At 59.5% G+C, this 113780-nt stretch carries 106 protein-coding genes, 1 tRNA gene and 7 pseudogenes (1 of these 114 only partly in view); 54 read left to right on the top strand and 60 right to left on the bottom strand.

The genetic code is table 11. The features are described from left to right. Window positions 1-123 precede the first annotated feature (123 nt). Window positions 124-561: a universal stress protein gene (locus tag PSH80_RS18510; protein ID WP_057438517.1), complete on the bottom strand. Its 438-nt coding sequence runs from the start codon at window positions 559-561 to the stop codon at window positions 124-126. A 95-nt stretch (window positions 562-656) separates the two neighbouring features. Here PSH80_RS18510 and PSH80_RS18505 point away from each other — a divergent pair, with 95 nt between their 5' ends. Next, complete coding sequence (locus PSH80_RS18505; protein ID WP_057438518.1) at window positions 657-1094, top strand: hypothetical protein; 438 nt, start codon at window positions 657-659, stop codon at window positions 1092-1094. A 105-nt stretch (window positions 1095-1199) separates the two neighbouring features. On the opposite strand, the gene PSH80_RS18500 is transcribed toward PSH80_RS18505, so the two are convergent. Next, on the bottom strand, window positions 1200-1541 hold the full coding sequence (locus PSH80_RS18500; protein ID WP_157717225.1) for a hypothetical protein: 342 nt from the start codon (window positions 1539-1541) through the stop codon (window positions 1200-1202). Between the two features lie 17 nt (window positions 1542-1558). On the opposite strand from PSH80_RS18500, the gene fadB reads away from it, so the two are divergent. The 6 genes from fadB to PSH80_RS18470 all read left to right on the top strand — a co-directional run bounded on the left by fadB (window position 1559) and on the right by PSH80_RS18470 (window position 8986). Continuing rightward, window positions 1559-3706 carry a fatty acid oxidation complex subunit alpha FadB gene (fadB, locus tag PSH80_RS18495; protein WP_057438519.1) on the top strand — a complete coding sequence of 716 codons (2148 nt, stop codon included), beginning with the start codon at window positions 1559-1561 and terminating at the stop codon, window positions 3704-3706. Between the two features lie 29 nt (window positions 3707-3735). Further along, window positions 3736-4911, top strand: a complete 1176-nt coding sequence (gene fadA / locus PSH80_RS18490; RefSeq protein ID WP_005786153.1) for an acetyl-CoA C-acyltransferase FadA — start codon at window positions 3736-3738, stop codon at window positions 4909-4911. A 95-nt stretch (window positions 4912-5006) separates the two neighbouring features. Continuing rightward, window positions 5007-5243 (top strand): DUF1653 domain-containing protein, encoded by a 237-nt coding sequence (locus PSH80_RS18485; RefSeq protein WP_029300088.1) that lies wholly within the window; start codon window positions 5007-5009, stop codon window positions 5241-5243. Between the two features lie 114 nt (window positions 5244-5357). Further along, the gene (gene topA / locus PSH80_RS18480) at window positions 5358-7979 is read left to right on the top strand and encodes a type I DNA topoisomerase (protein ID WP_057438521.1); all 2622 of its coding nucleotides are present in this window, start codon (window positions 5358-5360) and stop codon (window positions 7977-7979) included. A 129-nt stretch (window positions 7980-8108) separates the two neighbouring features. Beyond that, the gene (locus PSH80_RS18475; protein WP_057438522.1) at window positions 8109-8630 is read left to right on the top strand and encodes a DUF6586 family protein; all 522 of its coding nucleotides are present in this window, start codon (window positions 8109-8111) and stop codon (window positions 8628-8630) included. Between the two features lie 122 nt (window positions 8631-8752). Continuing rightward, window positions 8753-8986: a hypothetical protein gene (locus PSH80_RS18470; RefSeq protein ID WP_026136850.1), complete on the top strand. Its 234-nt coding sequence runs from the start codon at window positions 8753-8755 to the stop codon at window positions 8984-8986. Between the two features lie 150 nt (window positions 8987-9136). Here PSH80_RS18470 and sulA read toward each other — a convergent pair whose 3' ends face one another. Together sulA and lexA are read right to left on the bottom strand one after the other, a co-directional pair. Further along, entirely contained in the window at window positions 9137-9616 is a 480-nt protein-coding gene (gene sulA / locus PSH80_RS18465; RefSeq protein WP_057438523.1) for an SOS-induced cell division inhibitor SulA, read from the bottom strand. Window positions 9617-9626: 10 nt separating this feature from the next. Then, window positions 9627-10235, bottom strand: coding sequence for a transcriptional repressor LexA (lexA, locus tag PSH80_RS18460; RefSeq protein ID WP_029300096.1), 609 nt, complete (start codon window positions 10233-10235; stop codon window positions 9627-9629). A 263-nt stretch (window positions 10236-10498) separates the two neighbouring features. On the opposite strand from lexA, the gene PSH80_RS18455 reads away from it, so the two are divergent. Both PSH80_RS18455 and nagZ read left to right on the top strand, forming a co-directional pair. Further along, window positions 10499-11206, top strand: a complete 708-nt coding sequence (locus PSH80_RS18455) for a TetR/AcrR family transcriptional regulator (RefSeq protein WP_057438524.1) — start codon at window positions 10499-10501, stop codon at window positions 11204-11206. Between the two features lie 140 nt (window positions 11207-11346). Then, window positions 11347-12357 carry a beta-N-acetylhexosaminidase gene (gene nagZ, locus PSH80_RS18450; RefSeq protein WP_057438525.1) on the top strand — a complete coding sequence of 337 codons (1011 nt, stop codon included), beginning with the start codon at window positions 11347-11349 and terminating at the stop codon, window positions 12355-12357. A gap of 664 nt (window positions 12358-13021) precedes the next feature. On the opposite strand, the gene PSH80_RS18445 is transcribed toward nagZ, so the two are convergent. Genes PSH80_RS18445 through mfd form a run of 3 tightly spaced genes read right to left on the bottom strand, consistent with a single transcriptional unit; the run spans window position 13022 to window position 19754 of the window. After that, entirely contained in the window at window positions 13022-15715 is a 2694-nt protein-coding gene (locus PSH80_RS18445) for a DEAD/DEAH box helicase (RefSeq protein WP_198799598.1), read from the bottom strand. 9 nt (window positions 15716-15724) lie between these two features. Beyond that, entirely contained in the window at window positions 15725-16294 is a 570-nt protein-coding gene (locus tag PSH80_RS18440; RefSeq protein WP_057438527.1) for a CsiV family protein, read from the bottom strand. 10 nt (window positions 16295-16304) lie between these two features. After that, window positions 16305-19754, bottom strand: coding sequence for a transcription-repair coupling factor (mfd, locus tag PSH80_RS18435; RefSeq protein WP_057960297.1), 3450 nt, complete (start codon window positions 19752-19754; stop codon window positions 16305-16307). A 338-nt stretch (window positions 19755-20092) separates the two neighbouring features. Here mfd and PSH80_RS18430 point away from each other — a divergent pair, with 338 nt between their 5' ends. Beyond that, on the top strand, window positions 20093-21556 hold the full coding sequence (locus PSH80_RS18430; protein WP_057960296.1) for a glyceraldehyde-3-phosphate dehydrogenase: 1464 nt from the start codon (window positions 20093-20095) through the stop codon (window positions 21554-21556). Between the two features lie 115 nt (window positions 21557-21671). Here the strand turns inward: PSH80_RS18430 and PSH80_RS18425 are convergent. Then, window positions 21672-22971: pseudogene (locus PSH80_RS18425) on the bottom strand (MFS transporter). Between the two features lie 263 nt (window positions 22972-23234). On the opposite strand from PSH80_RS18425, the gene PSH80_RS18420 reads away from it, so the two are divergent. Together PSH80_RS18420 and sthA are read left to right on the top strand one after the other, a co-directional pair. Continuing rightward, complete coding sequence (locus tag PSH80_RS18420) at window positions 23235-24248, top strand: FAD:protein FMN transferase (RefSeq protein ID WP_186625594.1); 1014 nt, start codon at window positions 23235-23237, stop codon at window positions 24246-24248. A 190-nt stretch (window positions 24249-24438) separates the two neighbouring features. Then, entirely contained in the window at window positions 24439-25833 is a 1395-nt protein-coding gene (gene sthA / locus PSH80_RS18415) for a Si-specific NAD(P)(+) transhydrogenase (RefSeq protein WP_057438530.1), read from the top strand. A 42-nt stretch (window positions 25834-25875) separates the two neighbouring features. Here the strand turns inward: sthA and PSH80_RS18410 are convergent, their stop codons facing one another. Beyond that, window positions 25876-26598 carry a glycerophosphodiester phosphodiesterase gene (locus PSH80_RS18410; protein WP_057438531.1) on the bottom strand — a complete coding sequence of 241 codons (723 nt, stop codon included), beginning with the start codon at window positions 26596-26598 and terminating at the stop codon, window positions 25876-25878. A gap of 43 nt (window positions 26599-26641) precedes the next feature. Next, complete coding sequence (locus PSH80_RS18405) at window positions 26642-27226, bottom strand: PilZ domain-containing protein (RefSeq protein WP_120733795.1); 585 nt, start codon at window positions 27224-27226, stop codon at window positions 26642-26644. A 94-nt stretch (window positions 27227-27320) separates the two neighbouring features. Between PSH80_RS18405 and PSH80_RS18400 the strand changes: the two genes are divergently transcribed. The 3 genes from PSH80_RS18400 to PSH80_RS18390 are packed head-to-tail and all read left to right on the top strand — an operon-like array spanning window position 27321 to window position 30565. Continuing rightward, window positions 27321-28571, top strand: a complete 1251-nt coding sequence (locus PSH80_RS18400; RefSeq protein ID WP_057438533.1) for a lipoprotein-releasing ABC transporter permease subunit — start codon at window positions 27321-27323, stop codon at window positions 28569-28571. Window positions 28572-28578: 7 nt separating this feature from the next. After that, the gene (gene lolD, locus PSH80_RS18395) at window positions 28579-29262 is read left to right on the top strand and encodes a lipoprotein-releasing ABC transporter ATP-binding protein LolD (protein WP_019818240.1); all 684 of its coding nucleotides are present in this window, start codon (window positions 28579-28581) and stop codon (window positions 29260-29262) included. Window positions 29263-29320: 58 nt separating this feature from the next. Further along, window positions 29321-30565 carry a lipoprotein-releasing ABC transporter permease subunit gene (locus PSH80_RS18390; protein ID WP_057438534.1) on the top strand — a complete coding sequence of 415 codons (1245 nt, stop codon included), beginning with the start codon at window positions 29321-29323 and terminating at the stop codon, window positions 30563-30565. A gap of 105 nt (window positions 30566-30670) precedes the next feature. Here PSH80_RS18390 and PSH80_RS18385 read toward each other — a convergent pair whose 3' ends face one another. Continuing rightward, on the bottom strand, window positions 30671-32035 hold the full coding sequence (locus PSH80_RS18385; protein WP_198817785.1) for a heavy metal sensor histidine kinase: 1365 nt from the start codon (window positions 32033-32035) through the stop codon (window positions 30671-30673). Beyond that, complete coding sequence (locus PSH80_RS18380; RefSeq protein ID WP_057438535.1) at window positions 32032-32712, bottom strand: heavy metal response regulator transcription factor; 681 nt, start codon at window positions 32710-32712, stop codon at window positions 32032-32034. Before PSH80_RS18380 ends, PSH80_RS18385 begins: the two co-directional genes overlap by 4 nt. 156 nt (window positions 32713-32868) lie before the next feature. Between PSH80_RS18380 and PSH80_RS18375 the strand changes: the two are divergent. After that, a pseudogene (locus tag PSH80_RS18375) lies at window positions 32869-33395 on the top strand (plastocyanin/azurin family copper-binding protein). Window positions 33396-33462: 67 nt separating this feature from the next. Then, entirely contained in the window at window positions 33463-34293 is an 831-nt protein-coding gene (gene queF, locus PSH80_RS18370) for an NADPH-dependent 7-cyano-7-deazaguanine reductase QueF (protein ID WP_057438537.1), read from the top strand. 136 nt (window positions 34294-34429) lie between these two features. On the opposite strand, the gene PSH80_RS18365 is transcribed toward queF, so the two are convergent. Both PSH80_RS18365 and PSH80_RS18360 read right to left on the bottom strand, forming a co-directional pair. Continuing rightward, window positions 34430-34696, bottom strand: a complete 267-nt coding sequence (locus tag PSH80_RS18365; RefSeq protein ID WP_057438538.1) for a DUF4404 family protein — start codon at window positions 34694-34696, stop codon at window positions 34430-34432. Between the two features lie 110 nt (window positions 34697-34806). Further along, window positions 34807-35418: a hypothetical protein gene (locus PSH80_RS18360; RefSeq protein ID WP_057960289.1), complete on the bottom strand. Its 612-nt coding sequence runs from the start codon at window positions 35416-35418 to the stop codon at window positions 34807-34809. A gap of 196 nt (window positions 35419-35614) precedes the next feature. On the opposite strand from PSH80_RS18360, the gene PSH80_RS18355 reads away from it, so the two are divergent. Then, window positions 35615-36301: a VacJ family lipoprotein gene (locus PSH80_RS18355; protein ID WP_057438540.1), complete on the top strand. Its 687-nt coding sequence runs from the start codon at window positions 35615-35617 to the stop codon at window positions 36299-36301. Between the two features lie 59 nt (window positions 36302-36360). Here the strand turns inward: PSH80_RS18355 and PSH80_RS18350 are convergent, their stop codons facing one another. Next, a complete protein-coding gene (locus PSH80_RS18350; protein ID WP_032863288.1) occupies window positions 36361-36657 on the bottom strand; it encodes a PilZ domain-containing protein in 297 nt (98 codons plus the stop codon). Between the two features lie 277 nt (window positions 36658-36934). Here PSH80_RS18350 and rssB point away from each other — a divergent pair, with 277 nt between their 5' ends. Together rssB and rssC are read left to right on the top strand one after the other, a co-directional pair. Then, window positions 36935-38116, top strand: a complete 1182-nt coding sequence (rssB, locus tag PSH80_RS18345) for a two-component system response regulator RssB (RefSeq protein ID WP_032863287.1) — start codon at window positions 36935-36937, stop codon at window positions 38114-38116. Then, window positions 38116-38598: an anti-sigma factor antagonist RssC gene (gene rssC, locus PSH80_RS18340; protein ID WP_029293846.1), complete on the top strand. Its 483-nt coding sequence runs from the start codon at window positions 38116-38118 to the stop codon at window positions 38596-38598. Before rssB ends, rssC begins: the two co-directional genes overlap by 1 nt. Before the next feature lie 130 nt (window positions 38599-38728). On the opposite strand, the gene tal is transcribed toward rssC, so the two are convergent. The 3 genes from tal to PSH80_RS18325 all read right to left on the bottom strand — a co-directional run bounded on the left by tal (window position 38729) and on the right by PSH80_RS18325 (window position 41744). After that, complete coding sequence (tal, locus tag PSH80_RS18335) at window positions 38729-39655, bottom strand: transaldolase (protein ID WP_057438541.1); 927 nt, start codon at window positions 39653-39655, stop codon at window positions 38729-38731. Between the two features lie 230 nt (window positions 39656-39885). Then, entirely contained in the window at window positions 39886-40881 is a 996-nt protein-coding gene (gene dusA / locus PSH80_RS18330; protein WP_057960288.1) for a tRNA dihydrouridine(20/20a) synthase DusA, read from the bottom strand. A gap of 131 nt (window positions 40882-41012) precedes the next feature. Continuing rightward, complete coding sequence (locus PSH80_RS18325; RefSeq protein ID WP_057960287.1) at window positions 41013-41744, bottom strand: hypothetical protein; 732 nt, start codon at window positions 41742-41744, stop codon at window positions 41013-41015. A 375-nt stretch (window positions 41745-42119) separates the two neighbouring features. Here PSH80_RS18325 and PSH80_RS18320 point away from each other — a divergent pair, with 375 nt between their 5' ends. The 7 genes and pseudogenes from PSH80_RS18320 to PSH80_RS27430 all read left to right on the top strand — a co-directional run. After that, window positions 42120-42821: a transcriptional regulator gene (locus PSH80_RS18320; protein ID WP_057960365.1), complete on the top strand. Its 702-nt coding sequence runs from the start codon at window positions 42120-42122 to the stop codon at window positions 42819-42821. A 5-nt stretch (window positions 42822-42826) separates the two neighbouring features. Next, entirely contained in the window at window positions 42827-43612 is a 786-nt protein-coding gene (locus tag PSH80_RS18315; RefSeq protein WP_057960286.1) for a PhzF family phenazine biosynthesis protein, read from the top strand. A 533-nt stretch (window positions 43613-44145) separates the two neighbouring features. Continuing rightward, window positions 44146-44343, top strand: a pseudogene (locus PSH80_RS18310) (DsbA family protein); the annotation flags it as partial. A 93-nt stretch (window positions 44344-44436) separates the two neighbouring features. Next, window positions 44437-45162: an IclR family transcriptional regulator gene (locus tag PSH80_RS18305; protein WP_057438547.1), complete on the top strand. Its 726-nt coding sequence runs from the start codon at window positions 44437-44439 to the stop codon at window positions 45160-45162. A gap of 20 nt (window positions 45163-45182) precedes the next feature. Then, complete coding sequence (gene hutG, locus PSH80_RS18300; protein WP_128592902.1) at window positions 45183-46121, top strand: formimidoylglutamase; 939 nt, start codon at window positions 45183-45185, stop codon at window positions 46119-46121. Window positions 46122-46179: 58 nt separating this feature from the next. Further along, window positions 46180-47388, top strand: a complete 1209-nt coding sequence (gltS, locus tag PSH80_RS18295; protein WP_057960284.1) for a sodium/glutamate symporter — start codon at window positions 46180-46182, stop codon at window positions 47386-47388. A gap of 59 nt (window positions 47389-47447) precedes the next feature. After that, a pseudogene (locus PSH80_RS27430) lies at window positions 47448-47659 on the top strand (hypothetical protein); the annotation flags it as partial. A gap of 229 nt (window positions 47660-47888) precedes the next feature. On the opposite strand, the gene PSH80_RS18290 reads toward PSH80_RS27430, so the two are convergent. Beyond that, entirely contained in the window at window positions 47889-48437 is a 549-nt protein-coding gene (locus PSH80_RS18290; protein WP_057960283.1) for a cytochrome b, read from the bottom strand. A 506-nt stretch (window positions 48438-48943) separates the two neighbouring features. Between PSH80_RS18290 and mqo the strand changes: the two genes are divergently transcribed. Next, the gene (gene mqo / locus PSH80_RS18285; RefSeq protein ID WP_057960282.1) at window positions 48944-50590 is read left to right on the top strand and encodes a malate dehydrogenase (quinone); all 1647 of its coding nucleotides are present in this window, start codon (window positions 48944-48946) and stop codon (window positions 50588-50590) included. 99 nt (window positions 50591-50689) lie between these two features. Here mqo and PSH80_RS18280 read toward each other — a convergent pair whose 3' ends face one another. Then, the gene (locus PSH80_RS18280; RefSeq protein ID WP_057960281.1) at window positions 50690-51547 is read right to left on the bottom strand and encodes a LysR family transcriptional regulator; all 858 of its coding nucleotides are present in this window, start codon (window positions 51545-51547) and stop codon (window positions 50690-50692) included. Window positions 51548-51669: 122 nt separating this feature from the next. Between PSH80_RS18280 and PSH80_RS18275 the strand changes: the two genes are divergently transcribed. The 3 genes from PSH80_RS18275 to PSH80_RS18265 are packed head-to-tail and all read left to right on the top strand — an operon-like array spanning window position 51670 to window position 54577. Further along, the gene (locus PSH80_RS18275; RefSeq protein WP_057960280.1) at window positions 51670-52665 is read left to right on the top strand and encodes a hypothetical protein; all 996 of its coding nucleotides are present in this window, start codon (window positions 51670-51672) and stop codon (window positions 52663-52665) included. A gap of 12 nt (window positions 52666-52677) precedes the next feature. Beyond that, entirely contained in the window at window positions 52678-53667 is a 990-nt protein-coding gene (locus PSH80_RS18270; RefSeq protein ID WP_120733675.1) for a 2OG-Fe(II) oxygenase family protein, read from the top strand. After that, window positions 53657-54577, top strand: coding sequence for a DMT family transporter (locus PSH80_RS18265; protein ID WP_057960364.1), 921 nt, complete (start codon window positions 53657-53659; stop codon window positions 54575-54577). Before PSH80_RS18270 ends, PSH80_RS18265 begins: the two co-directional genes overlap by 11 nt. 32 nt (window positions 54578-54609) lie before the next feature. Here PSH80_RS18265 and PSH80_RS18260 read toward each other — a convergent pair whose 3' ends face one another. From PSH80_RS18260 to ppnN, 4 genes are all read right to left on the bottom strand, one after another. Further along, complete coding sequence (locus PSH80_RS18260; RefSeq protein WP_057960278.1) at window positions 54610-54984, bottom strand: hypothetical protein; 375 nt, start codon at window positions 54982-54984, stop codon at window positions 54610-54612. Window positions 54985-55055: 71 nt separating this feature from the next. Then, window positions 55056-55451 (bottom strand): PIN domain-containing protein, encoded by a 396-nt coding sequence (locus PSH80_RS18255; protein ID WP_057960277.1) that lies wholly within the window; start codon window positions 55449-55451, stop codon window positions 55056-55058. Further along, on the bottom strand, window positions 55448-55705 hold the full coding sequence (locus PSH80_RS18250; RefSeq protein WP_128592932.1) for an AbrB/MazE/SpoVT family DNA-binding domain-containing protein: 258 nt from the start codon (window positions 55703-55705) through the stop codon (window positions 55448-55450). Before PSH80_RS18250 ends, PSH80_RS18255 begins: the two co-directional genes overlap by 4 nt. Window positions 55706-55881: 176 nt before the next feature. Continuing rightward, window positions 55882-57255 (bottom strand): nucleotide 5'-monophosphate nucleosidase PpnN, encoded by a 1374-nt coding sequence (ppnN, locus tag PSH80_RS18245; protein ID WP_305417827.1) that lies wholly within the window; start codon window positions 57253-57255, stop codon window positions 55882-55884. A gap of 328 nt (window positions 57256-57583) precedes the next feature. Between ppnN and fabV the strand changes: the two genes are divergently transcribed. Further along, window positions 57584-58777 (top strand): enoyl-ACP reductase FabV, encoded by a 1194-nt coding sequence (fabV, locus tag PSH80_RS18240; protein ID WP_029293964.1) that lies wholly within the window; start codon window positions 57584-57586, stop codon window positions 58775-58777. Window positions 58778-58963: 186 nt separating this feature from the next. After that, the gene (locus tag PSH80_RS18235; RefSeq protein ID WP_169960247.1) at window positions 58964-59587 is read left to right on the top strand and encodes an HAD family phosphatase; all 624 of its coding nucleotides are present in this window, start codon (window positions 58964-58966) and stop codon (window positions 59585-59587) included. Here the strand turns inward: PSH80_RS18235 and PSH80_RS18230 are convergent. Then, entirely contained in the window at window positions 59584-60489 is a 906-nt protein-coding gene (locus tag PSH80_RS18230) for a LysR family transcriptional regulator (protein WP_186626192.1), read from the bottom strand. The two genes, PSH80_RS18235 and PSH80_RS18230, sit on opposite strands and share 4 nt — an antisense overlap. A 98-nt stretch (window positions 60490-60587) precedes the next feature. On the opposite strand from PSH80_RS18230, the gene PSH80_RS18225 reads away from it, so the two are divergent. Further along, window positions 60588-61754: an aspartate aminotransferase family protein gene (locus PSH80_RS18225; RefSeq protein ID WP_305420621.1), complete on the top strand. Its 1167-nt coding sequence runs from the start codon at window positions 60588-60590 to the stop codon at window positions 61752-61754. Here the strand turns inward: PSH80_RS18225 and punR are convergent. Further along, window positions 61746-62663, bottom strand: coding sequence for a DNA-binding transcriptional activator PunR (gene punR / locus PSH80_RS18220; protein ID WP_057438557.1), 918 nt, complete (start codon window positions 62661-62663; stop codon window positions 61746-61748). The genes PSH80_RS18225 and punR overlap by 9 nt on opposite strands. A 122-nt stretch (window positions 62664-62785) precedes the next feature. Between punR and punC the strand changes: the two genes are divergently transcribed. Further along, entirely contained in the window at window positions 62786-63970 is a 1185-nt protein-coding gene (punC, locus tag PSH80_RS18215; RefSeq protein ID WP_305417822.1) for a purine nucleoside transporter PunC, read from the top strand. 1 nt (window position 63971) lies between these two features. On the opposite strand, the gene PSH80_RS18210 is transcribed toward punC, so the two are convergent. Both PSH80_RS18210 and PSH80_RS18205 read right to left on the bottom strand, forming a co-directional pair. Continuing rightward, window positions 63972-64805, bottom strand: coding sequence for a hypothetical protein (locus PSH80_RS18210; protein ID WP_057960271.1), 834 nt, complete (start codon window positions 64803-64805; stop codon window positions 63972-63974). A gap of 143 nt (window positions 64806-64948) precedes the next feature. Beyond that, the gene (locus PSH80_RS18205) at window positions 64949-65899 is read right to left on the bottom strand and encodes a LysR family transcriptional regulator (RefSeq protein ID WP_057960270.1); all 951 of its coding nucleotides are present in this window, start codon (window positions 65897-65899) and stop codon (window positions 64949-64951) included. Between the two features lie 172 nt (window positions 65900-66071). Here PSH80_RS18205 and PSH80_RS18200 point away from each other — a divergent pair, with 172 nt between their 5' ends. After that, entirely contained in the window at window positions 66072-67583 is a 1512-nt protein-coding gene (locus tag PSH80_RS18200; protein WP_057960269.1) for a nucleobase:cation symporter-2 family protein, read from the top strand. Window positions 67584-67717: 134 nt separating this feature from the next. On the opposite strand, the gene PSH80_RS18195 is transcribed toward PSH80_RS18200, so the two are convergent. The 7 genes and pseudogenes from PSH80_RS18195 to PSH80_RS18165 all read right to left on the bottom strand — a co-directional run. After that, window positions 67718-68470, bottom strand: coding sequence for an alpha/beta fold hydrolase (locus PSH80_RS18195; RefSeq protein ID WP_186626188.1), 753 nt, complete (start codon window positions 68468-68470; stop codon window positions 67718-67720). A gap of 141 nt (window positions 68471-68611) precedes the next feature. Further along, window positions 68612-69235, bottom strand: coding sequence for a hypothetical protein (locus PSH80_RS18190; RefSeq protein WP_128592905.1), 624 nt, complete (start codon window positions 69233-69235; stop codon window positions 68612-68614). Window positions 69236-69444: 209 nt separating this feature from the next. Next, window positions 69445-69729, bottom strand: coding sequence for a TonB-dependent receptor (locus PSH80_RS18185; protein ID WP_305417818.1), 285 nt, complete (start codon window positions 69727-69729; stop codon window positions 69445-69447). Further along, a complete protein-coding gene (locus PSH80_RS18180; protein ID WP_305417817.1) occupies window positions 69698-71782 on the bottom strand; it encodes a TonB-dependent receptor in 2085 nt (694 codons plus the stop codon). Before PSH80_RS18180 ends, PSH80_RS18185 begins: the two co-directional genes overlap by 32 nt. 99 nt (window positions 71783-71881) lie before the next feature. After that, window positions 71882-72862, bottom strand: a complete 981-nt coding sequence (locus PSH80_RS18175) for a FecR family protein (protein WP_305417815.1) — start codon at window positions 72860-72862, stop codon at window positions 71882-71884. A 5-nt stretch (window positions 72863-72867) separates the two neighbouring features. Continuing rightward, window positions 72868-73365, bottom strand: a complete 498-nt coding sequence (locus PSH80_RS18170; RefSeq protein WP_225923810.1) for an RNA polymerase sigma factor — start codon at window positions 73363-73365, stop codon at window positions 72868-72870. Between the two features lie 826 nt (window positions 73366-74191). Then, a pseudogene (locus tag PSH80_RS18165) lies at window positions 74192-74603 on the bottom strand (IS5/IS1182 family transposase); the annotation flags it as partial. Between the two features lie 280 nt (window positions 74604-74883). On the opposite strand from PSH80_RS18165, the gene fimA reads away from it, so the two are divergent. The 7 genes from fimA to PSH80_RS18130 all read left to right on the top strand — a co-directional run bounded on the left by fimA (window position 74884) and on the right by PSH80_RS18130 (window position 82811). Beyond that, window positions 74884-75444: a type 1 fimbrial major subunit FimA gene (gene fimA, locus PSH80_RS18160; protein ID WP_057960263.1), complete on the top strand. Its 561-nt coding sequence runs from the start codon at window positions 74884-74886 to the stop codon at window positions 75442-75444. A 489-nt stretch (window positions 75445-75933) separates the two neighbouring features. Further along, a complete protein-coding gene (locus tag PSH80_RS18155) occupies window positions 75934-76644 on the top strand; it encodes a fimbria/pilus periplasmic chaperone (RefSeq protein WP_305417811.1) in 711 nt (236 codons plus the stop codon). A 123-nt stretch (window positions 76645-76767) separates the two neighbouring features. Further along, complete coding sequence (locus tag PSH80_RS18150; protein WP_305417809.1) at window positions 76768-79398, top strand: fimbrial biogenesis usher protein; 2631 nt, start codon at window positions 76768-76770, stop codon at window positions 79396-79398. 110 nt (window positions 79399-79508) lie between these two features. Beyond that, window positions 79509-80399 carry a fimbrial protein gene (locus tag PSH80_RS18145; RefSeq protein ID WP_164844808.1) on the top strand — a complete coding sequence of 297 codons (891 nt, stop codon included), beginning with the start codon at window positions 79509-79511 and terminating at the stop codon, window positions 80397-80399. Window positions 80400-80411: 12 nt separating this feature from the next. Continuing rightward, window positions 80412-80945, top strand: coding sequence for a fimbrial protein (locus PSH80_RS18140; protein ID WP_305417806.1), 534 nt, complete (start codon window positions 80412-80414; stop codon window positions 80943-80945). A gap of 879 nt (window positions 80946-81824) precedes the next feature. After that, the gene (locus PSH80_RS18135) at window positions 81825-81983 is read left to right on the top strand and encodes a hypothetical protein (RefSeq protein ID WP_162947751.1); all 159 of its coding nucleotides are present in this window, start codon (window positions 81825-81827) and stop codon (window positions 81981-81983) included. A 201-nt stretch (window positions 81984-82184) separates the two neighbouring features. Continuing rightward, complete coding sequence (locus PSH80_RS18130) at window positions 82185-82811, top strand: response regulator transcription factor (RefSeq protein WP_057960259.1); 627 nt, start codon at window positions 82185-82187, stop codon at window positions 82809-82811. 212 nt (window positions 82812-83023) lie between these two features. Here PSH80_RS18130 and PSH80_RS18125 read toward each other — a convergent pair whose 3' ends face one another. Continuing rightward, complete coding sequence (locus tag PSH80_RS18125) at window positions 83024-83578, bottom strand: ParA family protein (protein ID WP_081044290.1); 555 nt, start codon at window positions 83576-83578, stop codon at window positions 83024-83026. Between the two features lie 87 nt (window positions 83579-83665). Further along, a tRNA-Asn gene (locus tag PSH80_RS18120) sits at window positions 83666-83741 on the bottom strand. Between the two features lie 134 nt (window positions 83742-83875). Here PSH80_RS18120 and PSH80_RS18115 point away from each other — a divergent pair. Next, on the top strand, window positions 83876-84370 hold the full coding sequence (locus PSH80_RS18115; RefSeq protein ID WP_162947750.1) for a hypothetical protein: 495 nt from the start codon (window positions 83876-83878) through the stop codon (window positions 84368-84370). Here the strand turns inward: PSH80_RS18115 and mug are convergent. Both mug and PSH80_RS18105 read right to left on the bottom strand, forming a co-directional pair. After that, the gene (gene mug, locus PSH80_RS18110) at window positions 84286-84858 is read right to left on the bottom strand and encodes a G/U mismatch-specific DNA glycosylase (protein WP_305417803.1); all 573 of its coding nucleotides are present in this window, start codon (window positions 84856-84858) and stop codon (window positions 84286-84288) included. The genes PSH80_RS18115 and mug overlap by 85 nt on opposite strands. After that, complete coding sequence (locus PSH80_RS18105; RefSeq protein ID WP_057438570.1) at window positions 84851-85723, bottom strand: LysR substrate-binding domain-containing protein; 873 nt, start codon at window positions 85721-85723, stop codon at window positions 84851-84853. Before PSH80_RS18105 ends, mug begins: the two co-directional genes overlap by 8 nt. Before the next feature lie 135 nt (window positions 85724-85858). On the opposite strand from PSH80_RS18105, the gene PSH80_RS18100 reads away from it, so the two are divergent. The 4 genes from PSH80_RS18100 to PSH80_RS18085 are packed head-to-tail and all read left to right on the top strand — an operon-like array spanning window position 85859 to window position 90038. Further along, complete coding sequence (locus PSH80_RS18100) at window positions 85859-86911, top strand: agmatine/peptidylarginine deiminase (protein WP_057960257.1); 1053 nt, start codon at window positions 85859-85861, stop codon at window positions 86909-86911. A 4-nt stretch (window positions 86912-86915) separates the two neighbouring features. Next, window positions 86916-87824: an N-carbamoylputrescine amidase gene (gene aguB / locus PSH80_RS18095; protein WP_057960256.1), complete on the top strand. Its 909-nt coding sequence runs from the start codon at window positions 86916-86918 to the stop codon at window positions 87822-87824. Between the two features lies 1 nt (window position 87825). After that, complete coding sequence (locus PSH80_RS18090; protein ID WP_057960255.1) at window positions 87826-88911, top strand: extracellular solute-binding protein; 1086 nt, start codon at window positions 87826-87828, stop codon at window positions 88909-88911. Window positions 88912-88931: 20 nt separating this feature from the next. Further along, window positions 88932-90038: an agmatine/peptidylarginine deiminase gene (locus tag PSH80_RS18085; RefSeq protein WP_057438574.1), complete on the top strand. Its 1107-nt coding sequence runs from the start codon at window positions 88932-88934 to the stop codon at window positions 90036-90038. 9 nt (window positions 90039-90047) lie between these two features. Here PSH80_RS18085 and PSH80_RS18080 read toward each other — a convergent pair. From PSH80_RS18080 to PSH80_RS18060, 5 genes and pseudogenes are all read right to left on the bottom strand, one after another. After that, window positions 90048-91905 (bottom strand): annotated as a pseudogene (locus tag PSH80_RS18080) (DUF3857 domain-containing transglutaminase family protein). Between the two features lie 112 nt (window positions 91906-92017). Then, entirely contained in the window at window positions 92018-92911 is an 894-nt protein-coding gene (locus PSH80_RS18075; RefSeq protein WP_057960253.1) for a bestrophin family protein, read from the bottom strand. A 74-nt stretch (window positions 92912-92985) separates the two neighbouring features. Beyond that, complete coding sequence (locus PSH80_RS18070) at window positions 92986-94284, bottom strand: MFS transporter (RefSeq protein WP_057438575.1); 1299 nt, start codon at window positions 94282-94284, stop codon at window positions 92986-92988. 1115 nt (window positions 94285-95399) lie between these two features. Further along, window positions 95400-95894 carry a redox-sensitive transcriptional activator SoxR gene (soxR, locus tag PSH80_RS18065; RefSeq protein WP_120733650.1) on the bottom strand — a complete coding sequence of 165 codons (495 nt, stop codon included), beginning with the start codon at window positions 95892-95894 and terminating at the stop codon, window positions 95400-95402. 16 nt (window positions 95895-95910) lie between these two features. Further along, window positions 95911-96153 (bottom strand): hypothetical protein, encoded by a 243-nt coding sequence (locus PSH80_RS18060; protein ID WP_186626299.1) that lies wholly within the window; start codon window positions 96151-96153, stop codon window positions 95911-95913. Between PSH80_RS18060 and PSH80_RS18055 the strand changes: the two genes are divergently transcribed. Together PSH80_RS18055 and PSH80_RS18050 are read left to right on the top strand one after the other, a co-directional pair. After that, entirely contained in the window at window positions 96145-96855 is a 711-nt protein-coding gene (locus PSH80_RS18055; RefSeq protein ID WP_128592911.1) for a tRNA (adenine(22)-N(1))-methyltransferase TrmK, read from the top strand. The two genes, PSH80_RS18060 and PSH80_RS18055, sit on opposite strands and share 9 nt — an antisense overlap. Window positions 96856-96912: 57 nt before the next feature. Then, window positions 96913-97212, top strand: coding sequence for a DUF3144 domain-containing protein (locus PSH80_RS18050; protein WP_057438578.1), 300 nt, complete (start codon window positions 96913-96915; stop codon window positions 97210-97212). Window positions 97213-97258: 46 nt separating this feature from the next. Here PSH80_RS18050 and PSH80_RS18045 read toward each other — a convergent pair whose 3' ends face one another. From PSH80_RS18045 to PSH80_RS17995, 11 genes and pseudogenes are all read right to left on the bottom strand, one after another. After that, window positions 97259-97879: a LysE family translocator gene (locus tag PSH80_RS18045; protein WP_305417795.1), complete on the bottom strand. Its 621-nt coding sequence runs from the start codon at window positions 97877-97879 to the stop codon at window positions 97259-97261. A gap of 37 nt (window positions 97880-97916) precedes the next feature. Then, a pseudogene (locus tag PSH80_RS18040) lies at window positions 97917-98449 on the bottom strand (AAA family ATPase). 65 nt (window positions 98450-98514) lie between these two features. After that, window positions 98515-99141 carry a glutathione S-transferase family protein gene (locus tag PSH80_RS18035; protein ID WP_057438581.1) on the bottom strand — a complete coding sequence of 209 codons (627 nt, stop codon included), beginning with the start codon at window positions 99139-99141 and terminating at the stop codon, window positions 98515-98517. A gap of 68 nt (window positions 99142-99209) precedes the next feature. Beyond that, complete coding sequence (locus PSH80_RS18030) at window positions 99210-99377, bottom strand: DUF2986 domain-containing protein (protein ID WP_081044286.1); 168 nt, start codon at window positions 99375-99377, stop codon at window positions 99210-99212. Between the two features lie 92 nt (window positions 99378-99469). After that, entirely contained in the window at window positions 99470-100837 is a 1368-nt protein-coding gene (locus PSH80_RS18025; RefSeq protein WP_057438582.1) for an ATP-binding protein, read from the bottom strand. Beyond that, on the bottom strand, window positions 100834-101496 hold the full coding sequence (locus PSH80_RS18020; protein WP_057438583.1) for a response regulator: 663 nt from the start codon (window positions 101494-101496) through the stop codon (window positions 100834-100836). The genes PSH80_RS18025 and PSH80_RS18020 overlap by 4 nt, the downstream gene beginning before the upstream one ends. 11 nt (window positions 101497-101507) lie before the next feature. Continuing rightward, the gene (locus PSH80_RS18015) at window positions 101508-102152 is read right to left on the bottom strand and encodes a tetratricopeptide repeat protein (RefSeq protein WP_057438584.1); all 645 of its coding nucleotides are present in this window, start codon (window positions 102150-102152) and stop codon (window positions 101508-101510) included. Continuing rightward, window positions 102149-102958, bottom strand: a complete 810-nt coding sequence (locus tag PSH80_RS18010) for an SDR family oxidoreductase (RefSeq protein WP_115128648.1) — start codon at window positions 102956-102958, stop codon at window positions 102149-102151. Before PSH80_RS18010 ends, PSH80_RS18015 begins: the two co-directional genes overlap by 4 nt. Further along, the gene (locus tag PSH80_RS18005) at window positions 102945-103619 is read right to left on the bottom strand and encodes a TenA family transcriptional regulator (RefSeq protein WP_057438586.1); all 675 of its coding nucleotides are present in this window, start codon (window positions 103617-103619) and stop codon (window positions 102945-102947) included. Before PSH80_RS18005 ends, PSH80_RS18010 begins: the two co-directional genes overlap by 14 nt. Then, window positions 103616-105097 (bottom strand): AMP-binding protein, encoded by a 1482-nt coding sequence (locus PSH80_RS18000; RefSeq protein WP_305417787.1) that lies wholly within the window; start codon window positions 105095-105097, stop codon window positions 103616-103618. Before PSH80_RS18000 ends, PSH80_RS18005 begins: the two co-directional genes overlap by 4 nt. Then, window positions 105087-105764, bottom strand: coding sequence for a thermostable hemolysin (locus tag PSH80_RS17995; protein WP_252117050.1), 678 nt, complete (start codon window positions 105762-105764; stop codon window positions 105087-105089). Before PSH80_RS17995 ends, PSH80_RS18000 begins: the two co-directional genes overlap by 11 nt. A gap of 200 nt (window positions 105765-105964) precedes the next feature. Between PSH80_RS17995 and PSH80_RS17990 the strand changes: the two genes are divergently transcribed. Beyond that, on the top strand, window positions 105965-106510 hold the full coding sequence (locus PSH80_RS17990; RefSeq protein WP_057960193.1) for a cytochrome b: 546 nt from the start codon (window positions 105965-105967) through the stop codon (window positions 106508-106510). Between the two features lie 245 nt (window positions 106511-106755). After that, window positions 106756-106989: a hypothetical protein gene (locus tag PSH80_RS17985; RefSeq protein WP_057438590.1), complete on the top strand. Its 234-nt coding sequence runs from the start codon at window positions 106756-106758 to the stop codon at window positions 106987-106989. 46 nt (window positions 106990-107035) lie between these two features. Here PSH80_RS17985 and chrA read toward each other — a convergent pair whose 3' ends face one another. Beyond that, complete coding sequence (gene chrA / locus PSH80_RS17980; RefSeq protein ID WP_120733631.1) at window positions 107036-108244, bottom strand: chromate efflux transporter; 1209 nt, start codon at window positions 108242-108244, stop codon at window positions 107036-107038. 196 nt (window positions 108245-108440) lie between these two features. Between chrA and PSH80_RS17975 the strand changes: the two genes are divergently transcribed. After that, window positions 108441-108881, top strand: coding sequence for a TspO/MBR family protein (locus tag PSH80_RS17975; protein WP_057438591.1), 441 nt, complete (start codon window positions 108441-108443; stop codon window positions 108879-108881). Window positions 108882-108935: 54 nt separating this feature from the next. Here the strand turns inward: PSH80_RS17975 and PSH80_RS17970 are convergent, their stop codons facing one another. Both PSH80_RS17970 and PSH80_RS17965 read right to left on the bottom strand, forming a co-directional pair. After that, entirely contained in the window at window positions 108936-109814 is an 879-nt protein-coding gene (locus PSH80_RS17970) for a sensor domain-containing diguanylate cyclase (protein ID WP_057960191.1), read from the bottom strand. 82 nt (window positions 109815-109896) lie between these two features. Continuing rightward, window positions 109897-111288 (bottom strand): aldehyde dehydrogenase family protein, encoded by a 1392-nt coding sequence (locus tag PSH80_RS17965; protein ID WP_057960190.1) that lies wholly within the window; start codon window positions 111286-111288, stop codon window positions 109897-109899. Window positions 111289-111392: 104 nt separating this feature from the next. Here PSH80_RS17965 and PSH80_RS17960 point away from each other — a divergent pair, with 104 nt between their 5' ends. After that, window positions 111393-112259, top strand: a complete 867-nt coding sequence (locus PSH80_RS17960) for a LysR family transcriptional regulator (protein WP_305417779.1) — start codon at window positions 111393-111395, stop codon at window positions 112257-112259. A gap of 11 nt (window positions 112260-112270) precedes the next feature. Here the strand turns inward: PSH80_RS17960 and PSH80_RS17955 are convergent, their stop codons facing one another. Both PSH80_RS17955 and PSH80_RS17950 read right to left on the bottom strand, forming a co-directional pair. Further along, complete coding sequence (locus PSH80_RS17955) at window positions 112271-112480, bottom strand: hypothetical protein (protein WP_120733628.1); 210 nt, start codon at window positions 112478-112480, stop codon at window positions 112271-112273. A 260-nt stretch (window positions 112481-112740) separates the two neighbouring features. Beyond that, a protein-coding gene (locus tag PSH80_RS17950) for an amino acid aminotransferase (protein ID WP_120733627.1) crosses the window boundary here: on the bottom strand, window positions 112741-113780 show its 3' portion. 157 nt of this gene lie beyond the right edge of the window; the window shows 1040 of its 1197 coding nt (coding positions 158-1197); the start codon falls outside the window, past its right edge; its stop codon occupies window positions 112741-112743.

The following is a 113780-nucleotide window of genomic DNA, read 5'->3' as shown; positions in this document are numbered from 1 at the left end:
GAAATGCACTTCAACAGGTAGGAGCTGGCTTGCCGGCGATAGCGGTCTGCCAGCCACCCGATGTATCAGCTGACAGGCTGCTATCGCAGGTAAGCCAGCTCCTACATCTGATGTGCAGTGCTCTTACGAGCTTTTTACCAGCTTCACTGCCAGTACGTCGCACGGTGCGCCGTGCAATACGTCGTTGGCGGTCGAGCCCAGCAGCAACGCCAAGCCGTGGCGACCATGGCTGCCGACCACGATCAGGTCGCAGTTCTGTTCCTTGGCCAGATGATGGATTTCCTGGCGTGGCTGGCCGTAAGTCAGGTGGCTTTGGTCTTTTTTCAGTGCGGGATATTTGGCAATCAGTCGGTCCAGGCGCTCCTTGGCCTGGTCGAACTGCTGCTGTTGCAGTTGCGAAAGGTCCATCGGTACGTCGCCGCCAAAGGCCATGGCCATGGGTTCGACGATATGCACCAGCGACAGCTTCACGGTATCGCCGGCAATGGCCACGGCGCGCTTGATCACCGGATCGCACTCTTCGGTCAGATCCACGGCGACCAGAATATGTTGGTAAGTCATGAGGCGTTCCTCCAGGGGACTGCAATAAGTTCAGTATGGCTGCTTTCAAGCGGATGGGGTCAAATCCGCTCATCTAGAAATTCGGGAGTACACATATGACGGTCTGGATAGTGGTGTCAATCCTTCTAGTGGTCTTGAGCCCTCTGGCATGGCTGCGGCCCTCGCGCCACCAGAGCGGGCGCATGGCCCTGCGCATGGAGGCGCGACGCATCGGCCTGGCGATGCAACTGTCGCCCCAGGAATGGCCGCACTGGCTCAAGCAGGAGCCGCCCAGCCCCTGTGCGCAGTACTGTCGGCCACGGCGCGGCAGCAAACCCGCGCTGTGGGTTTACTGGCAGCAGGAGCCAGGTGTGTGGGTCAACCAATGGCAGGAAATCTGCGTGGACGAGAAGTTGTTGCCGCATTTTGCAACGCTGCCGGCCAATGTCTTCAAAGTGGAGGCGGACAAGCAGATGATCGCCCTGTACTGGGGCGAGAAGGGCGAGTCCAGTGACTTGCAGGCCATCAGTGCGTTACTCAAGGCCCTGGCCTGAGGCAATAAAAAGCCCGACATCATCATCGGGCTGGAGTTGGCCAGGCAGGCCGGTCATTCTGCGTTTCATCGCGCCGCGCATTCGCGCCGGCGTTCCCACATGCGGCTAGCCTAGCCGGATATCCGCCGCTGTACAGGCCTTTGCTGGCTCTTTTGGATTATTGATCAGGTGAATACCTGCGCATTGATTCGCCTTGGCGGTTATGAAATGACTGAAAAGTCGCGTTTTTACAGCGCTTTCGGGCGATTGACAATTGTCGGAATTTGGCTGAAGGTGGCGTACCCAAATCAAACGGGCGTATGAATTGAGTGTTTGTCTGTCAGGCATCTCATACATAATCCCGACTATCGCATTGGCGGGTGTGCCTGGCGCGTTGGCGTGAGCATTGACGAAATGATCAATGCCCGACCAGGGGCCAGCGTCCGATGTGTACTGTTCAGCTTCCATATCGTGGAGATCAGTTGATGATTTACGAAGGTAAAGCCATCACGGTTAAGGCTCTTGAAAGTGGCATCGTCGAATTGAAATTCGACCTCAAGGGTGAGTCCGTCAACAAGTTCAACCGTCTAACCCTGAACGAACTGCGTCAGGCCGTAGACACCATCAAGGCTGATGCATCGATCAAAGGTGTGATCGTCTCCAGCGGCAAGGACGTGTTTATCGTCGGCGCTGACATCACCGAATTCGTCGACAACTTCAAGCTGCCCGATGCCGAGCTTGTGGCTGGCAACCTCGAAGCCAACAAGATTTTCAGCGATTTCGAAGACCTCAACGTGCCGACCGTTGCCGCGATCAATGGCATCGCTCTGGGCGGCGGTCTGGAAATGTGCCTGGCTGCGGACTTCCGCGTCATGGCTTCCAGCGCGAAAATCGGCCTGCCGGAAGTCAAGCTGGGTATCTACCCGGGTTTCGGCGGTACCGTGCGCCTGCCGCGTATCATTGGTGCCGACAACGCCATCGAGTGGATCGCCGCCGGCAAGGAAAACCGTGCTGAAGACGCGCTGAAAGTCGGCGCCGTCGATGCTGTGGTTGCTCCGGAAAAACTCGCAGAAGCGGCACTGAACCTGATCAAGGGCGCCATCAGCGGCGAATTTGACTACAAGGCCAAGCGTCAGCCTAAGCTGGAAAAACTCAAGCTCAACGCCATCGAACAAATGATGTCGTTCGAAACCGCCAAGGGTTTCGTGGCCGGTCAAGCGGGCCCTAACTACCCGGCGCCGGTCGAAGCGATCAAGACCATCCAGAAAGCCGCGAACTTCGGTCGCGACAAGGCCCTGGAAATCGAAGCTGCCGGCTTCGTCAAGCTGGCCAAGACTTCTGCTGCGCAGAGCTTGATCGGCCTGTTCCTGAACGATCAGGAACTGAAGAAAAAAGCCAAGGCCTACGACGAAATCGCCAAAGACGTGAAACAGGCTGCCGTACTCGGCGCCGGGATCATGGGCGGTGGTATTGCCTATCAGTCGGCGTCCAAAGGCACGCCGATCCTGATGAAAGACATCAACGAGCACGGTATCGAGCAAGGCCTGGCGGAAGCTGCCAAGCTGCTGGTCGGCCGCGTTGATAAAGGTCGCATGACCGCTGCGAAAATGGCTGAAGTGCTTAACGGCATTCGTCCTACGCTGTCCTACGGTGATTTCGGCCACGTCGACCTGGTGGTCGAAGCGGTTGTCGAGAACCCGAAGGTCAAGCAGGCGGTACTGGCTGAAGTCGAAGCCCAGGTCAAAGAAGACACGATCCTGGCGTCCAACACCTCGACCATTTCCATCACCTTGCTGGCCAAGGCCCTCAAGCGTCCGGAAAACTTCGTCGGCATGCACTTCTTCAACCCGGTGCACATGATGCCGCTGGTAGAAGTGATCCGTGGCGAGAAGTCCAGCGAGCTGGCTGTTGCCACCACCGTTGCCTACGCCAAGAAAATGGGCAAGAACCCGATCGTGGTCAACGACTGCCCGGGCTTCTTGGTCAACCGCGTGCTGTTCCCGTACTTCGGCGGTTTCGCCAAGCTGGTCAGCGCTGGCGTGGACTTTGTGCGTATCGACAAGGTCATGGAAAAATTCGGCTGGCCCATGGGCCCGGCGTACCTGATGGACGTGGTCGGCATCGACACCGGCCACCACGGTCGCGACGTCATGGCTGAAGGCTTCCCGGACCGCATGAAGGACGACCGTCGTTCGGCTGTCGATGCACTCTACGAAGCCAAGCGCCTGGGCCAGAAGAATGGCAAGGGCTTCTACGCCTACGAGACCGACAAGAAGGGCAAGCAGAAGAAAGTTGCCGACCCATCGGTCCACGAAGTGCTGGCACCCATCGTCTACGAGCAGCGTGAGGTGTCTGACGAAGACATCATCAACTGGATGATGATCGCCCTGTGCCTGGAAACCGTACGTTGCCTGGAAGACGGCATCGTCGAAACCGCCGCCGAAGCCGATATGGGCCTGGTGTACGGTATTGGTTTCCCTCCATTCCGTGGCGGTGCGCTGCGTTACATCGACTCGATCGGTGTGGCCGAGTTCGTTGCCCTGGCTGATCAGTACGCTGATCTGGGCCCGCTGTACCACCCGACTGCGAAGCTGCGCGAGATGGCCAAGAATGGCCAGAGCTTCTTCGGTTAAGTGCCCAGACGACTAGAGCGAGAATATTTATGAGCTTGAATCCAAGAGACGTCGTGATTGTCGACTTCGGTCGTACTCCGATGGGCCGCTCCAAGGGCGGCATGCACCGCAACACCCGTGCCGAAGATATGTCGGCGCACCTGATCAGCAAGTTGCTGGAGCGTAACGTCAAGGTCGACCCGAACGAGGTCGAGGACGTGATCTGGGGCTGCGTCAACCAGACCCTGGAGCAGGGCTGGAACATCGCGCGCATGGCCTCCTTGATGACGCAGATCCCGCACACCGCGGCCGGCCAGACCGTCAGCCGCCTGTGTGGCTCGTCGATGAGCGCGCTGCACACGGCTGCCCAGGCGATCATGACCGGCAACGGTGATGTGTTCGTGGTCGGTGGCGTGGAGCACATGGGTCACGTCAGCATGATGCACGGTGTCGATCCTAACCCGCACATGTCGCTGTACGCGGCGAAAGCCTCGGGCATGATGGGCCTGACTGCGGAAATGCTCGGCAAGATGCATGGCATCACCCGTGAAGCCCAGGACGCCTTTGGCTTGCGCTCCCACCAGTTGGCCCACAAGGCGACTGTGGAAGGCAAGTTCAAGGATGAAATCATCCCGATGAACGGCTACGACGAGAACGGTTTCCTGAAACTGTTCGACTACGACGAAACCATTCGTCCGGACACCACCCTGGAAAGCCTGGCGGCCTTGAAGCCGGCGTTCAATCCAAAGGGCGGCACCGTGACAGCCGGTACGTCGTCGCAGATCACTGATGGTGCTTCGTGCATGATCGTGATGTCGGCCCAGCGTGCCCAGGACCTGGGGATCCAGCCTCTGGCGGTGATCCGTTCCATGGCCGTAGCAGGTGTGGACCCGGCGATCATGGGCTATGGTCCAGTACCGGCCACACAAAAAGCCTTGAAGCGCGCAGGTCTGAGTATCTCCGACATCGACTTCTTCGAGCTCAACGAAGCTTTCGCCGCACAGGCCCTGCCAGTGCTGAAAGATTTGAAAGTACTCGACAAGATGAACGAGAAGGTTAACCTGCACGGCGGTGCGATTGCCCTGGGCCACCCATTCGGTTGCTCCGGTGCACGTATCTCCGGCACCTTGCTTAACGTGATGAAGCAAAATGGCGGCAACCTGGGGGTTGCAACCATGTGCATTGGTCTCGGCCAAGGCATTTCCACCGTCTTCGAACGCGTCTAAGCGTTGGGTTGACGGAAGCCGGGGCCCAGTGCCCCGGTTTTTGTTTTTTGGAATTTTTAATTTTTTTTTAATAAATTTTGTAAGAGGGTCAGAGCATGAAAGTCGAACCAGGGCTCTACCAGCATTATAAAGGTCCCAAGTACCGCGTTTTTAATGTGGCACGGCACTCCGAGACCGAGGAAGAAGTGGTGTTCTACCAAGCACTGTATGGCGATTACGGCTTTTGGGTGCGTCCCTTGAGCATGTTCCTGGAGACCGTCGAGGTTGACGGCAAGCAGGTCCCGCGCTTTGCTTTGGTGCAGGTCGAACCCAGTCTTTTTTCAGGGCAATAACGGCGGGTTGCGCGCAATGCTGCGCTTGACCTCACTGTGTTGCCACTATATATAGCGTTGCCGCGTCAGGCGCCAACCGCCTTTCTCTTCTCGAATTCAGGAATTTTCCGATCCATGGGCAAATCGCTGGTCATTGTGGAATCCCCGGCTAAGGCCAAGACCATCAACAAGTACTTGGGTAACGAGTACGTGGTGAAGTCGAGTATCGGCCATATCCGAGACCTGCCCACCAGCGGTTCGGCTAGCGCCAGCAAGGAGCCTGCTGCCAAGCGCGGCAAGGCGGCTGCGGGCGAAGGTCCGGTGCTCTCGCCTAAAGAGAAGGCGCGCAAGCAGCTGGTCTCGCGCATGGGTGTGGACCCGGATCATGGCTGGAAGGCCAAGTACGAAATCCTTCCGGGCAAGGAAAAGGTGATCGAGGAGCTGCGCCGGCTCGCCAAGGATGCTGACACCATCTATCTCGCGACGGACTTGGACCGCGAAGGGGAAGCCATTGCCTGGCACCTGCGCGAAGCCATCGGTGGGGATGACAGCCGCTATAAACGCGTGGTGTTCAACGAAATTACCAAGAAGGCGATCCAGGAAGCCTTCTCCAAGCCGGGCGAGTTGGACATTGACCGCGTCAATGCCCAACAGGCGCGGCGCTTCCTCGACCGCGTCGTCGGCTACATGGTCTCGCCACTGCTGTGGGCGAAGATCGCCCGCGGCCTGTCCGCTGGCCGTGTGCAATCGGTAGCGGTCAAGCTGGTGGTGGAGCGTGAGCGCGAGATTCGTGCGTTCAACCCTGAAGAGTACTGGGAAGTCCACGCGGACCTCGGTACCGCCAAGGGCAATAACGTGCGCTTTGAAGTGGCCCGCGAGAAAGGCGAGGCCTTCAAGCCGCTCAACGAAGCCCAGGCCATGGCCGCGCTGGACAAGCTCAAGGCTTCCAGCTACAGCATCGTCAAGCGTGAAGACAAGCCCACCAGCAGCAAGCCGTCGGCGCCGTTCATCACCTCCACCCTGCAACAGGCCGCGAGCAACCGCCTGGGCTTTGGCGTGAAGAAGACGATGATGATGGCCCAGCGTCTGTACGAAGCGGGCTACATCACTTATATGCGTACTGACTCCACCAACCTGTCGGTGGACGCGGTGGCGATGGCGCGTACTTATATTGAAAGCGAGTTCGGCAAGAAGTACCTGCCGGAGAAGCCAAACGTCTACAGCAGCAAGGAAGGCGCACAAGAGGCTCACGAAGCGATTCGTCCGTCCGACGCCAATACCGAGCCAAGCAAGCTGACCGGCATGGAACGCGACGCTGAGCGCCTCTACGAGCTGATCTGGCGCCAGTTCCTGGCGTGCCAGATGCTGCCGGCGCAATACCTGTCCACCACCGTCACAGTGGGTGCCGGGGACTTCGAGCTGCGTGCCAAGGGCCGGATCCTCAAGTTCGACGGCTATACCCGCGTGATGCCGCAAATCGCCAAGCCGGGTGATGACGATGTGCTGCCAGACATGGCTCAGGGCGATGCGCTGAAGCTGATCAAACTCGATCCGAGCCAGCACTTCACCAAGCCACCACCCCGTTATTCGGAAGCCAGCCTGGTCAAGGAGATGGAAAAACGCGGTATCGGTCGTCCTTCGACCTATGCGGCGATCATTTCCACGATCCAGGACCGTGGCTACGTTGCCTTGCACAACCGTCGTTTCTATTCGGAAAAGATGGGCGATATCGTTACTGAGCGTCTGTCCGAGAGCTTCTCCAACCTGATGGACTACGGCTTTACTGCCGGTATGGAAGAGAATCTCGATGACGTGGCCCAGGGCGAGCGCGACTGGAAAAACGTACTCGACGAGTTCTACGGCGACTTCAAGAAAAAACTCGAAGTAGCCGAGAGCCCGGAAAACGGCATGCGTGCCAATCAGCCGGTGATGACGGATATTCCGTGCACCACTTGCGGTCGTCCAATGCAGATCCGTACCGCGTCGACCGGTGTGTTCCTGGGTTGCTCGGGCTACAGCCTGCCGCCCAAAGAGCGCTGCAAGGCCACCGTCAACCTGGTGCCAGGTGATGAAATCGCTGCCGATGACGAGGGTGAATCCGAGTCGCTGGTGCTGCGTGGCAAGCACCGTTGCCCGATCTGCAGCACGGCCATGGATGCCTACCTGCTGGACGAGAAGCACAAGCTGCACATCTGTGGTAACAACCCCGATTGCAACGGCTACGAGATCGAAGAAGGCACCTATCGCATCAAGGGCTATGAAGGCCCGAGCCTGGAATGCGACAAGTGCGGCAGCGAGATGCAGCTCAAGACCGGTCGTTTCGGCAAGTTCTTCGGTTGCACCAACCCGACCTGCAAGAACACCCGCAAACTGCTGAAAAGCGGTGATGCGGCGCCGCCGAAGATGGACCCGGTGAAGATGCCCGAGCTCAAGTGCGAGAAGGTCAACGACACCTATATCCTGCGTGACGGCGCTTCGGGCTTGTTCCTGGCCGCCAGCCAGTTCCCTAAAAATCGCGAAACCCGTGCGCCGCTGGTGCTGGAGATCGTGCCGCACAAGGATGAAATCGATCCGAAGTACCACTTCCTGTGCGAAGCGCCGAAGAAGGATCCCGACGGTCGCCCGGCCGTGATCCGCTACAGCCGCAAGACCAAGGAGCAGTACGTGCAGACCGAAGTGGACGGCAAGCCTACGGGCTGGAAAGCCTTCTACGACGGTGGCAAGTGGAAGGTCGAGGATAAGCGCCAGGGCGCTTGATCCAGCACCTGCGTTGAAGTAAAGGCCGCCTTCACAGGCGGCCTTTTGTTTTGCGCTTGCAGTGGACTTGTCTCATCCTTGACACTGTTCAGCCAGCATCACATCTATGTCGTTGTGGAGACTGCCGTCATGGCCAACGAACTCTATACCCGTACCAACCAGAAAATTTACTTCGCGGGTTTGTCCCTGGAAGCCCTTGGCCGCGCCGAGGAAGGAAAGGAGATGAACGCTATCGCGCTGGTCCAGGCGGGTCGAGAGTCGGCGTTGTTTCACCTGTACGGGGCCTTGCTGGGCCTGTGTCATGAAATTGCCGGCTTCTATCGTTTGCCCCAGGCGAATGCGCCACGGGCCGAGGATATCCTGACCCGTGAGGTGCAGGAGTCGCTGGCTATTCCTGAGTTGGCTGAATTGGTGGAAATGGCCCGCAGCCCAGACAGTTGGCTGGCACGCTTGTTGGCTGCGCATTCGGCGATGTTCCAGCCGCCGCGTGTGCCGCACAAGCCCAAGGGCGATGTGACCCAGCCGCTGATCGTTGCGGTCAGCCTGGAAGAAGAAGGGCCGGAGCCACTGAGCCGGGCCGAACTGGAGAGTTGGCGCCAGGAGCTGAAGAAGCTGGCGATCCGCTTTCGGGATGGATTGAACGAGTGCTGAGCCGGGTGTACTCGGCAGGCCTTTGACCATTCATCAAGCCGCACGGCAAGCTGCCTCAGATACCGAGCGATGCAGCCCTCATGCCTGATATAATGCCGGGCTATCCTGGAGAACAGATTTTTATGCCAACGTCCTTTCTGGAAATTGTTGAATTGCCCGACGGCCGAATTGAGCTGCGCAGGGCTGAGGACGAGGGTTCTCTGGTGACTTTGGATTTTTCCGAGGACGCCAAGGCGTTCCTGCAAGGCCAGCATGTGGAAGTGGCAAAAGCCATGTTGAGCGTGGGTGTGCAGATGGCGGGGCGCCTGGCTGAAGGCGAACCTGAAAAAGACGACGGTCCACGGGTTCTTCACTGAGTCCGTTTGGCGTTTTTTAAGATTCAAATGTTCAATCGGCTTCTCAATTCTGTAGAAGCCTTGCGTCCATCGCAGGCACTGACCTGACGTCAGGCTGCAATCGGACGACCTGTGCCACTCCCGAGAACGCGTTGCGCGCCAGTCTCGGGTTTATCCCAATCGAATATTCAAACTTTGTGCATCGCCTGTGCGCGCTGCGCTGATCAACTGCTGCTTGGCCGAAGCGCCCAGCGGGTTCAGCCAGCTGACGACGGTGTGGCTACGCCCCAGGCGCAATGCCTCGCAGGTCAGTTGCTGGGCGCTCTGGGCACCGCGTGGTTGCAGCAGCAGGATGCGCTCGCGGTTCAGGCCTGCATCCCGCAGCCAGGCTTGGGTCAGGCTGGAGGGTGGGGCGATCAGGGTCAGCCAGCGGGCGTCCTGTTCCTCGCTCAGTTCACGCAGGATCGGCGCCAGCAAGCTCAGGCAGTTCCCGGCAGCGCCGCGCAACGACAATTCACTGAAGACCTCCGGTTCGGCGGGGGCGGTCCATGGGGACTCCACCGCCTCGCTGAGGATAGGTGCAAGTGGCTGGGCCAGAAAGGCCTCAAACAGCGGCAGTTGTGTATGTTGTTGCGCGTGTGGGAACTGCATGATGCCTCCGTTAGCGGCGAATTACGCCGACACTCAAGCCTTCGATCACCAGGTCCTGATCCTTCAGGTTGACTTCAATCGGCGAAAACTCAGGGTTTTCTGCCAGCAGCCAGACTTTGCTGCCTTCGCGCTTGAAGCGCTTGACCGTTACTTCATCGCCAATGCGGGCCACGACGATCTGGCCGTTACGCGCTTCGCGGGTGGTGTGCACGGCCAGCAGGTCGCCGTCGAAGATGCCCACGTCCTTCATGCTCATGCCATGGACCCGCAACAGATAGTCGGCGCGAGGATGGAAGAAGGTCGGGTTGATGTTGCAGGACTCTTCGACGTGCTGTTGTGCCAGAATCGGCGCACCGGCAGCGACCCGGCCGATGATCGGCAGTGTCGATTCGTCAGCCTTGGCTTCGAAGCCAGGGATACGAATACCGCGGGACGCACCCGGGGTCATTTCGATCGCACCCTTGCGGGCAAGGGCCTTCAGGTGTTCTTCGGCAGCATTGGGGGATTTGAACCCCAGCTCCAGGGCGATTTCTGCCCGGGTCGGCGGATAGCCGTTGTCGTCGAGGCAGCGCTTGATAAAAGCGAGAATCTCAGCTTGGCGTGGCGTCAGTTTTAGCATGTTGATCGCTCTGTCTTTTTATACAGTGACTGGGATTATATACAGTGAACTGCGCTTGGCAATCATCGTTTTTGCCGACTCCGCCGGACGGTCATCCGTCGGGCCCTGCAAAGCCTGGAGACAGCGCTGCCTACAGGCGATGGAAGATGTGATTAAATAGGTGCGAATCGGGTGACTGACCGGCCGGAAAACGGACCTGCAGGCTTGACATTGCACAAGGTGAAACGTATGTTTCAAACAAGTGTTTGTCAGGCGGAGTAGCCATGGCCCAGTCGGAAACCGTTGAACGCATTCTCGATGCTGCCGAGCAGTTGTTCGCGGAAAAAGGATTTGCTGAAACTTCATTGCGGCTTATCACCAGCAAGGCCGGGGTCAACCTGGCAGCAGTGAACTATCATTTCGGCTCGAAAAAAGCCCTGATTCAGGCGGTGTTCTCGCGCTTCCTGGGGCCATTCTGCATCAGCCTCGACCGTGAGTTGGAGCGGCGCCAGGCCAAGCCTGAGAATAAGCCGAGCCTGGAAGACCTGCTGGAAATCCTCGTCGAGCAAGCCCTGGTGGTACAGCCGCGCAGCGGCAACGATCTGTCGATCTTCATGCGCCTGCTGGGCCTGGCGTTCAGTCAGAGCCAGGGCCACTTGCGACGTTACCTCGAAGACATGTACGGCAAAGTATTCCGTCGCTACATGTTGCTGGTGAACGAGGCGGCCCCGCGTATTCCCCCTATCGAATTGTTCTGGCGCGTGCACTTCATGCTCGGTGCTGCTGCGTTCAGCATGTCCGGGATCAAAGCCTTGCGCGCCATCGCCGAGACCGATTTCGGCGTCAACACCTCCATCGAGCAGGTGATGCGCCTGATGGTGCCGTTCCTGGCCGCCGGCATGCGCGCGGAAAGCGGCGTCACCGACCCGGCCATGGCCGCCGCTCAACTGCGCCCGCGCAGCAAGTCCGTCCCGGTGGCGGCCAAGGTTTAGCCACTGGCGTCTGGGCGCAACCGCTTGCATCCGCTAAGCTAGCCGCCCATGCCGATTTCAACTATTTATCCGCACTCCACCGCCTTGCCTGGCTTGACCTGGCGAGGCGGTGAAGTGCGCGCGTCATTCAAGGAAAATTTATGACTGCTGCCCTGCAAGGCTCTTTGATGGTGGACGTCGCCGGCACCTGGCTGACGGCTGAAGATCGCCACTTGTTGCGCCAGCCTGAAGTGGGCGGCCTGATCATTTTTGCGCGCAACATCGAGCATCCGCGCCAGGTGCGGGAATTGAGCGCCGCCATTCGCGCAGTGCGCCCGGACCTGTTGCTGGCTGTGGATCAGGAAGGCGGTCGGGTCCAGCGCCTGCGCCAGGGGTTTGTACGCCTGCCGGCCATGCGGGCGTTGGCGGACAATGCCAATGCCGAATACCTGGCCGAGCAGTGCGGTTGGGTCATGGCCACGGAAGTACTGGCCGTCGGCCTGGACCTGAGCTTCGCCCCCGTGCTGGACCTCGACTACCAGCGCAGCGCCGTCGTAGGCACGCGCTCGTTCGAAGGTGATCCCGAGCGTGCCGCGTTGCTGGCCGGCGCCTTTATCCGGGGCATGAACAGCGCTGGCATGGCCGCCACCGGCAAGCACTTCCCGGGTCATGGCTGGGCCGAGGCAGATTCCCACGTCGCCATTCCTGTTGATGAGCGCAGCCTGGAACAACTGCGCACCCATGACCTGGTGCCGTTCGCGCGCCTGAGCAAGCAATTGGCCGCGGTCATGCCGGCCCACGTTATTTACCCTCAGGTGGATAACCAGCCGGCCGGCTTCTCGCGTCGCTGGTTGCAGGACATCCTGCGCGGCGAATTGCAGTTCGACGGGGTCATTTTCAGTGATGACCTGTCCATGGCCGGTGCCCACGTGGTGGGGGATGCGGCGAGCCGGATCGAGGCTGCTTTAAGTGCTGGCTGCGACATGGGCCTGGTGTGCAATGACCGCGCGGCGGCCGAGCTGGCCCTGAGTGCCGCCCAGCGCATGAAGGTCACGCCATCGGCACGTATTGCCCGTATGCGTGGGCAGGCGATTGCGTCGACTGACTATAAGCAGGATCCGCGTTGGTTGGCGGCACTTGGCGCGCTTCGGGATGCACAGTTGATCGAATGAGATTGAGGTGCGCCCATCGCAGGCAAGCCAGCTCCCACATCTGATTTGTGGCGGTACCAAAAATCTCTGCCCCAGTGGGCCCCCTGTGGGAGCGGGCTTGCCCGCGATCGCGGCAGCCCAGTCACTCTTTCTGGCGGCTGACCCACCGCCATCGCAGGCAAGCCAGCTCCCACATCTGATTTGTGGCGGTACCAAAAATCTTTGCCCCAGTGAGCCCCCCTGTGGGAGCGGGCTTGCCCGCGATGGCGGCAGCCCAGTCACTCTTTCTGGCGGCTGACCCACCGCTATCGCAGGCAAGCCAGCTCCCACATTTGATTTGTGGCGGTACCAAAAATCTCTGCCCCAGTGAGCCCCCCTGTGGGAGCGGGCTTGCCCGCGATGGCGGCAGCCCAGTCACTCTTTCTGGCGGCTGACCCACCGCGATCGCAGGCAAGCCAGCTCCCACATTTGATTTGTGGCGGTACCAAAAATCTCTGCCCCAGTGAGATCCCCTGTGGGAGTGGGCTTGCCCGCGATCGCGGTAACCCAGTCACTCTTTCTGGCGGCTGACCCACCGCTATCGCAGGCAAGCCAGCTCCCACATTTGATTTGTGGTGGTACCAAAAATCTCTGCCCCAGTGAGCCCCCTGTGGGAGCGGGCGTGCCCGCGATAGCTATCTAGCTATCAACGCTTCTCTAGCTTTTGGGGTAACGGCGCAAACAGCGCCTCGATATCCTCGTTGCCCAGCTTCCAGTCGCCCGTGGTGCGGCCATCCAGCACCCCCGCTGCCAGGTCTGACTTTTCTTGCTGCAGCGCCTGGATCTTCTCTTCCACGGTGCCCCGGGCAATCATCTTGTACACAAACACTGGCTTTTCCTGGCCGATGCGATACGCACGGTCAGTCGCCTGGTTTTCCGTGGCCGGGTTCCACCAGGGGTCGTAGTGGATCACGGTATCGGCTTCGGTCAGGTTAAGTCCCACGCCGCCCGCCTTGAGGCTGATCAGGAAGATCTGCAGCTTGCCACTCTGGAAGTCCTTGACCGGCGTGCGTCGGTCGCGGGTCTGGCCGGTCAGCAAGGCGTAGGCGACCCCGCGTTTTTTCAGCTCGAGCTCAATCAGGCTGAGCATCGAGGTGAACTGCGAGAACAGCAGGATCCTGCGCCCTTCGGCAAACAGCTCGTCGAGCATCTCCATCAGGCTGTCGAGCTTGCCGGAACTGCTGCCGCGTGCGGGCAGGGTGGCGTCGTTTACCAGGCGCAGATCGCAACAGACCTGGCGCAGCTTGAGCAGCGCTTCCAGAATGATGATCTGGCTGCGGGCCACGCCCTTGCGGGTGATCTCGTCGCGCACCTTCTTGTCCATGGCCAGGCGCATGGTTTCGTACACATCGCGCTGGGCTTCATTGAGATCGACCCAGTGGATGATCTCGGTCTTGGGCGGCAATTCAGTAGCCACCTGTTCCTTGGTACGGCGCAGCAGGAACGGCTTGATCCGACCGTTGAGGTGTTGCAATCGCACGTCGCTGCCGCGTTTTTCGATGGGCACGCGGTAGTCACGGTTGAAGCTTTTTACATCGCCCAACCAACCCGGCAGCAGGAAGTGGAACAGCGACCACAGCTCGCCCAGGTGGTTTTCCAGGGGCGTGCCGCTCAGGCACAGGCGCTGGCGTGCATTCAGCTCGCGGGCGGCCTGGGCGGCCTTGCTGGTGGGGTTCTTGATGTACTGGGCTTCGTCGAGGATCAGCACATGCAGTGGCTGCACGGCCAGTTGTTCGATGTCTTTGGGCAGCAGGGCGTAGGTGGTCAGCAGCAGGTCGTAGTCCTGCAACTGGGCGAAGTGTTTCTTGCGCCCGGCACCGTACAGTGCCAGCACCTTGAGCTGCGGGGTGAAGTGCGCCGCTTCGTCGAGCCAGTTGGGGATCAGGCTGGTAGGCATCACCACCATGCACGGCCGGTCCAGGCGCCCGGCGATTTTTTCGCTGAGAATATGCGCCAGGGTCTGCAGGGTTTTGCCCAGGCCCATGTCATCCGCGAGAATCCCGCCCACTTCCAGTTGGCGCAGGGACTGCATCCAGCTCAGGCCTTCGAGCTGGTAGGGGCGCAACGTGGCGTTGAGGCCCTCGGGGGCGGCGCAGGTGAAGTCCTTGATGTCGCGCAGGCGCTGGGCAAAGTTGCGGATCTGCTCGCCACCTTCCCATTGCAGCGGCAGGTCTTCCAGCGGGTTGAGGCGAATCGCGTCGGCCTTGGCCAGGCGCAAGGCGGTGGTGCCAGGCTCCTGCAGGTAGAACTCACCGAGGGTCGCCAGCACCGGTTTGAGCCGGCCGTAGGGCAGGGCGACTTGCAGCGGGCCGTGGCCACCGTTGGGCAGGCCGGGGATGTTCACCAGGATCAGTTCGTCGTCGCGGCGGCGCGCGAGCTTTTCCGGGTTGAGGATTTCGGTGTGGGAGCGCATCAGGTTCAGCAGGATCGGCAGCAGGCTCAGCCGTTCGCCATTGACGATAATCCCCAACTCCAGGTCGAACCAATCGCGCTCCGGCACTTCATCGACGCTGGCGTACCAGTCCTCGACCGGGCTCAGGTCGAAGCCGAAATCCTCGTCGATCTGCAGTTCCCAACCGGCAGCCCGCAGGCTTGGGGAGGCGTTGAGGGTGAAGTTCAGCCAGGCGCTGTCATTGACCATCTCAAACAGCTCGCCGGCGCTTTCCGGCAGGGCCTTGCTCTGGCGGGTGGCGATCTTGAAGCCCAGCAGGCGCAGGTGCTCGCGAAAGCCTTGCTCCACCTCGGGATGGCGCTTGATCCGCAGGCTCTGGGTTTCCTGGCGGACAATGATGTCGGCGTTTTTCTGGCCGCTGACATAGTTACCCTGGTAATTGAACGACAGCGCTGCGCGGTGCTGGATATAGCGCTGCATCTTGCCGTTGCGCGGCTCAAAGGCACTGAACTCGATGCTGGCCAGCCACAGCCGGGGAATCGGCTGCACATCCTCGAGCACCACTTGCGGCAGGACCACGCGGTTATCCAGCACGGCCTGCAGTTTCTCCAGCAGCTCGGCATCCTTGGCCGCCGCCGGGTAGGCCAGGGTTTCCTGGACCTGCAGCAGCACGGCCGCGATGTGTTTGCAATTGGTGTGCACGGGGCAGGTGCAACGGCTGTCCACCAGGATCAGGGTGCCTTTGGTCGATTCGCGCAGGGAGATGGTCTGGCGATACACATTGCCGCCCGAGCCTTCGCAACTGGCGATGATGGTGCTGTCGCCGGACTCGACAATCCTTACGCGGTTTTCCAGGGCGTAGCGCCGGCCGCGCTCCAGGCTTTGTTCCTTGAAGCGGTTGGCCCAGGACGGAGCCAGGGGTTTGGTCAGCGACGACGTCAGGGGCATGGCGCTGGATCAGTCCGCCAGGCCGGGCGGCGGTGCGCTCGGTGGCTTGGCGGTAAGTGAGGTGATCTTGATCAGCAGGGCCAGGTGGCCAGCGTCCAGGTAATTGAGCTGGTTGTTCTTGGTGCGCACGTCCGGCTGGCTCAAGTGTTCGCTGGCAATCACGCTGCCGTTGTTGTCGAACTGGTTGAGCCAGAAGCTGGCGTCAATACGGGTAAAACGCCCCAATTGCAGGTCCAGTGTGCCCTGGATGGGGTATTGGCCAAACTGTTCCTGGCCGTCGGTGATTTTCACCTTCACCGGCTGCTCGCCCAGGTTCTGCTCCCAGGCTTTGTGCAGCAGCACGGTGTAGTCGCCATTGGCCTGGAGTTTCTCGACGATATTGTTCAGGCGCGGCGGGCTGATTTTCTCGATCCCTTGGCGTGGCGCCCCGGCGGCCCAGTCTTCCGGGGCTGGCCGGCTATTGATCAGCGGCTCTGCATTCTGGCGGATCAGGATCATTTCCACCTGGTAGAGGCTGTCGGCAAACGCCGAAGGTGCGACTACCACCAACAACAGGCTCAGGATACGAAGCAGGCGCATGGGGCGTCCTTCAAGCAGGTTTCGGGATGAGGCGCTCAAACAGCGCCTCCAATGTATTAAAGCGCTCTTCTGCACGTTCCATCGGCACCATGAACTTGAACAGCGTAGCGCCTTCGAATTTGTAGCGGTTGGGCTGGCCCTGGATCAACTTGATCAGTACCAGCGGGTCTACCGGCGTCTGCGCTTCGAACTCGATACGCCCGCCCTGCGGCCCGGCGTCGACCTTCTTGATCCCCAGTTGCTCGGCCTGCAATTTGAGCAGGGTCAGGCGCACCAGGTTCTTGGTCGGCTCCGGCAACAGGCCGAAGCGGTCGATCATCTCCACTTGCAGGTCCTTGAGGCCTTCTTCGTCAGTGGCCGAGGCGATGCGCTTGTACAGGATCAGGCGTGCATGCACATCCGGCAGGTAGTCCTCGGGAATCAATGCTGGCAGACGCAGGTTGATTTCCGGCCCGCCGCCCAGGGGCTGGTCGAGGTTCGGTTGTTCGCCTTTGCGGATGGCCTTCACCGCGCGCTCCAGCATCTCCATGTAGAGGGTAAAGCCCACGGCCTGGATCTGCCCGCTCTGGCCGTCGCCCAGCAGTTCGCCGGCGCCACGGATTTCCAGGTCGTTGGTGGCCAGCACAAAGCCCGCGCCCAGGTCCTGGGTGTTGGCGATGGCTTCCAGGCGCTTTTCCGCATCGCCGGTGATTTGCTGGCGCGGTGGCGTCAGCAGGTAGGCGTAGGCCTGGTGGTGACTGCGGCCGACCCGGCCACGCAACTGGTGCAACTGCGCCAGGCCGAACTTGTCGGCGCGCTCGATGATAATGGTGTTGGCGCTCGGCACGTCGATGCCGGTCTCGATAATGGTCGAGGCGATCAGCACGTTGAAGCGCTTGTGGTAGAAGTCGCTCATCACCTGTTCGAGTTCGCGTTCGCGCATCTGCCCGTGGCCGATGCCGATCCGCGCTTCCGGCACCAGTTCGGCGAGGTCGGCGGCGCATTTCTCGATGGTTTTCACATCGTTGTGCAGGTAGTAGACCTGGCCGCCGCGCAGCAACTCGCGCAGCAGGGCTTCCTTGATCGTGCTGTTGTTCTGCTCCATGACGAAGGTGCGCACCGACAGGCGTCGTGCCGGCGGCGTGGCGATGATCGACAGGTCGCGCATGCCCGACACCGCCATGTTCAGCGTGCGCGGGATCGGTGTGGCGGTCAGGGTCAGGATATCGACCTCGCTGCGCAGGGCCTTGAGCTGCTCCTTCTGGCGTACGCCAAAGCGGTGCTCTTCGTCGATGATCACCAGGCCCAGGTTCTTGATCTTCACATCGTCCGACAGCAGCTTGTGGGTACCGATCACGATGTCGATCTTGCCTTCGGCCAGGTCGGCCACGGCTGCGTTGACTTCCTTGGCGGACTTGAAGCGGCTCATCACCTCCACGGTCACCGGCCAATCGGCAAAGCGGTCGCGGAAGCTGTTGTAGTGCTGCTGGGCGAGCAGGGTGGTCGGCACCAGGATTGCCACCTGGCGGCCGCCATGCACCGCGATAAACGCGGCGCGCATCGCCACTTCGGTCTTGCCAAAGCCCACGTCACCGCAGACCAGGCGGTCCATGGGCTTGGGCGCGAGCATATCGGCGCGCACGGCGTCGATGGTGGTTTGCTGGTCCGGGGTTTCTTCGAAGGCGAAGCCTGCGCTGAACGTGGCGTAGTCGGCCTTCGGGTCGGCGAACGCATAGCCTTCGCGGGCCGCGCGGCGAGCATAGATGTCCAGCAGTTCGGCGGCTACGTCGCGCACCTGCTCGGCGGCCTTGCGCTTGGCCTTCTGCCAGGTCTCGGAACCCAGGCGGTGCAACGGCGCCAGGGCGTCGTCGCTGCCGGTGTAGCGCGCGATCAGGTGCAGGTTGGCCACCGGCACATAGAGCTTGGCGCCCTCGGCGTATTCCATGGTGAGGAATTCGGCGGCCTGGTTGTCGATCTCCAGGGTCTGCAGGCCCAGGTAGCGCCCCACGCCGTGGTCGATATGCACCACCGGCGCGCCTTCGCGCAGTTCGGTGAGGTTCTTGATCACCGCGTCGTTGTTGGCGTCGGCACGTTTTTCCCGGCGTCGGCGCTGCATCACGCGTTGGCCGAACAGCGGGCTCTCGGCAATCAGCGCCAGGGCCGGATCATCCAGTTGCAGGCCTTCGTTCAGCGGCGCAATGGTGATCGCCAGGCGGTCCTTGCCGGCGACAAAGTCCGGCCAGCTGTCGACGGTTTTTGGTCGCAGCTTCAGACGTTCCAGCAACTCCAGCAGCACTTCGCGGCGCCCGGCGGATTCGGCGGTAAACAGCACGCGGCCGGGGAAATCGCCGAGGAAGTCGGACAACGCTTGCAGCGGCTGGCTGGCCTTGGCCTCGATGGCCAGGTTGGGCAGGGTTTGGGCCGGGAAGCGTTCGCGGCCGACGCCAGCTTCCACATCCTGTTGGCTGGCGACCACCCGTGGCCAGTTCTTCAGGCGGGCGAAGCAGTCCTCTACCGGCAGGAACAGCTCGGCAGGCGGCAATAAAGGCCGGGATGGATCGACGCGGCGTTCTTCATAACGGTTGCGTACGTCGTTCCAGAAGTTTTCCGCCGCCTGTTCGATGCCCGGCAGCGAGAACACCTGAGTGTCCTGGGGCAGGTAATCGAACAGGGTCGAGGTTTCGTCGAAGAACAGCGGCAGGTAGTACTCGATACCGGCGGGGGTAATCCCGCTGCTCAAGTCCTGGAAGATCGGGCAACGACGGAAGTCCACGTCAAAGCGTTCGCGAAAGCGCGCCTTGAAGCGCGTGACGGCGTCTTTTTGCAGGGGGAATTCCCTGGCCGGCAGCAGCTTGATCGACTGTACTTTGTCGATGGAGCGTTGGTTTTCCGGGTCGAAGGTGCGCAGGGTCTCGATTTCGTCGTCGAACAGGTCGATGCGGTAGGGCAGTTTGCTGCCCATCGGGAACAGGTCGATCAACGCGCCACGCACGGCGAACTCGCCATGCTCGTACACCGTATCGACGCAGCGGTAGCCGCTGGCTTCCAGGCGCGTGCGCATCTGCTCCACGTCGAGTTTCTGGCCGATATCCAGCACCAGGCTGCTGCCCAGCAGGAACTTGGTCGGCGCCAGGCGGTGCAGGGCCGTGGTGATCGGCACCACCAGCACACCGTGGGCCAGTTCCGGCAAGCGGTACAGGCTGGCGATGCGCTGGGAGATGATGTCCTGGTGCGGCGAGAACAAGTCGTAGGGCAGGGTTTCCCAGTCCGGGAAATGCAGCACCGGCAAATCGGGGGCAAAGAAACTCAGCTCCTGCTCCAACCGTTCGGCGCTTTGGCTGTCGGCAGTCAATAGCAGGGTAAAGCGCTTGGCTGCACTGGCAGCCTCGGCAATGGCCAGGCTCAGGGCGGCACCGGGCAGATTGCCCCAATGCTGTTTACCTGCCTCGGCAGGGAGTAGCGGTAGACGCAGGACGGGCACGGACGTTTGAGCTCCAGCGTTGCGACAAAGTCGGTAATTGTAACGGCCTGGAGTGCCGCCTGTCAGTTGCTGACTGTGCCTATTACGGTTTGTAGGAAATGTAGTGGCTAAGACAAACAATGCGCGGTTTTGACTCAAAATGTAGTGCCAAAATGTACGTATGTTTCGGAGGGTTACGGACAAGTGGCCCGACGCTTTCACCAGGGGGTGCGCTGGAAGCCGCGTATTTACTGGCCTGTAGCGCGGCGAAAATTATGTGCAAGGGCTTTTGTTGCGTGGCGCGCATTGCTCCGGGGGCGGTCGGGCGGCATAATGTAGCCCCTTTTTTCAGCCCCTACATGTGGAAGGTTCCCGTGACTCAGAAGCCCGACCAGTGTCTTGGTGAATGGATCGACCGTGAAGCACTCGCAGAAGCGATGATCCCGCTTATCGGTCAGCTGTACCGCAATAACAATGTGGTGAGCTCGATCTATGGCCGCAGCCTGATCAACCAATCAGTCATCGCGATTCTCAAGGCTCATCGCTTTGCTCGCCATCGTTCTTCGGACGATAGCGAACTCTCCGTCCACGAAACATTCCCTCTGCTTAAAGCCATGAGCGAGCTCAAGCTCGGCGCGGCTTCGGTGGACCTGGGCAAGTTGGCGTTCAAATTCCGCGCTCAAGGCAATGGCCGCAGCGCCGAGCAGTTCGTGCGTGAAGAACTGGCCGACGTGGTTGGCCAGCAAAACGCCGCATCCCGTAAAGGCACCGACGTGGTGCTGTACGGCTTCGGTCGTATCGGCCGTCTGCTGGCACGCATCCTGATCGAAAAAACCGGCGGTGGCGACGGCCTGCGCCTGCGGGCCATTGTCGTGCGCAAAGGCGCCGAAAATGACCTGACCAAGCGCGCCAGCCTCTTGCGCCGCGACTCGGTACACGGTTCGTTCAATGGCACCATCACCGTTGACGAAGAAAACAACACCATCACCGCCAACGGTAACCTGATCCAGGTGATCTACGCGAAGAACCCGACCGAGGTGGATTACACCCAGTACGGCATCCAGAACGCCTTGCTGGTGGACAACACTGGCGTATGGCGTGATGCCGACGGCCTGGGCCAGCACCTGGCCTGCCCGGGTATCGACCGCGTTGTGCTGACGGCGCCTGGCAAGGGCAAGCTGAAGAACATCGTTCACGGCATCAACCACAACGAAATCACCGCTGACGACAAGATCGTGTCCGCCGCTTCCTGCACCACCAACGCCATCGTGCCGGTGCTCAAGGCTGTGAATGACAAGTTCGGCATCATCAACGGTCACGTCGAAACCGTTCACTCGTACACCAACGACCAGAACCTGATCGACAACTTCCACAAGGGCGATCGCCGTGGCCGTAGTGCCGCGCTGAACATGGTGATCACCGAGACCGGTGCTGCCACCGCTGCTGCCAAGGCCCTGCCTGAGCTGGCCGGCAAGCTGACCGGTAACGCGATCCGTGTACCCACGCCGAACGTGTCGATGGCCATTCTCAACCTCAACCTTGAGAAAGCCGCCACCCGTGAAGAGATGAACGAGTACCTGCGCTACATGGCGCTGCACTCCGATCTGCATAAGCAAATCGACTTCGTCAATTCCCAGGAAGTGGTGTCCACCGACTTCGTTGGCTCGCGCCACGCCGGTGTGGTCGATGCTGAAGCGACCATCACCCAGGATAACCGCGTTGTACTGTACGTCTGGTACGACAACGAGTTCGGTTACAGCTGCCAGGTGGTGCGCGTGATGGAAGACATGGCTGGGGTCAACCCGCCAGCGTTTCCGCGCTAAGCATTAGCGGTAAATGAAAAAGCCCCGACTGGTTCGGGGCTTTTTTGTGGCTGGGGGGGTGTGGGGTTTGAAGGCCTCATCGCGGGCAAGCCCGCATCGCCGCGATAGCGATCTATCAGGCCCCACCGACTACCGAAGCCTGCGCAGTGCGCAGTTCGTGCCGATTCCCCCTTGAACAGCACCAGGGTCGCCACCAGCCCCAGCACCGCCGCGCCACTGAGCCAGATCCCCGGCGCAGCCTTGTTATCCAGCACATGGATCAGGTAGGTACAGGCGGCCGGGGTAAAGCCGCCAAAGGTTGCGGTCGCCAGGCTGTAGGCCAATGAAAAGCCTGTGGTGCGTACTTCCACTGGCATGATTTCGGTCAGCGCAACGACCATGGCGCCGTTGTACGAGCCGTACAGGAATGACAGCCATAACTCGACGAGCAGCAGGTGGCTGAAGCTCGGATTGGCCACCAGCCATGACAGGGCCGGGTACGCCGTGAGGATTGCCAGAATAGTCGCCCCCAGCAGCAAGGGCTTGCGACCCACCTTGTCAGACACCGCGCCCATCACGGGTAGCCAAAAGAAGTTCGACAGACCGATGCACACGGTGACCAGCAACGCATCCAGGTCCGACAGGTGCAGCTCGGCCTTGCCGAAGGTCGGTGTGTAGGCGGTGATCAGGTAGAACGACACGGTCGTCATCACCACCAGCGCCATACCTGCCAGGACGATGCCGAAATTCTGGCCGATGGAGCGGATGATTTCCTGCAGGGTAGGGCGATGTTTACGTGCCTGGAATTCCGGGGTTTCCTCCAGGGAGCGGCGAATCACGAAGATCACCGGCACGATCAGGCAGCCGATCAGGAACGGCACGCGCCAGCCCCATTCACCCATCTCCTCGGGGCTCAGCCAGTGGTTCAGGCCCACGCCCAGCAGGCCGGCGAAGACCACGGCGGCTTGTTGGCTGGCGGACTGCCAACTGACGAAGAAACCTTTACGCCCCGGCGTGGCGATCTCCGCCAGGTACACCGAGACCCCGCCCAGTTCGACACCTGCGGAGAAGCCTTGCAGCAATCGGCCAAACAGCACGATCAGCGGCGCGGCCACCCCGAGGGTGGCGTAGCCGGGCACGCAGGCGATCAGCACGGTGCCGGCGGCCATCATGGCCAGGGTGATCACCAGGCCTTTTTTACGGCCATGGCGGTCGATGTAGGCACCGAGGAAAATTGCCCCCAACGGACGCATCAGGAACCCGGCACCGAAGGTCGCCAAGGACAACATCAGGGACGCGAAGGCGCTGTCGGCAGGGAAGAAGGTCTTGGCAATGGCCGTGGCGTAGAAGCCGTAGACCATGAAGTCGAACATTTCGAGAAAGTTACCGCTGACAACGCGAAAGATCGCCTTGCCTTTGCCCGTGGTGTTGGACATGTCATTTACTCAACTGGCTATCTTGTTGGAAATCCCTGGTCGTCGTTCTTCCTTGCTGCAAGGTCTGGGCGCTGGCTGGCGCCCAAGAGTTTTGTAACCATATGTGTATCCGTGTGGGCGAGCAACAAAAACCGTTAGCAAGCTGGCTATTTGTCATGAAGCAACCCGCGTCAGGCGACGACATGCCGCATAATGGCCAGCCCCGGAAATGTGCTTGAGTGCGGCTTCATTGGGTTTTCAGCAGCGATAAGGTTGTGTGGCTTATGGGCGGTTTGCGATGCGCGATGGTGGGCGCTGTGTTGGCGATCTTGACGGGCTGCGGCGGCGATGAGCCCCTGGAGGCGTTTGGCGGCCCGACCATGGGCAGCACTTATTCAATCAAATATGTCCGTACCCCCGGTACGCCGGCGGCCAATGATGTGCAGCCGCAGGTCGAGCGCATCCTTGCCGAGGTCGACCGACAGCTGTCGACCTATCGCAGCGATTCCGATATCGAGCGCTTCAATGACTTGCCGGCCAACCGCTGCCAGCCGATGCCCGAGTCGATCCTGCAGTTGGTACGCACGGGCGAGCAGCTGTCCCAGGCCAGTGGCGGCGCTTTTGACCTGACCGTCGAGCCACTGCTCAACCTGTGGGGCTTCGGACCCCAGGCGCGGCAGGTAAAAGTCCCGGATCCCATGACGCTGGCCTTGGCGCGCCAGCGCGTCGGTCATCAGCACTTGCGCATCGACGGTCACCAGCTGTGCAAGGACGCGGCGGTGCAAGTGGACTTCAACAGCATCGCCGCCGGCTACACGGTGGACCGGATCGCCGAGCGGCTAGGGCAGTTGGGCATTCAGCGGTATCTGGTCGAAGTGACTGGCGAGCTCAAGGCTGCCGGGCGCAAACCCGATGGCACGCCCTGGCGTGTGGCCCTGGAGGAGCCCCGCGATGACCAGCAGGTGGCTGAGCGCGTGATCGTGGTGGACGGCTTCGGCGTGTCTACTTCAGGTGACTATCGCAATTATTTCCAGCAGGATGGTCGCCGCTATTCCCACACCCTCGATGCCCGTAGCGGGGCGCCGATCACCCATCACCTGGCGTCGGTCACGGTACTGGAGCCTTCGGCGCTTATGGCGGACGGCTTGTCGACCTTGCTCCTGGTACTGGGGCCCGACGAGGGCTGGGACTATGCAGAAAAACAGCGGATCGCGGCATTTTTTGTGATGCGTGAGGGGGATGCTTTCGTCACACGCAGCAACAAAGCGTTCGAACAACTGACGGCGGTCAAGCCGTAATCAATACTGTGTAGTAAAGGCAAAACTGGCCTACGACGCGACCAAGGGTTAATGTGCGCGGCGTTGAGCCTTATATAGACTGTGCCCCGGCTCACACACCTGAGCCTATTTGATCCTTCATGACCGCTGGCCGCGGCATGATTTAGCCAGGCGCCCAACCGTGCGTCCTGGCCTGTTCTGAGGAGTACGCATGGCTGTCTACAACTACGACGTGGTGGTACTGGGTTCCGGCCCAGCTGGAGAAGGTGCGGCGATGAACGCCGCCAAAGCAGGACGCAAGGTGGCGATGGTCGATAGCCGTCGTCAGGTCGGCGGTAACTGCACCCACCTGGGCACCATCCCGTCCAAGGCCTTGCGTCACTCGGTGCGCCAGATCATGCAGTTCAACACCAACCCGATGTTCCGGGCCATTGGTGAGCCGCGCTGGTTCTCGTTCCCGGATGTACTGAAAAGCGCCGAGAAAGTCATTTCCAAACAAGTCGCCTCGCGTACCGGCTACTACGCCCGTAACCGCGTCGACCTGTTCTTCGGCACCGGCAGCTTCGCCGACGAGCAAACCGTCGAAGTGGTCTGCGCCAATGGCGTGGTCGAGAAGCTGGTGGCCAAGCACATCATCATCGCCACCGGTTCGCGTCCGTATCGCCCGGCCGATATCGACTTCCACCACCCGCGTATCTACGATAGCGACACGATCCTCAGCCTGGGCCACACCCCGCGCAAACTGATCATATACGGCGCCGGCGTGATCGGCTGTGAATACGCCTCGATCTTCAGCGGCCTGGGTGTGCTGGTGGAGCTGGTGGACAACCGTGACCAGTTGCTGAGCTTCCTCGACTCGGAAATTTCCCAGGCGTTGAGCTATCACTTCAGCAACAACAACATCACCGTGCGCCACAACGAGGAATACGACCGCGTTGAAGGCCTGGACAACGGTGTGATCCTGCACCTCAAGTCCGGCAAGAAGATCAAGGCCGATGCCTTGCTCTGGTGCAACGGCCGTACGGGCAACACCGACAAGCTGGGTATGGAAAACATCGGGGTCAAGGTCAACAGCCGTGGCCAGATCGAGGTGGATGAGAACTACCGCACCTGCGTCACCAATATCTATGGTGCCGGCGATGTGATCGGCTGGCCGAGCCTGGCCAGTGCCGCCCACGACCAAGGGCGTTCGGCGGCTGGCAGCATTGTCGACAACGGCAGCTGGCGCTACGTCAACGATGTGCCGACCGGGATCTACACCATTCCCGAGATCAGCTCCATCGGCAAGAACGAGCACGAGCTGACCAAGGCCAAGGTGCCTTACGAAGTGGGCAAGGCGTTCTTCAAGAGCATGGCGCGTGCGCAGATCGCCGGCGAGCCGCAAGGCATGCTGAAGATCCTGTTCCACCGCGAGACCCTGGAAGTGCTCGGCGTGCATTGCTTCGGCTACCAGGCCTCGGAGATCGTGCACATTGGCCAGGCGATCATGAGCCAGCCGGGTGATCTCAATACCCTTAAGTATTTTGTGAACACCACGTTCAACTACCCGACCATGGCTGAAGCCTATCGGGTAGCGGCCTACGACGGCCTCAACCGGCTTTTTTGAGCGGCTCCGGCCGGTGGCCTGAGCCGGCCGGGGAGACCGATTTCAGTAATTCCCGAGAGTGGCAGTGGCCAAACCGGGAAAGTCTGTAATCAGGCTATCTACGCCGAAGTCGGCGAGCCTGCGCATCAGCGCGGGTTCGTTGACTGTCCACACGGACACGTGCAAGCCCTGGCGCTGGGCTTTTTCCAGTCGCTCGGGAGTGCACAACGTCCAGTTCAACGCCAAATACTCACAGCCATAGTTCTGCGCGACCTTCAGCGGGTCGAGCCAGGCGTATTCGGCCACCAGTCCACGGGACAGGTCCGGCGTCAGCTCCAGGGCGGCTTTCAACACTTCCCGCGAGCTTGAAGTCACGGTGACCTTGTCCAGCAGGCCAAAGCGCTGGGCCATTTCCCGGATCGCCAGTACGGTGGTCGCGGCGCGGGTGCGCGAGGCGCTTTTGACTTCCAGTTGCCAGTGGTCGAAGTCGCACTGCTCAAACAGCTCTTCCAGGCGCGGGATCGGGCAAGGGGTGACCCAGCCTGGGCCGCCTTTGCGTGCGTCCATCTTCACCAGGTCGGCGGCGACGTACTCCACCACCTTGCCGCGTCGGTCTGCGGTGCGCTTCAAGGTCGGGTCGTGGATCACCATCAACTCGCCGTCCATGGACAGGTGCAAGTCCAGTTCGCAACGGCGCACGCCGTGCTTGAGGCATTGCTGGAAGCTGGTCAGGGTGTTTTCCGGTGCTTCGCCTTTAGCGCCGCGGTGGCCATAAATCAGGGTCACAGTTGCTCCTTTTCGCCAGGTATATGGCTGGATAAATACGAAATCAGGTGTCTTGGCCGTCGCTTTGTTCCCGAGCCAGGCGCCGTTCCTGGGCCTGTTTTTGCAAAATATAGCGAGCCAGCAACTGGCGCTGGGCGTCAGTCATGGATTCGAATTCGGTACCGATGTCAAAACTGTCGCCCTTGGGATCGCAATGGGTGACCTTGGCCCGCAACAGCAGGCCCAGCGCCTGGGGCATCAGCACCAGCTTGACCGCCAGGTGGCTGCCGGGCGCGAGTGCCGTGGGGTGTTGGAAGTCGATGCCACCTTCGGAAATGATCACCGGCTGCGGCGCGCCGATCTCGCCCAGCAGGCTTTGCGCCATGACCTGGCTGAGCAAATCCATGCGTTTGTTCTGCACTTTGAGGAAGGCGGCGAGGGTGCGGTCGCGCTCGCCGAGCTGGCGCAGCAGGTGTTGGGACTCGAATTCGCTCAGGTGCAGTTCACTGAGCAGGTTGAACAGCGGGGAATCATCCAGCAACACTTCCTTGCTCGCCGCTTGCGGGGCCGACAGGCTTTTGATTTGGAGTGCGATCATGTCGTCGATACGGTAGTATTCGCGGCGATCTTCTTCATCTAATGTCGTCATGGCGAACCCCAGGTAACGGTAATGGTCTGAGTGTAAAGCTGCTTACCAGACCCCGCCACCGGGACGTCTTCTTTTCCTCCGAACAAGCCCCGACATGTTCAGACCTCTCTTCGTATTTATCGGCACGCGTTATACCCGTGCAAAGCGTCGCAATCATTTTGTGTCGTTCATTTCCCTGACCTCCATGATCGGACTCGCCCTGGGCGTCGTCGTAATGATCGTGGTGCTATCGGTGATGAATGGCTTCGATCATGAGATGCGCACCCGCGTGCTGGGCATGGTGCCCCACGCGACCATCGAGTCCGGCGAGCCCCTGGGCGACTGGCAAGGCCTGGCCGACAAGGTCAAGCAGAACCCCAAGGTGCTGGCCGTCGCGCCATTTACCCAGATGCAGGGGCTGTTGACCAACAATGGCAAGGTGCAGAAAGTCCTGCTCAACGCCATCGACCCGGCACAGGAGCGCAAGGTCTCGATCATTGATCAGTTCATGCAGCAGGGCCAGCTCGATGCCCTGTCGCCTGGCAGCTTCGGCATCGTGATCGGCGACCGTGCGGCGGCCAAGCTCGGCGTGGCCATTGGCGACAAGCTGACCTTCGTCGCCCCGGAAGTCACCGTAACCCCGGCGGGCATGTTCCCGCGCATGAAGCGCTTTACCGTAGTCGGCATCTTTCATGTCGGCGCCGGCGAAATCGACGGCTTCCTCGGCCTGACCAACCTTACCGACCTGGCCCGCCTGCATCGCTGGAAGCCGGACCAGGTGCAGGGCCTGCGCCTGAAGTTCAACGACCTGTTCGAGGCGCCACGCGGGGCCTGGGAAATCGCCCAGCATCTGGGTGAAAGCCAGTACTACGCCCGTGACTGGACCCGTACCCACGGCAACCTGTACCAGGCGATCCGCATGGAAAAGGCCATGATTGGCCTGTTGCTGTTGCTGATTGTCGCCGTGGCCGCCTTCAACATCATCTCCACCCTGGTGATGGTGGTGAACGACAAGAAGGGCGACATCGCCATCCTGCGCACCCTGGGCGCCACGCCGGGGCAGATCATGGCGATCTTTATGGTCCAGGGCACGGTGATCGGTGTGGTCGGTACCTTGATCGGTACGGCGGTGGGGATCTTCGCCGCGCTGAACGTCAGTGCTGCCATCGCCGGCGTCGAAACCCTGATCGGCCACAAGTTTCTCAACGCCGACGTCTACTTCATCGACTATTTGCCATCCCAGGTGCAGAGCCAGGATGTGTTGATGGTCGGCGGCGCCGCGTTGGTCCTGAGTTTCCTTGCCACCCTATATCCAGCCTGGCGCGCGGCACGTACCCAGCCGGCGCAGGCTTTACGCTATGAGTGAATCGGGCATGAGTGAAAAAGCAATCCTGAGCTGCCGCAACCTGGGCAAATCCTACGAGGAAGGCCCGGAATCGGTAGTGGTGCTGTCCAACCTGCAACTGGAACTGCATCCGGGCGAGCGCGTGGCGATCGTCGGCAGTTCCGGCTCCGGCAAAAGTACCTTGCTCAACCTGTTGGGCGGCCTTGATACGCCGTCCCAGGGCAGCGTGTGGCTGGCCGGTGAAGAACTCTCGGCGTTGAACGAGAAGGCCCGTGGCCAGTTGCGCAACCGCTCCCTGGGCTTTGTGTACCAGTTCCACCACTTGCTGCCAGAGTTCACGGCCCTGGAAAACGTGTGCATGCCCCTGTTGATCGGCAAGACCGCGATCCCGGAGGCGCGTCAGCGTGCTACGGCGCTGCTGGAGCGCGTCGGCCTGGGGCATCGCCTGGAGCACAAGCCGGCAGAGCTGTCTGGTGGCGAGCGCCAGCGTGTGGCGATTGCCCGTGCCCTGGTGAACAACCCAGGCCTGGTGATGCTCGATGAGCCGACCGGCAACCTCGATTCCCACACTGCCCAGGGCATCAAGGACTTGATGCTGGAGCTGAGCACCCAGATGCGCACCGCGTTCCTGGTGGTGACCCATGACATGAGCATGGCCCGGCAGATGGACCGCGTGTTGCACCTGCAGGAAGGTCATCTGGTCGCCATCTGACCTGTTTCAGCCCGGGCATTCGTGCCTGGGTTTTCTATTTTTTCAACGGTGCCCGCGAATGTTCAGACCGTTATCGATTTTTATCGGCACGCGCTATACCCGCGCCAAGCGCCGCAACCGTTTTGTCTCGTTTATCTCGATGACCTCGATGATCGGCCTCGCCCTGGGCGTGCTGGCGATGATCGTGGTGTTGTCGGTGATGAATGGCTTCCAGCGGGAAATGAGCTCGCGCATTCTGGGCATGGTGCCGCATGCCACCATCGTCGGCGTCAACCCGATCAGCGACTGGCAGCCCGTGGCCGCCGCCGCTCTGAAAAACCCCGAAGTGACCGCCGCTGTGCCGTTTACCGAGATGGAAGGCATGCTGTCCTATAAGGGCTCGATGCAGCCGATCCAGATCAGCGGGATCGACCCGGCCCAGGAAGGCAAGGTGTCGATCGTCACCCAGCATATCGTCCAGGGCAATCTGGAAAACCTGCAGCCGGGTGAGTTCGGCGTGGTGATCGGTGAAATCACCGCGCGCCGTTTCCGCTTGAATGTGGGGGACAAGCTGACCTTGATCGTCCCGGAAATCAGCACTGCGCCCGGCGGCATCACCCCGCGTATGCAGCGTTTGAACGTGGTGGGGGTGTTCAAGGTGGGTGCCGAGCTGGATGGCTCGATGGCGCTGATCCACGTCGCCGATGCCGCGCAAATGCTGCATTGGCAGCCGAACCAGGTGCAAAGCGTGCGCCTGGCGGTCAAGGATCTGTACGCGGCGCCGAAAGTGTCGGCGGACATTGCCGGCAGCCTGGGCGCCGCCTACAAGGCCGATGACTGGACCCACACCCAGGGCAGCCTGTTCAGTGCAATGAAGATGGAAAAGACCATGATCGGCCTGCTGTTGCTGATGATCGTCGCCGTCGCCGCGTTCAATATCATCGCCACGCTGATCATGGTGGTGAACGACAAGGGCGCGGACATCGCGATCCTGCGCACCATCGGCGCCACGCCACGGCAGATCATGGCGATCTTCATGGTCCAGGGCACGGTGATCGGTATCGTCGGCACCCTGATTGGCGGCGTGCTGGGAGTGATTGCCGCGCTCAACGTCAGTGAGCTGGTGGGCTGGATGGAGCGCGTGACCGGGCAGCATATCTTCAGTTCGGACGTGTACTTTGTCAGCAACCTGCCTTCGGAGCTGCAAGGTGGCGATGTGTTGCTGATTTGCAGCGCGGGGTTTGTGTTGAGCTTTCTGGCGACGATCTACCCGGCGTATCGGGCGGCGAAGATTGAGCCGGCGCATGCCCTGAGATATTCGTAGGTCTTGAGATCGCTATCGCAGGCAAGCCAGCTCCCACACTTTGATTTGTGAAACCGGTCAAATGTGGGAGCGGGCTTGCCCGCGATGAGGCCCGCCCAACTTGCCTCAAACCCCCTGCGGCAGCTCAATCACAAACCGCGTCCACCCCGGTTGTGACTCACAGAAAATCCTCCCCCCGTGTGCCTGCACAATCGACTGGGTAATCGCCAGCCCCAGCCCTGCATGCTCACTGCTGCCTTCATGGCGTGCCGGATCCACGCGGTAGAACCGGTCAAACAGCTTGGGCAGTAACCCCTGGGGAATCCCGGTGCCGGTGTTTTCCACGCTCAGCGTCACGCCCTGGGCGTTTTCGCTGATCCTCACCCGTACTTCGCCGCCCGGCGGGGTAAAGCGCACAGCGTTGTCCAATAGATTGGAACAAGCACGGCGCAGCATGCTGCGGTCACCGACGGTACTGGCGCTGCCGTCGCGCAGCAGGTTGACCTGGGCGTCCTCGGCCAACGGCGCGAAGAACTCCAGCAAGGCATCTACCTCGTCGGCCAGGGCCAGGGGCTCGCGCCTGGGGTTCAGCAAGCCGTGATCGGCCTTGGCCAGGTACAGCATGTCATTGACCAGTTGGGCCATCCATTGCAGCTCTTCCAGATTGCTGTGCAGCGCTTCGCGGTAGTCCTCCAGCGGCCGGGGCTGGGTGAGGATCACCTGGGTCTGGGTCAGCAGGTTGGATAGCGGCGTGCGCAGTTCATGGGCAATATCGGCAGAGAACGCCGACAGCCGCTGGAACGCGTCGTCGAGGCGGCTGAACATGGCGTTGAAGGCCTGGGCCAGTTCCGCCAGTTCGGCGGGCATCTGTTCTTCGGGCAGGCGCTGGGTCAGGGAGTGGGCGCGTACGCGGCTGGCCACTTCAGTCATTCGCCGCAACGGACGCAACCCGCTGCGTGCGGCCCAGGCGCCGAGAAGCGCGGTGGCCAGGGCGGACAGGCCGACCGTCAGCCAGATCAGGTGCTGCATGCGCTGCAGAAAGTGTTGGTGATGGGTGATGTCCAGCATCAGGACCAACTGCGCGGAGCCGGGCTGCTCGGGATTCAACGGCGCGTTGTACACCCGGTAGCTGGTGCCGGCGCTTTGCAGGCTGTGCAGGCCGGGCGCAGTGGGCAGGTCATTGGGGATGCGCAGCGCGCTGTCAAACCAGCGCTGGCCGTCGGCGGCATTGATGCGCACCGACAGGTCGGGTTGATGGCTCAGCTCGTCTTTCAATGCGGCGATGCGTGGGGCGAACAGCGCCGGGGTGTCGGCACCTTGCAGGGCGCTGCGCAGGGTCATCAGCTTGCTGTCGAGCAATTGCTGGTCCAGCTCGATGAAGTGTTTCTCGCTGGCCTGGTTGAACAACACGCCCGCCAGCAGCGAGACCACGGCGGTGCAGCCGGCAAACAACAGGGCCAGGCGGCTGGCCAGGGACAGGCGCTTGATCAACTGAACCGCTCCTCCAGCACATAGCCCATGCCGCGCACGGTGTGGATCAGCTTGTTGGGAAAGCTGTCATCTATCTTCAGGCGCAGGCGGCGGATAGCCACTTCGATGATATTGGTGTCGCTGTCGAAGTTCATGTCCCAGACCTGGGAGGCAATCAGCGACTTGGGCAGCACTTCGCCCTGGCGACGCAGGAGCAGCTCCAGCAGGGCGAACTCCTTGGCGGTCAGGTCGATGCGCTGGCCGCTGCGATCCACGCGGCGGCGGATCAGGTCCAGGCGCAGGTCGGCCAGGTGCAGGCTGGTTTCCTGGGGGGTGCTGCTGCCTCGGCGCAACAGGCTGCGCACCCGGGCCAACAGCTCGGAGAACGCGAATGGCTTGACCAGATAGTCGTCGGCCCCCAGCTCGAGGCCGTGGACCCGATCTTCGACCGCATCCCGCGCAGTCAGGAATAACACCGGAATCTCCAGGCCGGCGCTGCGCACCGCCTGCAGGATCTGCCAGCCGGTGCGGCCAGGGAGCATCACGTCGAGGATCAGCAAATCGTAGTCGCCCGTCAGCGCCAGGTGCTGGCCGGTGGTGCCGTCGGCCACCAGTTCGGTATTGAACCCGGCTTCGGCCAGGCCCTGGCGCAGGTAGTGGCCGGTTTTGGGTTGGTCTTCGACGATCAGCAGTTTCATAGGCAACTCATGGCAACGGGTAGCAGCAGGCTTTATACCGTGTGCGCCGTGGTGCTGGCGCAACCTGACAAAGTTGTAATCTAACAGTCAGCTGGCTGGCAGCGACGCATTATTAGAGTGTCCCACAAGCGGATCCCGTACCTTTGGAGAATGAACATGTTATCGCGCAAAGCCTGGTGGTTGGTGGGTTGTCTGATGATGCTGAGCGCTGCGGCGCTGGCCGATGGTGCGCACACTTTCGCCTTTGGCGAGGCTGCCCCGGCGACCAAGGCCACGCGGACTGTAGAAGTGCTGCTGCAGGATATATTTCCTTTGCTCCTACATCCCTGGATGTAAAAGCCGGCGAGACGGTGCGCTTTGTGCTGGTCAACAAGGGCCAGTTGCTGCATGAGTTCAACCTGGGGGACGCGGCCATGCATGCCGATCACCAGAAGGAAATGCTCAAAATGCAGGCCAGCGGCATGTTGACCACCACCGGCATGGGCCAGATGGATCACGCGGCAATGGGTCATGGTGACATGGGCAGCATGAAGCACGACGATCCCAACAGCGTGCTGGTGGAGCCGGGCAAGACCGCCGAATTGACCTGGACCTTCAGCAAGGCTGGGGCCCTGGAGTTTGCCTGCAACCTCCCCGGGCATTACCAGGCGGGGATGGTCGGCAAGCTGAACGTCAGCCAGTAAACCTCGGGCTCAAAGGCGGGTGCAAAGGCTGGTAGACTGGCGGGGTTAATTTAGCCAGGTTTCCGCCATGCATCCCGCAGCCGAACATTCGCCGCTGGGCAAGTCCAGTGAATACATCTCCACTTACACCCCTTCATTGCTGTTTCCCATTCCTCGCGCCGCCAAATGGGCCGAGCTGGGCCTCACCGCCGAGACGCTGCCCTACAAGGGCGTGGATTTCTGGAACTGCTTTGAATTGTCCTGGCTGCTGCCGTCCGGCAAGCCGGTGGTGGCCATCGGTGAGTTCAGCATCCCGGCCGACTCGCCGAACATCATCGAATCGAAATCCTTCAAGCTCTACCTCAACTCGCTGAACCAGACGCCGTTTGCCGATGGGCCAAGCCTTGAGGCGACCCTGCGTGCCGATCTGAGCGCGGCGGCCGGCAAACCGGTGGGCGTGCGCATCCGTAGCCTGGCCGAAGTGGAAGACGAAGGCGTGGTGCGCCTGCCGGGCGTGTGCATTGATGACTTGGATATCAGTGTCAGCAACTACGAGCATCCGCGCCCGGAACTGCTGCGCTGTGATGATTCCCGTGTGGTGGAGGAGAGCGTGCACAGCCATCTGCTCAAATCCAACTGCCCGGTGACCAGTCAGCCGGACTGGGGCAGCGTTGCGGTGGAATATCGCGGCGCGGCGCTGGACCATGCGAGCCTGTTGGCCTACCTGGTGAGCTTCCGCCAGCACTCGGACTTTCATGAGCAGTGCGTGGAGCGGATCTTTCTCGACCTGCAACGGTTGCTCAAGCCTGAGAAGTTGACGGTTTATGCGCGGTATGTGCGACGGGGTGGGTTGGATATCAACCCGTATCGCAGCACTGAGGATGTACAGTTCCAGAACCTGCGCCTGGCCCGACAGTAAGCTTCACACCCGGCAAATGTGGGAGCGGGCTTGCTCGCGATCGCGGTGTTTCAGTCAATATCTTCGGTGACTGATACTCCGTTATCGCGAGCAAGCCCGCTCCCACATTGGGTTTTGTACCTGGCTCGGGTTGGGATTAAATACCCATATTGCCCAAGGCCACCACAATATTGCGCAATGTCCCGGCAATGCCCGGGTGGTCCAATTCGAAACGTTCGACTGCCAGGTTCACATCATCGGAGATGCTCGGCGGCTGGGTCGCAGGTTCCAGTTCCAGTTGCACTTCAAATTTGGCAATCAATGCTTCCAGCGCTTCGCGTTTTTCCAGCGGCAGAGGCGGCTCCTGGTTCAATTGCTCGCGCAGGATGTTGACCTGTTCTTGCAGTTTTTCGCGGGCAGGCATGGCGTTCTTCCTTTTATCAATAGGCACTGGCATAGACCACGGCACGCCGAGAAAGGTCTACGGTATGACCTGTAGATTAATCCACTGGCGGCGACTGTGCATGATCTTGATCAGGGCTTCTCGCCTTTGAGCCGGCGCAGGCTGATGTCCGCCAGGCAGGTGCCCAGCTCACCCAGATGATCAATCACCGAGTGCACGCCGAGGCCGTACAGCGCGACGGTAGCTTTGGCGCGTTTGTGTTCGCGCTCCTGTTCGCTCAGGGCTTGCCATTGGCTGGGGGGCAGCCCGCACAGTGAGCCGCAGGACGCCAGGCCAATGGTCCAGAGCCCGGCGTTGAGCCCTGCTTGCAGCAGCCGGGGCTCGCCGCTGACCAGTACGCAGCCATCCAGGCGCTGGATGTTCAGGTCCATCAAGGCTTGCCAGCAGGCATGGGGCGCCGGCCAGGGTGCGGTCGCAGGGCGGGTGCCTTGGATCCAGTCCGGCAGGGCTGCGGCCAACGGCGTGGTGACGGTGGGGGGCAGCTCATCCAGCCAGGCGCAGGGGGTGCCTTGACTGTTGAGCCATTGCAGGATGTTCAGGGCGCCAGGGGTGGTCAGGGCTTCGCCGGTGGGGATGGTGTCGGCGTGGGCCATGGAACCGAAGTCCACCAGGCAGCCACTGAGGCCAAAGAGTACGGCGGTCAAGGACGGGGCGTTGTCTGCAGCGATCTGGGGGTGGGGCATTGGGACGTCCCTGAAAATAGCTGTGACGCTATCGGAAGCCCATGACAAGCAGATGACACCTGATCTTGGATGTAGGAGTTTTGTATATTTGCTGAATGACAATTCCGTCAAGCTGCCTAATCTTACACTTCCGTCATATACTGCCGTCTTATTCAGGGCATAGCGCCCATGACAGATCATTCAAGGAGTTCAAGCTATGCGCTGGAGCCAGTGTCTTGCTCAACTATCGGTATGTGCCAGTGTGTTGCTGGTGCCTTTCGCCGCCCAGGCTGCGGAAGACGATCCATGGGAAAGCATCAACCGCCCGATTTTCACCTTCAACGACACCGTTGATACCTACGCCCTCAAGCCATTGGCCCAAGGCTATCAGTTCATTACCCCGCAATTTGTCGAAGACGGTATCCACAACTTCTTCCGCAACATTGGTGATGTGGGCAACCTGGCCAACAATGTGCTGCAACTCAAGCCATACCAGGCGGGTGTCGATACCGCGCGTTTGCTGGTCAACACCACGTTTGGCGTGCTCGGCGTCATCGACGTAGGCACCAAAATGGGGCTGCAACGCAGCGACGAAGACTTCGGCCAGACCCTCGGCTACTGGGGCGTGGGCAGCGGTCCGTACGTGATGCTGCCGCTGTTGGGCCCAAGCACCTTGCGTGATGCGCCGTCCAAGTACGTCGACAGCTACACCGAACCGTACCGCTACATGAGCGATATCCCTACACGCAACAGCGCCATGGGCCTGGATATCGTCGATACCCGTGCGAGTCTGCTGTCGGCTGAAAAGCTGATCAATGGCGACAAATACACCTTTATCCGCAATGCCTACCTGCAGAACCGTGAGTTCAAGGTCAAAGATGGCAAGGTAGTGGATGACTTTTAAGGTTAACCCTTGAATGGAAAAGGCGGCCTTCGAGGCCGCCTTTTTTGTGTGCATTAATTTCAGTACATCTTGAGGATTTTCAGGCCCAGGTGTTGGTCGTCACCTTCTTTCCTGGCCCAGACCACCTCGGTGTCCGCCTCCAGGCCTTTGAGCGCAGCGTGCTCTGAGTCAATACGCACCTTCAGTTGGTCGCCCACGTTGAACGGGTGCTGGGCCTGGACCTGCATGCCAGAGCTGGAGAGGTCCAGGCAGACGCCGGCAATCTCTTGCCCGGCATGGATCAACGACACGCCGGCATCCACACGCATGCGGATGAAATCGCGCTTTTCTGCATAGTCACGTTCATTTGCGCTCATAGCTTTCATCCTTCCATTGCGTTGTGGTTTTGCCTGTTCTTATAACTCCCGGTGATTTGCGATGTAAAGACGTCCAGCGACCATCGGCATGAGCTTGAAACCCCTGGCGGATGGGAGTACCGTCTGCGCCTTAGAAGGGCACCTCTGCTTTACCTTTGTGCGTGAGCCAAAAGCTCATGTTTTGTAGGACAGAGAGGCTAGAAAGCGAATCCAGTAGTGCGAGCCGGGCCATTGCCTGACTGCCTACGCCAACCTAATTCTGGCGCCGTTTGCCCACATGCAAAAAACCAGTGCCACGCTGCTGATAATCGATGACGACGAAGTAGTGCGCGCGAGCCTCGCGGCCTATTTGGAAGACAGTGGCTTCAGCGTCCTGCAGGCCGGCAATGGTCTTCAGGGTCTCCAGGTGTTCGAGCGCGACCAGCCCGACCTGGTGATCTGCGACCTGCGTATGCCCCAGATGGGCGGCCTTGAGCTGATCCGCCAGGTAACCGAGCTTGCTCCGCAGACGCCGGTGATTGTCGTGTCCGGTGCCGGGGTGATGAACGACGCCGTGGAAGCCTTGCGCCTGGGCGCTGCCGATTACCTGATCAAGCCCCTGGAAGATCTGGCCGTACTGGAGCACTCGGTGCGCCGGGCGCTGGATCGTGCCCGCCTGCTGCTGGAAAACCAGCGCTACCGCGAGAAGCTCGAAACCGCCAACCGTGAGCTCGAAGCCAGCCTCAACCTGCTCCAGGAAGACCAGAACGCCGGTCGCCAGGTGCAGATGAACATGCTGCCGGTGAGCCCCTGGAGCATCGACGAGTTCCAGTTCGCCCACCAGATCATCCCGTCGCTGTACCTGTCGGGGGATTTTGTCGACTACTTCCGCGTGGATGAGCGCCGGGTCGCGTTCTACCTGGCCGATGTCTCCGGGCACGGCGCATCCTCTGCATTCGTGACCGTGTTGTTGAAGTTCATGACCACACGGCTGTTGTTCGAATCCAAGCGCAACGGCACCTTGCCGGAGTTCACTCCCTCGCAAGTGCTGGGCCACATCAACCGGGGCCTGATCAGCTGCAAGCTGGGCAAGCACGTGACGATGGTGGGCGGCGTGATTGATGAAGAAACCGGTCTGTTGACCTACAGCATTGGCGGTCACCTGCCATTGCCGGTTTTATACACTCCAGACAGTGTGCGTTATCTGGAAGGGCGCGGTCTGCCGGTTGGCTTGTTCAATGAAGCCACCTATGAAGACCACATCCTGGAGCTGCCACCGGCCTTCAGCCTGACGCTGATGTCTGATGGCATCCTGGACCTTCTTCCAGAGCCTACACTCAAAGAGAAAGAAGCCGCCTTGCCCCAACGGGTCAGGTCGGCGGGCGGCAGCCTGGATGGCCTGCGGCAGGTTTTTGGATTGGCCACGCTAGGGGAGATGCCGGATGATATCGCCCTATTGGTGTTGAGCAGGAATCTTTGATGAGTACCGGAAGAATCCAATTCGCCGAGCAAGACGGGACCTTCGTCCTGAAGTTTGTCGGTGAAGTGCGCCTGACCCTGTGTTCGGCGCTGGATGCAACGATTGAGCGGATTTTCACAGCCTTGAATTTCTCGGCGATCGTGATCGATCTGACCGAAACCCGCAGCATCGATAGCACCACCCTTGGGCTGTTGGCCAAGTTGTCCATTCTGTCGCGGCAGAAGGTCGGACTGCTGCCGACCGTGGTCACCACCCACGAAGACATCACCCGGCTCTTGCAGTCGATGGGTTTCGACCAGGTGTTCAACATCGTTGACCGCCCGATCCCCTGCCCGGAATGCCTGACCGACTTGCCTTCCCAGGACCAGTCCGAAGAAGTGGTGCGGCTCAAGGTGCTGGAGGCGCACAAGATCCTGATGGGCCTGAACGAGTCCAACCGCGAAGCGTTTCACGACTTGGTCAACGCCCTGGAGCGTCACTGACCTCGCTGTGAGCACGGTCAACATGTGGGAGCTGGCTAGCCTGCGATAGCGCCAGCCCAACCAACACATATTCAGCTACAAAAAAGGGCGGCATCCCAACGGATGCCGCCCTTTTTGCCGCCCTCGCTTTTTACAGCTTGGCGCTCAACAACGCTTCCAGCTTCTCCTGGTCCCGAGCAAACTGACGAATGCCCTCTGCCAGCTTCTCAGTGGCCATCGCGTCCTCGTTGGACTCCCAGCGGAACTGCGCCTCTGTCATATGCACACGGGGTTCACCGGCATGGCCTGGCGCTAACTTGCGCTCCAGCTTGCCATTGTCGGCCGCCAGCTTCTCCAGCAAGTCCGGGCTGATGGTCAGGCGATCGCAACCGGCCAACTCTTCGATCTGGCTCAGGTTGCGGAAGCTCGCGCCCATCACCACCGTTTTGTAGTCATTGGCCTTGTAGTAGTTGTAGATGCGGGTTACCGACTGCACACCAGGATCATCGGCACCGGTGTAGTCGTTGCCATTGGCCTTTTTGTACCAGTCGTAGATACGACCGACAAACGGCGAAATCAGGAACACCCCGGCTTCAGCGCAGGCTACGGCCTGGGCGAAGGAGAACAACAGGGTCAGGTTGGTCTGGATGCCTTCTTTCTCCAGTTGCTCGGCGGCACGAATACCTTCCCAGGTGGATGCGATCTTGATCAGCACGCGGTCGCGGCCGATACCTGCCTTTTCGTACAGGTCGATCAGGCGATGCGCACGCTTGAGTACCGCGTCCGTGTCGAACGACAGCCGCGCATCCACCTCGGTGGAGATGCGCCCTGGCACCACCTTGAGGATCTCCTGGCCCACAGCCACCGCAAAGCGGTCACTGGCCAGGCCGACATCGCCGTTGCAATCCTGCACGCAGGCGTCCAGCAGCTTGGCGTAAGCCGGAATGGATGCGGCTTTGAGCAAAAGGGAAGGGTTGGTGGTGGCATCCTGCGGCTTGACGCGAGCGATAGCTTCAAAATCGCCAGTGTCGGCAACTACAGTGGTGAATTGCTTGAGTTGTTCCAGTTTGGAAGTCATGGGCGTGCTCTGTCCTATGGGTCTGATGACATTACCCGAGGGCCGATAGCCGCTCAAGGGCGCAAACGCGTTCGATCGTTTGCGAGGGCAATAACCTGAAAACAGTCGTTTGAATGACCGACCGTGCTGCTAGATTAGGAGGGCAAAATCGCTATCAGGTTCAACCAGCAACGCGATCAGAATGTGGGAGCGAGCTTGCCCACGATAGCGATGGACCCGTCGCCGCTCCGTCAACGGCCTTCCAGCAACGCTCCGGCCTGATCCAACAACGCCAACGGATCCGCGGCCTTGTGAATATCCACCGACAACAACTGCCGAAACCTGCGCGCCCCCGGAAACCCGGTGCCCAACCCCAACACGTGCCGCGTAATGTGATGCATCGCGCCACCGGTGGCCAGGTGCTCGGCGATATACGGCCGCAACTGCGCCAACGCCTCGGCCCGACTGATCACCGGCGCCGTACTGCCAAACAACTGCTGATCCACCTCTGCCAGCAAATACGGATTGTGATAAGCCTCACGCCCGAGCATCACCCCATCAAACACCTGCAGATGCTCTGCGCATTGCTCCAGCGTCTTGATCCCGCCATTGAGAATAATCTCCAGCTCGGCAAAGTCGCGCTTCAACTGCGCCGCCACGTCATAACGCAGCGGCGGAATGTCCCGATTCTCCTTGGGCGACAACCCCTCCAGAATCGCAATCCGCGCATGCACGGTAAAACTGGTGCACCCCGCGTCCTTCACCTGCCCGACGAAATCACACAACTGAGCATAACTGTCCCGGCCATTGATCCCGATGCGATGCTTCACCGTCACCGGAATCGACACCGCATCCCGCATCGCCTTGACACAATCCGCCACCAGGGCAGGGTGCCCCATCAGGCACGCGCCGATCATATTATTCTGCACCCGGTCGCTGGGGCAGCCGACGTTCAGGTTCACTTCGTCGTAACCGGCGGCCTCAGCCATGCGCGCGCACGCGGCCAGGTCGGCTGGAACACAGCCGCCCAGTTGGAGGGCGAGAGGATGCTCGGCTTCATTGTGACGCAGGAAGCGTTCGTGGTCGCCGTGGAGAATAGCGCCGGTGGTGACCATTTCGGTGTAGAGCAGGGCGTGCTTGGAGAGCAGGCGTAGGAAGTATCTGCAGTGACGGTCAGTCCAATCCATCATCGGGGCGACGGAGAAGCGACGGGAGAAAGCTTGTGGTGGAGCTGTGTGCTGGGGCATGAGGATCTGAGGTGAGCTTTGCGAAGGGGAGGCAGTTTAACAGGAATGGGTTGGTGGGGATGGGGGAGCTTCTTTGGGAGGGATTGTTGTGTTAAATAAATCTGTCCCCTTTCCAGAAGTCGTCGATACAACTACCACCGCCTCCACCACGCCTTCTGAGCAACCACCTCAGGCTCCAGCGAGGCGATCTTAGAGCCTGCAATCTTTATCGGTGCGACGTCCATACCATCGAATCTACCTAGACCCAGAGGGGGGCTTTCTGCTTGTAGAAAACGAGTGGTTTCTGCTGAAGCCACCGCATGCAGTAACGACGAAGGCGATATATTCCGACTCAAGACGTGAATGCCGCTCTCTGGATCATGCAGACTACTTGCGTCGGTGCCTTCTACGCCATCTATCAGAAGCGGCTGGATCATGACCGTCCCAAGCTCATAGGTGATATCCAGATCACCGCAAACGCAACGCAGCCTTTGCAGTTCACCATTCGACGATACGCATACAAAATCCAGCCCGTCGTCATCCGTGCAAAAGCTGCAAACGTGTAATTGAAGGTTTTTGCTTAGCGCTAAATTCACATTCAGGAAAGCTCTCTTGAAGTAGTCGGCTAGCTGAGCATCCTTAAGCACTTTGTATATCCGCGATAGCGCTGCCAATTCTTGAGGGAGCTCAAGCGGTACATCCTTGATGGGTGGCATAGACGTAAAGGGCCATTTCCGTTCTTCGCCAGCCTTGAACGTGTCTAAGTAGAACGACGTGGCGTTTTCATCCTGGTGTAATGACCAACCAATGCTCATCGGCAAAGTAGAAAGTGGTTCTAACTCCGGCTTCACATTCATCGCGTGAGCAACGACAAGGGACCCCATTTTTTAGATCCTTCAGGTACAGGGCTGAATCGCTCCAAGCATAGTCGATACTTGAGAGTGTGCTATCGGCCGATTGCCGCCAGTCATGAGGGGCTGGGCGTCAATGATTGGAAGTAGTGCTGGTACCCAAGTGGTACGCAGCTTTCAGATCGGCACTGTAGGGCAAGGAATACGTAGCCTACAGAATTAGCAGTTCCAATCCATCACCGAAAAGGCTGATGTTTTGCGCTCGTGACCGGCAGCACTCTGGGCCCAAAGCTGCCTATCAGGAAAGCCACTGAACCGATTCCGAAATGCCAATAATTCAACAAAAAGTTGATAGATCAACGAGTGGTTGATATTTTCGTCGCCTTCGATAATCACTTGAAGGCACCCATGAAGGTCTCTGAAGCCTCACCAGCCGAGCGACAGCTGATTCTTGACGTGCTTCATAGCACCCTCAAAATGCTCAGTAATGCGCTAGGACTTCATACGGAAATTGTGTTGCATGACCTGACCAACCCCGAGCGATCCATTCTTGCTATCGCCAATGGTCATGTTACTGGAAGAAGGGAGGGCGGTTCATTGTTGGGAGGCCCGCGCCAGGACGCGGGGTTTATCGCCGTCAGGCGTGCGATGGAGGATCACTCAGGCACCGATCCTGTATTGGTAGAGAATTACCCTACAGTTGCGCCTGACGGTCGCCCGCTGCGCAGTTCCACTGTGGTGTATCGCGACAGCAGCGGGCAACCTTTTGCCAGTCTTTGCATCAATGCCGACTTGAGCGGTATTGCTGCTGCCCACGCCTTGCTCGGAGGGCTTCTGGGCCTGGAAGGCGCTCCAGAGTCACGTGGCGATGAGCCGAGAGATATGGAGCAGATGATGGCGGAAATCATACAGGTTGCTTGTCCCGGCGGTGCCGTACGGATGAAAAAACTTCAAAAACTTGAAGCGGTGCGGCAGATGCAAGATCGCGGGATATTCATTGTCAAAGGCGGGATTGAGAAAGCCGCTGCCGCGCTCGGCGTTACCCGATACACCATCTACAACTACCTGGAGCAGATCCGGGCTACAGAAAATGTTGGCAGGCAGGAATGACCAGAATGCAATTCGATATTTTCCAGGTGGACGCTTTTTCCTCTGAGACTTTCGGCGGCAACCCGGCGGCGGTCTGTCCGCTGGAGGTCTGGCTGCCTGATGCGACGCTGCAACAGATCGCAGCAGAGAACAACTTGTCCGAAACCGCGTATTTGGTGCGCAACGGTGAGGTGTTCGAGCTGCGCTGGTTCACCCCCACGGTGGAAGTCGACCTTTGCGGCCACGCCACCCTGGCGGCGGCCTGGGTACTATTTGAACAGCTTGGGGAAAGCAGGGATATGCTGCGCTTTTCCACCCGCAGCGGTGAATTGCGAGTGCGCCGCGAAGGCGGGCGCCTGGCCATGGACTTCCCGGCCAAACAGCCGGAAGCCGTAGCTGTCCCGCCAGGCCTGCTGCAAGCCTTGGGCCTGAAACAGGTCGATGCGCTTTATCGAACAGACGATTACCTAGTGGTGGTCGAGGATGAAGCCATCGTTGCAGGCCTCAATCCCGATTTCGTAGCTCTGTCTGCGTTCGACGTGCGGGGTGTCGCTGTAACCGCGCCGAGTCGTAACTTCGACTTTGTCTCTCGCTGGTTCGGGCCTCGGGTTGGGGTGAACGAAGACCCGGTCACCGGCTCGGCCCACACCTCACTAGCGCCATACTGGGCCAAGCGCTTAGGTAAGCGCAGTCTGAGAGCCGAGCAAGGTGGGGCACGCAAGGGCCAGTTGCACTGCGAAGTCCTGGACAGCGACCGAGTCATTATCAGCGGCCACGGGGCGCTCTACCTGCGGGGCACGATCTATATTTAACGCCAGCTCATTCGGGCGAACTTGCTCAACAGAGGAGTGAGCGCCCCTGCGGCGCTCATACTTCTGCGACCACACTTCGAAAGTGTCTTCTGTAAATTTAACAGAGCAGCAAAGGTCAACGAACGGCCGAAAAACCACTCGCTGTGGTGAGTAGGTTCTCCAGTGGCGATCGTGCGTGAGTTCAGGCGAAGGGAAACTCCGACTTTTTCAACACAATCGACCCATAACAGCCCTTCGCAAAGCGCAGCTTTCGCCATTACTTTTCGTGCAGAGCCTAGGGCTCTATACGGGCAAGGACCGTGCAGGGCTACTCGCAAAGGCCCGAGAGATTGGTCTGTTGAGGTACGCGCGGCCCTGAAGGAGGGACGGTGCGCCCGAAGCTCAGGCAGGCAGGAGAAATCACTGAGAATCCATATAGCTGCATTGAAAAGCACTATAGGCAGATTAATTTATTAATCGGTAATCGCGACACTAACACAGGATTTTCTCGCCTGATTATCAGATAGAAATGTTTGAAACGCCTATACATCTAGCGCGCCGCCGAGATTCTCGCCTCTGATGAATATGCCGCTGAAGTTCGTGAGCAGGAGCAACTGTGGATATCTCGTGGCGTGAGTTCGGTGCCGACCATCGTGTTCAACGATCAGTATGCAGTCAGTAGTGGGCAGCCGATGGAGGCGCCTGTTCACGCGATTCGGCAGATCATCCGTGAGACTCAGGCTGACCGCTGATCGTTATCTGCGGGTTTTTTCCCACTCAGTGGGAATCTGGTTTCAGTTAATGGAAAACTCGGTGCACCATGCCCGCAAGAGCATGAGGCCGATATGAACTACAACACGCCCACTGATCGCTTGCTGCAAATCCTCGTCACTCTGGGGCAATCCAGCGAGGCGATCTCCGCCAAAGAACTGTCCGAGCAACTGGCACAGCCGCTCAGCAGCACTTATCGCCATCTCAAGACCTTACTGCGCTGGGGGCTTGCCGAAGAGAACGGTCAGGGTCGCTATTTGCCAGGGCCAACCTGTTTGCAACTGGCCAAGAAATTCGACCGCGAAGCCGTGCTGGTGACCCTCGCCAAGCCGGAACTCAAGCGCCTGGCCGAGCAAAGCCAGGAAAGCGTGGCGTTAATGGTGCCCAGCAATGGCCAGGCGATTTGCATCGAGCTGGTCGATAGCCCACAACCGCTGCGTTGCTGCTACCAAAAAGGGCTGGCCCAGCCGCTGTTGGTCGGTGCATCGGCGAGAGTGCTGTTGGCCTATATGGATGAGGCGCAAAGCCTGTCGGCTCTGTTGGCGCAAGGCGTCGAAAGCGAGGAAGTCGCCACGTACCAGCGCAGTTTTGCCGATATCCGCGCTGCCGGTTATGCCGTGAGTGTGAGTGAAATCGACGACGGCATTTGGGGTATCAGCGCGCCGTTGCTCGACAGCCGCAATCGCCTGCTAGGCGCCATCAGCCTCATGGCTCCTGCCTCCCGGGCGCACACCCGCAGTGAACGCCTGATCCGCTGGACCCAGGACGCGGCCCTGCGCCTGAGCGCTCGGCTCGACTGAATTTGACTGGAGTTTCAAGCATGACTGCTGTTTCTGACATACCCCTGTGGACAGGTCGTATCGACGCTGGCGAAGGGCAGGCTGCGCTGCGCTGGCATCAATGGGTCAAGCCCTTCTGCGAGGGTCAGTCTGCGGGTGCCGCACTGATTGGGCTGGCCTGTGATGAAGGAGTCAGACGGAATCAAGGACGCACCGGCGCCCGTCTTGGCCCGTCAGCACTGCGCAAGGCGCTGGCCAACCTGGCGTGGCACGGCCGGGCGCCGCTGTATGACGCGGGCGATGTGAGTTGCACCGACAGCAACCTCGAAGGCGCGCAGCAGATTTACGCTCACCACGTCAGCTATCTGCTCAACCAGGGGCATTTGCCGTTGGGGTTGGGTGGCGGCCATGAAATCGCCTTTGCCAGCTTTAGCGGCCTGGCCGATCACCTGCGCCAGGCCACCCCGCATGCGCGGATCGGCGTTCTCAACTTTGATGCCCACTTCGATCTGCGCCATGGGGAACAAAGCAGTTCGGGTACCCCTTTCCGCCAGATAGCCGAGTACTGCCAGCGTGCACGGATGCCGTTCACCTATTGCTGCCTGGGTGTCAGCCAGTTGAACAACACCCAGGCGCTGTTTGAGCAGGCGCAGCGACTGAATGTGCGTTACCGCCTCGACCGGCAAATGAACAGCTGGGACATACCCGCCTGCGAAGCGATGATCGATGAGTTCTTGCAAGACGTCGATCACCTCTACCTGACCATCTGCCTTGATGTCCTGCCCGCCAGCCAGGCGCCCGGTGTCAGTGCGCCGTCTGCCCATGGCGTGGACATGCAGATCGTCGAGCATCTGATACGCCATGCCAAGGCCAGCGGCAAATTGCGCATGGCCGATATCGCCGAACTCAACCCCGGCCTGGATATCGACAATCGAACCGCCCGCATTGGTGCGCGTCTGCTTGCCAGCCTGATCGATTAAGTTTTTCCGTAAATCCCTGAAACCGCTTGTTGAATCATAAGAAAAAGAGAAATTCGCCATGCTGACATTCGAACTGGATGCGCTGAGCACCCTCGCTCTCGCGCTGCTCCTGCTGGGCCTGGGTGCCCAACTGAAAAAACGTAGCTACTGGCTGCGTCACCTGTGTGTACCTGCACCGGTGATTGGTGGTTTTGGTTTTGCCTTGGTGATCTGGCTGTTACGTGATCAACAGCTGCTCAACCTGACCCTCGACACCAGCCTGCAAACCCCGCTGATGGTGGCGTTTTTCACCACTGTCGGTTTGGGGGGTAGCCTGGGTTTGCTGCGCAAGGGGGGCAAATTGCTGTTTATCTACCTGGGTGCGTGCTGGGGCCTGGCGCTGGTGCAAAACGTGGTGGGTGCCAGTGTTGCCAAGCTGCTGGGCATCGATCCGTTGCTGGGCATCATGGCCGGCGCGGTGTCACTGGAAGGCGGTTTTGGTGCGGCGGCAGCTTTCGGGCCGATTGCTGAAAACCTCGGTGCGGTCGGTGCGACCACTGCAGCGCTGGCAGCTGCAACTTTTGGCATGGTGGCAGGCGGCTTGCTGGGTAGCCCGCTGGCGCGCTGGTTGATCGAGCGCAACAAACTCGTGGTCAAGGCCGAAGCCGTTGGTAGCCTCAAGGCGTTCGAAGAAGTGGTCCATACCCCGCCGCCCGCGCTGGATGCTGCCACCTTGTTGCGCTTGTTGACCTGCATTGTGGTGATCATGGTGCTGGGATTCTGGCTGGGCTCCAGCTTGCAACAGCATCTGGGTATCGTGCTGCCGAGCTATGTGGGCGCCATGTTCGTCGCGATCATCCTGCGCAACCTCAATGACCGTGCTCAGGTTATCGAGATGCCCGACCAGGCCGTCAGCACCATCGGCGATGTGTGCCTGGGCATGTTCCTGACCATGGCAATGATGAGTCTGAAGTTTTGGGAGCTGGAGAAGCTCGGCTTGCCGCTGCTGGTGATTCTGGTGGTGCAGGTGGTGATCATGATTTTGCTGTGCGTGTTCGTCCTGTTCCGCCTGTTTGGCCGCAACTACGACGCGGCAGTCTTGTGCGCGGGCTTCATGGGGCATGGGCTGGGCGCGACGCCCAATGCAGTGGCTAACATGGGCGCCATTTGTGACCATTACAAAGTGTTCTCGTACAAAGCCTTCATCATCGTGCCGCTGTGCGGTGCCGTGCTGATCGACATTGTGGCTATCCCGATGATCACCTGGTTTATCAACGCATACAGTTGAGAATCACCTGGTTGCTTCATTGCTAAAGCGCGCCGAAGCCATCGCCGGCAAGGCGGCTTCTGTGTTGTGGGAGCCGACTTGCCGGTCAGGCGCCGATTGCCCGGCGTTTGGCCAGCGGCCGGGCCACGCGCATAGACATGCAGGACCCGAGCCCCGGGCCCCGGGCCCGAAGCTGCGCCGGTGGTCCACCGAAAAAACCTGGAAGCGCTTCACCCAACGCCTGGCGCAACGGCCCCTGCCAACCAATGGGCGCCCGGAAATTTTCCTGCTGACGCCCGTACAAGGCTCTGAATATGGCCAAGCCGACGCGCTGATCGAAGGCTTACAAGGTTATGACTCAGATGCCTTCGTGGAGTTGATACAGCGCAATGGGGCTGAAGCCGTCATCCCCTCAAGAGGGAATCGTCTGACGCCCCGAAAGCTGGATCGACCTACCTACAAGGCACGTAATCTGGTGGAGCTTTTTTCTGAGGAGAGTACGGTTCCGGTGCCTTCCCACATCATTCGACGCGCCCCGGCAACATCCCCGCCAGTACCTTGTCCTTATCAATAAAATGATGCTTCAGCGCCACCATCACATGCCCACCTACCAGAGCGCCGCATAACCACGCGCTGTAGGTGTGAATCGCTTTTGCCAGGTCATAGAGGCTTTTATCCGGCTCCACCAGCGGCGGCAGCAGGAATAGGCCCGCAACCAGAATGGGTTTGTCAGCCACCGAGCTCCAGTACCACCCGGATATCGGCAATCCGAGCAGTGCCACGATGTACAGCAACAGGTGGCCAATAAACGCTGCACGCTTGAGCCGTGGTGTCATCGTATCGGGCATCGCCGGTGCTGCATGGGTCAGGCGCCAGGCGATGCGCAGGACGATAAGCAATAGCAGGGTGCTAGCCATCGCCTTGTGTAAAAACGTGAGTTGATGCTGCGGGTTGAATTCATCGCGCCAGTGAACGGCGACAATTCCCACCAGCCAGGCGGCAATCCAGATGAGTGCCATGCCCCAGTGCAGCCATTTTGCCGTGGCCGTATAGCTTTTTGTCTGTGTCATCTGGATGCGCGCCTGTGTTTTGGGTAGGCGCGATTATCGACAATTGGGCAGGGCGGAAAACCGTAAAAACTCGATGATTCCCATCGGCTTTTCTGATTTTCAGCATTTCTCTCCATCCTGCCGGGACTACAAGCGCCGGGTCACAGGATGCCCTATTCCTCAGGTGGCGCTGAACCTGTCGCGAAGACGACCACCAAGTCCAGAACAGACGCCCGATCCCGCCGGAGCATGATATTCTGCGCGCCATCTTGGTCTATCCTTTCTCTGGTACGCACTCCCGAATGCGTACCGGCAGAGAGCTGTCGCCGAGGTAGCTGAAGCCAATAATGATAAAAAGTCAGCGCAGAAGGGACATAAAAGTGAGGTCGATACGTCGGCCTTGTGTGCCCACCCTGCAGTTCTTGCGAGTACGGGACCCGGCCAGACATTGCCTGATGTTTGGCGTACTACGGTTGCCGGAAGGTCAAGGACGGTAGGGCGGAAGGCGTTTTATCATAGGTGCTACGATGTTTAAAAAAGTGAACACTGCCCTGCTGGGGCTGGCTTTGTCGATAGGGATTACTTCCGTCCAGGCGGAAGAGGCAAAGAAAGTTGATGTGCTATTGATCGGCGGCGGCATCATGAGCGCGACCCTGGGTGTGTGGCTCAATGAGCTGCAGCCGGATTGGTCGATGGAGATGGTTGAGCGCCTGGACGGTGTCGCCGAAGAAAGCTCCAACGGTTGGAACAATGCCGGTACCGGTCACTCGGCCCTGGCTGAGCTGAACTACACCCCGGAAAACAAGGACGGCACCGTTGAGATCCCGAAAGCGGTCGAGATCAACGAAGCGTTCCAGATCTCCCGCCAGTTCTGGTCGTGGCAGGTTCAGCAAGGCGTTCTGAAGAACCCGCGCTCGTTCATCAACTCCACTCCGCACATGAGCTTTGTGTGGGGCGATGACAACATCAAGTTCCTGAAAAAGCGTTACGAAGCGCTGCAGGCGAGCCCGCTGTTTGCTGGCATGGAATACTCCGAAGATCCGGTACAGATCAAGAAGTGGGTTCCGCTGATGATGGAAGGGCGTGACCCGAACCAGAAAATCGCTGCGACCTGGTCTCCGATCGGCACTGACGTGAACTTCGGCGAAATTACCCGCCAGTTCGTCGCTCACTTGCAGACCACGCCCAAGTTCGACCTGAAACTGTCGAGCGAAGTGCAGGACATCACCAAGAACGCCGACGGTTCGTGGCGCGTCAGCTACAAAAACCTGAAAGACGGTACCAAGACCGAGACCGACGCCAAGTTCGTGTTTATCGGCGCGGGCGGCGGTGCCCTGCACCTGCTGCAAAAGTCGGGCATTCCTGAAGCCAAGGAATACGCCGGCTTCCCGGTGGGTGGTTCGTTCCTGGTGACCGAGAACCCAACGATTGCCGAGCAGCACCTGGCCAAGGCCTACGGCAAGGCATCGGTCGGCGCGCCACCGATGTCGGTTCCGCACCTGGACACTCGCGTGCTGGATGGCAAGCGCGTGATCCTGTTTGGCCCATTCGCGACCTTCTCCACCAAGTTCCTCAAAGAAGGCTCGTACCTGGACCTGCTGACCAGCACCACCACCCACAACATCTGGCCAATGACCAAAGTCGGTATTCGTGAATACCCACTGGTCGAGTACCTCGCCGGCCAGTTGATGCAGTCGGATGACGACCGCTTCAAGGCGCTGCAAGAGTACTTCCCGAACGCCAAGAAAGAAGACTGGCGCCTGTGGCAAGCCGGTCAGCGTGTGCAGATCATCAAGCGTGATGAAGAGTTGGGCGGCGTCCTGAAACTCGGTACCGAAGTGGTCAGCTCCGCCGACAACACCATCGCCGGCCTGTTGGGTGCGTCGCCAGGTGCGTCCACCGCAGCGCCGATCATGCTGACGGTGCTGGAAAAAGTGTTCAAGGACAAGGTTGCTACCCCGGCTTGGCAGGAGAAGCTGAAGCAGATCGTGCCGAGCTATGGCACCAAGCTGAACGGCAGCCCTGAGCGCGTTGCGCAAGAATGGGCCTACACCGCCAAGGTGTTGCAACTGACGCCTCCGCCAGCCATGCCGCAAATGGCTGCTCCACAGGCGACCGAGGCTGCCAAGCCTGCGGCCGAGCCGAGCAAGCCGGCGGCTGACATTGCGCTGTAAGCGGTTGACGCAGTCCTGAGACAGGATTGAATCGACAGTTAAAAACCCGCTGAACCGGTAACGGTCAGCGGGTTTTTTGATTGTGGCTATTCGGTCTGCTCAAAAGGGCCGAATACTGAACCCTTTTTTGATCTGCTCATGTAGGTGCAATGCCAGATGATTAGCGCTATCAGAAAGTAAATAAAGCTGATGCGGCGGCAGCCCAGGTAACTGTATTCCGGGGATGAGTTTGGTCAGCCCGGTGGTCATGCGCTCCTCCTCAATCATCCCGACCGCCAGCCCACACATGATGGCCGCCTCCACAGCCGTCGAGCTGGCACTCTCCAGCAGGACCCGGTAATAAACCCCATGCTCTTTCAGGGCCTGTAAGGCCGATGCCCGGTATGGGCACCCGGTCAGCTGCACTGCAATGGGCAGCGGTGCCTGCTCGGATCTCTGGAAATTCTCGGCAACTACCCAGACGGGTTGGATCGTGCCGAGACGTTCACCCTGTTCCAGCGGTTGTGAGCTGACAATCAGTGCCAAGTCAATTTGTTCGCGACTGAACATTGTGAACAGCTCACCACTGGACCTGGCTTCCACCTCCAGTTCAAGCAGCGGATTGTCTGCAATTAGCAACGGTAGGAAGTCACGCATAAATGCCGGAGCGTATGAGTCAGGCAAGCCCAGGCGGATTTTGCCCTGCATGCGTTGTGGCGTGAGTGATGCGAGCAGGCGGTCATGGCTTTTCAGAAAGTCAGTGGTTTCACTCAGCAACTTCTTGCCATACATCGTGAGTTCGACGCCCTGGTTGTTGCGGCTGAACAACCGTTGACCCACCAGTTGCTCCAGCTTGTGGATTTGAGTGGTGACAGTCGATGCACTGCGATGGACATGGTTGGCTGCTTCATTGAAACGCCGAAAGCGGGCAACCGCATGAAAGGTGCGTAGAAGGTCGATGTTCAGTTGTTTGTTCATGATTCCTCTTTTGAGGATTAGTGGTGCGGATTATTCAAATATACAAAATCATGACCCCACTTTAGTCTTTTGGTCAAACAAGAGCGCACCTGCATACCTAATAAGAAAGAGTTGGAGCGTATATGGATATCAACACGCTGGTTGTAGCGTCCTTGCAGAACAATCATGACCTGGAAGGAAGAATCTGGACTATTGAAAACGCTGAGAAATATTCGACCTTGTCTGAGCATCGGACGGAGCTTTCGCAGCAAGTCAGCGCAGAAATACTAGCGCTGATGACCGCCTTGAATAGCCAGGGGATAAGCGACGAAGGCGTATGCGCCGCGCCTTGCGGAACGGGCTCCCTGGGTGACCTGCTGCAATCAGTCGCTGGAGATCTGGTCGATCTCCTGGGGCAGGGCAGCGTTCATTACGTCGAACTGGGTCCAGAACCAGTGAAAACATCCGCCCTGATGGGGTATTTGCTTGAGTGTGGCATTGAGCTTGAGTATTACACCGCGGTCGATATCAACTGTGCTTCGCAGGGCATCATGCGTCGTGCGATTGAGCCGATGCTGGCCACTCCTCAGGGGTTTTCCTATCTGGCCACTGATTTCCGGGACTTGTCCAGGCACCAGCTTGAACGCGGTCAGGATGTGACGCTAATTACAATGCTGGGCTTTCAAGAGGGCAATGAGTTGCCCGATACCGTAGGCGAGATCATCCGCCGGGTGGGCGGCATGCGAACGTACGTCTTGTCAGAAATGCAGTTGTCCACGGTTGAGGATGACGCTCATATCCATCGTTTTTATAACCACGATTGCATGATTCGGTTTTCTGATCTGATCGGGTTGAAACTGGGTTTGGAGAAAACGGATAGCCATCGGGTCATCATCTCCGAAATCGAGCACCACGATGAGCGCTACCGTGTAGCTGCAACGTTGTTGCCCGTCCATGACGGTCACGATGATGGCTATCTCTTGACGAATGTCTGCCTGAAATACACCCGCGAGCAATTCATCCGTGTGCGCCAGGAGTACGGCAGTTGCCGAGTAATTGGTGAGTATTGCAGCGGAGATGGCAGTGTTATGTATCAACTGTCCGAGTATTGCCTGGACCACGATTGCACTGACAGATAGAGGTGGATAGCCATGAGACGAGACGGTGACCTTCCGGTATTTGTACAGGGAGCAGGACGGCTGAAACTGGCGTTGCAGGCGTCGCTTTCTCCAGCATCATTACGATGCAAGCATCCAGGGGCATTGCTCGATACCTTTAAGCATTGGAGTGACAGCTACTTACGCAACAGTGTTCCAGCATTCGGGCATCGCCAAAGTCTTGCCGAGCTTGGTTATGTGAACTCGCCGTTGGGCGTCGCTTCGGCTGAGCGACTAACAGCCGTGGCACAGGTTGCGGGACTATTCACCGAAGAGGGCGTCACGCAACTACGTCGAGCTTGTTATCAGTTGGAGGCGGGCTCTACCACCAGCGACTGGATTATTTCCAATCGCACCCGCGCCGCCACTGAGTCCTCGACCCTTATTCGGGAGATGATGGGTAGTCGCGCTTTTTTGTTGGCGGTGTCGCAGATTGCAGGTGTCCCTTTGGTGCCCCACCCATTTTTACGGGCGCGTTCACAGGTCAACTATTTCTACCCGCGCCAGGCCCCTGAGGATAAAGCCCAGATTGGCATGTGGCATACCGACGGCACCAGTTTCGTGTTGAATATCCTGCTATCGGACCCTGGTGAGTATGAAGGTGGAGAGTTCGTTTTTTTTGACCAGCGGAACGAGCTTTTTGATGTGAGTAACCTGGATGGACACGTATGTACCAGCGTAGTCAGGGCCAGTGGCGATGCGGTCTACCTTTACGGTAGCCGTGTGTTTCATGGTGTTCGCCCGGTCACGGCCGGCAGGCGTATGTCGTTGGTCCTTTCATTTCATTGTCCTTACAGCTCAGTCGATGTGAACAAGTTCTGGCACCTGGCATCCGACGACGGTGTACTGAGGACTATCCGGCCATGGTTCCAGCTTAGGCGCGACTTGGCATTGCCCGCTGACGAGCAATACCGTCGACTGGGCATTGAGCCTATTACCTTTACCGAACTGGCGATATTCAGGGGTAATAATGATGTCGCCTAAGAGCACGACTTTGGGAACGCTGAAGTTACTGTTATTGCAGATAGTGTTTGTCTTGTCCTGGAGCTCCGGTTTTATTGGAGCGAAGATGGGGGCCGAGGATGCGGGAGCGTTCAACTTGCTGTTCTGGCGTTTTTTGCTGGTCTCAGTCTGTCTGGCGCTGTTTTTGAATATCGCGCTGCTGAAGGTTTCCTGGGAGCAAATTCGCCACCATGCGGTGATCGGTTTTTTGTCGCAGTTTCTCTATTTGAGTTGTGTCTATGTGGCGATCCAAAATGGTTTGCCGCCAGGTATTGCGGCGATCATCGCTGCGCTTCAGCCGCTGATGACCGCTGCACTTTCATCGGGCAGTACGACAGAGCGCAGCGGAGCGTGGCAATGGCTGGGTTTGCTGGTTGGTTTTTGCGGGGTGTCGATTGTGATCGCGGGGCAGTACCGCAATAGTGCTGCCGAGCTCGGACTGGGTATGTATTTACTGCCGCTTGTCTCTGCACTGGGGCTGACGATGGCGACGTTATATGAACGGCGCTCAACGCTTAGACAAACTCATCGCAGCCCCTTGAGCCTGTCACTGTTTATCCAGTCGCTGATTACCTTGATGGGCTTCACTGCGGCCGTGCTCTACACCGATACGTTCAGCATTCCCCGGGACAGCGCCGTACTGGTCTCGATCGTTTGGCTGACGGTGTTTTCTACGTTTGTCGCGTATCTGAGCCTCTGGATGTTGTTACGGGTCATGACCGCTACCCACGTCGCAGCGCTGGTGTATCTGGAACCCCCCGTGACGTTGGTCTGGGCGGCAGTCATGTTTGGCGATGTGATTTATACGTCGACGTATGTGGGAATTGCGGTGGTGGTGGTTGGGCTGATTCTGGTCCGTTTGAAGAGGCAGGCGATGGTGCGTGCGTCGTAAACATCATGCCCCGGTCGCTTGGATAGGGTTCTTCAGGTCGGCTTTTTGGTTCCCAGTAGCCGCACTTCCTTGAGCAACGCCGCGCCCAATTGCTCCGTTCCCAGTTCCTTGTACCCAACCGCCTTGATCTCACCGTTCTCTTCCGCCTGGATGATGATCACCGGCGTTTCCTTGCCTGTGCCCGCTTCGACGTGCATGGCGTATTGGGGGATTTCCAGCTTGATGGGCGTGCCTGCCGCCTTGCCTTTCACATTGATCAGAAACGCCGCACAGCCATTGTCGACATCGTCGTTGGTGGCAGAACGGCCGCTGACGAAACAGGTCTCTGGAAGGTCCGGCCAGGCGATGGTTTCTGCCAGGGCGAGGGTGGGTGTCAGGAGCAGGGCTGCGAGCAGAAGCGTGCGCACGTTGGGCGGTCTCTCAAGGGCAGTGGAATACAGGTTTTACCAAAGCAGGCCCGTTGCAGCAACGCCAGGATTCAGCCCAGGCGACGCATGCCGACGGCTTTCGCGGCATCGATATCAAAGGTGGCGGTGTATTCGCACCCGGCAGCGTGGGCACAGCGTTCGATCAAACAGTCGGCGAAGTCAGCCTTGGTCGTGGTAAATCGGCGCACGGCCTGCCAGATGAGTTCGGCATCTTCGATGATCAGTTCACGGGTGCGCAGCAGGGTTTCCAGAACCGCCACCAGTTGCGTCTTGGTGCATTGGTAGCAGCTCTGTAATACCCATACCAGCTCCACGACCGAGACCAGGCTGACGAAGCCCGGTGAAACAACGGTCAGGGATTCGATCAGGTTCGAGGCCTTGGCCGATTGAACCGGATCGTCCTGAGTGACATAGCGCACCAGCACATTGGTATCCAGGCCAATCATCCCGCTTTCGCTCCCTGCGCGGCGATGGCCTGGTTCATTTGTTCAATGCTGACGGCCTTGGCGGGCTTGCGGATCAGGCCCTTGAGGTCCTGGATGCTGTGGTTGGCAGCGATAATGGCAAACTTGCCATCTTCCATTTCGACAAACTCCACCCGGTCTCCGGTGTCCAGGCCCAACGCGCTGCGGACTTGAACGGGGATGGTGATTTGCCCTTTTGAGGTGAGTGTGGCGGTGGCCATAATGAAGATCTCCATCGGGATATTCCTTACCTTAGGGTAAGGAATAATGGAGGACAAGATCCGTTGGTCCATAGGTCGCTCTGCTGGTAGGTGTCGGTGGTCGGAATAGATAAAACCCTAGTCCGCTTTCGCTCCCTCGACACCCCTCAGATGGCTCTAAAGCAATACAACCTATGACCTGGCAATCTGCCTTATTGCACCACGCGATAGCACGGTACATACGCCGCGCCGCCAGGCAGTTTCATCCGGTGTTGCTCCACAAACGCCTTCAACAGCTCATCCAGTGGTTTCATGATGGTCGGGTCGCCGTGGATCTCGTACGGGCCGTTCTGTTCGATCATGCGGATGCCCTTGTCCTTGACGTTACCCGCCACGATCCCCGAGAACGCCCGGCGCAGGTTGGCCGCCAGTTCATGGGGCGGCAGGGCATGGTTCAACTGCAGGCTGGCCATGTTGGCATGGGTTGGGTCGAACGGACGCTGGAAGCCTTCGTCGATCTTCAGCAGCCAGTTGAAGTGGAAGGCGTCGTTGCGCTCGCGGCGGAACTGTTTGACGTCCTTCAGGCCCGCGGTCATCTGCCGGGCGACTTCGGCGGGGTCATCAATGATGATCTGGTAGTGGGCCTGGGCCGCTTCACCCAGGGTCGCGCCGACAAACGCATGCAGCTGTTGCAGGTACGGCGCCGCCTGTTTGGGCCCGGTGAGGATGACCGGGAAGGGCACGTCACGGTTGTCCGGGTGCATCAGGATGCCCAGCAGGTACAGGAACTCTTCAGCCGTACCGGCGCCGCCGGGGAAGATGATGATGCCGTGCCCGACACGCACGAAGGCTTCCAGGCGTTTTTCGATATCCGGCAGGATCACCAGTTCGTTGACGATTGGGTTCGGTGCTTCGGCGGCGATGATGCCCGGCTCGGTGAGGCCCAGGTAGCGCCCGCTGGTGATGCGTTGCTTGGCGTGGGAAATGGTCGCGCCCTTCATCGGGCCTTTCATCACGCCCGGGCCGCAACCGGTGCACACGTCGAGGCTGCGCAGGCCCAGCTCGTGCCCGACTTTCTTGGTGTATTTGTATTCTTCGGTATTGATCGAGTGCCCGCCCCAGCACACCACGATCTTCGGCTCGACACCCGGGCGCAAGGTACGCGCGTTGCGCAACAGGTGGAACACGTAGTCGGTGATGCCCTGGGAGGTGCTCAGGTCGATGCGTTGGCTATCGAGTTCGTTTTCGGTGTAGACAATGTCGCGCAGGGCGCTGAACAGCATTTCCCGGGTGCTGGCGATCATTTCGCCATCTACGAACGCGTCGGCTGGCGCGTTCAACAGTTCCAGGCGCACGCCGCGATCCTGTTGATGGATGCGGACTTCGAAGTCCTTGTAGGCGTCGAGGATGGTCTTGGCGTTGTCGATATGGGCGCCGGTATTGAGGATGGCCAGGGCGCACTGGCGGAAAAGCGTATAGATGCTGCCGGAGCCGGCTTCGCTCAGTTGCTGGACTTCACGTTGTGACAGCGTTTCGAGACTGCCCTTGGGGCTGACGGAGGCATTGATGACTTGGCGTTGAGGCATTCTTATTCCCTGAAAGCGCAGCCACCGGGCGATGGACAGCCAGTGGCTTGAGGATGACGAGCGCCGAATACGGTCGCACAGGACGGGCATTTTCCCTGCCCTAAAGGCAGGACGCAAACTCTGTCCTGCCTCATCATGCCGCAGAACTTGCTGAATTCGCGCCCTTGTCGGAAAAATATAGTGCCTTTGGCCGGTGTGGATTGGATTTTGCGAACAGAAGAATTGCGACTATCGTGACGCTTCGGTTTTTCGGACGTCATAGACCAGTACGATTGACGCCGTAATGGCCACCATTGGCCATCGGCACCTTGGAAGAGGCAGAAATTTTATGATCATCAAACCGCGGGTTCGTGGCTTTATCTGTGTGACCGCCCACCCTGTTGGCTGCGAAGCGAACGTCAAAGAGCAGATCGACTATGTGACCGAACACGGTGCCATCGAAGGCGGCCCGAAGAAAGTCCTGGTGCTCGGTGCGTCCACCGGTTACGGCCTGGCTGCGCGTATCAGTGCCGCGTTTGGTTGTGGCGCCGACACCCTTGGGGTGTTTTTTGAAAAAGAAGGCGAAGAAGGCAAGCTCAGCTCTGCCGGCTGGTACAACAGCGCCGCTTTCCACAAGTTTGCCGCCGAAAAAGGCCTGTACGCCAAGAGCATCAATGGCGATGCGTTCTCTGACGAGATCAAGCGCCTGACCATCGAAACCATCAAGAAAGACCTGGGCAAGATCGACCTGGTGGTCTACAGCCTGGCCGCGCCGCGCCGTACTGATCCGCAGGGCGTGGTGCACAACTCCACCCTCAAGCCGATCGGCAAGGCTGTGACCCTGCGCGGGATCAACACCGACAAGGGCGTTGTGGTCGACACCACGCTGGAGCCGGCGACCCAGGAAGAAATCGACGGCACCGTCAAAGTGATGGGCGGCGAAGACTGGCAGCTGTGGATCGACGCCCTGCGTGACGCCGACGTGCTGGCCGAAGGCGCCAAGACCACCGCGTTCACCTACCTGGGCGAAAAACTGACCCAGGATATTTACTGGAACGGCTCCATCGGCGAGGCCAAGAAAGACCTCGACAAGAAAGTCCTGACCCTGCGCGACAACCTCGCCGCACTCAAGGGCGATGCCCGCGTCTCGGTGCTCAAGGCCGTGGTTACCCAGGCCAGCTCGGCGATCCCGATCATGCCGTTGTACCTGTCGCTGCTGTTCAAGGTGATGAAGGAGCAGGGCACCCACGAAGGCTGCATCGAGCAGGTCTACGGTCTGTTCAAGGACAGTCTGTACGGCAGCGAGCCGAAGCTTGACGCCGATGGCCGCCTGCGTGCCGACCTGGCGGAGCTGGAACCGAAAGTCCAGGACGCCGTGGCGGCGCTGTGGAATCAGGTGACCGATGACAACGTCAACGAAATCAGCGATTTTGCCGGCTACAAGGCAGAGTTCCTGCGCCTGTTCGGTTTCGAGATTGATGGCGTGGATTACGACGCGGACGTCAATCCGACTGTGAAGATTGAAGGTCTGGTTCAGGCTTAAGCTCTAACAAACGAAGCGAAACCCTTGTGGGAGCTGTCGAGCCCCGGCGAGGCTGCGATAGCGGTGGTTCAGGCAACATAATGTTGCAGTGCCGCCGCTATCGCAGCCTCGCCGGGGCTCGACAGCTCCCACATTTGCTTCATGCTGGGTGTTCCAGTGACCACACTCGGCTAACGGAGGATCTTCATGACGATTCGTGCAGTAGTTTTTGATTTCGGCGGTGTTCTGTTTGATTGGAGCCCGCAGCATCTGTACCGTAAACTGATTACCGGTGACGAGGAGCGCCAATGGTTCCTCGAGAACATCTGTACCCAGGCCTGGAACACCGAACAGGACGCTGGGCGCACCCTGGCTGAAGCCACCCACAGCCTGATCGCCGAGCACCCGCAACATGAGGCCCTGATCCGGGCCTACTACGACCGCTGGCATGAAATGCTGCGCGGCCCGCTCGCCGACGGCGTAGCGATTCTTGAAGACCTGCATGAGGCTAAAGTGCCGCTGTTCGGCTTGACCAACTGGTCCGCTGAAACCTTCCCCTATGCTCGCGCCAACTACCCCTTCCTGAAGTACTTTCGCAATATCGTGGTGTCCGGCGAGGTAAAGCTGATCAAGCCCGACCCTGCGATCTACCGCGCCAGCCTTGACCAGGTGCGCGCCCATTTGCCGGATATCCGCCCCGAAGAACTGGTGTTTATCGACGATGTGGCTGAAAACGCCCACGCTGCCAGTGCTGTGGGCTGGCGGGGTATTCATCATGTATCACCCGAGCAGACCCGCGGTGAGCTGAAGGCCCTGGGGGTGAATTTCTAACGCGCCCATTGTTCGATCACGAAGTCGACGAAGGCCCGCAGCTTGGGCAGGCGGTAGCGGTCCTGTGCATAAAGAAGGTGCATGGAGCGCGAAGGTGACTGATAGCTTGGCAGTAGCGCCACCAGTCGGCCCGCCAGCAGGTCGGCGGCCACCAGGGCGTCGGGTAGCATCACGATGCCCATGCCTTCGACGGCCGCGCGCTGCAGGGCCTGGGAGCTGTTGATGGTCATGGGCCCGGACACGGCGACTTCGACTTCACCCTCGGCCCCCCGTAGGCGCCAGAGCTTGTCGGCGTTGCGCCAGTCATCGGTCGATGGGTAGGCGAACGCCAGGCAGTCGTGGTTCTGCAAATCCATGGGTTGCTGGGGTGTACCCCGGCGCGCCAGATAATCCGGCGATGCACACAGGGTCATGGTGTAGTCCTGCAAGGGCCGGGCGATCAGGCTCGAAGGTTGCAGCTCACCCAGGCGGATCGCGACGTCGAAGCCACTGTCGATCAGGTCCATCGTTTGATTGCTCAACACCACGTACAGCTGGATCAGCGGGTAGCGGCGGGAAAACTCACTGAGCGCCGGTGCCAGGCGCTCGGCCCCGAACGCGGGCGGTGCGGTGATGCGCAGCAACCCTTGGGGCGCCTCGCGGTGGACCTGTTCCGCCAATTGCTCGGAGTTGGCCACCAGCCCCAGGACTTCTAGGCAGCGCTGGTAATACAGGCCACCGAACTCGGTCAGGCTTTGCTTGCGGGTCGTGCGCTTGAGCAGGCTGACGCCGAGGCGTTGTTCCAGGGCGCGCAAGTGGTTGCCGACCATGGTCGTAGACAGGCCGCAGACCTGGGCCGCTGCGGTCATGCTGCCGGTTTCTACCACTTTGACGTAGACGCTCATTGCCTGGAACAAGTCCATTATCAAGTCCTGATTTAAAGTCATTGCAGGTATGCGCAGTTTATCCAGCTTGAGTGGCTAACGATACTAAGGCCATGACCTTGATGGAGCCCGATGCCATGACCGCCGCTTGCCTGATGACCACCTATCAACCCCTGGCACTGAGATTTGCCCGTGGCTTGGGCACCCGCCTCTGGGACCAGCAAGGCCGTGAATACCTTGACGCGGTGGCCGGGGTTGCCGTGACCAATGTCGGTCACTCCCACCCGCGGCTGGTGACGGCAATCAGCGAGCAAGCCGGGTTGCTGTTGCATACCTCCAACTTGTACGGCATCGACTGGCAGCAAAGGCTGGCCCAACGTTTGGCCCGGCTATCGGGCCTGGATCAGGCGTTTTTCAACAATTCTGGCGCCGAGGCCAATGAAACCGCGTTGAAACTGGCGCGCCTGCACGGTTGGAAAAAAGGCATCGAGCAGCCGCTGGTGGTGGTCATGGAGAACGCCTTCCACGGCCGCACCCTGGGCACCATGGCCGCCAGTGACGGGCCATCGGTACGCCTGGGGTTCCAGCGTTTGCCGGGGGATTTCATCAAGGTCGGCTTTGGCGACCTGACGGCATTGGACGCAGTGACCCGTGAGTTTGGCGCCCGGATAGTCGCGGTATTGCTGGAGCCGATCCAGGGTGAAAGTGGCGTGCAACTGGCCCCGCCGGGCTATCTGAAAGCCTTGCGCGCCCACTGCAGCCAGCACGGTTGGTTATTGATGCTCGATGAGATCCAGACCGGCATTGGCCGTACCGGCACCTGGTTTGCCTTCCAGCAGGAGGGGATTGTCCCGGACGTCATGACCCTGGCCAAAGGCTTGGGCAACGGCATTCCGATTGGCGCCTGCCTGGCCCGTGCCTCGGTGGCCAAGCTCTTCACCCCAGGCAGCCATGGCAGCACCTTTGGCGGTAACCCGCTGGCGTGTCGCGTGGGCTGCACGGTGCTGGATATCATCGAGGAACAAGGCCTGCTGGAGAACGCCGCGCGCCAGGGCGAGCGGCTGCTGGCGCGGCTGCGAGTGGAATTGAGTGAGCATCCGCAGGTGCTGGCGATCCGTGGTCGTGGCCTGATGATCGGCATTGAACTGGCCACGCCGCAGCGCGACCTGGCCGAACGGGCCGCACGGGAGCAGGGGTTGTTGCTCAACGTTACGCGGGGCAAGGTCATTCGCCTGCTGCCGCCCCTGACCCTGGACAGCAAGGAAGTGGAGATGATTGTGCGGGCCATCGCTCGGTTACTGTGAAGCGGGTCCGTTCAGCCACTCCTGGTTCAGCGTCTGGCTATCCCCCAGGTAGTCCAGGAGCCAGGCCATGGCGGGTGACAGTTTGTTCTGCGCCCAGGCCACGCAGGACGGGCTGGCCGGGAAGGGCCGGGACAGTTGCAGGGCCGCCAGCTCACCGCTGTCGATCAATGGCTGCACCAGGTGCGCCGGCACCATGCCGACGCACAACCCGTCCTGCAGGCAATCCATGGCCGATGCCCAGTTGGGGACCACCAGGCGCCGCTGGTTATCCAGGGTCCAGGTGTCGCGCTTGGGCAGGTTGCGCGAAGTGTCGGTCATGCACAGCGACGCAAAGGGTCGCAGTTGATCGTCACTGAGCAAACCGTCGAGCTGGGCCAACGGATGCCGGGCGCTGACCACGCACAGCCAGTTCAACAAGCCCATATCACGAAATGTGAAGTGGCTGGCCACCGGCACCGCGCTGGTGGCGCCGATCACGATATCGGTGCGCTCGTCCGCCAGGGCGTCCCACACCCCGTTGTACACCTCGTACTCCAGCAGCAGCTCCACTTCCGGGAACTGGCGATAGAAGTCCAGCACCAGTTGCCGGCAACGCTGCTGTTTGACGATGGAGTCCACCGCCACCTTCAGCTGGCCGCTCCAGCCATTGGCCACCTGCTGGCACAGTCGGCGGGTGCCGAGCATGGTTTTCATCACGCCACGGGCTTCGTCGATAAACAGGCGGCCGGCGGGGGTCAGCTCTACATCGCGGTGGCGGCGGATAAACAGCGGCACTGCCAGCCATTCTTCGATTTGCCGCACGGTGTAGCTGATGGCCGAGGGTACGCGGTGCAGTTCCTGGGCGGCAGCGCTGAAGCTACCGTGACGGGCCACGGCGTCCACCACATCCAGGGAGTATTCGGACCACATGGGGGTTGCCTTCAAAAATATTGATAAGAACGTCCAATTATTATCGCTTCACAGGGCAACTGCCAGCTTCATAATAGGCGCCAGTCAGCAAATTGTTTGATGGCAGTACTTACAAGGCTTCAATGAAAAACTCTTTTGGTTTTACCTGGTACCTGGCAGGGCTGAGCATGCTCGGCTATCTGGCCATGGATATGTACTTGCCCGCGTTCGGCGCCATGGGCGAACACCTGCAGATTTCCCCCGGTGCGGTGGGGGCCAGTTTGAGTATCTTCCTCGCCGGTTTTGCCGTGGGGCAACTGCTCTGGGGGCCGCTGTCGGACCGCCTGGGGCGCAAGCCGATCCTGTTGGCCGGCCTGAGCCTGTTTGTGCTCGGCTGCCTGGGGATGTTCTGGGTCGAGACCGCGCCGCAACTGCTGGCGTTGCGTTTTGTACAGTCGATTGGGGTGTGCAGCGCCGCAGTCAGCTGGCAGGCGCTGGTGATTGACCGGTACCCGGCCGACAAGGCGCACCGAGTGTTTGCCAGCATCATGCCGCTGATGTCCCTGTCACCGGCGCTGGCACCGTTGTTGGGGGCGGTGGTGTTGAATCACTGGGGCTGGCAGGCGATCTTTGCCGTGTTGCTGGTCGTCTCGCTGTTACTGCTGTTGCCGACTCTGTTCCTCAAACCGATGCCCAAGCGCCTGTCCACTGATGGCGAACAGTCGCGGCTGGGTTACGGGCAATTGTTCAAGTCGCGGGTGTTTACCGGCAATGTGATGATCTTCGCCGCGTGCTCCGCCAGCTTCTTCGCCTGGCTCACCGCCTCGCCGTTTATTCTCGGCGGCATGGGCTACAGCCCCAATGACATCGGCCTGAGTTATGTGCTGCCGACCCTGGCGTTTCTGGTGGGCGGCTACAGCTGCCGCAGTGCCCTGCAACGGTTCCAGGGCAAACTCCTGTTGCCGTGGTTGCTGGTGGCGTATTGCGTGAGCATGGTGGCGTTGTATCTGGTCGCGACCTTGACGGTTCCGACGTTGACCACCTTGCTGATTCCGTTCTGCCTGATGGCCCTGGTCAACGGCGCCAGCTATCCGATTGTGGTGGCGAATGCGCTGATGCCGTTTTCGGAAAACTCCGGCAAGGCCGCCGCCCTGCAAAACACCCTGCAACTGGGCTTGTGCTTTGTCGCCAGCCTGCTGGTGTCATCCTTGCTGGAGCAGCCGTTGCTGGTCACGGTGATCGTGATGCTGGCGACCGCGCCGCTGGCGGTGCTGGGTTACTGGCTGGCGCGGACCAAGGCGGATGAGTCGCAGATGGCGCCGGCCTAGCCTAGAAGGTCACTTCCATATTCAATGTCGGTGTCGAGGTGCGGCTGCCACGGCCGCCATCGACCCCGAACTTGTTATGCCAGTATTCGTAGCCTACCCCCAGGTACAGGTTGGGCTTGACGCTTTTGCCCGGCCGTACCGCGACCATCAGCGCGGTGCGCATCAGGGTTTCTGCGGCGGTGTCGCGACTGTTGTAGTCATGGCCTTTGTCACCGACATGGTTGATAAAGCCCTGGAACTTCGCGCCATGGTTGCCGAGTTCGAATGGGCGCATCCAGGTCAGGTTGAGCATGTAGGTGTCGTCGAAGGTGTGGTTCGGATCCTTCGCACCGGGGATGCCGGAATGGTTGTTTTCCTTGTAGTACATCAGGCTCAGGTCCAGCACCCCGACCGTATTGAACTTCACGGTCGGCCCGATCACCAGGGCGCGTTTTTTCGCGGATGCCAGGTTGTTGTTGCGGTTGGCATCGAACCCCAGGGTCAGCGCGTAATCCTTGATCAGCCCGGTGCCCAGCGGCCTGTCGAAGACCCGTGACGCATACAGCTGATGGCGGTAGACCGCATACGCCTCGCTGCCGCCGTGATCGGTGCCCTTGCGTGGGTCACGGCTGTCGGACAGGAAGACGTCGAGGTTGAGGAAGTTGCTGCCGTACTGGTAGCCACTGGCATGGGTGAAGCTGTAGATGCGCTTGCTGAATTCGTCGGGGTTGTTCGGATTGGTGAACTGTTGTCCGTAGCGAAATCCTACGCTGTTGTTCATCCATTCCACCGCGACAGCCTCCCCGCCGCCGAGGAGTGTGAGTAATACGGTTGCGCCGTGCAGTGCCTTTTTCATTGTTTTAGTTCCTTTGGCGTTTGGCTCGTGGCAGCCGTGCAGGGGCCGCCGGGCGCAGTATCGACACAACCGCCGTGATGCTCAAAGAACAGAATATCGACTGGGCTGCTGCCAAATCGGCAGCACTGAAGCTGGCCTGCAGGTCAGGAAATACGCGGTGTACAGGGCAATTCTTCGCGTTCACGCAAAGCGATTTCCTCGCTGATCAGGTGGGCCATCGACTCGACCGCCGTGGGCAAATCCCGACCTTTGCGCGCATACAACCCCAGGTCGCTGAACATCCCGCCCTGGTCGCTCAAGGGAATGTGCAGCAACTCACCCCTGGCCAAATCGGCCTCGATCCCGATGCGCGTCTGGAACGCCACCCCCAACTGCTGGCGCGCCAACTGCCGCGCCAGTTCCATGGAATTGCTTTGCAGCAAGGGCTTGTGCGCGGCCGACGAGCGCTTGTGCAGCGGGGCGATCAGGTGATGGATCGACAGCTCGCTGTTGGCCTGGATCACCCCGTGCTCGGCGCACAGGGTGTAGCTGACGCTGGCATGGGAAGCCAGTGGATGCCCCGGCGCTACCAATGCCCCGAGGCGGAAATGGCCGACACACAGTTGCGTGGTTTCCGCGCTGCGCGGCAGGGCGAAGGCCAGCCCCAGGTCTGCCTGGCCATTGATCACCGCCGCCGGAATGGATTGTGAGCCCTGCACGGTCACACCGATGGTCACCGCCGGGTAGCGCTGGCGCATGCGTTTGAGCACGGCGGGCAGCAACTCCACTGTCGCGCCTTCCACCGTGGCGATCTCTACATGCCCGGTCTGTACCTGGTTCAGGCCTTCCAGTTCGCCGCGCACCCGTTCCACATCCTGCAACACCAGGGTCACATGGCGGGTCAGGATTTCCCCGGCCGCAGTCAGGCGCAGCCCACCGGGCAGGCGCTCGAACAGGGCCGCGCCGACTTCGTCTTCGAGTTTGAGAATCTGCCGGTTCACTGCCGACGAGGCCACGTTCAGCCGGCGCGCGGCTTCGCGGATCGAATGGCAGCGGCGGACCATATCGAAGTAGCAAATGGCCGCAGAGTGGATACGCAGCGTGCGGTTGAGCATTTTTTTCAGGTCCTTGTGGGCACGGCTTGAGGCCTTTGGGCAGGGCGGCTGAATGGATTTTTGTAACGTCGATAGCAGGTATCTTGTGGAAATGATTGTATACAACTCTATGGACATCCAATCTTTCTATTGCATACAGTGAGCGCACAACAAAAACAGAGATCCCCTCACCATGACTATCCCGAAGGCGTCACCGCAACGGCCAGAAGATGAGAATCTTGGCGTCGCTGCCAACATGGCTTACGGCCTGCAGCATGTACTGACCATGTATGGCGGCATCGTGGCCGTGCCGTTGATCGTCGGCCAGGCAGCCGGGTTATCCCCCGCCGACATTGGCCTGTTGATCGCCGCGTCGCTGTTTGCCGGTGGCCTGGCTACGCTGTTGCAAACCCTGGGCCTGCCGTTTTTTGGCTGTCAGTTGCCCTTGGTGCAAGGGGTGTCGTTTGCCGGTGTGGCGACCATGGTGGCGATTGTCGGCAGCGACGGCGCGGGCGGTGTGCCGGCGATCCTGGGCGCGGTGATGGCCGCGTCGCTGATCGGGTTGCTGATCACCCCTATATTCTCGCGAATTACCAAGTTCTTCCCGCCGTTGGTGACCGGAATCGTGATTACCACCATCGGCCTGACGCTGATGCCGGTCGCCGCGCGTTGGGCCATGGGCGGTAACAGCCGCGCCGCTGACTTTGGCAGCATGCCGAACATCGGCCTGGCGGCCATCACCCTGGTGCTGGTGCTGGTGTTGAGCAAGGTGGGCAGCGCCACCATCTCGCGCCTGTCGATCCTGCTGGCGATGGTGTTTGGCACATTGATCGCGGTGTTCCTCGGCATGGCGGACTTCTCCACCGTGACCCAGGGCCCGATGATCGGCTTCCCCACGCCGTTCCACTTCGGCATGCCGACCTTCCATGTAGCCGCGATCCTGTCCATGTGCATCGTGGTCATGGTGACCCTGGTGGAAACCTCGGCGGATATTCTGGCGGTGGGCGAGATCATCGACACCAAGGTTGACTCCAAACGCCTGGGCAACGGCCTGCGTGCCGACATGCTGTCGAGCATGTTTGCGCCGATCTTCGGTTCGTTCACCCAAAGCGCCTTCGCGCAGAACGTCGGCCTGGTGGCGGTGACCGGGGTCAAGAGCCGCTATGTGGTGGCCACGGGTGGTCTGTTCCTGGTGATCCTTGGCCTGCTGCCCTTTATGGGCCGAGTGATTGCGGCAGTGCCCACTTCGGTGCTGGGCGGCGCCGGGATCGTATTGTTCGGCACCGTGGCGGCCAGTGGGATCCGCACGCTGTCCAAGGTCGATTACCGTAACAACATGAACCTGATCATTGTTGCCACCTCCATCGGTTTCGGCATGATCCCCATCGCTGCGCCGAGCTTCTACGATCAGTTCCCCAGTTGGTTCGCGACCATCTTCCACTCGGGGATCAGCTCCTCGGCGATCATGGCGATCCTGTTGAACCTGGCGTTCAACCACTTCACAGCCGGCAACTCGGACCAGCAATCGGTGTTCGTCGCCGGCACCGAGCGCAGCCTGTGCTTCCAGGATGTGGCGGCACTGCGGGACGGGGATTATTTCAGCAAGGGCAAATTGTTTGATGCCGAGGGCAAGGAGATCCCGGTGGTGGATGCATCACCGCAGAAAGCGACGGTGGCGGGGCGGGCTGAAACCAGCGAGGTGTAACGCCACAAAAAGCTGAATGTGGCGAGCTTGTGTGGGAGCGGGCTTGCCCGCGATAGCGGTGGGTCAGTTGATCACTATTTGACTGACACTCCGCCATCGCGGGCAAGCCCGCTCCCACATTGGATTTGTGGTGTTTAGAAGACCGTTGGCGAGCACACCTCATCCAAAAATTTCACCACCGTGCCCATGCACGGCTGGCGCTCCTCCACATGGGGCATATGGCTGGAGTCTTCAAACAGCGCTCCGCGCACATCGCCGATTTCATCGAGGAACGCTTTGAATTCCAGGGAAGCGGCCTGGTCGTGGCGCCCGGAAATCACCAGGGTCGGCACCTTGATCTGCGACAACCGGCCAATGTCGAGGGGGCCATGCAAGGCGTTGTACACCGTAGGGTCGGCCGCCATCTGCGCGAAGGTGCGTGCCACTTCTTCGGGCCACGGGTTGATCCGGCACAGGGGCTGGTCATCGAAGCCGGCCGCCAGGTTGGCAGCGATAAAGGCGCACAGGCCCCGGGGTTGGCGAATCGCGTGTTCACTGCCGAGTCTGCCGCCCCAGGCGTGCCCGAGAATCGCGTAATGGTTGTGGATGTGCAGATGGTCGAGCAGGTTGTCCAGCTCTTCGAGAAACAGCTCAAGCGTCCAGAAATCTGCGGGCTGGTGGGGCAGGTGGGTGGAGTGGCCATTACCCAGTTGGTCATAGTGAATCACCGCATGCCCACTGGCTGCCACGTCCTTGAAGGCGTCCAGATAGTCATGGGTACCGCCGGGGCCGCCGTGGAGGATGATCAGTGGGGCCTTGCCGCTGTTGAGGTTGCCGGTCACGCGATACCACGTCTGGTAACCGCGAAAGGCTGCATAGCCTTGGCGGGTCTGTTCGATGAATTCCATTTCCGGCCCTGCCATCAAAAATTGGTCGGGTACACGATAGTTTGAACAAAACGTTTAAGTAACTGGCAAAACGGCTAGGTTTTCGTGGCGAGTCGGCAAGGCCCTGGCGGGTGTTCATCGACAGGCCAGCTAACAGTGCTGTCAGTCGGACAGCAGTTTGCTCAGGGCGCCTATATCCATCGCTTCATTGATCGTCACAGGGGCCGAAAAGGTAAAGCGCTCCTTGTAGAGCGATTCATATTCCATATCGGCAAACACTTCATTCTCTTGCAGGAAAAGACTGAGTTGAAACAGGCAATAGCCCCCAAATTGTGTGCTCTTGGTCGGCGATAGGATGGCTATCTCATTGCCGGGCCTGACAGCCGCACCCTCGGTGGGCCAGCCTTTGGAGAAGCACTCGGGTTTTAGCCGGGCTTTTTTCAACACGGCTGGCCAACGACTGTCACCCAGACCGTCGAATTGTTCACCACCCACCCGGATTTTGAATGAGGTGATGATGCCGGGCCCGATACCTTCGTTGGAAAGATACAGGCCTGCTTTTTCTGCGGTCAGGTGGGGGGTAACCATCAGATACGGCCTGACAGACAGCCGGTTGTGCTCACGCATCAGGTCCAACTGCCAGAAGGAAATCGACGCGGCGGCAATGGAAATCACCACGGCCGCCAGCGAGAGGACTGTGCCGGAGGAGAACCGGGGCTTTTTCGGTGTCAGGGTAGCGGTGGGGCGACGGGGTTTGAAAAGGGGATGGTCATGCTTCTTTTTCACGGGGCGACGTCCTGTCGGGAGGGTTGCAAGATAAATCTCGGGCAAGAAAACCTGCATGTCTGCAGGCTGCTGCTGGCGTGGGGCTCACGACCTGAACTCGAATATACAGACAGGGCATTGATGCCCCACCGGAGGATGAGGTCACAAGCGTTTTTATACCGGCCGGGCCACGGCCGGATCCTTCCCTGGATCTGGCGACAAACGGCTTTTTAGAAGCTGTAGCGGGCGGTCAGTTTCACATTACGGGGATCGCCGTAGATGTCGTACGGGGTATAGCCGCCATTGGCTACGCTGCTGTAGTAGGTGCGGTCAAACAGGTTGTTGAGGTTGAGTTGCAGGTCCAGTTGCTCGCTGGCCTTGTACCCTGCCACCAGGCCGACCACCGTGTACGAGCCCTGCTGGTTTTTCCAGGCAGTGGCGCCGGTGCCGCCCGAGGTGCGGATGCGGCTCTGCTGGTAGACATCACCCGCCAACGCGCCAGCGCTGCAGCTCACCGGGCAGGCTGTAGATCGTCGACAGCTTGAACAGTTGGCGCGGTTTAGCGCGGTCGAAGTCCTCGCCCTCGCGGGCGGCGTTGGCGTCGTTGACGTATTTCGTCTGGGTGTAGGTGTAACCGGCGGACAATTGCAAGTCGTCGGTCAGGGCGCCCTGGATTTCCAGGTCAATGCCCTTGCTGCGCACCAGGCCGGCAGCCTCAGAGCATTCACTGGCGGGGCCCGAACCGCAGCCTTTGAAATCGGGCAGGTCCTGGGCGCGATTCTTCTGATCGACCTGGAAAACCGCCATGCTGGCGTTCAGCGCGCCATCAAAATATTCGCCCTTGATGCCCACTTCGTAGTTCTCGCCCACTATCGGTGCGATCACTTTTCGGTCGAGGCCTTTGTTGCTCTGGGGCTTGAAGATATCGGTGTAGCTGACATAGACCGAGTGATTGGCGTCCAGATCGTAGACCAGGCCGGCGTAGCGGGTCAGATTACGCGTAACCTTGTAATTGCCTTCACTGTTGGCGCTGTCTTCGAACGCGTACCAGTCCAGGCGGCTGCCGAGAATCAGCGACAGTGGCTCGGTCAAACGCAGGCGGGTGCTGGCATAGAAACTGTCTTGAGTGGTGGTCTCTGGCAGGCCGTTGTCGCCCCTGACGTAATCGGGTTTGGCGTGACCCCGAGGGTCCCACTCGAAGGGATTGCTGCCCGTGTCGATGAACGCGCTCCAGGCCTTACCGGAACGATAATCCAGCTCGCGCCGACTGAGGCCGACCGTCAGGTCATGCTCTTGCCCGAGCATCTGGAAGGGGCCGCTGAGTGCCAGGTCGTAGCCGGTCTCCTTCTGCTCCATGGCTTCTGTCCATAGATAGTGGCGATCGTAATCCCACACCGAAGAGGCCAGCACGTCGGTGTCGGTTTTGGACTGCATGGCTGCCAGGCGCAGCTTCCAGTCGTTGGCCAAGCCTTGCTCCAGGGTCGCGAAATAGCCAGTGGTGCGATTGTCCGAGTATTCCCAGTCATGCCCCAGGAAGGTGTCGCGTGGCAGCCCCAGATGACCGCCGCCACGTGCCATGGGCAATCCGCCCCAAATGTAGTTGGTGTGGTTCTTCTGCCGGTAAGCCCCGAGTGTCAGGGTGGAGTCATCGCTCAGGTCGGCGTCGACCACGCCGTAGAACAGATCGGCATCACTCTCCACCGAGTCTCGGAAGCTTTTGGCGTCTTGCCGCGAGACCACGGTGCGGGCGCGCAGTGTGCCGTTTTCATTGAGTGGGCCGCCGACATCCAGGGTGCCGGAGTAATCATCCCAACTGCCGGCACTGCCGGTGAGCGTGGCCTGGAATTTATGGGTCGGGCGCTTGCGCACCAGGTTGATGGCGCCAGCAGGGTTGCCCGCGCCCTGGGCCAGTCCGCTGGCGCCACGAACGATCTCGACCCGGTCATACATGGCCAGGTTGGCTTCTCCGCTGGGCAGGTAGGTCAGGAAGCTGGTGGGAAAACCGTCGTACATGATGTTGTCGATGTCGAAGCCGCGCGCACTGAACGTCGGCCGGCCAGCCCCGCCGGAGTTATTGAGAAAAATCCCCGGCGCACTTTTGGCGACATCGCTGATGCTGGTCATGGCCTTGTCGTCCATGCGCTTGCGCGTGACCACGCTGACCGACTGCGGTGTTTCGCGCAAGGTCAAGGGCAGCTTGGTGGCAGTCTGCATGGCCCCGGTGGTGTAGGAACCGGTGTTCTCGGTCATTTCGCCCAGTTCCTGACCGACGATTGCCGTTGCCCCCAATTGCAGGGGGCCGCTCGATTCAGGGGCTTTCTCCAGCATCACGCTATTCCCACCGGTAGCCCGCCAGGTCAAGCCGCTGCCTTGCAGCAGTTCAGCCAATGCGGCCTCCGGTTCTTTGGAACCGACGACCCCAGGGCTGTGCTTGCCCAATACCAACGTGCCATCGAATATCACCTGTAAACCGCTTTGAGCGGCCAGGCGGTTCAGTGCGCCTGCCAGGGGTTGCGGTGCGATATCGAATGAGTGGGGGTCGGCAACCGCCAGGCCGGATATCAGCATGCACAGCATTGTCAGTGGGGTTACGGACAAAGATTTGACTCGCAAACCTTTAGGTAACGGATGGTGCATCGGAGCTCTCCCTAATACGAATCATTATCGCTATAGGGAGGGAAGACGGGTGACACGCCCATAACCGTAAAAATAGTTAAGTTTGGGTGAAACCACCAGCAGGTAGTTCGTGTAGCGCTCGATTCTGAGTGGGAAGACCTTCTCCAACGTGGCCAAGCCCTCGTCCAAATGATCGAGTTGAAAGGTGCCGCTGACCTTGAGCGCGCCCAGGCGCGGGTCTCGTATTATGAAAATCCCCGGCCGATAGCGTTCGACCTGCTCCAACACCTGCGCCAGTGGTGTCAACTCAAATACCAAGCGACCCTGCTCCCACGCCAGACTCTTGTCGACATCCACGCGCTGCTTGGCGCCCAGGCCGTCGGCACGTCCCGCAACGGTCTCGCCAACGCCCAGCGTCACCGTGTCAGGTCCGTCGGTGACGGCCACACGGCCGCGGCGCACCGTGACATCAACGTGTTCGCCCTCACGGCGCACTGCGTAGATCGTACCCAGGGCCGTTGCGTTGAAGGCACCAGCCTGCACACTGAAGGGGCGCTGCGGGTCCGGCGTTACATTGAACAGGGCCTCGCCCTTGCGCAGGGTAATGCGCCGCCCATTGCCCGTGAGATTCACATCGACAGCGCTGTTGGCATTCAGGGTGATGTGCGAGCCATCAGCAAGGACGACCTGTCGACGCTCACCGGTGCCAGTGTAATAGTCCGCATCCAATGCCATGCGTTGCATCCACGCCACACCAAGACCGAGCACCAACGACGCCGCGATGCCCATCGCCCACATTCGCCGCAAAGATGGTCGTACTGCAGCAGGAGGCTCGGCCAGATACGCACTTAAACACCACACCCGCCGCGCCTCGACAAAAGCCCGCTGATGCTCCGGTGCCTGCTCGCACCACGCCCGTGCCTCTGCCCGATCAGAGGGCAGCGCCGAACCCGAGGTGAGGCGAATCACCCATGCATGGGCAGTGCGCTGAACCTCGGTAACGGACGGGGTGGTGTCGGGTTGATCGTGCATACCGGCTATCGTTGTAGGCATTGGCTGAGAAAGCCGAGCGCAATGGCTAATTGTTTTTCAACCGTACTGGTCGAGACTTGCAGTTGCAAAGCCACTTCTTTGTGGGGCAGGTTTTGCAGCCGACACAACGTAAATATTTGCTGGCACTGGGCAGGTAAACGGTGCAGGGCGTGGGCCATTGCCGCGAGATCTTGTTGTGCAACCACGACATCGAACAGCGCCGGGCTTTCACCTGTCACTTCGTAAAGATAGCCCATGCCTTCGTCGAGGTGCTCTCGGGTTTGCCTGCTGCGTGCATGATCAATGGCCAAGTTTCGAGCAATCTTAAAGATAAAACCGCGAAGATTGAGCACCGGCTTGCGCGGCGGCTGACGGAGCAGGCGGAGGTAGGTTTCCTGAGTCAGATCGGCCGCAGCCTCAGGATTTCGCAACTGGCGATGAAGAAACGAACGCAACTCGCTGGCATGGGCCCGGAAGGCCAGCTCAAGCTCGTCGGTGGTCATGCTCGACATTGGCAGGGGTCACGCAGCGGAAAGTCATGCACTTTAATGATAATGTTTCGTATTAACAATGTTTTTTTGGGGCTGCCATTTGAGTGGCCGGCTACTGAGAGTGGTGGCTTGGGAATGCAGGTGAGGCAGATGATCGGGCTGCGTTGGCGATCAGTTCGTAAGCGCCGCCAGATACCTCATGCGTTAAGGTATAAAACGACGACTGAATCGTGCGGCTCTTAATTTTAGTCCCACTCCTATTTGTTTCTTTTTTTACCCTGATAAGATTTTTCCTGAGATGGCCTTCGCAAGTTTTCAGCATGATCATGAATGCCGCCGCGTTCAACGAGCTCAGTGCGTTACGTTTAATTACGTTGGCGTCCGATGCTGCGTGCGCACATCGGCTTGCTTCTAGGGGGGCAGTGCTTTGGAGTCCCGTACCTGGCTGGCATGGACGGCAGGAGGGTGGCCAGTCATTCGTGATTGAATGCGCGGTGCCAGGACAGTAGTGTAAATACTTTATTGTGGGGGGCGTCGGCTGGGAAAGTCTCTGTATATTTTCGATGGTTCAGCGGCGGCTTGATCATGTTAAAGATTTTTGTGAGCATTTTAATTAGAGGCCATCACGGCTCTCGTGTTTTGTTTGGTGTCTTTGTCAAAGAGGAAACATCTTCAGAGTTACGACCGCTATCGGTACCACGCATCCAATCAGGTACTGCTTTCTTGAGTTGGATTGGATTCTTTAACTACGAATTAAAGCTTTAGGGCACCACCTTCTTGTGGTGGGTCTTTGGAGATTGGATTTTGTTGGTTTGGAAAGCCAGTGGAGGGGTTAGAGATTGCGCGCTCCTTCCACGTTATTGGCCAAGCTTGAAACATGAATGATAGTAGAATCGACGAGGGTGTCCTGGCGCAGCGACAGGTCTTTTCTTGCAAGTAGCCGGTGATGGCTACAAGGGTTGCAGGGGCGAGCCTATACTTCTTCAGTAAGCGCTGAACGCTTATGATCGTCGGTTTCGTAAAGAGCTTCTTCCATGGCTGGATCACTCAGGAATAACCAGTTCTGTGACGGATGAATAAATGCATGGTCTCAATTTTATGCCGCCGCCGGCCTTGGGCTAGAAAGTCTCGATCAGCCCCAATAGGTCTGCCTAGGGCGTAACTATATCCATCTCGGCGAGGAAACATTTGCGCCGTGTTTACTTGAGTTTATCGGCGTACTCACAATCAGAAAAGCTTATCTGGTTCATGGCTGACTCGGATCAGTTAGTTGTGCGTATTTCGGCATGTCCTCGAACTTGATCGGGGATTTTACAGGGGGGGGTGTCACACTATTAGTTGAGGGAGGAAGGGGTGGATGAGTGTTTGCACTAGAATGAAATTTCGCTGTAAAAAAGGTGAATTTTCTACATTTCTTTTTCTTAGTTGTTAGGTAATATTTTTGAACTTGCTCGGTTTATCTCGCAAGTGCAGATTCATTTTGATTTTCCAAGTGTTTAAGCACTAATAACTATCCAGGAGCTAAAAAGCATGCGTATTAATTCTTCTGTACAGACTCTTGTGGCGGCGTCTTTGCTGATGTCCAGCATTGGTGTTATGGCCGCCCCGGTTCTGTCGAACGGTGGGACCGTACATTTTAAAGGTGAAATTGTTAATGCTGCCTGCTCGGTCAGTGCCGACTCAGCGGACCAGACAGTAACATTGGGGCAGTACCGATCTGCGAAGTTCAAAGCGGTAGGCGACAAAACTGGATTGGTTCCTTTCACTATCAAGTTGCAGGATTGTGACAGTACAGTTTCTTCCAAGGCTTCTGTGGCCTTCACTGGTACCGTTGATGCTGCTGACCCTAGCGTGCTTGCTGTCAGCAATATCGGTGGCGGTTCGTCCGGTGCAGCCGGCGGTGTGGGTATTGAAATATCCGATAGTCAGGGGGCAGTGTTAGTGCCCAATAGCGGGATGTTCTCTGCGTCTCACCAGCTGAAAGATGGCGACAACGTGTTGGCACTCAATGCGCGTTATAAGTCAACGCTTGCGGCAGTGACGCCGGGTGCGGCAGACGCAGACGCAACCTTTACCATGCAATACGAGTAATGCTTCTGTAGCACACGGATACTAAGGACGACAGTGCTGCCAGGGAAGGTGGCAGGGCTAATCGCATCTGGGGGTTGTTTTTGAGTGCTAAACACCGCTATGCGCGGCTCTGTTCTGTCGTTCTTTGACTGCTGTTGCTAGCAACAAATACAACGTACTGATCAATGGTGGGGTTGTTCATATCTGTGGTGCAATTACGGCGCAAGCCTGCGGTGTTTCGGCTGAGCGCGTTGTGCAAATTTCAGTATAGAGAGTGGTAAAAACTCTGCTGCCAGCGTCGGGCTGGCTAATTTTTGTAATGCCGGAAACGGCGTTGTGCCTAACGCTGCATCCGAGCCACTGGTTCTTCTGCGTGAGGGTGCGATGTTGTTTCGTTTTTCTGCTCGTGAGATGAACGGCGGTAACGCGAATACCTGTACCTGGTTTGCTGTTTCGTACCAATGATCGCTACCGGGCAGGCGTTGTACTTGTTAATTTAAAGGGGTTTTTGTGTTGATAAAGTACGCTTTACGCTTTCGCAATGTAACAGCTGGCTTAATTGTTATATTCAGCTCCTTTTACACCTTAACGGCACAGGCTGGTGGTGTTGCACTGGGCGCAACGCGAGTTGTTTATCCGCCCGGCGCCAAACAAGTATCGCTGGCGGTGAACAACAGCGACAAAAAAAATCGTTTCCTGATTCAATCGTGGGTTGATGACGTTGCTGAGAAGAAGTCATCTGACTTTGTGGTGACGCCACCATTGTTTGTCAGTAAACCCAAAAGTGAGAATACCTTGCGCATCATGTATGTCGGCGCTGATTTGCCGAAAGACCGCGAAAGTGTATTTTGGCTAAACAGCAAGGCCATTCCTGCTGTTGAGCGTGACGATTTACAGGATAAGAACGTACTGCAGATTGCTATCTTGTCGCGGGTCAAGTTGTTTGTGCGGCCTGCCAATTTGCCTTCAACTGCTGCTGACGCACCTGGGCAATTGAAGTTCTCGCGTCAGGGCGAAGTGCTGAAAATTGAGAACCCATCGCCCTATTATGTTTCGCTCGTCAGTCTGGCGATCGGTACGCGTAACTTGCCAAATACTATGGTTCCGCCGATGAGCAACAGTAGTGTGTCGATTCCAGACAGTGCTTCAGGAGCTGTCAGTTACCAAACAGTAAATGATTACGGCGCCATCACGCCTGTCACAACGGTGCCATTGAAGTAATAAGTTTGAATTACATTGCCGCTCAATATTCTCACATGCTCAAGTAAATGATTTTCCATCGCTGCATGGAAACGTTTGAAAAGCGTCATGTTGCGCCGTGCTTTCAGGTGCTGGTAGGGGCTTATGCTAACGATTAATCTTAATAAATCTAAGTCTGCTGGCAGTGTTTTTTTTACGGTCAGCTTTTGCATGGCTTGCATTGTCAGTACCGCCACGAAGGCAGAGGAGTTCTTTAACCCGGCCTTTCTGTCTGGTGACCCAAATGCGGTCGCCGACCTTTCGCGTTTCGAAAAAGGTGAAGGGCAGGCTCCGGGCAACTACCGCGTTGAAATCTATTTGAATGATGAATATATGTCCACCCAGAACCTTTCGTTTGGAGCGCGCCATCGTGCATCAGAAGGCGAAGCGCAGTTGGATGACTCCGGGTTGAGTGCCTGCATTACCCGTGAGCATTTGGAGCGTGTGGGTGTGAAAGTTGAATCATTGACCTTGCTGCAAGGCGCTCTGCCGGATAAGTGCATCGATCTGGCGGCAGCCATACCCCAGGCTGGGGCGCGGTTCGACTTTGAAGGTCAGCGTCTGTACATCAGCATCCCACAGGCTGCTCTGAAAAGTAATGCACGGGGCTACGTTTCACCCGATGAGTGGGATCATGGCATTAACGCATTGTTGCTGAACTACAACTTTACCGGCAGCAACACCCGTAACAGTATGGGTGGGGGCAGCGCCAACTACGGTTTTCTGGGGCTGGATAGCGGTGTTAACTTGGGTGCCTGGCGTTTCCGTAACACGTCCAGCTTGATCTACAGCAACGGCTATGGACGCGGCACTAACGAATGGCAGAGCATCAGTACCTATGCGCAACGCACGATTGCACCCCTGAAGTCAGAACTGACGTTAGGTGATAGCTCTACCCCGAGTGACGTTTTCAACGGCTTGGGGTTTCGCGGCGCGCAATTGGCTTCAGATGACAACATGCTGGCGGACAGTTTGCGCGGGTTTGCACCTACCGTGAGAGGGATTGCCAACAGTAATGCCAAAATCACCATCAAACAAAATGGCTATGTCATTTATCAAACCTACGTCGCGCCAGGACCTTTTGAAATTAGTGATCTTTACCCTACCTCCAGCAGCGGGGACTTGAAAGTTACGGTGACCGAAGCTGATAGCTCGGAAAATACTTTCACTGTGGCTTACTCGGGAGTGCCAGTGCTGCAACGTGAAGGGCGGGTAAAGTATGCGCTGACGGTGGGGCAGTATCGCAGTAACACGATAGAACAGGGTAAACCAGGTTTTGGCCAAGGTACTGTTATCTGGGGCGGCCCGCATGGCATCACGCTTTATGGTGGCTCGCAACTCGCCAACAATTACACTGCCTTCGCCGTTGGGTCGGGGGTTAACCTGGGGACATGGGGTGCAGTGTCGGCAGATTTGACCCAGGCGAATAGCGTACTCGCCGATGACAGCCGGCATCAGGGGCAATCGTTGCGCTTTTTGTATGCCAAGTCGCTAAACCAGTTGGGCACAAACTTTCAATTGCTGGGCTATCGCTTTTCAACCCAAGGTTTTTATACGCTGGATGATACCAGTTACCGCCAAATGAGCGGGTACAAGGTGAATGCTCAAGATGGGCCGGTGGAGATAAAACCGACCTACCAGGATTACTTCAACCTCAATTACACCCGCAAAGGCCATACGCAAGTGAGCGTCACCCAGCAATTGGGGAATAAAGGCTCGGTATTCCTGAGCGGCAGCCGTCAGTCCTACTGGAACAGCGACAAAACCGATGATCTATGGCAGTTGGGATATAGCGGCTTTTGGCGCGATATCAATTACAACGTGACGTATAGCTACAATAAAAGCGCGAGCATGGGCGGTTCGGATAACCAGTTATCGTTGAACTTGTCTTTTCCGTTGGGTGACTGGCTGTCCAAGGGCGGCAAGAGCACCGACATTACCAGCTCCCGAAACACGATGTACGGCACTTATTCGGCTAATACCGATACACACGGTCAGATGACCCAGCGTGCAGGTGTAAGTGGTACTGCAACGGCGGATAACAACCTGAATTACAGCGTACAACAAGGTTACGGTGACCAGGGGGGCGCAAGCGGAAGTACGAATCTGCGCTATCAGGGCGGCTATGGCAACGGCTCTGCCGGTTACAGCTACAACCGAAACTACCAGCAAGTCACCGTTGGGCTGAGCGGCGGTTTAGTGGGCCACGCCAACGGCGTGACCTTCAGCCAGCCATTGGGGGATACCAACGTGTTGATCAAGGCGCCAGGCGCCACTGGAGTCAAGATTGAAAACGCGACCGGCGTCAGGACCGACTGGCGCGGCTACGCGGTGATGCCTTATGCAACCACCTATCACACCAATCGAATCGCACTGGACACCACCTCGCTCAAAGACAATGCCGATCTGGACGAACCCGTCATGAACGTAGTGCCTACCCGCGGTGCACTGGTAAGGGCCGAGTTCATCACGCGCGTCGGTGTAAGAGCACTGGTGACTCTGGTGCAAACCAACGGCCAACCTGTGCCGTTCGGTTCTACCGTTGAACGGCAGGACGGCAAAGGCGGCAGCATCGTCGGTGAAAACGGTCAGGTTTATCTGGCGGGCTTGCCGCTCACGGGAGACTTGTCTGTGAGCTGGGGGCCGGGAACACGTCAGGCGTGTCACGCCCGCTATCAGTTACCCAAAAGCAGCGAAGGCAACGTCGTCAGTTACGCCAAAGTAGAGTGCCAGTGATGGTGGGGAGTAGGGTGGTAATCATGTTAAGCAGAGCGATTGGACTGTTGCTAATACTCAGTAGCGTCCCGGCAATGGCCGATTGTACTGGCTGCAATCAAGCAATCAATTTGACGCTGACTGAAACATTGGACAGCCATGCCAATGAGCCAGGGCAAACGAAGATCTCGTCAAACTTTACTGTGAACTCTTTTCAAATGGGCATGGGGGAGGGGCTAAAGAGCATCTCTTTCACAAGATTTAATAATTCTATGCCGCCTTACAACACCGCCCCTGATAACTGGGTTTATCAGCCGGTGGATGATTATCTTGCCGTTGCTGTTCGATTTCGCGGGGTTTGCGGATATTCTTACGCTCCCTTCAATCGGCCAGTTCTTGACACGAGTACCTGTCGGCCTGGTAAGACAGGCGATAAATTCGTAGATACGACTTGGGAAAGCTCAATAAAAATTACGCAAAAGATGGTAGGAGGGGTTTACCGGAAGAATTTGTTATTAGGTACTTGGGGAGCATGTGAGGGGGTATGCAGTGTTCAAAATGTTATTTTTGCAAAAGTGTATTTGAACTATAGCATTACCGTCCCTGAAAATTGCGTGCTCGATACGAATGACCTCGTGACGGTGGATTTTCCCAACAGCATCTCCACTGGAGCGTTCAAAACGGCCGGTGCCAAGGCAGAGGGGGTTAGTCCCGAGGTTCGATCCATTGCCCTGCAGTGCAGCAATATCAAGCAGCAGGCCAGCCTGACGATGCGTGTTCAAGCTGATGACGTCAGTGGCGATGCCATTGTCTCGACTAATCCGGACGTCGGCTTCGTGGTCACCGACAAGAGCGAAAAGCACCTGAGACCGAACTCGTTCAACAGCTTGATTCCATTTAAGCTGGACAACAACGGTAGCGCTAACGTCACCATCAAAGTCTTTCCGGTCAGTGTTACCGGGAAACCACCTGCGGAGGGGCCTGTTACCTCGCGGGCGTATCTTCGGGTTGACTATCAATAACAGGAGGCTGCTATGCGAACATTAAATCGGCAGCTGGGCTTGGGGCTTCTATTGTTGTCCGGCTTTTCGAGCGTGACACAAGCAGAGTTGGCCAGGATTAACTTACTTATAACCGCAAAGTTAGTGGCCGCGAGCTGTGAGGTGAGTGTCGGTTCAGACAATCAGTATGTGTATATGGGCACTTGGGCTGTGCGGCAATCCACCAGTACATTGCCAACAATGCCTGCGGCACGCTTTGTGATTAACCTGGAAAATTGCAACGGTCTGAAGAAGGGTATCTCAGTCACCTTTAGTGGCGTCGCAAACCCGACTGACCCGAGGCTGCTGGCTCTCAGCGGGAACGGCTCGGCGAAAAATGTCGCGATTGCCCTGTTGGATCAGAACCGCACACTCCTGCCACTCGGGCAAACCATCTTAGCGGCGACTGCGCCTGTAAACGGGAGCCGCACTGCCGCGCTGGTATTCTTTAGTCAGTATCGCGCAACCGGCGCGGTGACGCCGGGGAAGGGAGATGCCGACGCAACCTTTAAGTTGACTTATGAGTAGTCGCGGGCGCGTACTGGGGGTGTTGCCTGCGTCGCACTTCTTTTCACGTTTGACGGAGTATGGAGTGCTGGAAGACCTGCTGTTTCAGCCGTTTCATGAACGTGCGGCTCCTGTAGGATCAGGGGTATTGCTTCAATCTTTCACTCAACATTCTTCCCGAGCAACTAGGCCACGAACAGCATAGTAGGGCCATTACTGTCTACACCCTGGCTATATGACGTGCGCGCCAGATAGGTCGACACGGTCGTTGCGCATCCTGATCGTCGACAACTACGCCACGCACAAATATCCATAAGTGAAGGCCAGGCTTGAGAAGCAGAAACGCTTTCACACGGATCTCCAGTTCGTGGATGAGCATGGTTGAACGCTTCTTTCGCTCGCTATGTCTGGATTTCCAAAGAGGAAGATGTTTTGTGCGAGATGCTGCGGGTTCGTGAGGCAATAGTGTTCCAAACATAAAAAATGTTGTTTTTGAGTTCATTTAATTACTGCAGGTGGGCGTAATTGTGCGCTTTTGCTTTAAGTAAGTTGTAAGTTCTTTGTATGGCTTTATAATTCATATGCATTTAATTTGTGGTGCTAGACATTAAAGATGTGTGAGTTTTACTTTTGCATTTGCTATGGCGCAAACAGCTGAGGCATCTCGGGTGATCACGGTGCTGGAGCAAATCAACGAAAAGATAGGGCCGTGGCACGCTGTATTCAGTCGGTGGGTCGGTGGAAGCTAAGCAGGGTATGCGCCGTGAGAGAATGAGTCGGAGCATCGCAGTGCGATTCATTTTTTCAGAGTGTTCCTATATGAAAATCGCGGCAACGACCAGATAATTATTGCTGAAAAAGACAGGAGCCCTCTTATTCGGAGTATTAAAAACTTCACAATTGCAACTGTTCGATGCCACCAATGACAACGTCATCTCGTTGCAGATTACCAACATGACCATGGGCCGGCTTAGCCTGAGCGTTCTTGAACTGGTCAAGATTAGTGATATTGTTGGCAGCGATGTGACTTCGGATAATTCTTTCCCGGCCTACGAGTAATTTGTTGTTCAGGCTGGAGCCCGCTATCCCTATCTTCGATCAACTTTTAGCGGCAGCATCCGTGTGGTATCGCGCACCTGCCAAACTCCGAATGTCGAGTCGGTACGGATGAGCCACGCCAATGGTATATCCACGAATGATGGGTTCTTATCCGTTTAAATCTTTCATACCTATATCGAATAAAATGTCTTAGGAGTACGGATGTATACAGCCTTGGTGGTAGATGATCACCCGTTTATACGCACGGCCGTGGTGATGCTGTTGTCGCAAGAACGGTTTGAGACGGTAGCCGAAACGAATAATGGTGCAGATGCCGTGCAACTGGCTCGCCAGCATCAACCGGATTTAATCGTGCTGGACATTGGCCTTCCAAAACTCGACGGCCTGGAAGTTATCCGCCGCATCAAAGCGTTGAAATTGCCCAGCAAAATCCTGGTACTCACTTCCCAACTGCCGACGTTTTATGCGTCGCGCTGCCGAAGCATGGGGGCCGACGGTTACATCTGTAAAGTGGATGAGCCGCAAAAGTTCCGTGAAGCACTGACGACCGTCATGTCCGGCTATACGGTATTCCCCAGTCTGGAAACGGATTCGGTTCGTCGCGGTGACCAGGACGCCTCCGACCAGCACCTGATCAGTGCATTGTCAAACCGTGAGTTGGTGGTCCTGCAGCAACTGGCCAGAGGCATGAGCAATCTGCAAATCGGCGAGCTCATGCTGTTGAGCAACAAGAATATCAGCGCCTACAAAAAACGTTTGTTAAGCAAGCTCAAACTAACCTCGCAAGTAGGCTTGGCTGACTTCGCCAAACGAAATGCCCTTATCTGAATGAACGCATCTGTTCGTATGGGCATCCGTTCGGCTGTTTACTGATGGCCTGCCTTTGCTGGAGAACCCAGACCGGCAATAGCCCCCGGCTGCTTTCCTGCAGGGCCGTTCCGAGTTGCGAGGCTACCCAGTGAGTTTGTCTGGCAAAGACGGGCAGTGGCTCAGGGAAAACCCTCAACAGGTGTTAGGGGGGGGCGTCCAGTGCAAGTTGGCTACTGTAGTCTGAGTGGTTGTGTCACCGCCCCCAGAGCGGCTAGAGGTTGAAGGTCGCGGTAAAGCTGAAGCATGCCGCGATGAAACTCTCTAGCGGTCAGCATATCTGGAGTGATGGGGGAGATCGCCATGTCGGCACCTAAAAGGGCCATTTCCAGGATGATGGATCGTGCGCCTTGTGTGTCGACCAGTACGAGGTCGAAATCTGGTTCAAACGTCGAGATGAGGTTTTTGAGTCGAAGGCGTCCGTCGGCGGCGTGGAGTAACAGAGTGCCTAGCTGGTTGAAGGGATCATTTGAATGAATCAGGGAAAGGTTGGGTATGCAGGTTTGGGAGATGATCTGATCGCGTCGGGTCTCATTGTTGGCAATCAGCTCGTAGGCGCCGCCAGGTGCTTCATGCGTTAATGCATAAAACGACGATAGCGAGGGCTGATTATCTAGATCAATGAGCAGGGTGCGAAGACCGGAGTCGGCGCAGAACGCGCCTAGACTGGCTGTGACCGTGGTTTTCCCCGGTCCGCCTTTTGTTGAGAGTACTGCAGCGATTTTCATGGCAATGGTCTCTAAAGTGAAGAATCAGAGACGACGCGTAGATTATGCTATGCCTGGATCACCAGCTTGGGTGATCCGATTGAGATATGGCTCCACGACCTGGACTCGAACCAGGGACCCAATGATTAACAGTCATTTGCTCTACCAACTGAGCTATCGCGGAATGCGGCGTATCTTACTGATTGAAAAGGATAAGTCAATCATTTTGTATGATTTTTCAACCTGTGCGTGGCAGGGTGTGGAAACGTTTTACTCTTCGCCGAAATGCTATGGATATTGGGCGTTTAAGGAAAAACCATGAATATCAGCTGGTTGGATTTAGCCTTCGGCGCGGTGGTGGTTATCGGCCAGGGGCTGTCGTTTTGGTTCATGTACTGGCTGTTCAAGAAGCTGCGCAAACCCAAGTCGGTAGCTCCTGCCTATGCCCCCGGTACTGGCATTGATGGCAAGGCGATTCCGGTATTGGCCAGTTTTGTCGGGTTGCGCAGGGTGCCTTGGGTGGCGTTGGCCACCAACAGCCTCAACCCGGTATTTCGTCTTGATGGCCAGCAGATGATTTACCGGGTTTTACGTCAGAAGCAACGGCCGTTGTGCGATGTGTCGCGGGTGGATGTGCGCAGTGCTTATGGCACTTTTAATCTGGTGTTTGAGTTCAGCGACTCGCCGTTCACATTGATCGTGAACCTGGGGAGTGCGTCGCGCATGGCTTATGTGCTGTCGTTGCTGCCACCCAGCATGTCGCTATCTGAACGGGCGCAAGCAGCGCGGCTTCCAGGGAATGCTGCCAAATAGAGCTGCCCATACGCCTGCACCAATTGCTCCAACGTAAATGCCAGATTCCGCCCGCTGGGATTGGGCAGTACCCACACTGCAGCATCCCCCAGTGTCTGCGGTTGCAGCCCCCACGCCACCTCGCGCAGCCCCGACAGCGCGCAATAACCCGCCTTGCCCAGGAACGCCACATAGCGCGGTGCATAACGGCGGATCTTGAGTTCAAACCCGTCGGCCGCCGCCTTGAATTCATCCCGCGACAATTGATCGGCCCGCGCCGTTGGCCGTTCCACGACGGTCGTCAGCCCGCAGTGGTACTGCAGCAGCGTCCGGTCATTCTCAGGTAGCACTTGATGCGCAGTGAACCCGGCCAGGTGCAAGGTGCGCCAGAAGCGGTTGCCACGCCCGGCAAAGTGATGGCCCTGCGCGGCCGCCAGCAGGCCCGGATTGATCCCGCAAAAAATCACCGCCAGGCGCTCGGCCAGGATGTCCTCCAGTCCTTCACTCATGTGCGGCACCCTGTGCCAGGTTGTCCAGTAACCACTGGCTGAAGCTGCGCGCCAGTGGGTCGCTTTCGCTGTCGCGGTGGGTCAGCAAGGCCCAGTTGGGGCCGCGAATGGTGGCGTCGACCAAGGGGTGCAGCAGGCCATTTTCGCGTGCGTGCTGGCTCAGTAACTGGCTGACCAGTGCGATCCCCAGGCCACCGCAGGCCGCGTCCAGCAGCAGGCCGGGGTCGGAAAAATTCAGCCCCTGGTCCTGCTGGCCGACATCAATCCCGGCTTCCACCGCCCAATGGCTCCAATCCATTTCCCGCTCGCCATGCAGGGTGGTGCGTTGCTCGCGGGGCAGGGCCAGTACGCTGGGGTGGGCGGCGGGATACAGGCGGTCGGTATGCAGCACTTTGAAGCTGCACTCGGCCTGGGCGCTGATGTCATCGCGCACGGCGAGGTCGATGGTCTGGGTGGCCATGTCGGGTACTTCGTCGGTGCTGAACAGCCACAAATCCACGTCCGGGTGGTGCCGGCGGAAGTCGGCCAGACGCGGCAGCAGCCAGTGGCGAGCAAAGGCTGGGGTGGTGTTGAGCACCAGTTGATTGGCCTTGCGGTACTGCCCCAGCCGGCGCACACCCACGGACAACTGCTGTAACAGGGCCTGGGTGGTGCTGAGGAAATCATGGCCGGCATCGGTCAGGGCGACGCTGCGCCCGTTGCGAAAGAACAGCGGCTGTTCCAGGTACGCTTCCAGGCTACGGATCTGCTGGCTGATGGCCGATTGGGTCAGGTGCAGTTCGTTGGCAGCCTTGTGAAAACTGCCCAGCCGCGCCGCCGCTTCAAAGCCGCGCAGTGCCCCAAGGGGCGGCCAGTGTTTAAGCATGCTGATAAGTTTTTCTAATCATTTATCTGCAAAATCCATCGTTTGTTTGGCGGTTTGGCCAAACGTAGCATGGATCCCCATAGCGTGTACGCCGTTTTTGGTGAACACAAAGGCTTAACTCAGAAGGGGGTTGTCATGCTGCAGAACGAGATGCCACACAGCGGCTGGAGGATGCCGGCGGAATGGGCCAGGCATGCTGCGACCTGGATGGTCTGGCCCCATAACCAGGCGCTCTGGGAGTCGGGATGGCGCGTAACGCTGGCCCAGGTGCAGGCGGATTTTGCCCGGGTCGCCAATGCCATCGCGCGGTTCGAGCCGGTGAAGCTGGTGGTTGACCCTTCTGCACTCGACACGGCCAAAGCCCTGTGCGGCCCCAACATTGAACTGATCACGCTGGCGGTCAACGACAGTTGGTGCCGCGACTCCGGCCCCAGCTTTATTGGCCACCCGCAATTGGGCCTGGCCGGTGTGAGCTGGCGTTTTAACGCGTGGGGCGGCAAGTCAGCCTATGACCTGGATGAAAGCCTCGCTCGGCGCACCCTCAACCACTTGGGCCTGCCGTGCTTTGGCACGCCGTTGAGCAATGAAGGCGGGGCGATTCATGTGGACGGTGAGGGCACGTTGATCACCACCGAGTCGGTGTTGCTCAACCCCAATCGCAACCCGGGCATGAGCAAGGCCGAAATGGAGGCGATCTTTGCGCGCTGGCTTGGGGTGACAAAAACCATCTGGTTGCCAGGCGACCCGCAGCATGTCACCGGGGATGTGACCGATGGCCATGTCGATGGCGTGTGCGCCTTTGCCCGCCCCGGCGTGCTGCTGGTAGATGCCACGCACGACCAGGGTTCGGTGTACGCCGAGGTCGCACGGGAAAACCGCCGCGCCCTGGAATTGGCCACCGATGCCAAGGGCCGCCGGTTCGAGTTGATCGAACTCTTTGAGGCCAGCGAGGCGGTGGATACCGACGCCGAGGTGTTTTGCGCCTCCTACACCAACTTCTATATTGCCAACGGCGCGATCATCATGCCCGCCTATGGCATCGCGGCGGACCAGGTGGCTGCCGATGTGCTGGCCCAGGTATTCCCGGATCGTGTGGTGGTGCCGGTGCGCATCAACCACCTGGCCCATGGCGGCGGCGGTGTGCATTGCATCACCCAGCAGCAGCCAGCCTGGCCGGTAAAGGAGTGATGCCATGCGCCAGCTGACCATTGCCACCACCCAGATGCCCTGCACCTGGAACCTGCAACACAACCTTGATCAGGCCGAACAACGGGTGCGTGAAGCGGCGGCCCAGGGCGCGCAGGTCATCCTGCTGCAAGAGCTGTTCGCCACGCCGTATTTTTGCATCGAACAACAACACAAGCACCTGGCCTTGGCTGAAGAGTACCGCCACAGCGCGGTGCTCAAGCGCTTCGCCGCGCTGGCCAGGGAGTTGGGGGTAGTGCTGCCGCTGAGCTGGTTCGAAAAGGCCGGCAACGCCTACTTCAATTCACTGAGTGTGGCCGATGCCGACGGGCAACTGCTGGGGGTATATCGCAAGACCCATATCCCCAACGCTATTGGCTATCAAGAGAAGGAATACTTCAGCCCCGGCGACACCGGCTTCAAGGTCTGGGACACCGCGTTCGGCCGCCTCGGCGTGGGCATCTGCTGGGACCAGTGGTTCCCCGAGACCGCGCGTTGCCTGGCGTTGCTGGGCGCCGAGGTGTTGCTGTTTCCCACTGCCATCGGCTCCGAACCGGGTTGTGCCAGCCTGGACTCCCGTGATCACTGGCAGATGACCATGCGCGGGCATGCCGCCGCCAATCTGCTGCCGGTGGTGGCGGCCAATCGTGTCGGTCGGGAAGTGGCGAGCAGCGACTCAACCTTGCAGATGGAGTTCTACGGCTCGTCATTTATCTGCAACCACAAAGGCGCGCTGCTGGCCGAGGCCGACCGCGCCGGCAGCGGTGTGCTGCTCCAGTGCCTGGACCTGGCGGCCATGGCCGAAGAACGCCTGACCTGGGGCATCTACCGCGACCGCCGCCCTGACATGTATGGCGGTTTACTGACCCAGGACGGTCGCCACCTGCATCCACGCTGGCAGACCCAAGGGGTATGACATGAAGCTGATCCACTGCACCCTGGCCCTGAGCATCGTCATCCCGACGGTACAGGCCGATGAAAAGATCCTGCGCCTGTACAACTGGGCCGACTATTTTGCCGAGGACACCCTGGCGCGCTTTACTGCCGAAACCGGGATCCAGGTGATCTATGACGTGATGGATGGCAGCGAAACGCTGGAGGCCAAGCTGATGGCCGGTGGCAGTGGTTATGACCTGATCTTCCCGGGCGATACGGTGGGCGAGCGCTTGATGCGCGCCGGCAGCCTGCAGCCACTGGATCCGGCAAAACTTGAGGCGCTGGAGGATATCGAGCCGGGCCTGCAACAACTGCGCAGCCATTACCGCACGTCCAATCAGGCCACAGTGCCCTATACCTGGGGCACGATTGGCCTGACCTATAACACCGAGCAAATCCTACAGCGCTTGCCGAATGCGCCGGTCAATAGCCTGGACCTGTTATTCAAGCCGGAACTGGCTCGCCAATTTGCCGATTGCGGCATCTCGCTGATCGACTCGCCCGACGAAGTACTGGCCGTGGCGCTGATCTACCTGGGGCGCGAACCGCGCAGTGCCAAGCCTGAGGACCTGGCTGCGGCCAGCGCCCTGTTGCTCAAACTGCGGCCGTATATCCGCAAGTTTCAGTCGCAACCGGTGACTGACCTGGTCAATGGCAACCTGTGCCTGTCCCTGGGCTACAGCGGCGACATGACCCAGGCGCAGCGGGCGGCGGATGCGGCGGGTAAAAAGGCGCGCTTCCAATACCACATCCCCCGCGAGGGCACGACGGTGTGGATGGACACCATGGCCATCCCCGTGGATGCTCGGCATCCGGAATACGCCTACGCGTTTATCAACTTTGTCATGCGCCCAGAGAACATGGCGGCCATCAGCAATTTCACCGGCTACCCCACGGCCAATGCCAAGGCCCGCGCCAGCGTCGATCTCGCCATGGGCAACAACCCGGACATTTACCCGGACGACGCCACCTTCAAACGACTGGTGGCCGGGCAGGATATTCCCCAGGCCGATATGCGCGCACGCATGCGGGTTTGGACTAAGTTCAAGACGGCTATCGGTCAATGACGGTCAACCCAGAGGTACACATGAGCACACGTCGCCAATTCATCCAACAGGCCGCGGTGGTGGCCGGCCTGGGCGCCGCCGCGTCCATGGGGCTGCCCGTCTACGCGGCGGTCCAAGGCCGCTGGTTCATGCCCGATGAGGGCGAGAAACACCAGCGCGCCTTTATCGCCTTTGGCGCCCAGGAGGCGATTCACCAGGACTTCACCCCCGCTGTGCAGGACGCCCTGGGCCGTATCGCTCGTACGATTGCCGAGTACGAACCGGTCACGGTGTTCTGCCGCGAAGATGAGCGTGAGCTGGCCGAAGAAAAATGCGGCACCCGTAACATCACCTTCGTACACGCCGAGCTGGATGACATCTGGATGCGTGACACCAGCGCCAACTTTGTCGTGGATGACAATGGCCAGTTGGGCGCAGTGGACTTCAACTTCAACGGCTGGGGTAACAAGCAGCAGCACGCCGACGATGCCGAACTGGCGGCTCACGTTGCCGAGCTGGCAGGCGCAACTTACATCCGCAGCGAACTGGTGGGCGAGGGCGGTGCCATCGAAGTGGATGGCCATGGCACCGGGATCATGACCGAAAGTAGCTGGATCAATGCCAACCGCAACCCCGGCTGGAGCAAGGCCGACGTCGAGGCTGAGCTGAAGAGCCGACTGGGCTTGCGCAAGATCATCTGGTTGCCGGGTATCAAGGGCAAGGACATTACCGACGCCCATGTCGACTTTTACGCACGCTTTGTCTCGCCGGGCGTGGTCATCGCCAACCTGGACACCGACCCTGAATCCTACGACCACCAGGTGACCTTGGCCCACTTGGACATGCTCAAGCAGGCTAGCGATGCCGATGGCCGGCCGCTGCAAATACACACCGTGTCGCCACCGCTGAACCCGCGTCGCAACCGGTTCAGTCGGGATAACCCGGACTATGCCGCCGGCTACATCAACTACTTCGTGATCAACGGCGCGGTGATTGCGCCGCAGTTTGGCGACAAAGTCGCCGACCGCAAGGCCTTTGACTTGCTGTCCAGGCTCTATCCGGGGCGCAAGGTGGTGCAACTGGATATCGACGCGATTGCAGCCGGCGGTGGTGGTATTCACTGCGTGACCAGTCACCAGCCGGCATGACCTTGGGAGTTACAGCGTCTGCACGATGATCTGGCTCTTCAGGTCGTTGACCATGCTTTCGATCACCGGCTTCATCGCCTTGAAGTCCTCGGGGCTGCACACGGTATTGGCATGGGCGAACTTGAAGTGGCGGGTGATCAGCACCGTGTTGCCTTCCTTGGCGTAGGTGGCCTGGTAGTCAAAGCCGGCCTGTTGCAGGGACTGTGGCTTGGGCACGGCGAGGACGATGACTTCCTTGGGGAACTCGAAACGGGCCTGCTCCTGGGTTTCTCCCGAGAGGCAACCGAACTCTTGGGTGCGGTCTTTTTCCGAGGCGAAGGCAAACACGTTCTGCGCAATGCCGCCGACCAGGCTGCTGAGCGCCGGCACGCCGGTCGGGCCTGGCAGGTTGACCAGGTTGTCGGTGCGCCCTTCAAGGGTGTTCTTGAACGGGTTGACTTCATCCTGCAAGGAGTCGCTTTTGAACGTGCCCTGGCCCGTTTGCCCGTACCAGCCGAGGACGTTGCGGATCATCGAGTCGCGGTCAGCCGGTTTCATTGCATTGAGCAGGTAGCGATTGAACTCTGAGCCCCAGCCTTCCACGGTGGTGGCATGCACAAAGTCCGCCGCGCCGTTGCTGTCGACCTTGAACAGTAGGTCGTTGGTGACCTTGCCGGTTTGCGCGGCCGGGGTCTTGGCCATTTCGCCGGACTGCGTCAACAGTACTGGCTTGCCCAGCACCGGGATCGGCAGGTAGCCCGCGGCAATGGCTGTGGCGGTGGAGTCCAGGTACAGATCCAGGGCCGGCACATAAGTGATCGCATGGTTGAGCACACCCAGGGTGGGCACTTTGGCCAGGGTGTAGCTGTTACCCAGGTTGACCAGCACCGGCGAGCTCTCGATCGCTACCGCGCGCAGCATGGCTTCCAGCAGGGCCACATGGTCCTTGCAGTCGCCATAGCGGTTGTCCAGCACGGCCTGGGCTGGGTGCGGTACTACGCCGCCCGCGCCGACATACACCGCTACATAACGAATGTTCTTACGAACCCAGTCGCTCAGGGCCAGGGCTTTGCTGCGCGGGGTGCTCAGGTTGGCCGTAAGTTGCTTGGCCAAGGCGGCAATGGCCGGCGTCACTTCGACCTGGGCCCTGGCCTCATAGGCCTGGGCAAAGTCCTTGTAGCTGGCGAACGTCGAGACCGCGAGGAATTGGCCGTAATCGACGTAGGACACGGCGCCGGTTTCCATGCGCGCCTTTTCCTGTGGTACGTAGTCCCAACGGTACACCTTGCGCCCGGCAGCCGCGGCCGGGGTGCTGGCCTTGAAGCCCCGGGCATCGACGAACAGCGGCTTGTCGGCTGGCAAGTCGTAGCTCAGGCTCAACTGCTCGGCATCGTAGAAGTCCGGCACGTAGAAGTCTTCGAACTGCTGCGGGAACAGGGCAGTGGTGCGCTGGCGCTGGTAGCGCAGGACCAGCCGGTCACCGACCGCTACCTCTGGAAATATCACCACTTTGACCCGCGAGTCCTGGAACATCGGCGCCTCGGACGAGGCGGTCTCCTGTTGTTCCTTGATCTGCTCGGCGCCCACCTTCACCTTGCGGCCGTCGGGCTTTTGGGTGAAGGCTTCAAGCACCTCGAGGTTTTCCAGGGAGCGGTTGTAGCTCAGCGAACGCTGTGCGTTGTCTTTGATCGCTCGCTCTTCATTGATCCGTGTGACCATCAACCATCTGGACAAAACTGCCATCGGCATTGATCACGTACGACTGGTGGTTTTTTTCGAAGGTGGCCGAATGGTCGGTTTCATCGGTGGCGGCTTGGACACTTAGCGTACAGGCAAGCAAAAAAAGTGCGCCCAGCAGGCGCATCGAGTGCAGGTAAAAGCTTTGCATAGAGATCCTTCTGATTAATGCGACGCTCACTCTGCGGGGAAGAGCGCACTGTGATAAACGAAATGTTTAATGCGACTCATTATTATCTATGTGCTCGAAACATGCAGGCTTTTTAATGGCCCCTGCGAACATCCCCCAACGAATCCCGCTGCATCGACTGCAGGTTTTTCTCGATGGTTTCGCAGATGGCCTCTGTCTGGATCTGGTGCTCGCTGGAGCGAAACGGGCTTTGCAGGTCGGTGCCGATGCGTTCGATGGCCAGCAGCATAAAACCCACCACCGTCGATGCCAGTGGGGTGAACCAGCCCAGGGACTCCACCAGCCCCACTGGCACGATCAGGCAGAACAGCGAAATAAACAGCCGGGGGAAATACACATAGGGGTAGGGCAGTGGTGTGTTGGCGATGCGCTCCATGCCGCCCTGGCTGTTGGACAGATCAACCATGGTTGATTCCAGCCGCGCCAGGCGAATGCTGTCCAGGCGCCCGGCCTTGTATTCGCGGGCCAGCAGGGCCGCGGAGCCGGTGAGGATATCGTTGGCAAAGTTGTTGGTAGCGCCGTTGCGCGCGAACTCATCCCCAGGAATAAATGCCCGCACTTCCTCCGGGCACGGCTCGCCCCGCAGGTGCGACGCCAGGCAATTCACATAGGCCACGTGGCGGCGCAGCAAGGTCGACTTAATCGGATTGACCTCGTTGTCGGGGTCATCCAGCAACGTCAGCACCTGCCGCGCAAAGCTGCGTGAGTTATTGACCATCGCGCCCCACAGCGTGCGTGCCTCCCACCAGCGGTTATAGGCGCTGGTATTACGAAAGCTGATCAGCACCACCAGCGCCGAGCCGAGCAGCGTCAGGGGCATCAGCGGCAGGTTGATCTTGGCGTTGAGGAACAGCATGAAGTCCACGGTGACCGCAATATCCCACAGCAGCAGCCAGAACAGTGCCCAGCCGACATAGCCCATGGTCTTGATAATCAGGCGGTACTTTTTGACGATGGCAGCTTTCAAACACAAACCTCCGAGCGGGCGAAAAGCATCGATGCCCTAGCTCGGACGGTGTTTGCGCGAGAAAGGTTCGCGCCTTATGCGTCATGCAGGGAAATGCGCGAGGTCTCCGGCAAGGCCAGGCCGCCGGCCAGCGCGAGCAAGGCCACGGCAATCAGGTAAAACGCCGGTGACAGGTTGCTACCGGTGGTGCTGATCAACCAGGTCGCCACCAGCGGCGCGGTGCCGCCGAAGATCGTGTAGGCCATGTTGTAGGTGATCGCCGAGGCGGTGTAGCGCGTGCGGGTCGGGAAGGTCTCCGAGAGCAGGGCGGCCGTGACCACGCCGCACAATACCGCGCCCACCGCCAGCAGCATCACGCCGATGATGGACGCGGCGAACGAGCCGGAACTGGCCATCAGGAACGAGGGGTATACCACCCCCATCAACAGCCCGCAGGCGGTCATTACTGTGACGCGCCGCCCGACCCGGTCGGAATACCAGCCGGCCAGCGGGCATATCGCCGCAGCGAAGATCAGCGCAATCAGCGACACCAGCAACGCCGTCGCCCGGCTCAAACCACCGGCCACCTGCAAGTACGTGGCAAAGTAGGTGGTGAACATATAAAACGACAGCGCCGTCAGCGACACAAAAGCGCCCAGGCAGCAGATTGCCGCGCCATGGTTGCGCAGGGTTTCCTTGAGCGGCGAGTGGGCCACCGCGTGCTCCTGCTCGACCGCCTGGAACGCCGGGGTTTCATCCAGCCGCCAGCGCAGGTACAGGCCCACCAGGCCCAGCGGTGCAGCGATCAGGAATGGCAGGCGCCAGCCCCAGCTGCCCATGGCTTCGGCCGACAGCGAAGCCTCCAGCGCATAGGCCACCACCGCCGCCGAGGCAAAGGCGGCAAAGGTCGATACCGGGATAAAGCTGCCATACCACGCCCGTTTATCGCTGGGCGCGTGCTCCATCAGGTAGGCGCAGGCGCCGGCGTATTCACCGCCGGCGGAGAAGCCCTGGGCGCAACGGATCAGCGACAACAGGATCGGCGCCGTGACGCCAATCGCGGCATACGTGGGCAGCAGGCCGATCAGGGTCGTGGCCCCGGCCATCAGCAAAATCGTCATCGCTAGGGTGCGCTTGCGGCCGATGCGATCGCCCAGCATGCCAAAGAAAATTCCGCCCAGAGGCCGAAAGGCAAAGGCCACGGCAAACACCGCGAAGGTCTTGAGCAACGCCGCACTGGCATCGCCACTGGGGAAAAACTGCTGGGCGATGGTGGTGGCGAGAAAGCCATACACGGCGAAGTCGAACCACTCGACAAAGTTGCCGATACCGGCGGCGACGATGACTTTTCTCAGGGTTTGCGGCGGGACCTGTTCGGTGGATGCACGCGTCATGGCGGGGCCTCGGCATTTCGTCAGTAATCGTTCGATTATCAGGAAAGTGCCCGGGGCGGCTTACTTCAAAAGTGTCATCGGCGTAGTCAGCACCGACCTGCCAAGGCAATGAAGATCCAATGTGGGGGGCTTGCCAGCGATAGCGGCGGGTCAGCCGACATCAATCCCAGCAATACCGCCGCCATCGCAGCCTCGCCGGGGCTCGACAGCTCCCACCTCGATCTTCAGGGGGTGGAAGATTGCATTTCACTACCACCGCAGGATGCATACGGTGCTCAATGTGCTGAAGATCCAAGGTGGGAGCTGGCTTGCCTGCGATAGCGGTAGTTCAGCCAACATCAACCCCAGCAATGCCGCCGCCATCGCAGCCTCGCCGGGGCTCGACAGCTCCCACCTCGATCTTCAGGGTTTGGAAGATTGCATTTCAGCTGCCACCGCAGGATGCATACGGTACTCAATGTACTGAAGATCCAAGGTGGGAGCTGGCTTGCCTGCGATAGCGGTGGGTCAGCCAATATCAATCCCAGCAATGCCGCCGCCATCGCAGCCTCGCCGGGGCTCGACAGCTCCCACCTCGATCTTCAGCGGGTGGAGGATTGCATTTCAGCTGTCACCGCAGGATGCATACGATGCTCAATGTGCTGAAGATCCAAGGTGGGAGCTGGCTTGCCTGCGATAGCGGTGGGTCAGCCAACATCAACCCCAGCAATACCGCCGCCATCGCAGCCTCGCTGGGGCTCGACAGCTCCCACCTCGATCTTCAGGGGTTGGAAGATTGCATTTCACTACCACCGCAGGATGCATACGGTACTCAATGTACTGAGGATCCAATGTGGGAGCTGGCTTGCCTGCGATAGCGGTGGGTCAGCCAATATCAATCCCAGCAATGCCGCCGCCATCGCAGCCTCGCTGGGGCTCGACAGCTCCCACCTCGTTCTTCAGGGGGGGAGGATTGCATTTCACTGCTACCGCAGGATGCATACGGTACTCAATGTGCTGAAGATCCAAGGTGGGAGCTGGCTTGCCTGCGATAGCGGTAGTTCAGCCAACATCAACCCCAGCAATACCGCCGCCATCGCAGCCTCGCCAAGGCTCGACAGTTTCCACCTTGATCTTCAGGGTTTGGAGGATTGCATTTCAGATGCGGCAGCGGCGCGTTCGAGGATTCTCGGCCCCGGTCCTTCCTGGCTCAAGGTATCGCCGGGGTTGCGCAACGGGCAGTCGTTGAGCGACAGGCAGCCGCAGCCAATGCAGTTGTCCAGGCTGTCGCGCAGGGCTTCCAGGGTTCGGATGCGTTCGTTGAGGTTGTCGCGCCAGGCCGAGGACATTTCTCCCCATTGCGCGGCCGTCAATTTGCTGTTCGGCGGATAGCGGCCCATGGCGCGTTTGATCTCTTCCAGCGGAATGCCGGTGCGTTGCGCCACTTTGATAATCGCAATGCTGCGCAGCACCAGCGACGGGAAGCGCCGCTGGTTGCCGGCGTTGCGGGTGCTGGCGATCAAGCCCTTGGACTCGTAGAAGTGCAGGGTGGAGATGGGTACGCCACTGCGCCTGGCCACCTCGCCGATGGTGAGGGAGCGCACACCGTCCGGGTTCTTTTCTGCTGCCATGGGGGTTGCCCTCAAGTTAAGTTGAGGTTTTATAGTCCTGCCCGATCTTTGCTGCAACCGCTTTCTGCGCGAGCTGCTCAGCCTGCGCCAGGCCATTGCCCAGGCGCAGGCCGTGTCCTATGGCAATGCCGTGGGCCTGTACAAGGCGCTCGCCTGACGGGCACCGACGGCGGCGCTTTACCCTGCGGCGCGCACCGCGCATCATGCGCGCCCGCACTGAGGGCAAAAGTGCCGCGAAAAGGAACAGCAGTTGAACCACAACACATTGTCCAAGCGCCTGGAGCGCGTGGCGGCCCAGGTACCGGCCGGCGCGCGCCTGGCTGATATCGGCTCGGATCACGCCTACCTGCCGGTGGCGTTGATGAACCGTGGCGCGATTGTCGCGGCAGTGGCCGGCGAGGTGGCGTTGACGCCGTTCCGCGCCGCCCAGCGCACGGTGTGCGACAACGGCCACGAACTGCACATCCACGTGCGCCTGGCCGATGGCCTGGCGGCTATCGAACCGGCCGACCTGCTCGACGCGGTCAGCATCTGCGGCATGGGCGGCGAGACCATCCGCGATATCCTCGAGCGCGGCAAGGCGCATCTCAGCGGCCGGGAACGCCTGATCCTGCAACCCAACGGCGGCGAACAACCGCTGCGCCTGTGGCTGATGGACAACGGCTATCGCATCCTCTGCGAGGAACTGCTACGGGAAAACCGCTTCGACTACGAAATCATCGTCGCCGAGCGCAGCGGGCCGGTGAGCTACAGCGCCGAGCAGCTGTACTTCGGGCCCCTGCAGATGCAGGCCCGCAGCCCGGCGTTCCTGGCCAAATGGCAACGCCTGCTGCGCTACAAGCAACGTACCCTGGATCAGTTGGCCCAGGCCCGACAAGCGTTGCCCGAACAGAAAGTGCAGGAACTGGCGCAAGAGGTGCGCTGGATCACGCAGTTGCTGGAGGCGACGAACCCGGTCTAGGGTCTTGCCTGCCGCAAATGTTTCAATGACTCATTTATCCAACCCAGGTGTTCCACCATGCCAGACGCTACCGACCAAGCCTTCTACGACCGCGCCGACGCGCATATCGAACTGTCGAACGAGCAACTGAAAACCCTCGAGAACCTGGGCCAGGTCAGTGCCTCGATGATGTTCGGCACCACCCGTTTCAACGCCTGGGCCAGTGCGCGCAACTTCAAGTCCGGCGCGGAAATGGCCGAGGCGCGGGAAGCGATGTTGAAGTACTTCTGTGAGCAGTACCGGATGATGCTGGAAGACAATCTGGATGATCACATCAACAACTTCAGCCAGTACATGACGGCCCCGAAGCCGCAGTGATCCAGGGGCTCGACAGCGCCCACCTTGATCTTCGTCGAAGCCCTGACTAGCGTTTGCTCAATGCCAGGCGGGCCGCGAACAGCACAAAAAGCAGGCCGGTGCTGCGGTCCATCCAGGTGATCACCTTGCTCCGGCGCAGCACTGCGGTCAGTGGCTGGGTGGCGCCGATCAGGGTCAACGACCACGCCATGCCGAGCACCACATGGATGCTCACCAGGCCGAATGTCCAGGCGATCAACGAATGGCCCTGGGGAATGAACTGCGGCAGGAACGACACATAGAAAATCCCGATCTTGGGGTTGAGCACATTGCCCAGCATGCCTTTCAAGAACCAGCGGGTGCCGGGTTGGGCGTGAGCCTCACCGACCGTCAGGGAGGTGCGTGGGCGCAGCAGCATATTCAGGCCCAGCCAGGCCAGATAAGCGGCGCCGCAGTACTTCAAGAGGTTGAAGGCCACCTCCGACACCGCGATCAACGCACCCAAACCAAAGGCCACCGCCGCGCCCCATAAGAAACAGCCCGCATTGATACCCAATGCCGCGCGCAATGCCTGCTGCTTGCCTTCCACCGTCGCGGTACGCAACACCAGCGCGGTGTCGAGCCCGGGAGTGAGGGTCAGGAGGGTGGCGGCGAGGGTAAAGGCGAGCAGATTATCGGCGATGGACATGGGCAAGTGCCTGCACGGTGGGCCTGGGCGCACGTTATCACACGCCGATGGCAAGGCCGGGCAAGCGGTCGAGAAAATCTGCCACTTGCCGGTTACCGCGCAAATGCACTGTCGGAACATCCGGCCCCACTGCCAGGCGCATCGCCTCGATACCCGGTCGATAGCCGCGATCAAAACTCCATACAAAACTCAAAAAGGTCAGAAACTCCCGGTCGAGCTTGTCGGTACACCCCACGGGCCGATCCGCGCGAGGGCGTTTCATCGCGCTGCGTATCAGTACCCGGGTGAAACAGGTGAGTCGCGGTGTATCCAGCCAGATGATCAGGTCGGCACGGGGCAGGCGCAGGTCGAAGGTGCGTCGGGCATAGTTGCCTTCACACACCCAGGTGTCCGACGCGACGGCTTCGCGTACTCGCGTGCGGAATTGTTCGGCGTCGGTCTCGACCCAGTTGGGTTCCCAGAACAGGGTGTCCAGGTGCACACCACGGGCAGGCCGAGACGCTGGCCAAGGGCGCGGGCGAGGGTGGATTTGCCGCTGCCGGCGTTGCCCAGAATTACAATCCGTTGCATGGAGACGTCCCGAAAAAAGCCGGCAATTATGCCGGCTTTGGAAGGGCAGTCAAACGCCCGATGATTCACTGGGCAAACGCGTATTCCCCACCCTGTTCCAGCGCCTTGCGATAGGCCGGCCGGGCCTGGAACCGCTGGACCCACGCCGCGAGGTTCGGGTACGCCGGCAGCTTGCCCTGGGCCTTGGCGATTTCGCCAATGAAGCTCATCTGGATATCCGCACCGCTCAGTTCCTCACCCAGCAGGTACGGTGACTGCGCCAGGGCGTCGTTCAGGTAACCCAGGTAGTTGGCCAGTTCCGACTCGATCCGCGGATGCAACGGCGCACCGGCATCACCCAGGCGACCGACGTACAGGTTGAGCATCAGCGGCAGCATGGCCGAGCCTTCGGCAAAGTGCAGCCATTGCACGTAGGTGTCGTAGGCGGCCGTGGCCGGGTCGGGTTGCAGGCGACCCTGGCCGTGGCGGCGGATCAGGTAGTCGACAATGGCGCCGGACTCGATCACCACGCGGCTGCCATCTTCAAGCACCGGCGATTTGCCCAGTGCGTTGATCGCCTTGAGCTCTGGTGGTGCGAGGTTGGTTTTTGGGTCGCGCTGGTAGCGCTTGAGCGCGTAGGGCAGGCCGAGTTCTTCGAGCAGCCAGAGAATGCGCTGCGAGCGTGAGTTGTTGAGGTGGTGAACAATCATCATGGGAAGCTCCGCCGGGCGAGTGTGGGTGTCTGATAGCAGACTGTTGCGCCGGCGTAGAGTGCCCTGAATCAGTTGGGCGTGTCAGGGGAAGTTGTCGGGTCCTGAGGCGGCTGCGCTTCCAGCTTCAAGCGGTCAGCCTTGCTGATGTACTTGTCTTTGCTTTTGGGGGCCAGTTTGGCACTGGCCTTTTTGGCGTTGGCTTTTAATAACTGATTGATCTTTTTACGACGGTTCATGCGGTTTACTCGGCGCGTTGATCTTTCGATGATATCAGCTCAGCAGTCGGGCGAGTGGGCTTGGCCAAATGCTTTTACGGGCATGCACCGACCTAAAGCCGGGCAAACTCAAAGGTTGCCCGTAAACCACCCGATGGCCGGTTTTCCAAGCGGACCTGTCCACCCAGGCGATTTGCGATGGATTGCACGATGGTCAGGCCCAGGCCTGCGCCGTGGTCATTGCCACGGCTGTAGAAGCGCTCAAACAGTCGATCACGTTCTGCTTCATCAATGCCCGGCCCCTGGTCTTCGACACTCAACTCGTAGTGATCGTGGTGTTTGGCCAGCCCGACGGTGATGAGCCCTCCAGGCGGGGAAAAGTTTGCCGCATTGCTCACCAAATTGTTCAAGGCAATCTGGATGATCCCGGTGTCGACTTTGACCAGGCCGACTTCGTCGACAGGGTCGAACACCAGCTCAAGTTCCTTGCTCAAGAGCCAGGGTGTCATCTGCACCAGACTGTCCCGGACTGTCGCCACCAGATCTGTTTTTGGCGCCTCAAGGGCGGAGGTGCGGGGTTCAATACGGGCCATGGTCAGCAGTTGATTGACCAGTCGGGTGGTACGGTCGACACCTGCCATGAGGTGCTCAAGGGACGCGCGTCGATCATCCTCGCTAGCGGCATCCTTCAGGTTTTCTGCGTGAACTTTAAGCACCGCCAACGGTGTGCGCATCTCATGGGCGGCGTCGGCGATAAAACGCCGCTCGCGCCCCATGACCTCCTGGATTTGTGCGAGCACGCGGTTAAGGGCGGCCTGCATGGGCTCCAGTTCAGTGGGCAATGGATTCAAGTGCAAGGGCTCAAGCGAGCCTGGATGCCGCGCGCGCAGGGTTTGCGCCATGTTGACCAGGGGTTTCAAGCCCCAGCCAATCGCCAGCCAGATCACTGCGGCAAGCAGCACGCAGCCAATCAGATTGGGCAACACCGTATGGCGGACAATCCGATTCACCAGATCGTCACGCACGTCGTCACGCTCGCCCACCCAAATCTTCAAATTATATTGCGCATCCTCCAAGACAAACGCGCGCCATGCTCGGTTGTTGACGTCCGTGATGGCGCTGAAACCGGCCTTGCTCGGTGGTGAGGTAAACGCGGGTGCGCTGGCGGTGTGAACCAGCAACGTGCCGTCCGAGTTCCAGACCTGGAACGCGATCTTGCTTTCATATGGATGGCCATCGACCTTAGGCACGGCAAGCCCCAGCGCTTGATTGAACGCCTGGTACAGCTCTGCTTGCTCCTTACTGGCCATTGGCATGCGCATCACGCCTTGCAACAGACGCGCGTTTTGCGCCAGTTGGGCGTCGTAGACCTCGTCAATTTCATGATTGCTGTCATGCAGGTTGACGGCGGTCATGATCAGTAGACCGAGGAACAGCAGGCCAAGAATCAAGGTGAGCGTGCGCTGGCGAATGGAGGTCATGGGCGTTCGTCCACCAGATAGCCGACACCACGGATCGTTCGGATCAACTGGCTGGAAAACTTCTTGCGCAGATGATGGATATGCACTTCCAGCGTGTTGCTTTCCGCCTCCTCGCTCCAGCCGTAGAGTATCTGCATCAGTTGATCGCGGGTCATGACCCGGCCAGGAGGGGAAAGCAATTCATGGAGTAACTGATACTCCTTGGGGGTCAAGGCCACGGGCTCGCCCAGATAGCTGACTTGCTGGGTACCGGGGTTCAGGCTGATGCCCGCGTGCTCAATCACCATCTGGGCCCGGCCAGCGCTGCGTCGCAACAAGGCCCGTATCCGGGCTTTGAGTTCTGCGAGGGCGAACGGTTTTATCAGGTAGTCATCCGCTCCGGCATCCAGGCCGGCGATACGGTCCTCGGTGGCGTCCCGGGCCGTGAGGATCAGGACCGGCAGGTTGGAGCCACTGTCACGCAGGCGACGCAGGACGTCGAGCCCGTCCATTCGTGGCAGACCGAGGTCGAGCACGGCCAGATCAAACGTTTCGCTGAGCAGTGCGTGCAAGCCGCTGCTGCCGTCCTGCAACCAGTCGACGGTGTAGCCCTCGCGCGTGAGGGCCTGGTGAATACCTTCGCCCAGGCCCATGTCATCCTCGATCAGTAGTAAGCGCACACGGACTCCTGTCAGTCGAGTTTCTGGTTCACTTGCTGCAGTAACGCTTCGATTTCCGTGCGGCGCCCGGCGTCAGCGGTTTCACGGCCTGGCCTCGGGGCTGCCTGCAGGGCTTTTTGTAGCGCCTGTCTGGCTTGGGGGTAGCGTTTTTGACGGTAAAGGTGATCGCCCCAGAAGTACAGACTATCAATGCCGTCTGGGTTCAGTTGCAATGCTTGCTCGAGCAATTGTTGTGCTTTGTCCGAATCGCCGAAACCAATAGGCCAGCCCGGTACCCGATCATACAGCGCGGCGAGGCTGGTGTAGGCCGAGCCTTGCAAGGCTTTGGGGTCCAGGGAGAGGGCTTTTTCCAGGTCGATCTTCGCCTCCTTGACCTTGCTCAACGCGCCGAGCCCACCCTGGGCGCCAGCCCAACTGCTGGTGACGATACCGGACCAGATCCAGGCCTCGGCGACGGATTGGCGGTCCTGGGTAAAGGCGCTGGCTTGGGTGGCGAGTTGCTCGAACTTCGCCGCGCGCTGGTCGGCGGGTAATTCGTATTGAATATGCGCCCAGCGCTGCTGGATGTCGTTGAGGCGTTGCTGGTCAGCGGCGTCCAGGGCCCAGACGGCCGGGCTCAACGCGCCGAGTAATAGCAAGCAGAGGGTGTTTTTCATGGATTGAGGTCCTCGTTGTCAGTCTTTTGGCTCAGGCGACGGATCAGGGGTAGGTGCTTGCGCAAGCTTCGGTCAATCAGGTTGGGCAGCAGGCTGTTGAGGCGTACAAAAAACCGTTCCGGCCAGCCCAGGTACAACTCGCGATGGTCACCGGCAATGGCGCGGATCACGGCCGAGGCCACGGTTTGAGGGTCGTCGACATTCGCGTTGAGGGCGTCGTTGAGCGCCTGCGCGGCCGGACTGTTCATGGGGGTGCTGGTGGCGCGTGGCGCGACATACAACACACCCACGCGGGTGTCTGACAGCTCACGGCGCAAGGCTTCGGAAAATCCACGCAAGGCAAATTTGCTTGCGCAGTAGCTGGCGTAGCCGGGGTAGCCAATCGAGCCATAGGTGGAGCCAACGTTGACGACCATCGCGCTGCTGGCCTGCTTGAGCAGTGGCAGGAGGATTTTCGTCAGGCAGATAGGCGCGCTGATGTTGACTGCCAGCATGGCGTTGATATCGCTGTCCTCGAGCTGCTCCAGCATGGCGAAGTGATTGACCCCGGCGGCGTTGATCAGCAGGTTGATACCGCCCATTGCCTGCGCAGCGGTCAGCACCTTGCGACGGTCTGCCAGGAACGTCAGGTCGGCGCCAATCCAGAACACCTGCTGTGGATAGCGCTCGAGCAGCGGCGCCAACGACTCGCGGTGGCGGGCGACGGCCAGCACCTGGGCGCCGTTGGCGCACAGTGCGTCAGCAATCGCCGCGCCAATGCCGCCGCTGGCGCCGGTCAAGACCACGCGAGCCTCAGACAGGCGCATGCAGGCTCTCCCCGTCACGCGGCAAGCCACGGAACATGTCGGTGTAGAGTTTGTAGACCACTTTGGAAGCATGAATGACCGCCGCCTGATCACTCGGGTCCTGCAGTTTGTCCATCAGTCGGCGGTAAGTCTGCATGTGCCCAATATCCAGGGAACCGTGGGAGCTGAGGTAGCTGAAGGCGGTTTCCGGCAGCTCAAGGCGATCGCGAATGGCCCCGGCGGCGTGGGTGGCAAGGGCGATGCTGGTGCCTTCGAGGACGTTGACCATGCCAAACAGACCTACCGGGTTATCCCGGGCGATCAGGTCGTAGAGGAAACTGGTCATCAACTCGATGGGCAGGGACGGATGACCGTCGCGTACCGCCTCTTTGTCGCCGCCACAGGCCTGGATGTCGTTGAGCACCCATTTTTCATGGCCGTATTCTTCTTCGATGTACTCACAGACTGCTTCACGCAGCCATTCCAGGCGCGTCGGCAGGCGCGCGCCACAGGCCATCATCAACGGCACAGTGTGGCGTACGTGGTAGTACGCCTGGGTCAGAAACGCCCGATAGCTCTCCAGGCTGACCTTGCCCTCAAGGGCATCGCGGATGACCGGTAGGGTGAACAGCTCGTTGCGTTCTGCTTGAGTGGCGATTTGCAGGGTGTCGAAAAAACTCATGATGCGGATACCTCGGAAGGGGTCGATACAGTCAATTGCGCCTGGTAACGCTCAACAATGGCGTCGCGGCGCGGCCTGCCATTGGCGGTCAGCAGACCATTCGCGGGCGTGAACGGTTGAGGCAGCCGGGTCCAGTGATGGACCTGGGCGTATTGGGGCAGGGCCTCGTTGGCCTGGGCCACCGCGGCCGCCAGTTCGTCATCGGTGCAATCGGGGCGATGGGGCCACAGCAGCGCATGGTTGCTTGGCATGGCTTCGCCGTAGACGAAGGCCTGGGCAATATGCCGGCGTTGGGTCAGTTCGGCCTCGACCCATTCCGGATTCACGTTGCGCCCGAAGCTGGTGACAAATTGATGCTTTTTGCGCCCCTTGAGATAGAGGAAACCGTCGGCGTCAAATTCGCCCAGATCGCCGCTGGACCACCATTGATCGACGCCAGCGGGCTCGCCCAAATAACCGAGCAAGGTAGAACCCTTGATCAGCACTTCACCATCTTCAGCCAGACGTACCTCTACGTGAGGCAGGGGTTTGCCGACACTGCCGGGACGATGGGCCTCGGGGTGGTTGAGGCACACCACCGACGCACACTCCGACAGGCCGTAGCCTTCGTAGACACGCATGCCGAGGGTGTGCGCACGGTGCAACAGTTCTTCTGAAACCCGCGCACCGCCCACGGCGGCAAAACGCAGGGTTTGAGGATTGAAGGCTTTTTGTTCGCCAGCGTTGACCAGCAGCAGGAGAAGCTGCGGCACCAGAATCAGGCTTTCGGGGGCGCGGGCGGCCAGGCAGCCGAGCAATTGCGGGACGTCGACGCCGCTGGCCCCTTGAATTCCCAACATGCTCTGGCTTGGCAGGCTCAGGGTGACGCCGGCATAAAGGGCGGCATAACAACCGATATTTTCCAACAGGATTGCCAGGGGCAGCACCGCGAGGTGGTGCCGTGGATCGTTGGGTTGGCTGGCCTGATACAGCTCGCGGGCAACCCTCAAAATACTCTCGGCGCTCAGGCACACGCCTTTGGGGGTACCGGTGGTTCCCGAGGTAAACGTCAGTTTGGCGGTGTGTTCGGGTAAGCCGGACGCACCGTTGAGGCTTTTGCGCCAGAACTCGCCGGTTTTCTCGAAACCGGCGGTTTGCAGTTCTGCCTCCAGTTGCGGTTCGGCAATCACCAGCTCTGCCTGGCTTTGTTCCAGGCAATGCTTGCGTTGAGCCGGGGTGAAAAACGGCGGTAGCGTCAGGCACGTCAACCCTTCGAACAGCGTGGCCAGATCCCAGAGCATCGCTTCGACGCCATTGTCCAGCGCCAGCGCGACTACCTTGATGCCCTCATCGCGCAGTCGCTGTTGGCGATAGTTAAGCTCGGCGTACAGGGTGGCGTAGTCCAGCTTCAACTGATCGCCCCACAGGGCGGTGGTGTGTGGCGTGCATTCAGCGTGGCTGCGCAGGATCTCCTTGAAACGCTCCATTTCAGGCGACATAAGTGGCCTCCTCAAGCGATGTGGGCAACCCCAGGCGGTTGAACACGCCGATATTGCGTAGGTGGACAAAGCCTGCGCGGATGTTGCCTACATGCACCCAGGGTTTGCTGTCGTAATAGCTGCCCCAACTGTGGCGGCCAGCACCCAGCCGCTCGGGGTCGGCGGCGCAGAGCGTCAGCGGTTTTAATCCCAGGCGATGGAAGCTGTTGACCAGCCCGATATTGCCGGTAAAGGCCACCCATTCCAGGCCGCCCATGGCCAGCAGATAAGTGAGGGTAATGATGCTCAGACGTGCGCTGCCGTTGTCACTGGCCGCCAGATTGCCCACCTCGACGATGCCGGTGCGCTCGACGGGGCACTCGGCTGCCGTGCCGATCAGCGCTTCAATCGACGCGTCCAGATACCGCTCCAGAAACAAGGGTTCAGTCTTGGCCAGACGCACACCGGCGACGGCGCAAAGTTCGCCAGACGCGCTACTTACGCCAAACAGTTCCGGCATGAAATGACGAATGTCAGCACCATGTGCCTGGCGAAAACGTTGCTGGACAAAGGTTTCGAACACCGCGCGCAGCGTGTCGCCGGGCAAGGCCCTGAGCAGATTCATCTGCGAGGACTCGGCTTGGCCGAAGTGAAGCGGTAAAGAGAGGTGCCAGTCGAAATGGGCCATTGGATAACGTCTCCCCAGTAGGTTTGGGCAGAGTATCGAGGGCATTTCTTAACGGAGTCTGAAGGTCGCAACAGACGGGCTGGCGCTTCTTCAGATTGTATTAAGGCTGGGCGGGCAGGGTGGCGTGGTTCGATCAGGCGTTAAACCGGATCGAGGTCGGGCGAATGACTCGCTCGCCAGAATGACTGCAGAGGCCCAGCATGACCCGAGACTCATCCACCCAACGTTATGGAAAACTGTCGATTGCATTGCACTGGCTGATGCTGGGGCTGTTTGTCGGTGTCTATGCCAGCATCGAAATCAAAGGCCTGCTACCCCGTGGGGGCACCATGAGAAGCCTATTCCTGGGACTGCACGGGCTTTTGGGGGCAAGCATTTTTCTTCTGGTCTGGGTGCGTCTGCTTGGGCGCCTGACCCCCCGGCCACCCATAACGCCTGCCTTGCCTGCGTGGCAGACCGGCGCTTCGCACCTGATGCATCTGGCATTGTATGGGCTGATGATTGCGACCCCGCTGCTGGCCTGGCTGATGTTGTCGGCGGCAGGCAAACCGATGCCTTACTTCGGGTTTTTTCTGCCGTCACTTGTGTCGGTCGATCCGGACCTGGCAAAGCAGTTCAAGCATTGGCACGAGTTGCTTGGCAGTAGCGGTTACTGGCTGATCGGTTTGCATGCGGCGGCAGGTTTGTTCCATCACTACTGGGTTCGGGACAACACCCTGGCGCGGATCCTGCCTAAACGCTTCTGAATGGAGCTCGAGAGTCGAGCGAGCCGTCGAGCCCGGGTTCGGCGGCGTTCCCTCTTGTTCTCAGAGGCTGGGATGGCAAGTGCTGCACCGATGTGGTCGCGAAATCAGCCCTTTTTTGCCCATCCCGGTCTACCATGCCCCTCCGGCAGTGGTTCCTCGCGCTATCGGCCCCCAGCCATCAAGGTATCGCACATGACCTCGTTCACCCGCAACACACCGTCCCCAGCCTCATTCGAGGTGCCGCAATGAGCATTGACCAGATCAGCCTGCCCAAGGGCGTAGGCCCACATGCCATCAAGTTGCTGGAGGCGATCACCGGCGCCAGCACGCCTGAAGACCTGAATCGCGCAGGCGGCAAAGCCGAAGGTTTTGTCCTGGGCCTGGAGTCCACCAAAGCCATCAAAAGCCAAATCGCCGAGTCGTTGTATGTGGCTTACGACGACGCTGCCAGCCATCGTGCGGCTGAGTTGAAGGGCTAGTAGCTGCACGCCCCGGCTGTCGAGCAGGGCGTGGTGGCTGGGTTGTCTACACGATCAGACTCAATAACCAGCCCGCTGCGCCGCTGCCTGCAACCACGAGCCATGGCGGCAGTTTGCAGAACATCAGCGCCACCAGGGCGATCAGTGCCAGGCCGAAGTCTTGTGCGGTGAATATCGCGTTGGTCCACACCGGTTGGTACAGCGCCGCCAGTAATAAACCCACCACCGCGGCATTCACGCCGGCCAGTGCGGCCTGTGCGCGTGTGTTTTGGCGCAGGCTTTGCCAAAAGGGCAGGGCGGCGAAGATCAAGAGAAACGACGGCGCGAAGATAGCCAGCAGGCAGATCACGCCGCCGAGCCAGCCGGTGGGGGCCGGGTTCATCGCGGCGCCGAGGAACGCGGCGAAGGTGAACAAGGGCCCGGGCACGGCTTGGGCCGCGCCGTAGCCGGCGAGGAACACGTCGTTGCTCACCCATTGCGGCGGCACTACTTCGGCTTGCAGCAGGGGCAGTACCACGTGGCCGCCGCCGAACACCAGCGAGCCGCTGCGGTAGAACGCGTCTAGCAGCGCCAGGCTCTGGTGGGGCAGCGTCTGGGCGAGGAGCGGCAGGCCCACCAGCAGGATCAAGAACAGCGCCAACCACATCACTCCCGCGCGGCGGCGGATGGGGATGGCGAGTGCGTCGTGGGTGGCGTTGGGGACGGGGTTGAACAGCAGCAGGCCGACGACGCCTGCGCCGGCAATCACCGCGACCTGGCCCCAGGCCGACGGTATCGACAGGGTAATGACGGCGGCCATCAGCATCAGGAGCATGCGCCCCCCGCTATGGCACAGGTTGCGCGCCATGCCCCACACGGCTTGGGCGACGACCGCCACGGCGACGACTTTGAGGCCATGCAGCGCGCCGTTCGGTATGGCCGAGCTATGCTGGGTCAGGCCCAGGGCGAACAGGATCAAGAGCACGGCGGACGGCAAGGTAAACCCGGCCCAGGCCGCCAGTGCACCGCTGTAGCCTGCCCGTGACAAACCCAGGGCGATGCCCACCTGGCTGCTGGCCGGGCCGGGGAGAAATTGGCAGAGTGCGACCAGGTCTGCATAGCTGCGCTCGCTCAACCAGCGCCGCCGCGTGACGAATTCATCGCGAAAGTAGCCGAGGTGGGCGACAGGTCCGCCGAAGGAGGTCAGACCCAGGCGCAGGAAAATCAGGAAAACCGACCAGGGACTGCTGCGGTGATCAGCGGGGACGTTGGCCAAGCGCTCGATTCTCTAAGGAATGGGAAGAATCAACGCACCCTAAACCTTTTATATGACGTGAAAAAGGTGCGGGCTACGCGAAAACCGGTCAATCAAGTGGATTCGTTTCGGGGCCGATTGAATTTATGGCCGCAAGGTTGGGTCATTTGAGACGTTACGGTGCCAACTGCGTGCGCCATCCATATAGGGACCGACCATGACGTTCTTCATCTTCCTGCTCGCCTGCGCTACCGCTGCCAGCACCGGCATCATGTTCAAGCCCGGCGCCTGGTATCAATCCCTGGTCAAACCGCGCTTCACCCCACCCAATTGGTTGTTTCCGGTGGCCTGGACGATCATCTATTTGCTACTCGCCTGGGCCGGTTACCGCCTGAGCCTGATCCCCGGCAGTCAGACAGTGCTGGCCCTGTGGGCGGCGCAGATTGCCTTGAATACGCTGTGGACCCCGGTGTTCTTCGGCGCGCATCGGATTCTTGCGGGGATGCTGATTATCACGCTGCTCTGGCTCACCGTGGCGGCGATGGTGGTGCTGGCGGTGCGCCTGGACCTGATCACCGGGTTAATCCTGTTCCCGTACCTGGCGTGGCTGAGTGTCGCGGCGGCGTTGAATTTCTCGATCCTGCGCAATAACCGTTGATGGCCTACACGCGTTGGCCTGCCAGTGAGCCCGAACCGGCACAACTGCGCCGCTTCAACAAATAGCTCGCTTGGCGGCCGCGCGGTGGATTTTCTTCAGCCGGTACATATCACCATCGGCATGGCTGAGCAGCGTATCGGCATTGTCCCCGTCAGCCGGGTAACGGGCTACGCCGATGCTGCACGATGGCATTGTCACCGGGCCAAACTCAGGGCCCAGCGGTTCGGCCATGATGGCAAGGATCTGCTGTACCTTCTCGGCCACCGCCTCTTCTGAATGAAGATCGGTCAACAGCACGGTGAATTCATCCCCACCCATCCGCGCTACTGTGTCGGTGTCCCGCACACAGCCTTCCAGGCGTCGTGCAATGGCACATAGCACGCGGTCGCCGGCGGCATGTCCATGCACATCATTGATGCCCTTGAAATCATTGATATCCAGGAACAGCAGCGCCAGTGTGCTGTTCTGGCGGCGCGCGTTGCGCAACGCGGAGTCCAGCCGATCATTGAACAGCGAGCGATTGGTCAGGGCGGTCAGCGGGTCGTGGTGGGCGAGAAAGCGCAGTTCCTCCTCGGCCTGGGTGAGGGCGGTGATGTCCCGCGCCACGCCGATCCGGGCGCCCACATCCTCGGACCAGAATGCCGCCCACAGGATATGCACGACACTGCCATCCTTGCGCAGATAGCGGTTGCGGAAATCGACGTGGGGCTGGCCGTTCATCACCCGGATGATCGAGGCTCGGGTGGCCGCCAGGTCTTCAGGGTGCATATAGTCGGTGATCAAGTTGCCGGTCAACTCGTCGGCACGGTAGCCGAGCAGCGTCTCGCAGGCATCGCTGACAAATGCGATCTGATTGTCCCTGTCGACCACGAAAACCGTATCCAGCATCAGATGGATCAGTTTGGGGTAGAGCGCTTGCAGGTCAACGGGCATAGGTCAGTGCAGTCCGGTTCAAATATCGGCCTGATCATATCCCGAACCTGCAGGCTGGCAATGAGCAATCTTGACTATCGGCCTACCGCCGATCTATCCATACCGTCTGCGCATTGCAGAATTCCCGCACGCCGAAATGTGACAGTTCGCGGCCAAACCCACTCTTTTTCACCCCGCCAAACGCCACCCGAGGATCGGACACGCTGTAGGCGTTGATAAAGACCCCGCCGGTTTCCAGCTGGTTGGCGATCTGGCGTGCCTTGGCTGGGTCGCGGGTGAAGAGGCTGGCAGTGAGGCCGAACTCGCTGTCGTTGGCCAGGGCCACGGCATGCTCGGCGTCGCGGGCGCTGATGATCGAGGCGACGGGGCCGAACAGTTCCTGTCTGAACGAGGTCATCTGGTCGGTGACGTTGGCCAGGACGGTGGGGGCGTAATAGTTGCCCGCGCCTTCAATAGGATGGCCGCCCAGCAGCAGGGTGGCGCCTTCGGCCAGGGTCGCCTGGACTTGTGCGTGCAGCTCGTCACGCAGGTCGAAGCGGGCCATGGGGCCAATGTAGGTGTCGCTCGACGTCGGGTCGCCCATCACCAGTTGGCGGCTGGCTTCAAGGAATCTGGCGGTGAACGCCTCGACCACGCCTTGCTCGATGATCAGGCGCTTGGCGGCGGCGCAGACCTGGCCGGAGTTCTGGAAGCGGCCGATCACCGCCGCTTGCACGGCGGCGTCGAGGTCGGCGTCGTTGAGCACGATAAAGGGGTCGGAGCCGCCCAGTTCCAGTACGCACTTTTTCAGCGCGGCGCCGGCTTGCGAGCCGATGGCGATGCCGGCGCGCACGCTGCCGGTCAGGGTCACGGCGGCGATGCGTGGGTCGGCGATGGCCTTGGACACGCCGTCGGGGGTGACGTTGATCACTTCGAACAGGCCATCGGCGAAGCCGGCTTTGTGGAAGGCCTGCTGCATCAGGTAGGCGCTGCCCATCACGTTGGGCGCGTGCTTGAGCACGTAGGTATTGCCGCTGAGCATGGTCGGCACGGCGCCGCGCAGCACTTGCCACACCGGGAAATTCCACGGCATTACCGCGAGGATCGGGCCCAAGGGGCGATATTCGATCTGGGCGCTGCCGTTGTCCACCAGGGTCGGTTCCGGGGCGAGCATGGCCGGGCCGTGGGCGGCGTACCACTCGGCCAGCAAGGCGCATTTCTCGATTTCGCCACGGGCCTGGGCGATGGGCTTGCCCATTTCCAGGGTGATCATTTGCGCCATTTCTTCGGCTTGTTCGCGCAGGGCGCCGGCCAGGGCCAGGAGCAATTCGGCGCGCTGTGCCACTGGCGTATGGCGACCCTTGTGAAAGGCGGTGCTGGCGCGAGTGAGGGCGGCATCCAGTTGCGCGGCGGATTCGTACGGGTAGCTGCCGACGGTTTCGCCATTGGCGGGGTTGATCGACAAGGCATGGGTCTGGTGAGTGATAGCGTTCATGGCACCGTCCTGCGCAGTGTTGGAGAAGGTGCCCAGCGTACGGGGCTGTATCTTTTCCGGGAACTGAATAATATTAAGCAATACGTTCACGATTGGAGAATGACTTGGATCTGGTGCAGTTGGAGATTTTCAAGGCCGTGGCCGAGCAAGGCAGCATCAGCGCCGCCGCACAGCTGATTCATCGGGTGCCATCGAACCTGACCACCCGTATCAAGCAATTGGAGCAGGACCTGGGTGTCGAGCTGTTTATCCGTGAGAAAAGTCGACTGCGCCTGTCGCCTGCCGGCTGGAATTTCCTCGGTTATGCACGGCGCATCCTTGACCTGGTGCAAGAGGCCCGCGCCACCGTGGCGGGTGAGGAGCCCCAGGGCCCCTTCGCCCTGGGCTCGCTGGAAAGCACCGCCGCCGTGCGAATCCCGGCATTGCTTGCGGCCTACAACCAGAAACACGCCAAGGTCGAACTGGACCTGACCACCGGGCCCTCGGGCACGATGATCGAAGGCGTGTTATCGGGGCGACTGGCGGCAGCGTTTGTCGATGGACCGGTGTTGCACCCGACCCTGGAGGGAGTGGCGGTGTTTGAGGAGGAGATGGTGGTGATTGCGCCCTTGCATCACGCGCCGATCAGCTGTGGGCAGGATGTGAACGGTGAGAACATCTATACCTTTCGCTCCAACTGCTCATACCGGCACCACTTTGAGCGCTGGTTTTCCCAGGACGGCGCGATGCCGGGGAAGATTTTCGAGATGGAGTCGTACCACGGCATGCTCGCCTGTGTCAGCGCCGGCGCCGGGCTGGCGCTGATGCCGCGCAGCATGTTGGAGAGCATGCCGGGGTTTACCACGGTCAGCGTATGGCCGTTGGCCGATGAGTTCCGCCTGCTCAACACCTGGCTGATCTGGCGTCGGGGCGCGGTGTCGCAGAGTTTGGACAGTTTTGTGCAACTGCTACAGGAACGCATTCCCCTGTAGGCGTCGGCAAGCTAGCCACCAAACTGCAGGGTGCCCATCGCCAGTTTCGTCATCAGCGCCGTGGCCCCCAGTTGCACCAGCCACAAGGCCAGGCCGCCGAGGAAGACGCCCAGGGCGACTTGCAGCACCAGGCTTTTTTGCCGCTTGGCTGGGGGCGTGCGGGGGGTGAAGTGATCCAGTTCGTCGCGGTCGGCACGCAGGTCCAGGTCGTCGTTTCTCATAAGGCTCTCGCAGCAAAGGGGCAGTCGGTGTTCAGTCTAGGGGTTGGGCGCCGCAAGTGGTGAACTTGTTGTGGCGAGCGAGCTTGCTCGCGTTGGGGCGCATAGCGGCCCCTTGTTCAGGCACCGTGGTGGTCCAGTAAGTTCAGGGTGGCAGGTATTGGGGCTGCTGCGCAGCCCAACGCGAGCAAGCTCGCTCGCCACGGGGGGCACAAATGGAAAGGGGAAGCCACTGGCTTCCCCTTCGTACCCCGCGATCAGGCTTACAGCACCTGCACAATCGCCTTGGTCACGGCAGCGATATTTGCCTGGTTCAACGCCGCCACGCAGATGCGACCGGTGTCGAGGGCGTAGATACCGAACTCGCTGCGCAGGCGGGTGACTTGCTCTACGGTCAGGCCGGAGTAGGAGAACATCCCGCGCTGGCGACCGACGAAGCTGAAGTCGTGGCCCGGAGCAGCCTTGGCCAGGTCGCTGACCATCTGCTCGCGCATGCCGCGGATGCGCAAACGCATTTCGGCCAGTTCTGCTTCCCACTGGGCGCGCAGCTCTGGGTTGTTGAGCACTGCCGCCACAATCGCCGCGCCGTGGGTCGGCGGGTTGGAGTAGTTGGTGCGGATCACGCGCTTGACTTGGGACAGGATGCGCACGCTTTCTTCTTTCGATTCGCTGACGATGGACAGTGCGCCCACGCGCTCGCCGTACAGCGAGAACGATTTGGAGAACGAGCTGGACACAAAGAAGGTCAGGCCCGACTCGGCGAACAGGCGCACGGCGGCGGCATCTTCGTCGATACCGTCGCCAAAGCCCTGGTAGGCCATGTCGAGGAACGGCACCAGGTTTTTGGCCTTGACCACTTCCAGCACGTCTTTCCAGTCGGCCGGGCTCAGGTCGACGCCGGTCGGGTTGTGGCAGCAGGCGTGCAGCACGACGATGGACTGGGCGGGCAGGGCGTTGAGGTCTTCCAGCAGGCCGGCGCGGTTCACATCGTGGGTGGCCGCGTCGTAATAACGATAGGTCTGTACCGGGAAGCCGGCTTTTTCGAACAGCGCCTGGTGGTTTTCCCAGCTTGGGTCGCTGATGGCAACTACGGCATTGGGCAGCAGTTGCTTGAGGAAGTCAGCGCCGATTTTCAGTGCGCCGGTGCCGCCAACGGCCTGGGCAGTGATCACCCGACCAGCGCTCAACAGCGGCGACTCAGTGCCGAACAGCAGCTTTTGCACGGCCAGGTCGTAGGCGGCAATGCCATCAATCGGCAAGTAGCCACGGGCGGCGTGTTGCGCCACGCGAATGGCTTCCGCTT

The sequence above is a fragment of the Pseudomonas sp. FP818 genome, assembly GCF_030687335.1.
GTDB classification, from domain to species: Bacteria; Pseudomonadota; Gammaproteobacteria; order Pseudomonadales; family Pseudomonadaceae; genus Aquipseudomonas; species Aquipseudomonas shahriarae.
Note: the sequence above shows the minus strand (reverse complement) of the source record. Positions and strands in the feature narration are given on the sequence as shown.

Coding starts and splice junctions, on each gene's coding strand:
- mqo (WP_057960282.1), top strand. CDS start 48,944: ATGTTTAAAAAAGTGAACACTGCCCTGCTGGGGCTGGCTTTGTCGATA.
- PSH80_RS18115 (WP_162947750.1), top strand. CDS start 83,876: ATGAATATCAGCTGGTTGGATTTAGCCTTCGGCGCGGTGGTGGTTATC.
- fadB (WP_057438519.1), top strand. CDS start 1,559: ATGATTTACGAAGGTAAAGCCATCACGGTTAAGGCTCTTGAAAGTGGC.
- PSH80_RS18440 (WP_057438527.1), bottom strand. CDS start 16,294: ATGCGCCTGCTTCGTATCCTGAGCCTGTTGTTGGTGGTAGTCGCACCT.
- dusA (WP_057960288.1), bottom strand. CDS start 40,881: ATGCCCCAGCACACAGCTCCACCACAAGCTTTCTCCCGTCGCTTCTCC.
- hutG (WP_128592902.1), top strand. CDS start 45,183: ATGACTGCTGTTTCTGACATACCCCTGTGGACAGGTCGTATCGACGCT.
- PSH80_RS18485 (WP_029300088.1), top strand. CDS start 5,007: ATGAAAGTCGAACCAGGGCTCTACCAGCATTATAAAGGTCCCAAGTAC.
- sulA (WP_057438523.1), bottom strand. CDS start 9,616: ATGCAGTTCCCACACGCGCAACAACATACACAACTGCCGCTGTTTGAG.
- PSH80_RS18125 (WP_081044290.1), bottom strand. CDS start 83,578: ATGAAAATCGCTGCAGTACTCTCAACAAAAGGCGGACCGGGGAAAACC.
- PSH80_RS18400 (WP_057438533.1), top strand. CDS start 27,321: ATGTTCAGACCTCTCTTCGTATTTATCGGCACGCGTTATACCCGTGCA.
- lexA (WP_029300096.1), bottom strand. CDS start 10,235: ATGCTAAAACTGACGCCACGCCAAGCTGAGATTCTCGCTTTTATCAAG.
- PSH80_RS18275 (WP_057960280.1), top strand. CDS start 51,670: ATGGATATCAACACGCTGGTTGTAGCGTCCTTGCAGAACAATCATGAC.
- PSH80_RS18255 (WP_057960277.1), bottom strand. CDS start 55,451: ATGATTGGCCTGGATACCAATGTGCTGGTGCGCTATGTCACTCAGGAC.
- mug (WP_305417803.1), bottom strand. CDS start 84,858: ATGAGTGAAGGACTGGAGGACATCCTGGCCGAGCGCCTGGCGGTGATT.
- PSH80_RS18380 (WP_057438535.1), bottom strand. CDS start 32,712: ATGAAACTGCTGATCGTCGAAGACCAACCCAAAACCGGCCACTACCTG.
- PSH80_RS18000 (WP_305417787.1), bottom strand. CDS start 105,097: ATGTCGCCTGAAATGGAGCGTTTCAAGGAGATCCTGCGCAGCCACGCT.
- PSH80_RS18130 (WP_057960259.1), top strand. CDS start 82,185: ATGTATACAGCCTTGGTGGTAGATGATCACCCGTTTATACGCACGGCC.
- PSH80_RS18105 (WP_057438570.1), bottom strand. CDS start 85,723: ATGCTTAAACACTGGCCGCCCCTTGGGGCACTGCGCGGCTTTGAAGCG.
- PSH80_RS17955 (WP_120733628.1), bottom strand. CDS start 112,480: ATGAGAAACGACGACCTGGACCTGCGTGCCGACCGCGACGAACTGGAT.
- PSH80_RS18210 (WP_057960271.1), bottom strand. CDS start 64,805: ATGAAAAAGGCACTGCACGGCGCAACCGTATTACTCACACTCCTCGGC.
- PSH80_RS17990 (WP_057960193.1), top strand. CDS start 105,965: ATGACCCGAGACTCATCCACCCAACGTTATGGAAAACTGTCGATTGCA.
- PSH80_RS18420 (WP_186625594.1), top strand. CDS start 23,235: ATGGGCGGTTTGCGATGCGCGATGGTGGGCGCTGTGTTGGCGATCTTG.
- PSH80_RS18270 (WP_120733675.1), top strand. CDS start 52,678: ATGAGACGAGACGGTGACCTTCCGGTATTTGTACAGGGAGCAGGACGG.
- PSH80_RS18360 (WP_057960289.1), bottom strand. CDS start 35,418: ATGCCCCACCCCCAGATCGCTGCAGACAACGCCCCGTCCTTGACCGCC.
- PSH80_RS18390 (WP_057438534.1), top strand. CDS start 29,321: ATGTTCAGACCGTTATCGATTTTTATCGGCACGCGCTATACCCGCGCC.
- PSH80_RS18405 (WP_120733795.1), bottom strand. CDS start 27,226: ATGACGACATTAGATGAAGAAGATCGCCGCGAATACTACCGTATCGAC.
- PSH80_RS18445 (WP_198799598.1), bottom strand. CDS start 15,715: ATGCCCCTGACGTCGTCGCTGACCAAACCCCTGGCTCCGTCCTGGGCC.
- PSH80_RS18250 (WP_128592932.1), bottom strand. CDS start 55,705: ATGGAGATCTTCATTATGGCCACCGCCACACTCACCTCAAAAGGGCAA.
- ppnN (WP_305417827.1), bottom strand. CDS start 57,255: ATGCCTCAACGCCAAGTCATCAATGCCTCCGTCAGCCCCAAGGGCAGT.
- PSH80_RS18225 (WP_305420621.1), top strand. CDS start 60,588: ATGACCGCCGCTTGCCTGATGACCACCTATCAACCCCTGGCACTGAGA.
- PSH80_RS18470 (WP_026136850.1), top strand. CDS start 8,753: ATGCCAACGTCCTTTCTGGAAATTGTTGAATTGCCCGACGGCCGAATT.
- sthA (WP_057438530.1), top strand. CDS start 24,439: ATGGCTGTCTACAACTACGACGTGGTGGTACTGGGTTCCGGCCCAGCT.
- PSH80_RS18100 (WP_057960257.1), top strand. CDS start 85,859: ATGCTGCAGAACGAGATGCCACACAGCGGCTGGAGGATGCCGGCGGAA.
- tal (WP_057438541.1), bottom strand. CDS start 39,655: ATGACTTCCAAACTGGAACAACTCAAGCAATTCACCACTGTAGTTGCC.
- PSH80_RS18010 (WP_115128648.1), bottom strand. CDS start 102,958: ATGCGCCTGTCTGAGGCTCGCGTGGTCTTGACCGGCGCCAGCGGCGGC.
- PSH80_RS17965 (WP_057960190.1), bottom strand. CDS start 111,288: ATGAACGCTATCACTCACCAGACCCATGCCTTGTCGATCAACCCCGCC.
- PSH80_RS18510 (WP_057438517.1), bottom strand. CDS start 561: ATGACTTACCAACATATTCTGGTCGCCGTGGATCTGACCGAAGAGTGC.
- PSH80_RS18050 (WP_057438578.1), top strand. CDS start 96,913: ATGCCAGACGCTACCGACCAAGCCTTCTACGACCGCGCCGACGCGCAT.
- PSH80_RS18355 (WP_057438540.1), top strand. CDS start 35,615: ATGCGCTGGAGCCAGTGTCTTGCTCAACTATCGGTATGTGCCAGTGTG.
- PSH80_RS18475 (WP_057438522.1), top strand. CDS start 8,109: ATGGCCAACGAACTCTATACCCGTACCAACCAGAAAATTTACTTCGCG.
- PSH80_RS18505 (WP_057438518.1), top strand. CDS start 657: ATGACGGTCTGGATAGTGGTGTCAATCCTTCTAGTGGTCTTGAGCCCT.
- PSH80_RS18350 (WP_032863288.1), bottom strand. CDS start 36,657: ATGAGCGCAAATGAACGTGACTATGCAGAAAAGCGCGATTTCATCCGC.
- punC (WP_305417822.1), top strand. CDS start 62,786: ATGAAAAACTCTTTTGGTTTTACCTGGTACCTGGCAGGGCTGAGCATG.
- lolD (WP_019818240.1), top strand. CDS start 28,579: ATGAGTGAAAAAGCAATCCTGAGCTGCCGCAACCTGGGCAAATCCTAC.
- PSH80_RS18320 (WP_057960365.1), top strand. CDS start 42,120: ATGAAGGTCTCTGAAGCCTCACCAGCCGAGCGACAGCTGATTCTTGAC.
- gltS (WP_057960284.1), top strand. CDS start 46,180: ATGCTGACATTCGAACTGGATGCGCTGAGCACCCTCGCTCTCGCGCTG.
- PSH80_RS18090 (WP_057960255.1), top strand. CDS start 87,826: ATGAAGCTGATCCACTGCACCCTGGCCCTGAGCATCGTCATCCCGACG.
- PSH80_RS18150 (WP_305417809.1), top strand. CDS start 76,768: ATGCTAACGATTAATCTTAATAAATCTAAGTCTGCTGGCAGTGTTTTT.
- PSH80_RS18015 (WP_057438584.1), bottom strand. CDS start 102,152: ATGAAAAACACCCTCTGCTTGCTATTACTCGGCGCGTTGAGCCCGGCC.
- fadA (WP_005786153.1), top strand. CDS start 3,736: ATGAGCTTGAATCCAAGAGACGTCGTGATTGTCGACTTCGGTCGTACT.
- rssB (WP_032863287.1), top strand. CDS start 36,935: ATGCAAAAAACCAGTGCCACGCTGCTGATAATCGATGACGACGAAGTA.
- PSH80_RS18180 (WP_305417817.1), bottom strand. CDS start 71,782: ATGCTGATATCCGGCCTGGCGGTTGCCGACCCCCACTCATTCGATATC.
- PSH80_RS18365 (WP_057438538.1), bottom strand. CDS start 34,696: ATGCCTGCCCGCGAAAAACTGCAAGAACAGGTCAACATCCTGCGCGAG.
- PSH80_RS18430 (WP_057960296.1), top strand. CDS start 20,093: ATGTGGAAGGTTCCCGTGACTCAGAAGCCCGACCAGTGTCTTGGTGAA.
- PSH80_RS18170 (WP_225923810.1), bottom strand. CDS start 73,365: ATGACCACCGACGAGCTTGAGCTGGCCTTCCGGGCCCATGCCAGCGAG.
- fimA (WP_057960263.1), top strand. CDS start 74,884: ATGCGTATTAATTCTTCTGTACAGACTCTTGTGGCGGCGTCTTTGCTG.
- PSH80_RS17985 (WP_057438590.1), top strand. CDS start 106,756: ATGAGCATTGACCAGATCAGCCTGCCCAAGGGCGTAGGCCCACATGCC.
- rssC (WP_029293846.1), top strand. CDS start 38,116: ATGAGTACCGGAAGAATCCAATTCGCCGAGCAAGACGGGACCTTCGTC.
- PSH80_RS17995 (WP_252117050.1), bottom strand. CDS start 105,764: ATGGCCCATTTCGACTGGCACCTCTCTTTACCGCTTCACTTCGGCCAA.
- PSH80_RS18005 (WP_057438586.1), bottom strand. CDS start 103,619: ATGAGTTTTTTCGACACCCTGCAAATCGCCACTCAAGCAGAACGCAAC.
- punR (WP_057438557.1), bottom strand. CDS start 62,663: ATGTGGTCCGAATACTCCCTGGATGTGGTGGACGCCGTGGCCCGTCAC.
- PSH80_RS18200 (WP_057960269.1), top strand. CDS start 66,072: ATGACTATCCCGAAGGCGTCACCGCAACGGCCAGAAGATGAGAATCTT.
- PSH80_RS18500 (WP_157717225.1), bottom strand. CDS start 1,541: ATGGAAGCTGAACAGTACACATCGGACGCTGGCCCCTGGTCGGGCATT.
- PSH80_RS18230 (WP_186626192.1), bottom strand. CDS start 60,489: ATGGACTTGTTCCAGGCAATGAGCGTCTACGTCAAAGTGGTAGAAACC.
- PSH80_RS18235 (WP_169960247.1), top strand. CDS start 58,964: ATGACGATTCGTGCAGTAGTTTTTGATTTCGGCGGTGTTCTGTTTGAT.
- PSH80_RS17975 (WP_057438591.1), top strand. CDS start 108,441: ATGACGTTCTTCATCTTCCTGCTCGCCTGCGCTACCGCTGCCAGCACC.
- fabV (WP_029293964.1), top strand. CDS start 57,584: ATGATCATCAAACCGCGGGTTCGTGGCTTTATCTGTGTGACCGCCCAC.
- PSH80_RS18140 (WP_305417806.1), top strand. CDS start 80,412: ATGCGAACATTAAATCGGCAGCTGGGCTTGGGGCTTCTATTGTTGTCC.
- PSH80_RS17970 (WP_057960191.1), bottom strand. CDS start 109,814: ATGCCCGTTGACCTGCAAGCGCTCTACCCCAAACTGATCCATCTGATG.
- soxR (WP_120733650.1), bottom strand. CDS start 95,894: ATGGCAGCAGAAAAGAACCCGGACGGTGTGCGCTCCCTCACCATCGGC.
- PSH80_RS18325 (WP_057960287.1), bottom strand. CDS start 41,744: ATGGGGTCCCTTGTCGTTGCTCACGCGATGAATGTGAAGCCGGAGTTA.
- PSH80_RS18290 (WP_057960283.1), bottom strand. CDS start 48,437: ATGACACAGACAAAAAGCTATACGGCCACGGCAAAATGGCTGCACTGG.
- PSH80_RS18030 (WP_081044286.1), bottom strand. CDS start 99,377: ATGAACCGTCGTAAAAAGATCAATCAGTTATTAAAAGCCAACGCCAAA.
- PSH80_RS18045 (WP_305417795.1), bottom strand. CDS start 97,879: ATGTCCATCGCCGATAATCTGCTCGCCTTTACCCTCGCCGCCACCCTC.
- PSH80_RS18315 (WP_057960286.1), top strand. CDS start 42,827: ATGCAATTCGATATTTTCCAGGTGGACGCTTTTTCCTCTGAGACTTTC.
- PSH80_RS18455 (WP_057438524.1), top strand. CDS start 10,499: ATGGCCCAGTCGGAAACCGTTGAACGCATTCTCGATGCTGCCGAGCAG.
- PSH80_RS18280 (WP_057960281.1), bottom strand. CDS start 51,547: ATGAACAAACAACTGAACATCGACCTTCTACGCACCTTTCATGCGGTT.
- queF (WP_057438537.1), top strand. CDS start 33,463: ATGCATCCCGCAGCCGAACATTCGCCGCTGGGCAAGTCCAGTGAATAC.
- PSH80_RS18265 (WP_057960364.1), top strand. CDS start 53,657: ATGTCGCCTAAGAGCACGACTTTGGGAACGCTGAAGTTACTGTTATTG.
- PSH80_RS18205 (WP_057960270.1), bottom strand. CDS start 65,899: ATGCTCAACCGCACGCTGCGTATCCACTCTGCGGCCATTTGCTACTTC.
- PSH80_RS18035 (WP_057438581.1), bottom strand. CDS start 99,141: ATGATGATTGTTCACCACCTCAACAACTCACGCTCGCAGCGCATTCTC.
- PSH80_RS18025 (WP_057438582.1), bottom strand. CDS start 100,837: ATGACCTCCATTCGCCAGCGCACGCTCACCTTGATTCTTGGCCTGCTG.
- PSH80_RS18195 (WP_186626188.1), bottom strand. CDS start 68,470: ATGGAATTCATCGAACAGACCCGCCAAGGCTATGCAGCCTTTCGCGGT.
- PSH80_RS18305 (WP_057438547.1), top strand. CDS start 44,437: ATGAACTACAACACGCCCACTGATCGCTTGCTGCAAATCCTCGTCACT.
- topA (WP_057438521.1), top strand. CDS start 5,358: ATGGGCAAATCGCTGGTCATTGTGGAATCCCCGGCTAAGGCCAAGACC.
- PSH80_RS18070 (WP_057438575.1), bottom strand. CDS start 94,284: ATGACGCGTGCATCCACCGAACAGGTCCCGCCGCAAACCCTGAGAAAA.
- aguB (WP_057960256.1), top strand. CDS start 86,916: ATGCGCCAGCTGACCATTGCCACCACCCAGATGCCCTGCACCTGGAAC.
- PSH80_RS18175 (WP_305417815.1), bottom strand. CDS start 72,862: ATGCACGATCAACCCGACACCACCCCGTCCGTTACCGAGGTTCAGCGC.
- PSH80_RS18085 (WP_057438574.1), top strand. CDS start 88,932: ATGAGCACACGTCGCCAATTCATCCAACAGGCCGCGGTGGTGGCCGGC.
- nagZ (WP_057438525.1), top strand. CDS start 11,347: ATGACTGCTGCCCTGCAAGGCTCTTTGATGGTGGACGTCGCCGGCACC.